Source organism: Terrabacter sp. P2_E3 (genome assembly GCF_056403915.1).
Genome location: NZ_JBFUEN010000003.1, coordinates 511595 through 606981, shown reverse-complemented (window position 1 = coordinate 606981; position 95387 = coordinate 511595). Strand labels below are relative to the sequence as shown.

Annotated in this window: 91 protein-coding genes, 3 tRNA genes and 1 other RNA gene (1 of these 95 cut by a window edge); 50 read left to right on the top strand and 45 right to left on the bottom strand. The window is 71.5% G+C overall.

The features are described 5' to 3' along the window. Nucleotides 1-1510, top strand: a 1510-nt coding sequence (locus AC1DW8_RS06115; RefSeq protein WP_478092582.1) for a PxKF domain-containing protein, incomplete at its 5' end; no start/stop codon positions are given. A 73-nt stretch (nucleotides 1511-1583) separates the two neighbouring features. On the opposite strand, the gene AC1DW8_RS06110 is transcribed toward AC1DW8_RS06115, so the two are convergent. Beyond that, the gene (locus tag AC1DW8_RS06110; protein WP_478092580.1) at nucleotides 1584-2771 is read right to left on the bottom strand and encodes a sensor histidine kinase; all 1188 of its coding nucleotides are present in this window, start codon (nucleotides 2769-2771) and stop codon (nucleotides 1584-1586) included. 62 nt (nucleotides 2772-2833) lie between these two features. Continuing rightward, a complete protein-coding gene (locus tag AC1DW8_RS06105; RefSeq protein WP_056826568.1) occupies nucleotides 2834-3505 on the bottom strand; it encodes a response regulator transcription factor in 672 nt (223 codons plus the stop codon). A gap of 61 nt (nucleotides 3506-3566) precedes the next feature. Here AC1DW8_RS06105 and AC1DW8_RS06100 point away from each other — a divergent pair, with 61 nt between their 5' ends. The 3 genes from AC1DW8_RS06100 (at nucleotide 3567) to AC1DW8_RS06090 (ending at nucleotide 9457) form a co-directional block, all read left to right on the top strand. Next, the gene (locus AC1DW8_RS06100) at nucleotides 3567-5027 is read left to right on the top strand and encodes a ferredoxin reductase family protein (protein WP_056774003.1); all 1461 of its coding nucleotides are present in this window, start codon (nucleotides 3567-3569) and stop codon (nucleotides 5025-5027) included. Then, nucleotides 5024-5572, top strand: coding sequence for an FMN-binding protein (locus tag AC1DW8_RS06095; RefSeq protein ID WP_056826570.1), 549 nt, complete (start codon nucleotides 5024-5026; stop codon nucleotides 5570-5572). The genes AC1DW8_RS06100 and AC1DW8_RS06095 overlap by 4 nt, the downstream gene beginning before the upstream one ends. Before the next feature lie 270 nt (nucleotides 5573-5842). Next, nucleotides 5843-9457, top strand: a complete 3615-nt coding sequence (locus AC1DW8_RS06090) for a S8 family serine peptidase (protein WP_478092577.1) — start codon at nucleotides 5843-5845, stop codon at nucleotides 9455-9457. Nucleotides 9458-9626: 169 nt separating this feature from the next. Here the strand turns inward: AC1DW8_RS06090 and AC1DW8_RS06085 are convergent, their stop codons facing one another. Both AC1DW8_RS06085 and AC1DW8_RS06080 read right to left on the bottom strand, forming a co-directional pair. After that, complete coding sequence (locus AC1DW8_RS06085; RefSeq protein ID WP_056774011.1) at nucleotides 9627-10298, bottom strand: response regulator; 672 nt, start codon at nucleotides 10296-10298, stop codon at nucleotides 9627-9629. After that, nucleotides 10295-12073, bottom strand: coding sequence for a sensor histidine kinase (locus AC1DW8_RS06080; protein WP_478092575.1), 1779 nt, complete (start codon nucleotides 12071-12073; stop codon nucleotides 10295-10297). The genes AC1DW8_RS06085 and AC1DW8_RS06080 overlap by 4 nt, the downstream gene beginning before the upstream one ends. Nucleotides 12074-12175: 102 nt before the next feature. Here AC1DW8_RS06080 and AC1DW8_RS06075 point away from each other — a divergent pair, with 102 nt between their 5' ends. Genes AC1DW8_RS06075 through AC1DW8_RS06060 form a run of 4 tightly spaced genes read left to right on the top strand, consistent with a single transcriptional unit; the run spans nucleotide 12176 to nucleotide 15733 of the window. Beyond that, on the top strand, nucleotides 12176-13201 hold the full coding sequence (locus AC1DW8_RS06075) for a Bug family tripartite tricarboxylate transporter substrate binding protein (protein ID WP_478092574.1): 1026 nt from the start codon (nucleotides 12176-12178) through the stop codon (nucleotides 13199-13201). Between the two features lie 2 nt (nucleotides 13202-13203). Continuing rightward, nucleotides 13204-13791: a tripartite tricarboxylate transporter TctB family protein gene (locus tag AC1DW8_RS06070; RefSeq protein WP_478092572.1), complete on the top strand. Its 588-nt coding sequence runs from the start codon at nucleotides 13204-13206 to the stop codon at nucleotides 13789-13791. Then, nucleotides 13791-15344, top strand: a complete 1554-nt coding sequence (locus tag AC1DW8_RS06065) for a tripartite tricarboxylate transporter permease (protein WP_056826575.1) — start codon at nucleotides 13791-13793, stop codon at nucleotides 15342-15344. The genes AC1DW8_RS06070 and AC1DW8_RS06065 overlap by 1 nt, the downstream gene beginning before the upstream one ends. Continuing rightward, nucleotides 15341-15733, top strand: coding sequence for a universal stress protein (locus AC1DW8_RS06060; RefSeq protein ID WP_056774018.1), 393 nt, complete (start codon nucleotides 15341-15343; stop codon nucleotides 15731-15733). Before AC1DW8_RS06065 ends, AC1DW8_RS06060 begins: the two co-directional genes overlap by 4 nt. Nucleotides 15734-15877: 144 nt before the next feature. Here AC1DW8_RS06060 and AC1DW8_RS06055 read toward each other — a convergent pair whose 3' ends face one another. The 4 genes from AC1DW8_RS06055 to nth all read right to left on the bottom strand — a co-directional run bounded on the left by AC1DW8_RS06055 (nucleotide 15878) and on the right by nth (nucleotide 19328). Further along, on the bottom strand, nucleotides 15878-16657 hold the full coding sequence (locus AC1DW8_RS06055) for a GNAT family N-acetyltransferase (protein ID WP_056774021.1): 780 nt from the start codon (nucleotides 16655-16657) through the stop codon (nucleotides 15878-15880). Between the two features lie 72 nt (nucleotides 16658-16729). Next, nucleotides 16730-17932: a MarP family serine protease gene (locus tag AC1DW8_RS06050; protein ID WP_478092570.1), complete on the bottom strand. Its 1203-nt coding sequence runs from the start codon at nucleotides 17930-17932 to the stop codon at nucleotides 16730-16732. After that, complete coding sequence (locus AC1DW8_RS06045; protein ID WP_478092568.1) at nucleotides 17929-18672, bottom strand: NUDIX hydrolase; 744 nt, start codon at nucleotides 18670-18672, stop codon at nucleotides 17929-17931. The genes AC1DW8_RS06050 and AC1DW8_RS06045 overlap by 4 nt, the downstream gene beginning before the upstream one ends. Next, nucleotides 18669-19328, bottom strand: a complete 660-nt coding sequence (nth, locus tag AC1DW8_RS06040) for an endonuclease III (protein WP_235508717.1) — start codon at nucleotides 19326-19328, stop codon at nucleotides 18669-18671. Before nth ends, AC1DW8_RS06045 begins: the two co-directional genes overlap by 4 nt. Before the next feature lie 235 nt (nucleotides 19329-19563). Between nth and gntA the strand changes: the two genes are divergently transcribed. The 3 genes from gntA to AC1DW8_RS06025 all read left to right on the top strand — a co-directional run bounded on the left by gntA (nucleotide 19564) and on the right by AC1DW8_RS06025 (nucleotide 21834). Further along, nucleotides 19564-20340 (top strand): guanitoxin biosynthesis heme-dependent pre-guanitoxin N-hydroxylase GntA, encoded by a 777-nt coding sequence (gene gntA, locus AC1DW8_RS06035; RefSeq protein ID WP_478092566.1) that lies wholly within the window; start codon nucleotides 19564-19566, stop codon nucleotides 20338-20340. Between the two features lie 67 nt (nucleotides 20341-20407). Next, entirely contained in the window at nucleotides 20408-21091 is a 684-nt protein-coding gene (locus AC1DW8_RS06030) for a DUF1989 domain-containing protein (protein WP_478092565.1), read from the top strand. 65 nt (nucleotides 21092-21156) lie between these two features. Continuing rightward, entirely contained in the window at nucleotides 21157-21834 is a 678-nt protein-coding gene (locus AC1DW8_RS06025) for a Crp/Fnr family transcriptional regulator (RefSeq protein WP_020145792.1), read from the top strand. Nucleotides 21835-21890: 56 nt separating this feature from the next. On the opposite strand, the gene AC1DW8_RS06020 is transcribed toward AC1DW8_RS06025, so the two are convergent. From AC1DW8_RS06020 to AC1DW8_RS06000, 5 genes are read right to left on the bottom strand one after another with little or no spacing between them, the layout of a single operon-like run. Then, nucleotides 21891-22544 carry a nucleoside/nucleotide kinase family protein gene (locus AC1DW8_RS06020; RefSeq protein ID WP_478092562.1) on the bottom strand — a complete coding sequence of 218 codons (654 nt, stop codon included), beginning with the start codon at nucleotides 22542-22544 and terminating at the stop codon, nucleotides 21891-21893. A 20-nt stretch (nucleotides 22545-22564) separates the two neighbouring features. Continuing rightward, nucleotides 22565-23362 (bottom strand): MBL fold metallo-hydrolase, encoded by a 798-nt coding sequence (locus AC1DW8_RS06015; RefSeq protein ID WP_056774037.1) that lies wholly within the window; start codon nucleotides 23360-23362, stop codon nucleotides 22565-22567. A gap of 40 nt (nucleotides 23363-23402) precedes the next feature. Next, the gene (locus AC1DW8_RS06010) at nucleotides 23403-24284 is read right to left on the bottom strand and encodes an NUDIX hydrolase (protein WP_478092560.1); all 882 of its coding nucleotides are present in this window, start codon (nucleotides 24282-24284) and stop codon (nucleotides 23403-23405) included. A 17-nt stretch (nucleotides 24285-24301) separates the two neighbouring features. Beyond that, nucleotides 24302-24766, bottom strand: a complete 465-nt coding sequence (locus AC1DW8_RS06005) for a RidA family protein (RefSeq protein ID WP_020145788.1) — start codon at nucleotides 24764-24766, stop codon at nucleotides 24302-24304. 14 nt (nucleotides 24767-24780) lie between these two features. Then, a complete protein-coding gene (locus AC1DW8_RS06000) occupies nucleotides 24781-24936 on the bottom strand; it encodes a DUF4177 domain-containing protein (RefSeq protein WP_142179199.1) in 156 nt (51 codons plus the stop codon). Between the two features lie 73 nt (nucleotides 24937-25009). Between AC1DW8_RS06000 and AC1DW8_RS05995 the strand changes: the two genes are divergently transcribed. The 4 genes from AC1DW8_RS05995 (at nucleotide 25010) to bagB (ending at nucleotide 29130) form a co-directional block, all read left to right on the top strand. Then, entirely contained in the window at nucleotides 25010-25780 is a 771-nt protein-coding gene (locus AC1DW8_RS05995; RefSeq protein WP_478092559.1) for an alpha/beta hydrolase family protein, read from the top strand. Nucleotides 25781-25917: 137 nt separating this feature from the next. Beyond that, nucleotides 25918-26835, top strand: coding sequence for a hypothetical protein (locus tag AC1DW8_RS05990; protein WP_478092557.1), 918 nt, complete (start codon nucleotides 25918-25920; stop codon nucleotides 26833-26835). 70 nt (nucleotides 26836-26905) lie between these two features. Beyond that, nucleotides 26906-27958 carry an ATPase BagA gene (gene bagA, locus AC1DW8_RS05985; protein ID WP_056774046.1) on the top strand — a complete coding sequence of 351 codons (1053 nt, stop codon included), beginning with the start codon at nucleotides 26906-26908 and terminating at the stop codon, nucleotides 27956-27958. Then, complete coding sequence (gene bagB, locus AC1DW8_RS05980; RefSeq protein WP_056774049.1) at nucleotides 27955-29130, top strand: ArsA family ATPase; 1176 nt, start codon at nucleotides 27955-27957, stop codon at nucleotides 29128-29130. The genes bagA and bagB overlap by 4 nt, the downstream gene beginning before the upstream one ends. 73 nt (nucleotides 29131-29203) lie before the next feature. Here the strand turns inward: bagB and AC1DW8_RS05975 are convergent, their stop codons facing one another. After that, nucleotides 29204-29509 (bottom strand): WhiB family transcriptional regulator, encoded by a 306-nt coding sequence (locus tag AC1DW8_RS05975; RefSeq protein WP_056774052.1) that lies wholly within the window; start codon nucleotides 29507-29509, stop codon nucleotides 29204-29206. A 286-nt stretch (nucleotides 29510-29795) separates the two neighbouring features. Between AC1DW8_RS05975 and AC1DW8_RS05970 the strand changes: the two genes are divergently transcribed. Then, a complete protein-coding gene (locus AC1DW8_RS05970; protein WP_056774054.1) occupies nucleotides 29796-32255 on the top strand; it encodes a penicillin-binding protein in 2460 nt (819 codons plus the stop codon). 71 nt (nucleotides 32256-32326) lie between these two features. On the opposite strand, the gene AC1DW8_RS05965 is transcribed toward AC1DW8_RS05970, so the two are convergent. Continuing rightward, a complete protein-coding gene (locus AC1DW8_RS05965) occupies nucleotides 32327-32782 on the bottom strand; it encodes a GatB/YqeY domain-containing protein (RefSeq protein WP_056774057.1) in 456 nt (151 codons plus the stop codon). 79 nt (nucleotides 32783-32861) lie between these two features. On the opposite strand from AC1DW8_RS05965, the gene AC1DW8_RS05960 reads away from it, so the two are divergent. The 3 genes from AC1DW8_RS05960 (at nucleotide 32862) to AC1DW8_RS05950 (ending at nucleotide 34395) form a co-directional block, all read left to right on the top strand. Next, nucleotides 32862-33800 carry a metallophosphoesterase gene (locus AC1DW8_RS05960; RefSeq protein WP_056826587.1) on the top strand — a complete coding sequence of 313 codons (939 nt, stop codon included), beginning with the start codon at nucleotides 32862-32864 and terminating at the stop codon, nucleotides 33798-33800. A gap of 113 nt (nucleotides 33801-33913) precedes the next feature. Next, nucleotides 33914-33990 (top strand) — tRNA-Pro (locus AC1DW8_RS05955). A gap of 87 nt (nucleotides 33991-34077) precedes the next feature. After that, nucleotides 34078-34395, top strand: coding sequence for a hypothetical protein (locus tag AC1DW8_RS05950; RefSeq protein WP_478092553.1), 318 nt, complete (start codon nucleotides 34078-34080; stop codon nucleotides 34393-34395). A gap of 20 nt (nucleotides 34396-34415) precedes the next feature. On the opposite strand, the gene AC1DW8_RS05945 is transcribed toward AC1DW8_RS05950, so the two are convergent. Further along, nucleotides 34416-34931 (bottom strand): DinB family protein, encoded by a 516-nt coding sequence (locus AC1DW8_RS05945; RefSeq protein WP_478092551.1) that lies wholly within the window; start codon nucleotides 34929-34931, stop codon nucleotides 34416-34418. 150 nt (nucleotides 34932-35081) lie between these two features. Between AC1DW8_RS05945 and AC1DW8_RS05940 the strand changes: the two genes are divergently transcribed. Beyond that, on the top strand, nucleotides 35082-35825 hold the full coding sequence (locus tag AC1DW8_RS05940; RefSeq protein ID WP_478092549.1) for a hypothetical protein: 744 nt from the start codon (nucleotides 35082-35084) through the stop codon (nucleotides 35823-35825). Nucleotides 35826-35885: 60 nt separating this feature from the next. Here the strand turns inward: AC1DW8_RS05940 and AC1DW8_RS05935 are convergent, their stop codons facing one another. Then, the gene (locus AC1DW8_RS05935; protein WP_478092547.1) at nucleotides 35886-37007 is read right to left on the bottom strand and encodes a carboxylate-amine ligase; all 1122 of its coding nucleotides are present in this window, start codon (nucleotides 37005-37007) and stop codon (nucleotides 35886-35888) included. A 292-nt stretch (nucleotides 37008-37299) separates the two neighbouring features. Between AC1DW8_RS05935 and AC1DW8_RS05930 the strand changes: the two genes are divergently transcribed. Both AC1DW8_RS05930 and AC1DW8_RS05925 read left to right on the top strand, forming a co-directional pair. Further along, the gene (locus AC1DW8_RS05930) at nucleotides 37300-38709 is read left to right on the top strand and encodes an MDR family MFS transporter (protein ID WP_478092590.1); all 1410 of its coding nucleotides are present in this window, start codon (nucleotides 37300-37302) and stop codon (nucleotides 38707-38709) included. A gap of 107 nt (nucleotides 38710-38816) precedes the next feature. After that, nucleotides 38817-39305: a pyridoxamine 5'-phosphate oxidase family protein gene (locus AC1DW8_RS05925; protein ID WP_478092545.1), complete on the top strand. Its 489-nt coding sequence runs from the start codon at nucleotides 38817-38819 to the stop codon at nucleotides 39303-39305. A gap of 92 nt (nucleotides 39306-39397) precedes the next feature. Here the strand turns inward: AC1DW8_RS05925 and AC1DW8_RS05920 are convergent, their stop codons facing one another. From AC1DW8_RS05920 to recR, 6 genes are all read right to left on the bottom strand, one after another. Beyond that, on the bottom strand, nucleotides 39398-40411 hold the full coding sequence (locus tag AC1DW8_RS05920) for a DNA topoisomerase IB (protein ID WP_478092543.1): 1014 nt from the start codon (nucleotides 40409-40411) through the stop codon (nucleotides 39398-39400). Nucleotides 40412-40531: 120 nt separating this feature from the next. Next, nucleotides 40532-40744 carry a hypothetical protein gene (locus tag AC1DW8_RS05915; RefSeq protein ID WP_478092541.1) on the bottom strand — a complete coding sequence of 71 codons (213 nt, stop codon included), beginning with the start codon at nucleotides 40742-40744 and terminating at the stop codon, nucleotides 40532-40534. A 152-nt stretch (nucleotides 40745-40896) separates the two neighbouring features. Continuing rightward, nucleotides 40897-42000: a WD40/YVTN/BNR-like repeat-containing protein gene (locus AC1DW8_RS05910; RefSeq protein ID WP_478092540.1), complete on the bottom strand. Its 1104-nt coding sequence runs from the start codon at nucleotides 41998-42000 to the stop codon at nucleotides 40897-40899. A gap of 39 nt (nucleotides 42001-42039) precedes the next feature. After that, nucleotides 42040-43311, bottom strand: coding sequence for an aspartate kinase (locus AC1DW8_RS05905; protein ID WP_056774091.1), 1272 nt, complete (start codon nucleotides 43309-43311; stop codon nucleotides 42040-42042). A 130-nt stretch (nucleotides 43312-43441) separates the two neighbouring features. Beyond that, complete coding sequence (locus AC1DW8_RS05900) at nucleotides 43442-44029, bottom strand: DUF5063 domain-containing protein (RefSeq protein ID WP_056775244.1); 588 nt, start codon at nucleotides 44027-44029, stop codon at nucleotides 43442-43444. 247 nt (nucleotides 44030-44276) lie between these two features. Further along, entirely contained in the window at nucleotides 44277-44876 is a 600-nt protein-coding gene (gene recR / locus AC1DW8_RS05895) for a recombination mediator RecR (protein WP_020145767.1), read from the bottom strand. 99 nt (nucleotides 44877-44975) lie between these two features. Here recR and AC1DW8_RS05890 point away from each other — a divergent pair, with 99 nt between their 5' ends. Continuing rightward, nucleotides 44976-45356 carry a hypothetical protein gene (locus AC1DW8_RS05890; RefSeq protein WP_478092537.1) on the top strand — a complete coding sequence of 127 codons (381 nt, stop codon included), beginning with the start codon at nucleotides 44976-44978 and terminating at the stop codon, nucleotides 45354-45356. A gap of 22 nt (nucleotides 45357-45378) precedes the next feature. On the opposite strand, the gene nicT is transcribed toward AC1DW8_RS05890, so the two are convergent. From nicT to AC1DW8_RS05870, 4 genes are all read right to left on the bottom strand, one after another. Further along, the gene (nicT, locus tag AC1DW8_RS05885; protein WP_478092535.1) at nucleotides 45379-46527 is read right to left on the bottom strand and encodes a Nickel transporter NicT; all 1149 of its coding nucleotides are present in this window, start codon (nucleotides 46525-46527) and stop codon (nucleotides 45379-45381) included. Between the two features lie 45 nt (nucleotides 46528-46572). Beyond that, nucleotides 46573-47247 (bottom strand): lysophospholipid acyltransferase family protein, encoded by a 675-nt coding sequence (locus tag AC1DW8_RS05880; RefSeq protein WP_056774096.1) that lies wholly within the window; start codon nucleotides 47245-47247, stop codon nucleotides 46573-46575. A gap of 117 nt (nucleotides 47248-47364) precedes the next feature. Next, the gene (locus AC1DW8_RS05875; RefSeq protein WP_056774098.1) at nucleotides 47365-48123 is read right to left on the bottom strand and encodes a class I SAM-dependent methyltransferase; all 759 of its coding nucleotides are present in this window, start codon (nucleotides 48121-48123) and stop codon (nucleotides 47365-47367) included. Next, nucleotides 48120-49547, bottom strand: coding sequence for an MFS transporter (locus tag AC1DW8_RS05870; RefSeq protein ID WP_478092533.1), 1428 nt, complete (start codon nucleotides 49545-49547; stop codon nucleotides 48120-48122). Before AC1DW8_RS05870 ends, AC1DW8_RS05875 begins: the two co-directional genes overlap by 4 nt. A gap of 73 nt (nucleotides 49548-49620) precedes the next feature. Here AC1DW8_RS05870 and AC1DW8_RS05865 point away from each other — a divergent pair, with 73 nt between their 5' ends. Further along, a complete protein-coding gene (locus AC1DW8_RS05865) occupies nucleotides 49621-50505 on the top strand; it encodes a LysR family transcriptional regulator (RefSeq protein WP_478092531.1) in 885 nt (294 codons plus the stop codon). Nucleotides 50506-50734: 229 nt separating this feature from the next. Here the strand turns inward: AC1DW8_RS05865 and AC1DW8_RS05860 are convergent, their stop codons facing one another. Further along, the gene (locus tag AC1DW8_RS05860; protein ID WP_478092529.1) at nucleotides 50735-53431 is read right to left on the bottom strand and encodes a DNA polymerase III subunit gamma and tau; all 2697 of its coding nucleotides are present in this window, start codon (nucleotides 53429-53431) and stop codon (nucleotides 50735-50737) included. Nucleotides 53432-53640: 209 nt separating this feature from the next. Here AC1DW8_RS05860 and egtB point away from each other — a divergent pair, with 209 nt between their 5' ends. Together egtB and egtD are read left to right on the top strand one after the other, a co-directional pair. Beyond that, the gene (gene egtB / locus AC1DW8_RS05855) at nucleotides 53641-54957 is read left to right on the top strand and encodes an ergothioneine biosynthesis protein EgtB (RefSeq protein ID WP_478092528.1); all 1317 of its coding nucleotides are present in this window, start codon (nucleotides 53641-53643) and stop codon (nucleotides 54955-54957) included. After that, a complete protein-coding gene (gene egtD, locus AC1DW8_RS05850; RefSeq protein ID WP_056774114.1) occupies nucleotides 54954-55934 on the top strand; it encodes an L-histidine N(alpha)-methyltransferase in 981 nt (326 codons plus the stop codon). Before egtB ends, egtD begins: the two co-directional genes overlap by 4 nt. 27 nt (nucleotides 55935-55961) lie before the next feature. Here egtD and AC1DW8_RS05845 read toward each other — a convergent pair whose 3' ends face one another. Next, a complete protein-coding gene (locus AC1DW8_RS05845; protein ID WP_056826605.1) occupies nucleotides 55962-56591 on the bottom strand; it encodes a TetR/AcrR family transcriptional regulator in 630 nt (209 codons plus the stop codon). 89 nt (nucleotides 56592-56680) lie between these two features. Here AC1DW8_RS05845 and AC1DW8_RS05840 point away from each other — a divergent pair, with 89 nt between their 5' ends. From AC1DW8_RS05840 to AC1DW8_RS05815, 6 genes are all read left to right on the top strand, one after another. Then, entirely contained in the window at nucleotides 56681-57148 is a 468-nt protein-coding gene (locus AC1DW8_RS05840) for an SgcJ/EcaC family oxidoreductase (protein WP_056826607.1), read from the top strand. Further along, a complete protein-coding gene (locus tag AC1DW8_RS05835; RefSeq protein WP_478092525.1) occupies nucleotides 57145-57873 on the top strand; it encodes a hypothetical protein in 729 nt (242 codons plus the stop codon). Before AC1DW8_RS05840 ends, AC1DW8_RS05835 begins: the two co-directional genes overlap by 4 nt. A 157-nt stretch (nucleotides 57874-58030) precedes the next feature. Further along, entirely contained in the window at nucleotides 58031-58492 is a 462-nt protein-coding gene (locus AC1DW8_RS05830; protein WP_056826611.1) for a DUF3817 domain-containing protein, read from the top strand. A 77-nt stretch (nucleotides 58493-58569) separates the two neighbouring features. Then, the gene (locus AC1DW8_RS05825; protein WP_478092523.1) at nucleotides 58570-59271 is read left to right on the top strand and encodes an ABC transporter ATP-binding protein; all 702 of its coding nucleotides are present in this window, start codon (nucleotides 58570-58572) and stop codon (nucleotides 59269-59271) included. 13 nt (nucleotides 59272-59284) lie between these two features. Continuing rightward, complete coding sequence (locus AC1DW8_RS05820) at nucleotides 59285-60835, top strand: hypothetical protein (RefSeq protein ID WP_478092521.1); 1551 nt, start codon at nucleotides 59285-59287, stop codon at nucleotides 60833-60835. A gap of 48 nt (nucleotides 60836-60883) precedes the next feature. Continuing rightward, nucleotides 60884-62110 carry a GNAT family N-acetyltransferase gene (locus AC1DW8_RS05815; protein ID WP_478092520.1) on the top strand — a complete coding sequence of 409 codons (1227 nt, stop codon included), beginning with the start codon at nucleotides 60884-60886 and terminating at the stop codon, nucleotides 62108-62110. Nucleotides 62111-62332: 222 nt separating this feature from the next. Here AC1DW8_RS05815 and AC1DW8_RS05810 read toward each other — a convergent pair whose 3' ends face one another. Beyond that, nucleotides 62333-63565, bottom strand: coding sequence for an MFS transporter (locus AC1DW8_RS05810; protein ID WP_478092518.1), 1233 nt, complete (start codon nucleotides 63563-63565; stop codon nucleotides 62333-62335). A 192-nt stretch (nucleotides 63566-63757) separates the two neighbouring features. Here AC1DW8_RS05810 and AC1DW8_RS05805 point away from each other — a divergent pair, with 192 nt between their 5' ends. Further along, the gene (locus tag AC1DW8_RS05805) at nucleotides 63758-64831 is read left to right on the top strand and encodes a LacI family DNA-binding transcriptional regulator (RefSeq protein ID WP_478092516.1); all 1074 of its coding nucleotides are present in this window, start codon (nucleotides 63758-63760) and stop codon (nucleotides 64829-64831) included. A 27-nt stretch (nucleotides 64832-64858) separates the two neighbouring features. Here the strand turns inward: AC1DW8_RS05805 and ffs are convergent. Both ffs and AC1DW8_RS05795 read right to left on the bottom strand, forming a co-directional pair. Then, nucleotides 64859-64955: signal recognition particle sRNA small type (gene ffs, locus AC1DW8_RS05800), an RNA gene on the bottom strand. A gap of 24 nt (nucleotides 64956-64979) precedes the next feature. Then, nucleotides 64980-66302, bottom strand: a complete 1323-nt coding sequence (locus tag AC1DW8_RS05795) for an MFS transporter (RefSeq protein ID WP_478092515.1) — start codon at nucleotides 66300-66302, stop codon at nucleotides 64980-64982. Between the two features lie 111 nt (nucleotides 66303-66413). Between AC1DW8_RS05795 and AC1DW8_RS05790 the strand changes: the two genes are divergently transcribed. After that, nucleotides 66414-66887: a hypothetical protein gene (locus tag AC1DW8_RS05790; protein ID WP_478092513.1), complete on the top strand. Its 474-nt coding sequence runs from the start codon at nucleotides 66414-66416 to the stop codon at nucleotides 66885-66887. Between the two features lie 292 nt (nucleotides 66888-67179). Here AC1DW8_RS05790 and AC1DW8_RS05785 read toward each other — a convergent pair. Continuing rightward, nucleotides 67180-67267, bottom strand: a tRNA-Ser gene (locus tag AC1DW8_RS05785). 84 nt (nucleotides 67268-67351) lie between these two features. Between AC1DW8_RS05785 and AC1DW8_RS05780 the strand changes: the two genes are divergently transcribed. The 3 genes from AC1DW8_RS05780 to AC1DW8_RS05770 all read left to right on the top strand — a co-directional run bounded on the left by AC1DW8_RS05780 (nucleotide 67352) and on the right by AC1DW8_RS05770 (nucleotide 70517). Then, complete coding sequence (locus AC1DW8_RS05780; protein ID WP_478092511.1) at nucleotides 67352-68338, top strand: MBL fold metallo-hydrolase; 987 nt, start codon at nucleotides 67352-67354, stop codon at nucleotides 68336-68338. 44 nt (nucleotides 68339-68382) lie between these two features. Continuing rightward, a complete protein-coding gene (argF, locus tag AC1DW8_RS05775) occupies nucleotides 68383-69390 on the top strand; it encodes an ornithine carbamoyltransferase (RefSeq protein WP_056826621.1) in 1008 nt (335 codons plus the stop codon). Between the two features lie 95 nt (nucleotides 69391-69485). Further along, entirely contained in the window at nucleotides 69486-70517 is a 1032-nt protein-coding gene (locus AC1DW8_RS05770) for a metallophosphoesterase (RefSeq protein WP_478092509.1), read from the top strand. Between the two features lie 75 nt (nucleotides 70518-70592). Here the strand turns inward: AC1DW8_RS05770 and AC1DW8_RS05765 are convergent, their stop codons facing one another. Both AC1DW8_RS05765 and AC1DW8_RS05760 read right to left on the bottom strand, forming a co-directional pair. Then, nucleotides 70593-71129: a LytR C-terminal domain-containing protein gene (locus tag AC1DW8_RS05765; RefSeq protein WP_056774151.1), complete on the bottom strand. Its 537-nt coding sequence runs from the start codon at nucleotides 71127-71129 to the stop codon at nucleotides 70593-70595. 45 nt (nucleotides 71130-71174) lie between these two features. Next, a complete protein-coding gene (locus tag AC1DW8_RS05760) occupies nucleotides 71175-71471 on the bottom strand; it encodes a type II toxin-antitoxin system VapB family antitoxin (RefSeq protein WP_020145941.1) in 297 nt (98 codons plus the stop codon). Between the two features lie 51 nt (nucleotides 71472-71522). On the opposite strand from AC1DW8_RS05760, the gene AC1DW8_RS05755 reads away from it, so the two are divergent. From AC1DW8_RS05755 to AC1DW8_RS05735, 5 genes are all read left to right on the top strand, one after another. After that, nucleotides 71523-73121, top strand: coding sequence for a helicase HerA-like domain-containing protein (locus AC1DW8_RS05755; protein WP_478092507.1), 1599 nt, complete (start codon nucleotides 71523-71525; stop codon nucleotides 73119-73121). Between the two features lie 78 nt (nucleotides 73122-73199). Next, a complete protein-coding gene (locus AC1DW8_RS05750) occupies nucleotides 73200-73703 on the top strand; it encodes an RNA polymerase sigma factor (RefSeq protein ID WP_478092505.1) in 504 nt (167 codons plus the stop codon). Beyond that, the gene (locus AC1DW8_RS05745; RefSeq protein WP_478092503.1) at nucleotides 73696-74769 is read left to right on the top strand and encodes a hypothetical protein; all 1074 of its coding nucleotides are present in this window, start codon (nucleotides 73696-73698) and stop codon (nucleotides 74767-74769) included. The genes AC1DW8_RS05750 and AC1DW8_RS05745 overlap by 8 nt, the downstream gene beginning before the upstream one ends. A gap of 132 nt (nucleotides 74770-74901) precedes the next feature. Continuing rightward, nucleotides 74902-75414 (top strand): RNA polymerase sigma factor, encoded by a 513-nt coding sequence (locus tag AC1DW8_RS05740; RefSeq protein ID WP_056774164.1) that lies wholly within the window; start codon nucleotides 74902-74904, stop codon nucleotides 75412-75414. Further along, the gene (locus tag AC1DW8_RS05735; protein WP_478092501.1) at nucleotides 75407-76495 is read left to right on the top strand and encodes a hypothetical protein; all 1089 of its coding nucleotides are present in this window, start codon (nucleotides 75407-75409) and stop codon (nucleotides 76493-76495) included. The genes AC1DW8_RS05740 and AC1DW8_RS05735 overlap by 8 nt, the downstream gene beginning before the upstream one ends. An 81-nt stretch (nucleotides 76496-76576) precedes the next feature. On the opposite strand, the gene AC1DW8_RS05730 is transcribed toward AC1DW8_RS05735, so the two are convergent. The 5 genes from AC1DW8_RS05730 to AC1DW8_RS05710 all read right to left on the bottom strand — a co-directional run bounded on the left by AC1DW8_RS05730 (nucleotide 76577) and on the right by AC1DW8_RS05710 (nucleotide 83536). Further along, entirely contained in the window at nucleotides 76577-77413 is an 837-nt protein-coding gene (locus AC1DW8_RS05730) for a helix-turn-helix transcriptional regulator (RefSeq protein WP_056774171.1), read from the bottom strand. Between the two features lie 42 nt (nucleotides 77414-77455). After that, entirely contained in the window at nucleotides 77456-80092 is a 2637-nt protein-coding gene (locus AC1DW8_RS05725; RefSeq protein ID WP_478092499.1) for an ATP-binding protein, read from the bottom strand. A gap of 264 nt (nucleotides 80093-80356) precedes the next feature. Beyond that, the gene (locus tag AC1DW8_RS05720) at nucleotides 80357-80587 is read right to left on the bottom strand and encodes a hypothetical protein (RefSeq protein ID WP_157623467.1); all 231 of its coding nucleotides are present in this window, start codon (nucleotides 80585-80587) and stop codon (nucleotides 80357-80359) included. A 276-nt stretch (nucleotides 80588-80863) separates the two neighbouring features. Then, nucleotides 80864-81511, bottom strand: a complete 648-nt coding sequence (locus AC1DW8_RS05715; RefSeq protein WP_056774177.1) for a response regulator transcription factor — start codon at nucleotides 81509-81511, stop codon at nucleotides 80864-80866. 162 nt (nucleotides 81512-81673) lie between these two features. Next, nucleotides 81674-83536 (bottom strand): histidine kinase, encoded by a 1863-nt coding sequence (locus AC1DW8_RS05710; RefSeq protein ID WP_478092497.1) that lies wholly within the window; start codon nucleotides 83534-83536, stop codon nucleotides 81674-81676. A gap of 303 nt (nucleotides 83537-83839) precedes the next feature. Here AC1DW8_RS05710 and AC1DW8_RS05705 point away from each other — a divergent pair, with 303 nt between their 5' ends. The 3 genes from AC1DW8_RS05705 to AC1DW8_RS05695 are packed head-to-tail and all read left to right on the top strand — an operon-like array spanning nucleotide 83840 to nucleotide 87462. Further along, on the top strand, nucleotides 83840-85591 hold the full coding sequence (locus tag AC1DW8_RS05705; protein ID WP_478092495.1) for a TRAP transporter substrate-binding protein: 1752 nt from the start codon (nucleotides 83840-83842) through the stop codon (nucleotides 85589-85591). Between the two features lie 11 nt (nucleotides 85592-85602). Further along, nucleotides 85603-85941, top strand: a complete 339-nt coding sequence (locus AC1DW8_RS05700) for a response regulator (protein WP_200959141.1) — start codon at nucleotides 85603-85605, stop codon at nucleotides 85939-85941. A 3-nt stretch (nucleotides 85942-85944) separates the two neighbouring features. Continuing rightward, a complete protein-coding gene (locus tag AC1DW8_RS05695) occupies nucleotides 85945-87462 on the top strand; it encodes a sensor histidine kinase (RefSeq protein ID WP_478092493.1) in 1518 nt (505 codons plus the stop codon). Between the two features lie 120 nt (nucleotides 87463-87582). Here the strand turns inward: AC1DW8_RS05695 and AC1DW8_RS05690 are convergent. Continuing rightward, nucleotides 87583-87672: transfer RNA gene (locus AC1DW8_RS05690), tRNA-Ser, on the bottom strand. A gap of 10 nt (nucleotides 87673-87682) precedes the next feature. Next, the gene (locus AC1DW8_RS05685; protein ID WP_056774190.1) at nucleotides 87683-88186 is read right to left on the bottom strand and encodes a nucleoside deaminase; all 504 of its coding nucleotides are present in this window, start codon (nucleotides 88184-88186) and stop codon (nucleotides 87683-87685) included. A gap of 17 nt (nucleotides 88187-88203) precedes the next feature. Here AC1DW8_RS05685 and upp point away from each other — a divergent pair, with 17 nt between their 5' ends. Then, nucleotides 88204-88842 (top strand): uracil phosphoribosyltransferase, encoded by a 639-nt coding sequence (upp, locus tag AC1DW8_RS05680; protein WP_020143911.1) that lies wholly within the window; start codon nucleotides 88204-88206, stop codon nucleotides 88840-88842. Between the two features lie 28 nt (nucleotides 88843-88870). Here the strand turns inward: upp and AC1DW8_RS05675 are convergent, their stop codons facing one another. Further along, nucleotides 88871-89860 carry a small ribosomal subunit Rsm22 family protein gene (locus AC1DW8_RS05675; RefSeq protein WP_056826211.1) on the bottom strand — a complete coding sequence of 330 codons (990 nt, stop codon included), beginning with the start codon at nucleotides 89858-89860 and terminating at the stop codon, nucleotides 88871-88873. Between the two features lie 150 nt (nucleotides 89861-90010). Here AC1DW8_RS05675 and AC1DW8_RS05670 point away from each other — a divergent pair, with 150 nt between their 5' ends. The 4 genes from AC1DW8_RS05670 (at nucleotide 90011) to AC1DW8_RS05655 (ending at nucleotide 93809) form a co-directional block, all read left to right on the top strand. Then, nucleotides 90011-90181 (top strand): hypothetical protein, encoded by a 171-nt coding sequence (locus tag AC1DW8_RS05670; RefSeq protein ID WP_200959120.1) that lies wholly within the window; start codon nucleotides 90011-90013, stop codon nucleotides 90179-90181. An 18-nt stretch (nucleotides 90182-90199) separates the two neighbouring features. Continuing rightward, nucleotides 90200-91000 carry a PH domain-containing protein gene (locus tag AC1DW8_RS05665; protein ID WP_056774195.1) on the top strand — a complete coding sequence of 267 codons (801 nt, stop codon included), beginning with the start codon at nucleotides 90200-90202 and terminating at the stop codon, nucleotides 90998-91000. Between the two features lie 177 nt (nucleotides 91001-91177). Then, nucleotides 91178-92677, top strand: a complete 1500-nt coding sequence (locus AC1DW8_RS05660) for an APC family permease (RefSeq protein WP_056826209.1) — start codon at nucleotides 91178-91180, stop codon at nucleotides 92675-92677. A gap of 196 nt (nucleotides 92678-92873) precedes the next feature. Further along, nucleotides 92874-93809, top strand: coding sequence for a hypothetical protein (locus AC1DW8_RS05655; RefSeq protein WP_056774201.1), 936 nt, complete (start codon nucleotides 92874-92876; stop codon nucleotides 93807-93809). A 115-nt stretch (nucleotides 93810-93924) separates the two neighbouring features. Here AC1DW8_RS05655 and pntB read toward each other — a convergent pair whose 3' ends face one another. Both pntB and AC1DW8_RS05645 read right to left on the bottom strand, forming a co-directional pair. Further along, a complete protein-coding gene (pntB, locus tag AC1DW8_RS05650; RefSeq protein ID WP_056774202.1) occupies nucleotides 93925-95313 on the bottom strand; it encodes a Re/Si-specific NAD(P)(+) transhydrogenase subunit beta in 1389 nt (462 codons plus the stop codon). 6 nt (nucleotides 95314-95319) lie between these two features. Continuing rightward, nucleotides 95320-95387, bottom strand: partial view of a Re/Si-specific NAD(P)(+) transhydrogenase subunit alpha gene (locus AC1DW8_RS05645; protein ID WP_056774205.1) — the final stretch only. The gene runs 1501 nt beyond the window's last position; only the last 68 of its 1569 coding nucleotides appear in the window; its start codon lies off the right edge, out of view; the stop codon is at nucleotides 95320-95322.

Sequence of the window (95387 nt, the reverse complement as noted above, 5' to 3'; positions counted from 1 at the left end):
GATCACGTGCGACCCTGCCACGTACAACGGCGCTGCACTGCAGCCGTGCACGGCGACCGTTCACGGCGCCGGCGTCGTCACCGGCACAGCCACCGCGCAGTACACCGACAACACCAACGCCGGGACCGGCAGCGTCCGGGCAAGCTACGCCGGCGACGCCAACCACTACGACAGCTCCAAGACCGCGTCCTTCACCATCGACAAGGCTGACTCCTCGGTGACGATCATGTGCGACCCTGCCACGTACAACGGCGCTGCACTGCAGCCGTGCACGGCGACCGTTCACGGCGCCGGCGTCGTCACCGGCACAGCCACCGCGCAGTACACCGACAACACCAACGCCGGGACCGGCAGCGTCCGGGCAAGCTACGCCGGCGACGCCAACCACTACGACAGCTCCAAGACCGCGTCCTTCACCATCGACAAGGCTGAATCCTTGGTGACAGTGACGTGCGCAGCAGGTCCGTACACCTACACCGGGACCGCGCAGACACCCTGCACCGCGACCGTCACCGGTGCGGGCGGCCTGTCCCAGGACCTCGACGTCGACTATGCCGACACGAACCTCAACGCCGGCACAGCCCGTGCCTACGCTGAGTACGAGGGCGACGCAAACCACACGGGCGACACGGACGACAAGTCCTTCGAGATCGGCAAGGCCACGCCCGTCGTGAGCCTGAGCTGCCCAATGGACGTCATCTACGACGGAGCAGCACACCCGTGCACCGCGGCGGTCCAAGGCGTCGGAACCGAACTCGCCAGCGCATCGGTCACGGTCGCGTACAAGCGCGGCGCATCCAGCACGAGCGACGTCACCAACTCTGGGACGCTCGATGTCAACGCGTCCTACGCGGGTGGCGACAACTACGCTGCGGCGAACCAGGCTGGAATGCTCGTCATCGGCAAAGCCACGCCCGTCGTGAACGTGGGCTGCCCCACTGGTGTCCTCTACGACGGAGCAGCACACCCGTGCACCGCCGCCGTGCAGGGCATCGGCACCGAGCTCGCCGGAGCCCCGGTCACAATGACGTACTCCCGTGGCGGGACCGTCACGACGGACGTGACAAGCGTCGGCACGGTCGCCGTGGTGGCGTCCTACGCCGGGGGCGCGAACTACACTCCCGCCAGCGAGACCGGCACGTTCACGATCGCCGCTTGGAGGACCCAGGGCTTCTACCAGCCTGTTGACATGGGCTCCACCGTTCTGAACACGGTCAAGGCCGGCTCGACCGTGCCGCTCAAGTTCGAACTTTTCAGCGGATCCACCGAGCTGACGAGCGTGTCGGCCGTGAAGTCGTTCGGTGCGAAGCAGATCATCTGCGGTACGACACCGGCTGAGGACGCGATCGAACTGACCACGACCGGCGGCACCAGCCTTCGCTACGACAGCACCGGTGGCCAGTTCATCCAGAACTGGCAGACGCCGAAGGCATCCGCAGGCACGTGCTACCAGGTCACCATGAGGGCCCAGGACGAGAGCACCATCACGGCATACTTCAAGCTGAAGTAGCCGGCGCAGCAGGGGAGGACGGGCGCACCACGACGACGTGGTGCGCCCGTTCTGCGTCTGCGCGGGATGCCCCTCAGTCGGGTGCGGCCGCTGGGATCAGCAGCGAGAAGGTCGCTCCCCCGCCAGGTGTCTCCGTCACATCGAGCCGGCCACCGTGTGACCGGACGATCTGCGTCACGAGCGCGAGACCGAGCCCGACGCGCCGCCCTCCAGAGCCGCCGTCACCGCGGGAGAAGCGGCGCGACAGGTTCTCGACATCAGCGGCATCGACCCCGTGACCGTGGTCGACGACGTCGACGCGGACCTGACCGTCCTCGACGCCCGAGCGCACCTCGACCTGGGTCCCCTTCTCGGAGTGGGCGATCGCGTTGTCGACGAGCGCCAGCACCGAGCGACGGAGGCTCGGCCTCACTCCCAGCACTGCGACCCCTCCAGCCCCGGCCACCTCGTCGACGAGCGTCACCCCGTGGTCCGCGGCATACGGCATGAGCGACGTGACGACCTCCGAGGCGAGGGCACCCAGGTCGACCCGCTCGGCCACCTCGTCGACGTGCTCGAGCTGCGCCGAGAGCAGCAGGTCGGAGACGACGTCGGCCATGGCCTGCGTGTCGTGGACGAGCTGGTCGACCTCGGCGAGCCGCCGCGCCGCCGCCGAGTCCCCGCCGCCAGCGACCGCAGCGTCCGCGGCGACATGTCGACGCAGCATCTGCGCCCGGGTGCTGATGACGGCCAGAGGAGTGCGCAGCTCGTGCGAGGCGTCGGCGACGAACTGGCGCTGCAGCTCCATCGCCTCGCCGAGCGGGCGGACCGCGCGCCGCCCCGCCAACAGCCCGGTCAGCGCAGCCAGGAGCACCCCCACCACTCCGGCCGCCGCGGTCGACACGAGCAACCGCTGCTCCTCCCCGGTGTGCAGGCGGATGTCGTAGACAGCGACGTAGCGCACGCCCTCGCGCTGGTCGACCCACGCCGGCCACGAGCGACCTTCGGCGGCGAGGCTCGTCGCACCCGACACGTCCGGCCCCACGGCAGAGGCCGCGGCGGCCAGCTCGGGAGGCATCGACCGGGTCGCCTCGTGACCGGAGTCGGTCAGTTTGACGAGCCACGTGCCGGGCGGCGCGTCCACGACGTCGTCCGCCGTCCGGGCCGTCGTCTCGGTGCCCCCGCGGATCTCGGCGAGCTGCTGCCGGTCGAAGAGCACGGCCGTGCCGATGATGGCGAGCAGCACGACGAGGGCCGTGGTCGCACCGACGCGCAGAGCCACCGACCGCGATGCCCGTCGCAACGGGTCGCGCTCCCCCACGGCCGCCCGTGAGCGCCTCCCCATCAGGAGGCCCCGAGCCGGTAGCCGACCCCGTGCACGGTCTCGATGACGGACTTCCCGAGCTTGCGGCGCAGGTAGTAGACGTACGTGTCGACGGCGCCAAGCGTGTCGGCGTTGTCGAAGGCCGCGACGAGCAGCTCGTCCCGGGTGAAGACCCGCGTGGGCCGGCGCGCCAGCGTCTCGAGCAGGCGGGCCTCGCGGCCCGACAGCATGACCTCGCCGTCACCGCCGACGAGCCGCTGCTCGGCGACGACGAGCCGTCGCTCACCGACGGCCAGCTCCCCGGCCGCACCACCCATCGGGCGCAGCAGGGCCCGCAGCCGCGCGAGCACCTCGTCGACGTCGAAGGGCTTGACGACGTAGTCCTGCGCCCCCGCGTCGAGACCCTCGACGCGGTCGGCCACGGTCCCACGCGCCGTGAGGAAGAGCACCGGCGCCGTCAGACCCCGCGAGCGCAGGCGCGTCACGAGGTCGACCCCCTCGATGCCCGGCAGCCCGCGGTCGACGACGAGCACGTCCCAGTCGTCGACGAGGCCACGGTGCAGGCCCGCCTGTCCGTCGCGGACGGCCGTGACGGCATACCCCTCCTCGCCGAGCAGCTCGGTGAGCATCTGCGAGAGGTCGGGGTCGTCCTCGACGAGGAGCAGCCGTGGGCGGATCGGCGACGCGGTCATGGCCCGAGCCTCCCTTTCGTGTCTCATAACTTTCTGAGATCGGCTGCCCACCATCGACTGTGTGAGCACCACCATCGCACCACACCGTGGGACCCCGAGCCGGGTCCGTCGAGCCCTGCGTGCCGGCGCGGACTTCCGCCGCTGGCAGGCCCGCACCGGCGACCTCCTCGAGACCCTGGCCATCGCGAGCCTGCTCGCCGTCGTGGCGCAGTTCCTCCTCGGCGGAGGCAGCCACGACCTCGTCGCGGGCACGAGCAGCACCACCCTCATCGCCGTCGGGCGCCTCACCGGCCTCGTCGCGATGGACCTGCTGCTCATCCAGCTGCTCCTCGCCGCCCGCGTGCCGTGGATCGACCGCGTCTACGGGATGGACCGGGCGCTCAAGGCGCACCGCATCCTCGGCCGCGTCACGGTGCCGCTCGTGCTCGTCCACGTCGGCGCCATCGTCATCGGCTACGCGGCGCGCGACGACCTGCACGGCCCGTTCGCTCCGGTCGTCGAGTCGTTCCGGCTCCTCACCGGCGGCAGCGACCTCCTCTTCGCCTTCATCGCCACCGCCCTGCTCGTCGTCATCGCGGTGACGTCGGTCAGCATCGCCCGCCGGCGCCTGTCCTACGAGTGGTGGCACCTCGTGCACCTGACGGCGTATGCCGCCGTCGTCCTCGCGGTGCCGCACGAGCTGTCGATCGGCTCGGACTTCACCGCCTCGCAGTGGGTGCGCACCTACTGGTGGACCCTCTTCGTGATCGTCGCGGCCAGCGTCCTCTGGTGGCGCGTGCTCGTCCCCGTCGCCCGCAGCCTGCGCCACGACCTGCGCGTCACCGACGTCGTCGAGGAGGCCCCCGGCGTCTGGTCCGTGTGGATGAAGGGCCGTCACCTCGACCGGCTCCCGGTCCGCGCGGGGCAGTACCTCAACTGGCGCTTCGTCAGCCCGCGGCTGCTCGCGACCGCCCACCCGTGGTCGATCTCGAGCGCCCCCGACGGCCGCCGCCTGCGCATCACGGTGCGCGAGCTCGGCGACCACTCGAGCCGCCTGGCCCACCTGCGACCCGGCACGCGCGTCCTCTTCGAGGGCCCCTACGGCGCCTTCACCTCCCGCCAGCGCGTCCGCCGTCGCGTCCTGCTCCTCGCCGCCGGCATCGGCGTCACGCCGGTCCGCTCGATCCTCGAGGAGCTCGTGCGCCACGGCCACGCCGGCCCCGGCGACGTCACGGTCGTCTACCGCGCCAACGACGAGTCGCAGCTCGCGCTGCGCGACGAGCTCGAGCACCTGACTGCGGTCGGCGGCCACCAGCTGCTCCTGCTCGTCGGCCCGCCCGTCGGCGGCTCGTGGCTGCCGCCCGACCACTCCGGTGGCCGGCCGGTCCCCGATGCCGAGCGCCTCGCCGAGCTCGTCCCCGACCTGCGCCGGCACGAGGCCTACCTCTGCGGCCCCGGCGGCTGGATGAACCTCGTCCACCGCAGCCTCCTCGAGGGCGGCATCCCCAAGGCCCACATCCACGACGAAAGGTTCTCCTGGTGAGGAAGGCAACGTCTGCCCTCGTCGGCTTGGCCGGCATCGTCACGCTGAGTGCGTCCTGGGCGACCGGGCTCGCACCGAAGCACGCCGCCGTCACGGGCGTCCACATCCTGTCGTCGGCCAAGGCCGGCACGCCCGTCGCCGCTGCGCCGCCGAAGCCGTCCGGCAGCTCGAAGGCCTCCGGCTCCAAGCCGACGGGCGGCTCGAAGACGTCCAGCGGATCGAAGACGTCGGGCGCCGCGCCCAAGGCCACCACTGCGGCACCAGCGTCCGGCACCGTCGACGGCGCCGTCGTCGGGACGCAGTACGGCTCCGTGCAGGTGCGGGTCAGCTTCACGGGCAAGAAGATCACCAACGTCCACGCCCTCCAGCTGACCGACAGCTCGCGCACGTCGGTGTCCATCAGCGCCGGCGCCGCGCCGACCCTGAGGCGCGAGGCGCTGGCGGCGCAGTCGGCGCAGATCGACGTCGTGAGCGGCGCCACCTACACGAGCGAGGCCTACCAGCAGAGCCTCCAGTCGGCGATCGACGCCGCCCACCTGGGCTGACGAGCCCCCACGATCCGCACCCCGAGAGGGTGCCCGCGACGCGGCCCGCCGATCTTCCCCTGTGGTCGGCGGGCCGCACCTTTCCCCGCGTCGGACAGCACCCGGCACACACTCCCGACCGATGGCGTATGCCGGGTGCCGCGGTCCGCGTGCGACGCGGGGTTCGCGAGCCGCTGCGGGTGCGTGCAGATGTCGGTGCATTCGAGGCATCCGGGACCTCGTGCTCTGTCATGATGCGCTCGCACCACCACTTCTCACAGGGGCTCCTCCATGTTCAGACGCCGGCCGTTCGCCGCTGCCCTGACGCTTGCGCTCGTCGCGCCCGTCACGGCCTTCGCCACCTCCCCCGTCGCGTCCGCGGCTCCGACCCCGACGGCGAAGAAGGTCGTGGCCAAGCACCTGCCGCGGCTCTCCCGCACCGGCGGCCACACCCGCGCCCACGACCCGCACACGGTCCTCGTCAAGTTCAAGACGACGGCGTCCAAGGCCAGCCGGGACCTGGCGCTCACGCGTCGAGGAGGACATGCCGGCGCGCAGGTCGGGGGCACGAGCTTCGTCAAGGTCACGACGAACGGTCGCGCCGAGGAGCTCGCGAGCAGGCTCGGCGCCGACCCGTCGGTCGCCGAGGTCACGCTCGACTACGTGCGCTCCGCCGCGGCCACGCCGAACGACCCGGCCTTCGGCTACGACCAGGACTACCTCAAGACCGTCCGCGTGCCGACCGCCTGGGATCGCTCGAAGGGCTCGCTCACCCAGGTCGTCGCCGTCATCGACACCGGCGTCAACGGCAAGCACCCCGACCTCGTCGGCCGCACCGTTGCCGGCTACAACGCCATCAGGAACGTCGGCATCGCCGCCGGTGCCGCGAGCGACGACAACGGCCACGGCTCGATGGTCTCGGGCATCATCGCCGCCGCGACGAACAACGGTGTGGGCATCTCGGGCGTGGCCTGGAACGCCAAGATCATGCCGGTCAAGGTCCTTGACGGCACCGGCAACGGCACCGACTCGGACGTGGCCGAGGGCGTCAACTGGGCCGTCTCCCACGGCGCGAAGATCCTCAACCTCTCGCTCGGCGGAGACGGCGACAACCCGGCACTGCACGACGCCGTGAAGAATGCCGTCGCCAAGGGTGCCGTCGTCATCGTCGCCGCAGGCAACTGGGGTGACGACGTGCCGCAGTACCCCGCGGCCTATCCCGAGGCGATCGCCGTCGGCGCCACCGACTCGACCGGCGCCCTGACGGACTTCAGCAGCTACGGCCCGTGGATCGACGTTGCCGCCCCCGGATGGGGCATCCTGTCGACGCGCCTGGCCGACACGTACTACTTCGGAGACGGCACGTCGTTCTCCGCGCCGATCGTGGCCGGCGTCGCCACCCTGATCCGCACCCAGTCGCCGGCCCTGACGCCGGCGCAGGTGCTCTCGCGGCTCAGGTCCACAGCGCGTGACGCCGGGCCCCGCGGCATCGACCCCTACTACGGTGCCGGCGTCGTCGACGCGACGAACGCGCTCGGCGGCGGCTGGGCCGCCGACTTCGCCCAGCCCGCCCCGTGGATCGGTGAGCCCAACGATGTGCCCGTGCGCGCCAAGACGCTGGACCAGGCCAACTACGGTCTCATCGACGTCGAGGGCGACGTCGACTGGTACCGCTTCACGCCGACGGCCCTGCGGGCGGCGAGCGTCACGGTAGGCCCCTCGTACAACAACGCCGACGACGCCCAGAACCTCGACCCCGTGCTCGCCGTCTACGACAAGAACCTCCGGCTCGTCGGGCAGGTCGACGCCAAGGGACCCGGCGAGAGCGAGACGCTGACGTTCCGACCATCAGGCGACGAGTACTTCTTCACGGTGCGCAACTTCAACGGCAACCGCACCGACGCGTCCTACGTCGTCGGCGTCGACTCCGCCCCCATCGGTGAGTTCGACCCGTCCGTCCTCTTCCCGGTCGCGTCCGTGGCCGGCGGCAACGCGGCACTGGGCGCCACCGCGGTCGGCGACCTCACGGGTGACGGCAGGGTCGACGCCGTGGCCACCGCGGCCGCGCCCGGCACCGGGGCGCAGCTCTACGTCTTCGCCCAGACCAGCTCGGGGACGTTCGGGGCCGCTCGGCCGTACGGGACCGTGGACTCCTCGCTCGCCCACAACGTGGTCGTCGCCGACGTCGACCGTGACGGACGCCGGGACGTCGTCGTCGCGACGGATCTCGGCGTGCAGGTTCTCCTGCAGACGGCAGCCGGCGACCTCGCACCCGCCACCCTCGTGCCTGGTACATCCGGCGTGACCTTCGTCGAGACCGCCGACCTCGACGGCGACGGTCGCACCGACCTCGTCACCTCCTCTCCTGCGGGCGTCACAGCGCTGGTGCAGCAGGTCGACGGGTCGTGGGCCGCCACGGTCGTCTCCGACACTCACGCCACGGAGCTGGAGACCGGTGACCTCGACGGCGACGCACGCCCCGACGTGGCGGCCGTCGCGGCCGACGGCGTCCGCGTGCTGCACAACACGACCACCGGGTGGACGAGCACCACTCCCGTCGCCGTCGCCGGCGCCGTCCACCGCGGCATCGAGGTGGCCGACGTCAACGGCGACTCGCGTGCGGACCTCGTGGTCAGCACCGGCGAGGTCGCACCCTCGTCGCAGATCGTCGTGCTGACGCAGACGAGCACGGGTCAGCTGGCCGACCCCGTCGTACGCAGCACCACCGACTGGCCGACTTCGGTCGAGTCCGGAGACGTCGACGGCAACGGGCGACCTGACGTCATCGCCCTCCACGAGAAGTGGGGCCACGTCACGGTCGAGTTCCAAGGGCAGGACGGCACTCTCGGCGCCACGGGCTACGGGCAGACCGACACGGTCCAGGACTTCGGTCCCGGGGCGCTGGCCGTCGGCGACGTCACCGGCGATGGCAGCCCCGATGCGGTCGTCGCGACCGACAGCGGCCTCCGCCTCGTCCGCAACGGCGGCGCCTCCACGCCGGGGACGACTCAGCTGTGGGTGAGGAGCACGTCGCCCAACGACTTCGGGTCGGGGACGACGCAGACCTACACGCCCACCGTGACGTTCGCCCGCGACGTCGTGCCCTCGAGCGTCACGACGTCGACGGTGCGGATCCTCAACGGCCGCAACGGATCCGCAGTCCCCACCACGGTCAGCTACGACGCCGTGAAGCGCACCGCAACGGTCAGGCCGACGTCGCCGCTCTACGACGACGCCCCCTACCGGCTCACGGTCTCCGGCGTGAAGGACACGTCGGCAACGACGATGACGACGGCATACTCCTCGACGTTCCGCACGGTCGACGTGGCACCGAAGGGCGTCGGGGCGTTCAGGGCGACAGGCGCGCTGCGCGCGGCGACGCTGACCTGGACGGCGCCGGCGGTCAACGACCTCGACCGCTACATCGTCCGGATGGCCACGGGATCCACCCCGCCGGCGAACGTCACGGCCGGCACCGGCGTCTACTCGGGCACGGCGCTGAGCGCGAAGGTCAACCTCGCCCAGGGGACGACGTACAGCTTCCGCATCTGGGCCAAGGACCGCTCGGGCAGGTACAGCCCGGCATCGTCGGTCAAGCTCGTCGGCACCGCGGAGACCATCGGCTCCAGCACGACGTCGCTGACCAAGGGCCGCTTCGTCACGGTGAGCAGCAAGCTGACCCGCCGCGACACCAGTGGTCCGATCTCCGGCGTCCCGGTCCAGCTCTACTGGCGCAAGGTCGGCTCGACGACGTGGAACCTCACGGCCACGCGCACGTCGAGCTCCGTGGGCACGGTCTCCTACGCCCACGCCCCCAGCGCGTCGGTCGACTACATGTGGGTCTACCGCGGGTCGAGCGCCTACGTCGGCTCGAGCAGCGCACTGCGCCGGGTCACCGTCCGCTGACGCGCGGGCGTCCGCCCCCCTCCACTCGAGTGAGCGCCCAGCCCCACTCGAGTGAGCGCCCCGTCCCAGTCGAGTGGCCCCGTTCTCACTGCAGCTGCGTGAGAGCGGGGCCTCTCGACGGTGGGGTCAGTGCACGATCGGCCTGGCGGCTCGTGGTCGGCCGGCGCGGTCAGAGCCAGCGGTAGCGGCGCTCCGGGCGACCGGTCGTGCCGTAGCGAAGGGTCACCTCGGCCTGGCCGAACGACACGAAGTGCTCGAGATAGCGACGGGCACTGACCCGCGAGATGCCCACGGCCTCAGCACATTCCGTCGCGGACAGCGTCTCGCGCGACTCGCGGAGCGCCTTCTCGACAGCCTCCGCCGTCTCGGCGCTGAGGCCCTTCGGCAGCACGGCCACCGGACCGCGGCCGACCGGCTGCGAGGTGAACGCCGCGTCGATCTCCTCCTGCGTCAGGTCGTCGCTCAGGCCGCGGGCCCGCTCGGCGGCATACGTCCGCAGCCGTTGCTCGAGGTCGGCGAAGGCGAAGGGCTTGAGCAGGTAGCCGACGACGCCCTGCCGCACCGCGCCCCGCACCGCGTCGGCCTCCTTGGCCGCGGTGATGACGAGCACGTCGCAGGTGTGCCCGGCCGCGCGCAGGCGGGTGACGACGTCGAGCCCGAACGCGTCGGGGAGGTAGAGGTCGAGGAGCACGAGATCGGGCCGGAGCGACTCGACGAGGGCCACGGCCTCGTCGCCCGTCTGAGCCGTGCCGACGACCTCGAAGCCGTCGATCCGCTCGACGAAGCCACGGTGGATGCGAGCCACCATGAAGTCGTCGTCGACGACGAGCACCGTGGTCATCGCTTCTCCTCCGCGTGCCCGATGGCGGCCTCGACGGTGAGGCGGGCGACGAACTTCGCGCCCGTCGGGGTGTTCTCCACCTCGACCTCGCCGCCCCGACGTTGGCAGATCAGGCGCGTCAGCGCCAGCCCGATGCCACGCTCGCCCGCCCGGGCCGCCTTCGTCGTGTAGCCGTGGGTGAAGACCTCCGTCACGACCTCGGGCGCAATGCCGGGCCCCGAGTCGACGACGCTGACCTCGAGCGAGCTCGCGTCCTGGCGGATCGTCAGCTCGACCCACTTGTCCGGGCCGTCGGACGACGCCGCAGCGTCGATGGCGTTGTCGACGAGGTTGCCGACCACGGCCGCGACGTCGGCCGAGTCGCGCGGGCCGACGCGACCGAGCGACGTGTCGTCGGAGACCCGCAGCTCGACGCGCCGCTCGGTCGCCTGCGCGGCCTTGGCCATGACGAGCGCCGTGACGGCGGTGTCGCGGATGCGCCGCGAGACCGTGAGGTCGAGCTGGGCACGGTGCTCGCTCACGGCGTCGACGTAGCCGACGACCTCGTCGTACTCGCCGAGCTGGATGAGCCCCGAGATCGTGTGCAGCTGGTTGGCGAACTCGTGCGCCTGGGCCCGGAGCAGCTCGGTCGTGCTGCGGAACGAGCCGATCTCGCGCTCGAGGTCGGCGAGCTCGGTGCGGTCGCGCAGGGTCGTCACCGAGCCCAGCGGCCGGCCGTCCTTGCTGACCTCCATGCGGTTCATGACGAGGACCCGGCCGCGGCGCAGGACGACCTGGTCGCGAGGCCTCGTCCGGGCCCTGTCGCCCGCACCGTCGCCCGTGGCGTCATCCGCAAAGTCGCCCGTGGCGTCATCCGCCTCGCCACCGTCGTCGGCCCCGACCACGGCATCCGAGGACTCGCTCTCGTCCGTCACCCCCCGGAGCACGTCACGCAGCCGTGGACCGATCGGGAGGTCGTCGAGACGCATCCCCACGGCGTGCTCCGGCAGGTCGAGCAGACGCTGGGCGACGTTGTTGACCAAGGTGATCCGCTCGTTCGTGTCGAGCGCCACGACACCCTCGGCGAGTCCGAAGAGCATCGCCTCCCGACTCTCGGCGAGGCCCGTGATCTCGGCCGGCTCGAGCCCGAGCGTCTGCCGCTTGATGCGCCGGGCGAGCAGCCACGAGCCCACGCCTCCGAGCACGAGGGCGATGCCCAGGTAGGTCGGAAGGTACGACGAGGCCCCTTGGAGGCGGTCGAGGGCGGACGGCATACGCACGGCGACCATGACGGTGCCGAGCTGTGCCCCCACCGGCAGCACGGCGGGTCCAGTCGCAGGCGGGTCGTAGAGAAGTGGGCTCTGCGCGACGAGCATCCGCTCGCCCTGGACGTCCATGACGCCCGTCCAGCTCGCCCCCTCACCGACGGCCGGCGCGCCGAGCGGGATGCGGGTCTTGTCGATCGTCGGGTCCGACGACACCCGGGCGACCTCGTCGGCGTCGGCCAACGTCACCGATGTGACGTCGTACTGGGTCACGACGGACTGGGTGATGGTGGGCAGGACGTTGACGACGCCGCCTGGGCTCATCTCCGCGCGCACGATCGGGGTGCTGGCGACCTGCTCGGCGATAGCCGCGATGCGCCGGCCCTCGGTCCGGGTGAACGTCGACTCCGACTGCGCGAGGGACACCAGTGCGACGGTGACGAGCACACCGAGCAGGATGACCATCTGCACGACGAGCAGCTGCCCGGCGAGGGAGAGGCGACCGAAGCGGCCCGGTCTCTGCGTGACCAAAACGAACTCAACCTTCATTGCTGACACAAGGGCGACACGGCGTCGTGACGCAGGCCACGATCATGCCGTTCCAGCCACAGAACGCGAAAGTAGACCTCAACGATGAGCACTCGCACTCCCGCCCGCAGGTCCGTCCTGCTCGGCGTCACCGTCGGCGTCACCGCCCTGGCCCTCTCGGCCTGCGGCGCCACCGCCAAGAAGGACGACGCCGCCACCGGCGCGGCCGGTGGCTCCCCCGCCAGCAACCTCCAGATCATGGTCCCCAACGCCCCCGGCGGCGGCTACGACACGACCGCCCGCACCGCGGCGAAGGTCATGGAGGCCGCCAAGATCACCAGCGCGATCCAGGTCTTCAACCTCCCGGGCGCCGGCGGCACCGTGGGCCTGCAGCGCACGGTCAACGAGAAGGGCAACGGCAAGCTCGCCATGCAGATGGGGCTCGGCGTCGTCGGCGCGGCCTACACGCAGAAGAGCCAGGCCACGCTCAACGACACCACCCCGATCGCCAAGCTGATCGAGGAGGCCGGCGCGATCGTCGTGCCGAAGGACTCGCCCTACCAGGACGTCAACGCGCTCGTCGCGGCGTGGAAGGCCGACCCGAAGAAGGTCAACGTCGGCGGCGGCTCGTCCCCGGGCGGACCCGACCACCTGCTCCCGATGCAGCTGGCCAAGGCGGTCGGCATCGACCCCAAGACCGTCAGCTACATCGGCTTCGACGGCGGCGGCGAGCTGCTCCCGGCCCTCATCGGCAACAAGATCTCCTTCGGTGCCAGCGGCTTCGGCGAGTTCCTCGACCAGGTCAAGGCCGGCCAGGTCAAGGTCCTCGCGGTCACGAGCGAGAAGCGCATCGACGCCCTGCCCGACGTGCCGACCCTCAAGGAGTCCGGCATCGACCTCGTCTTCACCAACTGGCGCGGCATCGTGGCCCCTCCCGGCATCTCCGACGCCGACAAGGCCACGTGGATCGACGCGCTGACGAAGATGCACGCCTCGCAGGGATGGAAGGACGAGATGGAGAAGCGCGGCTGGACCGACGCCTTCGTCACCGGTGACGCGTTCGGCACCTTCCTCAAGGAGCAGGACGCCTCGGTCGCCGAGATCCTCACCACCCTCGGACTGGCCAACTGACCATGTCGGACCACACCCCCGACCCCACGCGCGACGCGCCCGCCGGTGCTGTGACCAGCACCGGCGGCACGTCCGCCGTCATGTCCGACGGGGTGGCCACGCAGGGCCGCGGGGATCGCGCGCAGTACGGCATGTGCGCGTTCCTCGCGGTCCTCGGCGGGCTGCTGCTCTTCGATGCGGCCCGCATCGGCCACGCGACGAGCAGCAACGACCCCGTGGGTCCCCGTCCCGTGCCGATCATCCTCGGCATCCTGTTGCTCGTGACCGCCGTCCTGTATGCCGTCGACGTCTACCGCGGCGGCGTCGGCAGCGCCGAGGAGGGCGAGGACGTCGACCTCTCGACCGGCTCGGACTGGAAGACCCTCGGCCTGCTCGCCGGCTTCTTCGTCCTCAACGCCGTGCTCATCGAGCCGCTCGGCTGGGTCATCAGCGGCACCATCCTCTTCGCCGGCTCAGCCTTCGCCCTCGGCAACCGTCACCACGTGCGCGGTCTGCTCTTCGGCCTGGGCCTCGCGCTCGCCACCTTCTACGCCTTCGCCATCGGGCTCGACGTCAACCTGCCCGCCGGCGTGCTGCAAGGAATCCTCTGATGGACAACTTCGCCAACCTCATCGACGGGTTCGGGCACGTCCTGACCCCGATGAACCTGCTCTTCGCCCTCATCGGCGTCACCATCGGCACCGCCGTCGGCGTCCTCCCCGGCATCGGCCCGGCCATGACCGTCGCGCTGCTCCTGCCCGTCACGTACGGCCTCGAGCCGACCCAGGCCCTCATCATGTTCGCCGGCATCTTCTACGGCGGCATGTACGGCGGCTCGACGACCTCGATCCTGCTCAACACGCCCGGTGAGTCCTCGTCGGTCGTCACGGCCATCGAGGGCAACAAGATGGCCAAGGCCGGCCGGGCCGCGCAGGCGCTCGCGACCGCGGCCATCGGCTCCTTCGTCGCCGGCACGATCGGCACCCTGCTGCTCGCGCTCGTCATGCCGCAGGTCGTGAAGTTCGCGGTCAGCCTCGGCGCCCCTGAGTACTTCGCGATCATGCTGCTGGCCTTCGCCGGTGCGAGCGCGGTGCTCGGCAGCTCACGCATCCGCGGCTTCGCGGCCCTGCTCATCGGCCTCGCCATCGGGCTCATCGGCATCGACAAGGTGACCGGCCAGCAGCGCATGACCTTCGGGACCGCGCAGCTCGCCGACGGCATCGACGTCGTCGTCGTCGCGGTCGGCATCTTCGCCGTCGGCGAGGCGCTCTGGGTCGCGGCCCACCTGCGGCGCAAGGCCGCCGGCGTCATCCCGGTCGGCCGCCCGTGGATGGGGCGGGACGACTGGGGCCGCTCGTGGAAGCCGTGGCTGCGCGGCACCGCCTTCGGCTTTCCGTTCGGCGCCCTCCCCGCGGGTGGCGCCGAGATCCCGACCTTCCTGTCCTACATGACCGAGCGCAAGCTCTCGAAGCGACCGGAGGAGTTCGGCAAGGGCGCCATCGAGGGCGTCGCCGGACCCGAGGCCGCCAACAACGCCTCGGCCGCCGGCACCCTGGTCCCGATGCTCGCGCTCGGGCTGCCGACCAACGCGACGGCCGCGATCATGCTCGCCGCGCTGCAGGGCTGGGGCCTCGAGCCGGGGCCGCTGCTCATGGAGAAGCAGCCGGTGCTCGTCTGGACGCTCATCGCGAGCCTCTTCGTCGGCAACACGATGCTGCTGCTGCTCAACCTGCCGCTCGCCCCTGCCTGGGCCAAGCTGCTCCAGATCCCGCGTCCCTACCTCTACGCCGGCATCCTCTTCTTCGCCTCCATGGGGGCGTATGCCGTCAACGCCCAGCCGTTCGACCTGCTCCTGCTGCTCGCGCTCGGCATGGTCGGCTTCGCGCTGCGCCGCTTCGGGCTGCCGGTGCTGCCGCTCATCATCGGCGTCATCCTCGGCCCGCTCGCCGAGCTGCAGGGGCGTCGCTCGCTCCAGCTCTCGGGCGGCGACCTCAGCGGTCTCGTCGGCGGCCCCGTCGCCTGGGTCTGCTACGCGATCATCGCGCTCGTCCTGCTGTGGCCGCTCGTCGGCAGGCTGATCGGCCGCGGTCGCGGACGCGGCGGCGACGGTCCCGGCACGGGCGTCGGCCCGAGCGCTCCGGAGACGACGGAGGTCATGGCATGACGATCCTCGTCGGCTACATCCCGACGTCGCAGGGCGAGGCGGCCCTCGCGGCCGCGATCGCCGAGGCGAAGGCGCACGACGAGTCGGTGCTCGTCATCAACATGTCCCGCGACGACAAGCTCGTCGACGCTCACCGCGCCGAGGGCTCGGACCTCGACCGGCTCGACGCCGACCTCGCCGAGTCCGGGGTCACGCACGAGGTGCGTCGCATCGAGCACGGCACCGACCCGGCCGACCAGCTCCTCGAGCTCGTCGACCGGGAGCAGCCCCGGATGCTCGTCATCGGCATCCGGCACCGCAGCGCCGTCGGCAAGCTGCTGCTCGGCTCGACCGCGCAGCGCCTGCTGCTCGACGCCACCTGCCCGGTCCTCGCCGTCAAGGCGAACTGAGCGAGCCGGCATACGCCCCCGTTCGAGGTGATACCGGAGGCCACGGTGCTGCCGGTATCACCTCGACGCGCGCCCGGCCCCTGACGGTTCGAGATGATGGCGGGCGCCCCCTCGGTGCCGTCATCACCTCGAACCGGGGACAGGTCAGGCGGGGGCTCGGGAGACGCCGACGTGGCGGGCGACCTCGGCGAAGCCGGCGCGCTGGTAGAGCCCGATCGCGGGCCCGCCGTCCTCGGCGACGATGACGAGCCGCCCGACGGCCGGGTCCTCGAGCGCCCACTCCCCCGCGGCACGCACGAGCGCCCCGGCGATGCCGCGCCGCCGGTGGCTCTCGAGGGTGACGACGTCCTGGTAGCGGGCGAGGTCGCCGAGCCGCACGATGCCGAGGTTCGCCACGAGCCGGTCGCCGTCGAAGGCCCCGAACCAACCCGCCCGCCCCGACTCGACGAGCCCGCGCTGCGCCGCCGCCCGCCGCCGCTCGAAGACGAGACGCCGGTCGCGCCGGTCCTCGGGGGTGTCGCTCCCGCCGACGTGGGCCGACTGCTCCCAGTCGTCGTCGGACTCGAGCGCCCGGATCCGTATGCCGTCCGGCACCTCCGCTGCCACCGGCACCGACGTCGTGGCGAGGTCGACGTCGACCTCGACGTCCCAGCCCTGGGCGGCCCAGGCCGCGGTGTCGCCGCCGTCGTGCGTGAAGGCGATCGCTCGGTGGTCGGCATCCGGGAGCTCCTCCTCGAAACGTGCGGTCCAGCGCTGGACCTCGTCCGAACGGGCCGCGGAGGGCACGAGCAGGAAGTTGCCCCACCAGAAGGTCGGGTTTGCCTCGGTGCGCACGACGAGGTGGTCGCCGTGTTCGGTCACGGTGGAGCCCTGCAGCCGCAGCAGGTCGAGGTCGGTGGTCAGCCCGGGACTGTCGATGCGCACCCCCCGATCCTTCCACCGTCGACATGCCACGCCGACGAACTTCGGCCCTTCGACGGTGAAGGGGCAGGCGGGTCAGCCGGCGACGCAGGCGCCGGTGTCGACCTGGGCTCCCGCCGACATGGCCTCGTCGAGCACCGGTTTGGCCTCGGCGAGCGTCAGCGCGTAGCCGGTCGCGTCGTCCTCGAGCGACTTGGCGAAGATGACACCGACGACCCGGCCATCGGTGTCGAGCAGAGGCCCGCCGGAGTTGCCCGGCTGCACGGTCGAGGCGAGCGAGTAGATCTCGCGGATGACGCGCTCGCTGCCGTAGATGTCGAGCCCGCGGGCCTCGAGCTGGGCCCGGACGCGGGCGGACACGACCCGGTAGGGGCCGTCGAGCGGAAAGCCCGGGACCGCGGCCGACTCGCCGCGCTTCAGCTCGCCGCCGAGCGGGAGCGCCGGCAGCGCCAGGCCCGGCACGCTGAGCACGGCGAGGTCGCGACGGGAGTCGAAGACGATGACACGCGCCCGGAGCGTCTGGTCGCCGCCCTCGACCCGCACCTCGTCGGCGCCGGCGACGACGTGGGCGTTGGTGACGATGCGGCCCGGGGAGAGCACCCAGCCGGTGCCCTCCTGGCCGCGCTGGCACGACTGGGACTGGGTCGTCACCTTGACGACGGACCGGCCGGCCGCGCGGATCGCCGCCGACTGCGCGACAGCGGGGTCGGGGTCCTGCACCGGCGTGATCGGCTCGGGTGCGAGATCGCCGAACACCTGCGGGAAGCCCTGGCTCGACAGGAAGCCGCGGAAGCTCGCGAACACCTGGCCGGTCTGCTCGGGGACGACGGAGTTGACGACCTGCAGCACCTTCGAGTCGGCCATCGCCTTGGACAGCGCCGGGTTGCCGGCCGTGCGCAGCGCACCGCCGATGAACCAGATGATGAGGCTCGCGGCGAGCATGACGACGATGCCACCGAGGACCGAGTCGACCTGACGCAGCGAGGTCTGGCCGACGCGGCGCCGGATCCGCGCCCCGAGGAGGCTGCCGAGGTACTGGCCGAGCCACCCGAACGCGACGACACCGAGGATGAGCACGAGCACCCGGGTTCGGTCGTTGTCGGCAACCGACTGCCACCGTGCCAGCATCTCGGGCAGCTGCCACACCGCGAACATCGCGAAGGCGAAGAAGCCGACGAGCGAGAAGACGCTCTGGATCAGCCCCTGCCGGTAGCCGGAGTAGCCGTACGCCAGCAGGAGCAGGACCAGGGCGATGTCGAGCACGACACTGCCGGTCATGACCGCCTCCCTCCGAGGTAGCGCTCGGGGAGCTCGCGCCGGATCTCAGGATCCCACGGCCGGGAGAGTCCGCCGAGCTCGAGGACGCTGCTGACGAGCCCGGCGGTGAAGCCCCACAGGAGCAGGTGGTCGAGGTCGAAGCCCGGTCCGACGTAGCCCGAGGGATGCGTCACCGAGAAGCGGGTGGCCGGGTCGACGAGGTGCGAGACGGGCACCGAGAGCACGTCGTGCACCTCGGCCGGGTCGCGGACCCCGATCGGCGAGGGCTGCGCCCACCAGCCGAGCACCGGCGCGACGACGAACTGGGCCGGCGCGAGGAAGAGCGAGGGCAGCTGGGCGACGACGTCGACCCCCGACGGGTCGATGCCCGTCTCCTCCTCGGCCTCGCGCAGCGCGGTGGCGACGAGGTCGTCGTCCTCGGGGTCGCGGGAGCCGCCCGGGAAGGCGATCTGGGCCGGCTGGGTGCGCATCGTGTGCGAGCGCTCGATGAGCACGACGTGCTCGCCGTCGTCGTCGGCGCCGGCGGGTGGGGGGCCGAAGAGGATGAGGACCGCCGACTCGCGGCCGCCCTCCTCCGGCGGCAGGAAGCGGGAGAACCACTCGGGAGCGACCTCCTCGAGGCGCACCGCGAGCTCGTCCATCCACGCCGGACGCGGCACGGTCCCCGCCCCGGGCGTCGGGGAGGGCTCGATGGAACCCGACCTGCCGGCATACGCGATCCGGCTGAGCGTGTGGGTCACTTCGGCGCCAGCTCGTACTTCAGGAGCTTCGCCGCCTTGTCGGGGTCGGTCTCGCCGGCGCCGTAGCTGGGGCACCAGCGCGCGACCGGGCACGCCCCGCAGGCCGGCTTCTTCGCGTGGCACGTGCGGCGGCCGTGGAAGATGACGACGTGGCTGAGCATCGTCCAGTCCTTGCGCATGAAGAGCGCGCCGACCTCGTGCTCGACCTTGACCGGATCCTCCTCCTCGGTCCAGCCGAAGCGGCGTGCGAGGCGGCCGAAGTGGGTGTCGACGGTGATGCCGGGGACGCCGAAGGCGTTGCCGAGCACGACGTTGGCCGTCTTGCGGCCCACACCCGGGAGCGTCACGAGGTCCTTGAGGCGCGGCGGCACCTCGCCGTCGAAACGCTCGACGAGGGCGATCCCGAGCTTGATGAGCGAGTCGGTCTTGGCGCGGTAGAAGCCGGTCGGCTGGATGATCGTCTCGAGCTCGGTGCGGTCGGCGTTCGCGTAGTCAGCGGCCGTCGGGTACTTCGCGAAGACGATCGGCGTCACCTTGTTGACCCCGACGTCGGTGGTCTGCGCCGACAGGATCGTCGCGACGAGCAGCTCGAGGGGCGTGCTGAAGTCGAGCTCGCAGTGGGCATACGGGTAGCGCTCATGGAGGGAGCGGTACATCTTCCGGGCGCGCCGGGTCCGCGCCACAGGGGTCTCGTCGTCGATCACGAGGGCTCGGGGGGACACGGACGACACTGTATGCCGCCGCGCTGTCACCCGCTGTCCGCCTCCGTGGGGCGGTCGCTCGGGTCGCGTTCGTCCAGGGTTTGGTGCGGTTACGTCCCGGGCGCGTCCAAGGTTGCGCAAGAAGCGAACCCGAGGTGGGTACGTCCTGCGTGCACGGGAGGAGTCCGACATGTCAACGGATACGCGCACCGCAGCACCGACCCCGACCGGAGCCTCCGCGATGGAGGTCCCCGGGGAGCACCACGGGCTCGAGACGACCCTCGACCTGCTGGCCGGGATGGACCTCGCCCACGCGTCCGACGCCGACGTCGTCCGAGCCCTCGAGCTCATGGTCACCCATGCCGAGTTCCCCTGCCTCGGGGCCAAGTCCGTCTTCCGCCGCGGCAGCGTCGCGCACGCCGTCCTCGACGACATGACCGATCCCGACGTCCCCGGCCAGCTGCTCGAGCGCCTCGAGACGTTCGCCCGGGCCATCGAGGGCGAGAGTGGCTTCCACTCCTTCATCGCGACCTTCCGTGGACCACTGCCGAGCGACGAGTCCGCCTTCGAGTCGGCCCTCTTCGGGCTGCTCCAGCGGCTCCACGACGCCGACGACAGTTCTTGGGCCGACGGGGTGGGCTCGGACCCCAACGACCCGCACTTCGCCTTCTCCGCCGGCGGCACGGCGTACTTCATCGTCGGGCTGCACCCGGCCGCCTCCCGGGTGGCCCGCCGCGCGCCGCTGCCCACGCTCGTCTTCAACCCGCACGCCCAGTTCGAGGAGCTGCGCACCGAGGGCCGCTTCGACGGGATGCGCACGACGATCCGGCGGCGCGACGAGGACCTCCAGGGCTTCGTCAACCCGATGGTCGCCGACCACGGCGACAGCAGCGAGGCCATGCAGTACTCGGGGCGGCATCACCAGGCCGGCTGGGAGCCGCCCCTCGACGTCCACGACGCCGACTAGACGCACGCACGCACGCACGCACGACCCGACGACCCGACACACGACCGAGGACCACAGGGGAGCAAGGATGACGATCTCGCAGGACGCCCGACTCATGACCGACCGACTCTTCGGCCCGGGCGGCCCAGTGCTGCAACCGGCCGGCGACTACCGTGACGGCATGGACCTGACCCGGCTCGCCCCCCAGACCGGAGCCGCCTTCGTCCTCAGGGCCGGGCAGCGACTCACCGTCATCGACCCGACCGGCGAGCAGGTCAGCGACTTCTTCGCCGTCATGGACGACGACCGCGACGAGTGGTTCAGCTCGGGCCGCACGATCGACTACGCCAACTCGACCGCCGTGACGACCGGCAGCGTGCTCTACAGCAACCGGAGCCGGCCGATGGCGACCGTCGTCGAGGACACGTGCGGTCACCACGACATCCTGCTGACCCCGTGCTCCCAGCAGACCTTCGACCTGCTCTACCCCGAGTTCGAGGGCGCCTACCACCCGAGCTGCTTCGAGAACCTCGCGACGACCATGGCGGAGTTCGACGTCGAGCCCGACCGCATCTCGACCACGCTCAACATCTTCATGAACGTGTGGACCGAGCGCCACGGCGAGCTGCACATCGACCCGCCGACCTCCACGGCCGGTGACCGTTTCGTCCTGCGGGCCGAGGCCGACCTCGTCGTCGGCCTGACCGCCTGCTCGGCCGAGAAGTCCAACAACGGGGTCTGCAAGCCGATCGACTACCGCATCGACGACTGAGACGCGCGGCCCGAAACCCCTGTGGTGGCAGGGCGACGGTGGCGGCGACGTGGCACACTGACCCCGTGGATCTCGACGTGGTGAGGCGTGCGCCCCTGTTCAAGGCTCTGGACGACGAGGCGGCCTCCGCGCTGCAGTCGGAGATGAGCCGGTCGCACATGGAGCGCGGCGACGTGCTCTTCCACGAGGGAGACCGGGGCGACACGCTCTACGTCATCGCCGAGGGCAAGATCAAGCTCGGCCGCACGAGCCCCGACGGACGCGAGAACCTCGTCGCCATCCTCGGCCCCGGCGAGATGTTCGGCGAGCTCAGCCTCTTCGACCCGGGCCCGCGCACCATGACGGCCACGGCCGTCGCCGAGACGCAGCTCCTCGGCCTCGGCAACGACTCCCTCACGGCGATCCTCACCGGCCGCCCCGAGGTCTCCAAGGCCCTGCTCGCGGCGCTCGCGCAGCGCCTGCGCCGCACCAATGCCCACCTCGCCGACCTCGTCTTCACCGACGTCCCCGGTCGCGTCGCCAAGGCGCTGCTCGACCTGTCCGAGCGCTTCGGCCGCCCCGTCGAGGGCGGCATCATGGTCTCCCACGACCTCACCCAGGAGGAGCTCGCGCAGCTCGTCGGCGCCTCCCGCGAGACGGTCAACAAGGCGCTCGCGGACTTCGCGACGCGCGGCTGGTTGCGACTCGAGGCGCGCGCCGTGCTCCTGCAGGACGTCGAGCGGCTCAAGCGCCGGGCTCGCTGACTCGCGCCTCCCGCCGGTTGAGGTGGACACGCGGGCAGATCGCGTCGCCGAAAACCTCAACCGCTGAGGGACCAGCCGTGCGGACCGTTGAGCACGACGCGGTCGGCCTCGCCGGTGGCCAGGACGAGCGCCGCGTTGACGTCGTCGTTGCGTGCCACCCAGGCCTCGGCCTCGGCCGGCACCTTGCCGAACCGGACGTGGCGCTCGACGAGCCGCGACCGTCGCAGGCCGTCGTCCCCCGACACGAACCAGACCTCGGCGAGCTGGGCCCTGGCCCGCGCCCACCGCTCCTCGGGGAGCAGCAGGTAGTTGCCCTCGGTCACGACGAGACGGGCGGCCGGGGGCACGACCATGGCCGCCGCGATCGGCTGCTCGAGCGTCCGCTCGAAGCCGGGCGCGTAGACCCACGAGTCGGGCTGCTCGACGAGACGACGCAACAGGGCGGCATACCCGTCGGCGTCGAAGGTGTCCGGCGCACCCTTGCGCGACCGCGAGCCGAGCCGGTCGAGCTGGGCGTCAGCGAGGTGGAAGCCGTCCATCGGCACGTGGGCGACCCAGTCCGCACCCTTGCGAGCCGCGACGGTCTCGAGCAGCGCCTCCGCGAGGGTCGACTTGCCCGCCCCCGGCGCGCCGGCGATGCCGAGCACGACCCGGCGGCGGTCGGCCACGAGCGCCACCGCGGCAGCCGCGAGCTCCTCGATGCCGTGCACGGTCGGAGTCTCCCACCTCGTCACGGGTGGGTGCGGAGGTACTCCAGCTGCGCCTGCACCGACAGCTCGGCCGCCGGCCAGACGCTTCGCGGCACGTCGGCGTAGACCTCCTCGACGACCGCGTATGCCGTGTGCGCACCTCGGGCGACCGCGTCGCGCACCTGCCCCAGCCGTTCGGCGCGGTGCCTGAGGTAGAAGGTCACGGTGGCGGCCGCGTCGGTGACGAACGGCCCGTGACCGGGGAGCAGGCTCGTGACGTCCCCGGCCCGGGTCAGTGCCTCGATGCGGTCGAGCGAGGCGAGGTAGGCCTCGAGGCTGCCGTCGGGCCAGGCGACGACGGTCGTGCCGCGGCCGAGGATCGTGTCGCCGGTGAGCAGGGTGTTGTCAGCGGGGAGGACGAACGAGAACGAGTCGCTCGTGTGTCCGGGCGTCTCCACGGCCAGGATCTCGAGCCCGCCGACCGTGATGGTCTCGCCGGCCCACAGGTCGTCGTGCCCGCGCCCGAACGCGCGCACCGGGGCGCCGGTCAGCTCGTGGAACCGGTCGGCGCTCTCGGCGTGGTCGTCGTGCCCGTGGGTGAGGAGGGTCAGCGCGACCCGGCGCCCGGTCTCGGCGACCCGCGTCAGCACGTGCTGGAGATGGCCCTCGTCGAGCGGGCCCGGGTCGACGACGACGACCTCGTCAGAGCCCGGCTCGGCGAGCAACCACGTGTTCGTGCCGTCGAGGGTCATCGGCGACGGGTTGGGGCAGAGCACGCACTCGGCGCGCTCGCTCGTGACGCCGCCGTGCCAGCCGGGGTCGGCCGCGGTGCCGATCACCGCGACACGTCCCGGGGCCGGCCCGACGACGCCACCCGGCTCATCGTTCGACGATCTCCATGGCCGGTCCGCCGGGGCCGTCGACGACCTCCGGCATGATGAGCGGAAGGTGCTCACTGTGCACGACCACGTCTGCGGCAGAAGGCGCGTCGCGGATCTCCTCCACGCACACGACCGTCGGGGGCAGCATGAGAGCCGACCCGGCGGCATACGCCCTCAGCAGCTCGGAGGGCACCACCCACGTGGCCTGGTCGGCCTCGGTGGTCTCGCCGTCGGCCACCTGGAGCGGCGGCATGAGAGCGGCGAAGAACCACGTGTCGTAGCGGCGCGGCTCGAAGACCGGGGTCAGCCAGTGCGCCTTGGCGACGATGAGGTCGGAGCGCAGGACGAGGCCCTTGTCGCGGAGGACGTCGGCCAAGGAGAGCCGGCGGTCGACGAGCGCGAGGCGGATGTCGAGCCAGTCGGGGCCGTCGACCATGGCCAGCGGTCCGCTCGCCGACGGGCTCGCGAGGAGCACGCCGCACTCCTCGAAGACCTCGCGGATCGCGGCCGCGACGTACATCTGGGCCTCCGAGGGCGAGCAGCCGAGCCGGTCGGCCCACTCGGACGGAGAGGGACCCGCCCACGGCAGGCCGATCTCGCCGTCGCGGTCGTCGACGGAACCGCCGGGGAAGACCATCATGCTCGGCGCGAACTCCATCTCGGAGACGCGCCGCAGCATGAAGACCTCGGGTCCGTCGACGCCGCCGACGCCGCCGACGCCGTCGCGCACGAGCATCACGGTGCTGGCGCGGCGGGGTTCGGCCTCGTCCCAGCGCTCCCCCGCGAGCCAGCGGGTGGCGGTGTCGGAGATGCCGGGCGTCGTGGTCAGGGGGAACTGGCGCCCCCCGCTGCCGGTCACCTGGCGCTCAGCTGCCGTCATCGTGACGTCACCCGCACTCACCGGGCGACGGAGACGATGACCTCGACCTCGACGGGTGCGTCCAACGGGAGCGCAGCGACACCGACGGCCGAACGGGCATGGATTCCCTTGTCACCAAACGCTTTGACGAGCAGCTCGCTCGCGCCGTTGATGACCCCGGGCTGGCCGGTGAAGCCCGGGTCGGAGGCGACGAAACCGACGACCTTGACGACACGGGTCACCGTGTCGAGGTCGCCGATCTCGGACTTGATGGCCGCGATCGCGTTGAGGGCACACGTCTCGGCGAGGGACTTGGCGGTCTCGGCGTCGACCTCGGCGCCGACCTTGCCGGTCGCGGCGAGGGAACCGTCGACCATGGGCAGCTGACCCGACGTGAACACGAGGTCGCCCTCACGGACGACGGGGACGTAGGCGGCGACGGGCGGCACGACCTCGGGCACGGTGAGGCCGAGCTCGGACAGGCGGTCTTCGACTGCAGACATGGTGCGGTGACTCCTCAGGACTTCGGGCGCTTAAAGTAGGCGACGAGGCTCGTGCCGTCGGGACCGTTGACGATCTGGACGAGCTCCCACCCGTCCGCCCCGAAGTTGTCGAGGATCTGCTTGGTGTTGTGGATCAGAAGCGGTGCGGTGAGGTATTCCCACTGGGTCATGGCCATCACCCTACTCAGTGTCACCACGGCTCTCTCGGGGTGCGTCGGTGGCGCGGGTGGCACCATGACGCCCATGACGAGCAGCCCCTCGACGACGTCCCCCGCGAGCGCCTCGACGCGCTCCTACGGCAGCGACCCCGCGCAGGTCTACGACGTCATCCCGCCGGCGTCAGGCACGCCTGCGGCAAGGGGCACGGTCGTCGTCGTCCACGGCGGCTTCTGGCGGGCGCAGTACGACCGCGAGCACGCGCTCCCCGAGGCCCGCGCCTTCGCGGCGGCGGGCAACCACGTGGTGCTGGCGGAGTACCGCCGAGTCGGTATGCCGGGTGGCGGCGTCCCCGGGACCCTCGACGACGTGCGCGACCTCGTCGCGTCGGTCGCGTCGCAGCCGGACCTGCCCAAGCCGCTCGTCCTCGTCGGCCACTCCGCCGGCGGGCACCTCGTCGCGTGGGCGGCGGGCCAGCCGTGGGCGTCGGAGCGCGGCATCGCCGGCGTGGTCTCGCTGGCCGGGGTCGTCGACCTCGGCGCGGCGGATCGGCTGCACCTCGGTTCCGACGCCACGCGTGACTTCGTCGGGTCGGGACCGGGCACGGCGGCGTGGACCTCGGCCGACCCGATGTCGACGCTGCCTCCGAAGGTGCCGGTGCGGCTCGTCAACGGCGCCGACGACGACACCGTGCCGCTGGGCGTGGCCGATGACTACGTCGCGAAGGCGAAGGCCGCCGGCGGCGACGTGACGGAGCAGGTCGTCCCCGGAGCCGACCACTTCGCCGTCATCGACCCGACCACGCCGGCCTTCAAGGCCGTCCAGGCGGCAGTAGCCGCCCTCCTCCCACCCAGTTGAGGTAGACCCGCCGCCGTTTCCGCGGCGTGGATACCTCAAACGCGGCGTCGTCCACATCCGGTCGCACCGGCTCGGAGTTGTCCCCAGGCCGGTTCGCCGACCGCCCCCGGCGACCGGCGCGGCTGCAGGGTCGGGTCATGAGATCCACCCGGCGCCGTGAGAGGGCCCGCGTCGTCGACGCCGCAGACCTCGGCGTGGTCTCTCGCGCCTCGCTGCGAGCGCACGGGATCAGTGCCGCCGACGTGCGGGCAGAGGTCAGGGCCGGCCGCTGGACGACGCACGGCCTGCAGACGGTGGCCCTGCACACCCGACCACTCGGTCAGGAGGAGCTGCAGTGGCGCGCGGTCTGGGAGACCGGCGCCGACGTCGCGGCCCTCGATGGCGTGACCGCTCTACTCGCGGCCGGGATGAAGGGCTACTGCGACGATCGCATCCATCTCTCCGTCGTCCACTCCCACACCGTCAAGCGACTACCGGGGGTTCGAGTGCACAAGATCACGCGCCGCCACGACCGCGAGCTCGAGCCACACGGCATACCCCGAGTGCGGCCGGCCGTGGCCGCGATCCGGGCCGCTCACTGGGCCGACTCCGATCGGCAGGCCGCCTTGCTGCTCGTCCTGCCGACGCAGCAGGGGCTCGTTCGGGCGTCAGATCTGCTGGAGACGGCGCGGACGATCCGCGGGCGTCGACGGCGCGCCTTCGTGGGTGGAGTCGTCGAGGACATCGCGCTCGGTGCGCAGTCGTTGGGCGAGCTCGACTTCGCCCGACTCTGCCGTGCCCGGGGGCTCCCCGCGCCGGACCGGCAGGTCGTACGCCGAGGACCGAAGGGCCGGATCTACCTCGACGTCCGCTGGCGCTGCGGGGTCGTCGTCGAGATCGACGGCATCCAGCACACGTGGGGCCTCGCACCGGTCCTCGATGCTCTGCGCCAGAACGGGGTAACGCTCTCGCGCGACACGGTGCTGCGCATCCCCAACATCGGGCTGCGCCTGCACGAGAACGCCTTCATGGACCAGGTGGCGCAGGCGTTGCAGCAACGCGGCGCTTTGAGGTGATGCGGTCGACGCGTCTGCGGCGTGTTCACCTCGGACGGGCCTTGGGTGGGGCGCCACCTAAGGTGGAGGGGTGACGACCGGCCCCACCGACCCCTCCTGGGCGCGAGCGCGGCTGCACGTCGTCACCGGCAAGGGCGGCACGGGCAAGACGACCGTCGCCTCGGCCATCGCGCTGGCCCTCGCGTCGGCCCACGCCCACGTGCTGCTCACCGAGGTCGAGGGCCGGCAGGGCATCAGCCAGACCTTCGACGTCCCCCCGCTCGGCACCGACGAGACCCGCATCGTGCGCCTGCCCGGCGGCGGCGAGGTCGTCGGCCTGGCCATCGAGCCCAAGGCCGCGCTGCTCGAGTACCTCCAGCTCTTCTACAAGCTCGGCCGCGCCGGCAAGCTCCTCGAGAAGTTCGGCGCCATCGACTTCGCGACGACCATCGCCCCCGGCGTCCGGGACGTCCTGCTCATCGGCAAGATCTACGAGGCCAACCGCCGCCGCCGGGACGGCAAGCACAAGGGCGACGCACCCCCTGTCTACGACGGCATCGTCCTCGACGCGCCGCCGACCGGACGCATCGGACGCTTCCTCTCGGTCAACTCCGAGGTGGCCGACCTCGCCCGCGTCGGACCGATCGCCTCGCAGGCCGGCTCGATCACCCGCCTGCTCGAGTCCGAGCAGACCGTCGTCCACCTCGTGACCCTCCTCGAGGAGATGCCTGTGCAGGAGACCCTCGAGGCCATCGCCGACCTCAGGGCCAAGGGCCTGCACCCGGGCGCGATCATCGTCAACATGGTGCGCGAGCCGCTCCTCGACGACACGGCGCTCGAGCAGGCGCGCGCGGGCCGGCTGCACAAGCCGTCGATCCGCACCCAGCTCGGCGAGGCCGGCGTCAAGGCCACACCGGAGCTCGTCGACGGCCTGCTCGAGGAGGCCCGCGACCACGCGCAGCGGATCGACCTCGAGCGCGAGCAGCTCGCACTCCTCGAGGCCACCGGCCTGCCGATCGCCGAGCTGCCCGCACTCCCGGGCGGCGTCGACTCGGGCTCGGTCCGCGAGCTCGCCGACCTCCTCGTCCCGCTCTTCGTCCACCGCGCCGGAGCCCCGACCGGGAACGAGCAGGCCCACGCATGAGCCCCGGACCCGTCTCGACCAAGGCGCCCCTCCTCAACATCGACGCCCTCATCGACGAAACGGCGACGCAGATCGTCGTGTGCTGCGGTTCAGGCGGCGTCGGCAAGACCACGACCGCCGCCGCCCTCGGCCTGCGCGCCGCGGAGTCGGGCCGCAAGGTCGTCGTCCTGACGATCGACCCCGCCCGCCGCCTGGCCCAGTCGCTCGGGCTCACCGAGCTCGACAACACCCCTCGGCCGGTCACCGACATCGACACGGCGGCCGGCGGCAGCCTCCACGCGATGATGCTCGACATGAAGCGGACCTTCGACGAGGTCGTCATCGCCCACTCCGAGCCGGGCAAGGCCGAGCAGATCCTCGCCAACCCCTTCTACCAGGCCGTGAGCAGCTCCTTCGCCGGCACGCAGGAGTACATGGCGATGGAGAAGCTCGGCCAGCTCAAGGCGAGCGCCGGCACCGAGGACGCCCCGTGGGACCTCATCGTCGTCGACACCCCGCCGTCCCGCTCCGCCCTCGACTTCCTCGACGCCCCGAACCGCCTCGGCAGCTTCCTCGACGGACGCTTCATCCGTCTGCTCACCGCGCCGGCCAAGGCGGGCGGGCGCGCCGGCCTCAAGGTCTTCGGCGTGGGCATCCAGATCGTCACCTCGACGATGACCAAGATCCTCGGCGGCCAGATGCTCAGCGACGTGCAGACGTTCGTCAACGCGCTCGACACGATGTTCGGCGGCTTCCGCGAGCGTGCGGACGAGACCTACCGCCTGCTCTCCGAGGACGGCACGGCCTTCCTCGTCGTCGCCGCACCGGAGCGCGACGCGCTCCGCGAGGCGTCCTACTTCGTCGACCGCCTCGAAGCGGACGGTATGCCGCTCGCCGGGCTCGTCGTCAACCGCATCGGTCGCGTCTCGGCGACCGGGGTCACCCCGTCGCGCGCGCTCGCCGCCGCGGAGTCGCTCGAGGAGAGCGGCGGACCGAAGTCGGCATCCAACGCCGCCGGCCTGCTGCGGTTGCACGCATCGCTCGTGCGCACGGCCGAGCGACAGCGCGAGCTCGCGGACCGCTTCTCACGGTCACACCCCGGCATACCCGTCGTGCACGTGCCGGCTCTGGGACGGGACGTCCACGACCTCGACGGCCTGCGTGAGATCGGGCATGCGTTAGCGGGGTCGTGACCCACCCTCAGGTGGCCACGGCCCCGCTCACGTACGACGTGGACCGACCGGAGACCGGTCGGCGCAAGCCGGCTCAGTCGTGCTTGACCTGTGAGGCCATGCCCGCACGGAGCGCCGACTTCCAGGACGTGATGTCCGGACGCTTGCGGAGCAGGGCCCGGCGCTCGCGCTCGGTCATGCCTCCCCAGACGCCGAACTCGGTCCGGTTGTCGAGAGCCTCGGCCAGGCACTGCGCGAGAACAGGACACGTCTTGCAGACGGCCTTCGCGTCGTGCTGGGCCTTGCCTCGGACGAACAGAGCATCCGGGTCCACGCCTGAACAGCTGGCCTGACTGGCCCACTCGTTCACCCACGGATCCACGATTGCGACAGCACTCATTTTGTTTCCCCTCCCCGCCCGGCGCCTCCCATGACATCCGGACTGACCGCGGACCGTCCCACCGATCCTGATCATGTGGACCCCCCTAAGGCCCAAACGAGACATTACGAGCGCTGGGCCGCGCCGGACATAGCCTCTATGGACCATTTAGTTGAGGCGGTGACTAGTCACCTGGACCTCGGCCCCCTGGTCATCCAGAGGCGCGGGCGGGTGGTTTGAGACACCTGCAGACCCGGGTGTGCGCACAAATCCAGTGGCCATAGGGTGAGCGGTTACCCTTGGGCCCATGTCTTCACGCACTACCTCGATCGGTGGCGTCATCAGCCTGCTCGGCGCGTTTCTCGCGTCCGCGCTCGTGCTCGGACTGCTCGCCGCCGGCCTGGTGATGCCCGCGGTGGGCGCCACCGGCGCGCTCGCGCGCAGCGGCGTCGACGTCTTCAACGAGCTCCCGAGCGAGTTCACGACCGACCCGCTGGCCCAGACCTCCCGCATCCTCGCCGCTGACGGCACCGTCATCGCGACGCCGCAGGAGCAGAACCGCACCATCGTGCCGCTCAACAAGATCGCGCCGATCATGCGTGAGGCCCAGGTCGCGATCGAGGACCACCGCTTCTACGACCACGGTGGCATCGACATCCAGGGCACGGCCCGCGCCGTCATCTCCAACCTGCGCAACGGCTCCTCGGTCGGCGCCTCGTCGCTCACCCAGCAGTACGTCAAGATCTCGCTCCAGTACTCCGCCCTCAGCTCCGGCAACGAGGAGGCGGCCGCCGAGGCCGTCAAGAAGGACTACATGCGCAAGCTCAAGGAGCTGAAGTACGCCATCACGCTGGAGAAGAAGCTGACGAAGGACGAGATCCTCGAGGGCTACCTCAACCTCGTCTACTACGGCGACCGCGCCTACGGCGTCGAGGCCGCGGCCCAGCACTACTTCAGCGTCCACGCCGACAAGCTCTCCCTGTCGCAGGCCGCGCTCCTCGCCGGGCTGACGCAGAACCCCGGCACCACCGACCCGGTGAACTTCCCGAAGAAGGCCCTGGCCCGACGCAACGTCGTGCTCGACCGCATGCACGAGCTCGACCGCATCACCGACAAGCAGTGGCAGGCCGCCAAGAAGCGCACGCTCAAGCAGGACATGCGCGTGACGCAGCCGAAGAGCACGTGCCTCGCCTCGCCGTACCCCTACTGGTGCGACTTCATCGTCAACTACGCCCTGACGATGCCGCAGCTCGGCAAGACGCTCGAGGAGCGCAAGCGCACCCTCTACCGCGGCGGCGTCACGATCACGACGACCCTCGACCCGAAGCTGCAGGACTACGCGCAGAAGGAGATCACCAAGAAGGTGCCGATCGGCAACAAGGCCCGGATCGGCTCCGCGGCCTACGTCGCCGACCCCAACACCGGCAAGGTGCTCGCCTTCGCCCAGAACACCGCCTACTCCGTCACCAAGGACGCCGGCGGCGAGACGGGCATCAACTGGGCCCTCGACAAGAAGTACGGCGGGTCCGGCGGGTTCCAGTTCGGCTCGACCGCCAAGGCGTTCGCCCTCGTGACGGCCATGCAGTCCGGCATGACGACGAAGTCGTCGGTCAACGCCAAGGCGGCCGGCGGCGAGAGCAAGGCGACGTACACGCCCAAGGAGTGGCCCGGCGGCACCGCCAACTGCGGTCCGGGCGACACGTGGAAGGTCCGCAACGACACCCCGTTCAAGGGCGGCAACATCTCGCTCATGGAGGCCACGGCGCTGTCGACCAACACCGCGTTCGTCGCCCTCGTCGAGCAGCTCGGCGGCTGCAAGGTCCGCGACACGATGATCCGCCTCGGTCTGCACCGCTCCGACGGCCAGACGATCGGCAGGTACGCCCCGCAGTACATCCTCGGTGGCGACGACGTCTCCCCGCAGGGTGTGGCGCACGCCTACGGCGTCCTCGCCGCGGACGGCAAGAAGTGCCCGATGGTGGCCATCACGAAGATCACGCAGGGCGGCAAGAACGTCGCCCTGCCGGCGTCGAAGTGCGACCAGGTCGTCGAGCCGGACGTCGCCAAGGCGACCGACAAGTTCCTCGAGTACAACATGACCCACGGCTCGGGCATCCGGAACCAGCTCAACGACGGCACCCGTGAGTCGGCCGGCAAGACCGGTACCGCCAACAACAACAACGAGTCGTGGTTCGTCGGCTACACGCCGCAGCTCGTGACGGCCGTCTGGGTCGGCACGCCCTACGACCCGGTGACCCGCGTCATGAAGAACGTCCGCGTCGGCGGCGAGTTCTACCCGGTCATGCACGGAGCGGCCATCGCGGCGCCGATCTGGAAGGCCATCATGAACAAGGCCCTCGACGGCCAGCCCGAGGTCAAGTTCGGCGATCCGGCCGACAAGTACCTCGGCACCGACACCGCCAACCAGACGGTGACTCCCGGCCAGCTGCCCGCCGTCGTCGGGCGGTCCGTCGCCGAGGCCGAGTCGCTGCTCCAGGCGGCGGGCTTCCAGACGCAGGTCGGCGGGACGATGTCCTCGCAGGTGCCGCAAGGCCTCGTGGCCGGCATCTCGCCCTACCAGTCGCCGCCGCCCGGCAGCATGATCACGATCTACACCTCGCGCGGCGGGTCCCGACAGGCGCTCCCCACCCCGCAGACCACCGTCTTCAACCCCGGGGGCACCGGTGGCGGTGGCGGTGGCGGTGGCGGAGGGAACGGCAACGGCAACGGAGGCGGCAAACCGACCAAGCCGCCGGGTCGCGGCTGACCCAGCGATGACGAAGGCCCGACGCGATCCGCGTCGGGCCTTCGTCGTCCGTCTGCGACGTGGGCGGGGCCTCAGCCCGCGAGCACCCGGCGCACGATGGAGGCGACGCGTCCACCCTCGGCGCGGCCGGCCACGGCAGCGTTGGCGGCCTTCATCGCGAGGCCCATCTGCGGCATACCCGTGGCGCCGGAGGCGGTGACCGCATCGCGGACGATCGCCTCGAGCTCGTCGTCGCCGAGCTGCTTCGGCAGGTAGGCCTCGAGGACGGCGAGCTCCGCGTCCTCCTTGGCCGCGAGCTCCGGGCGTCCCGCGCCGACGTATGCCGTCGCCGCCTCACGACGCTTCTTGGCTTCCTTGGTCAGGACCTTGAGGACGTCGTCGTCCGTCAGCTCGCGGTGCTCGGTGCCGGCGACCTCCTCGTTGGTGACGGCGGTGAGGGCCATCCGCAGCGAACCGGCCCGGACCTGGTCGCGCTCGCGCATCGCGGACGTCAGGTCGGACTTCAGCTGCTCCTTGAGGGTGCTCATGGGGCCAGTCTGTCAGGTCGGCCACGCGGCCCCCGACCGGTTGGTCGGGGGTTGCGGCCCCGGGTGCGAGGATGGCCCCATGCGTGCCGTGACCAAGACCGTCCTGGGCCTGGGGATCGCCGGCGCCGGGGTGCTCGGCTGGGCCTCGCTCGTCGAGCGCAACGCCTTCGTGCTGCGTCGCTTCGACGTGCCGGTGCTGCCCGACGGCGCCGGGCCGCTTCGGGTGCTGCACCTGTCCGACCTGCACCTGCTGCCGCGCCAGCGCGCGAAGCGCTCCTGGGTGCACAGCCTCGCCTCGCTCGACCCCGACCTCGTCATCACGACGGGCGACAACATCGCGGCCCCCGATGCCGTGCCCGCGCTGCTCGACGCGTACGACCGGCTCCTCGGCATCCCCGGCGTCTTCGTCCTCGGGTCCAACGACTACTTCGCCCCGAAGCTGAAGAACCCCCTCGGCTACCTGACCCGCAACTTCGCCAAGGGCGTGGGCACGACCCAGCGGCTGCCCACGGCCGACCTCGTGCGCGGGCTCGGATCCCGTGGCTGGGTCGACCTGACGAACCGTCGGGACTCGCTCACGGTGCGCGGCCTGCGGATCGACGTACGTGGCGTCGACGACCCGCACCTCGGCTACGACCGCCTCGACCTCGTGCGCGGGCCGGCGTCGCCCGAGGCCGACCTGACGCTCGGCGTGACGCACGCGCCCTACCAGCGGGTGCTCGACGCGTACGCCTCCGACGGCGCCGAACTCGTCATCGCCGGACACACGCACGGCGGCCAGGTCTGCGTGCCCGGCTACGGCGCGCTCGTGACGAACTGCGACCTCGACACGGGCCGCGTCAAGGGCCTGTCGCGCTGGTGGCCGGGAGCTGGCTCCACGCCGTCGTCAGAGGCTCCTGAGGGCGCTGCGTGGCTCGAGGTGTCCGCCGGTCTGGGCACCGCGCCCACCGCTCCCGTACGCCTCGCCTGCCGTCCCGAGGCGACCCTCCTGACGCTCGTCCCCCGCTCGCAGGCCTGAACCGGCACGGTCCGTCGCGGCGGACGACGAGCCCGATTCGGAGATGGGCCGGGGGCTGCGCTAGCATCTCTGCTTGCTGCCTCCGGTCGACGGATCAGGGGTAGATGCAGCACCGGGGTGTGGCGCAGCTTGGTAGCGCGCTTCGTTCGGGACGAAGAGGTCGCAGGTTCAAATCCTGTCACCCCGACCATCCGCGAAGGGCCTGCTGGAAACGACGAAGTCGTTCCAGCAGGCCCTTCGGCGTCTGTCGGGGACAGGATGCAGACGCGGAGTCTCAGTGTTCGACGACGTGGTCGCCGTGCTGGTAGTGGCGATGCCCATCGTGCAGGTGATCCACGTGGGTGCCGTGCTGGACCGTCTCGCACCCGTCACCCTCGGCGTGGACGTGGCCATGGTCGGTGTGGACCGCCTGCTCGGCGTGACGTTCGGAGCCGTGGACGTGGTCGAGGTGGTCGCCGTGCTCGACGGTCTCGCAGCCGTCGTCAGGAACGTGCTCGTGGTCGGACGCGATCGTGTGATCGGACATTTCTCCTCCTGGGACCGGACGGGTTCACCCGAATCCTCCTCCAGCCATCCAGGGGGGCGTCAAGGGTGAGTCGCGAGCGGTGTCGACCCCTACCGGTTCGTCCGGCCGTCGATGCACTCGCGCAGCAGGTCGGCGTGTCCGTTGTGCTGGGCGTACTCCGAGATCATGTGACCCACGACCGCCCGCACCGACCACGTCACCCCCTCGGTGGTGATGACGTCGTCCAGGGAGACCGTCGCGAGCGCCGCCTCTGCGAGCCGGCACTCCGCCACCAGCCGCTCGTAGTCGGTCTGCGCCCGGGCCGGGTCGAGGTCCTCGAAGTCGGCGTCGGGTCCCAGCGCCGGGTCGTACATCGGCTCGAGCGCCTCCCCGCCGATGAACTCGCGGAACCACCCGCGCTCGACCTTGGCCATGTGCCGGACCAGCCCGAGCAACGACAGGTTCGACGGCGGGACCGAGCGCTGCCCGAGCTGCTCTCCGGTCAGACCCGCGCACTTGTCGCGCAGCACGGCGCGACGCCAGGCGAGCCTGGCCTCGAGCAGGGTCCGCTCGTCCCCCACCGGCTCGAACTGCGGCAACGACACCTCAGGCGCGGTCCACGTCATCCGGACATCCTGACAGCCCGCCCCCACGCCGTCCGGGTGGCGTGCCGACCCGGCCGACCGAAAACCCCGGGTGTCGAGCCCGGCGCGGCGCGACACTGGTGCGGAGGTGCCGGCCGGGCGGCCGGCCCCCGAGCAGGGACGGAGACCGCGATGAGCGACGTGCCCCCTTCGGCAGGCCGGTCCGTCGACCCCGAGGGAGCCACCGAGGGAGCCACCGAGGGAGCCACCGAGGGAGCCACCGACCCGCCCCGCCTGCGCGACTCGACGACACCCGGCCTCCCCGTCTACCTGTCGACGGAGCACTGGAGCCTGCTCGGCACCCGCTCCATGACGTGGTCGGAGATCATGAGCCGGATCACGATCTACCTCACCGTCGTGTCGGCGTTCCTCGTCGTCCTGGCCCTGACCGCGCAGGCCACCGGCTTCGGCACGCCGTTCCGGGTCATGGCCGTCGGCTTCGCGTCGGCCGCCCTCGTCATGGGCTCGCTCACGGCGATCCGGGTCAACCTCGCGAGCCGGGAGGACGCCGACCTCATCCGGGCGATGAACCGGCTCCGGCACGCCTACGTCGAGCTGGCGCCCGAGCTCGCGCCCTACCTGACGGCCTCGATCCACGACGACACCCGCGGACTCCTGCAGACGTACTCGCTGGGCCACCGACGCCACCTCGTGCTGCACGTCGTGGGCAGCACCGCGTTCTTCCTCATGGTCGTCAACGGGATCGTGGCCGGCACCCTGGGCGCCCTCATCGCCGACATCGCCGGTGCGAGCACCGCGGTCATCGCCGTCGTCGGGGGCCTGTCCGGCGTCTCCTACCTCGCCGGCCACCTGGCGATCGAACGTCGGGTCTTCGCGGGACCGAACGACGACGAGCGCTTCCCGACGCCCGACTGACGCCCGACTGACGCCCTACCGATGCCCGCTTGGACGCCCGGCTGACGCCCGGCGGGAGCGCTACGGCTCGTCCGCCAGTGCCGTCTCGCGGACCGCCTCGGCGACGACGTCGACGAGCCGACCCGTGTGCGCCAGCATCGCGCGCTGCCGGACGGCTCCGTTGCCCTCCTCCCGCACCCGCGCAAGCCCCTCCTGCACGAAGCCGAGGTCGCCCGCCGCCTCCAGTGCGGGTCCGACGTGGTCGAGCAGCGACTCGAGGACCGTCCAGCACGGCACGGGCAGACCGGTGCGCCAGTCGAGGAGTCGACCCTCGAGACCCTCGCGCCCGGCCTGCCAGGTCGCGAGCCGGAGCATCGTCGTCGCCACGTCGGGCACCGGACGGCCGAGAGCCCACTCCTGCGCGGCCGTCTCGACGAGCCCCCGGCACAGGGCCGCGACGACGACGGCCTCGTCGACCGTGAAGCAGACGTCCGCGGCCCGGACCTCGACGGTCGGGTAGTGCTGGGCCAGGCGGGCGACGAAGTAGACCATCCCCTCGTCGAGGACCACGGACGACAGCACCATGTCGCGGACGAGTCGGCGGTACGCGTCCGCCGACCCGAAGGGCCCCGTCGGACCCCACGACGGCCACCGGGCGAGCTCCTGGCTCCGGTAGCTCGCGAAGCCCGAGTCCTCCCCGTTCCAGTAGGGCGAGTTCGCGCTGAGCGCGAGCAGCGCCGGGAGCCAGACCCGGATCCGGTCGAGGACGCCGACTCCCTCCTCGTCGCCCTCGACGGACACGTGCACGTGGCAGCCGCAGATGAGGTGCTCGCGGGCGGTCAGCTGGTAGCGCTCCTGCAACCACGCGTACCTCGGCGACGTCACGGCGACCGGGCGGACGGGCAGCGGCGAGGTGGCGAGCGCAGCCACGCTCGACCCGGTCCCCCGGGCTGCCGCGACGGCCTCCGTGCGCCAGTGCCGCACCTCGTGGCGCAGCGCGTCGAGGTCGGCGGTGGGCGGCGTGTGCGTCTCGATCTGCTGCTGCTGGAACTCCCCCTCGACGGCCCCCCGCACGCCGGCGCCCGACTCCTCGGGATGCCGCCGCGCGGCCCGTACGAGCAGCTGGCCCGACACCGACCGTGGCCGTCCGTCGTGGACGTCGACGAGCAGCATCTCCTCCTCGACACCGAGGGTCCGCACCATGGTGCTCCTTCCGGAGCACGACCGCGGACGTATGCCGTGTGGCCCGGTGACGCGCCACGGCACCGTGTGGCGCCCGGCGCGCCGGACGGCATACGCCCGTTGCTCCGCGTGACCAGTGTGGCCCGTGGTGGGCTCCGGCGGGAGGGACGAAGGGCCCGGATGTCGGACCTGCGGGAATGAACGGCGGGCGCGTGCGTTGTCCCTCTTTGTCGCCCCAACCGGCAGGAGCATCGTGTCGACCTCGTCCACCCTCGGATTTCGCTCGGAACGCGGGCCCATCCTCATCGCCCTCATGCTGTCGACGTCGCTCATCGCGCTCGACTCCACGATCCTCGCCACGGCGGTCCCCTCCATCGTCGCGGACCTCGGCGGCCTCACCCAGTTCCCGTGGCTCTTCTCGGTCTACCTCCTCGCGCAGGCGGTGTCGGTCCCCGTCTACGCCAAGCTCGCCGACACGGTCGGGCGCAAGCCGGTCATCCTCGTCGGCATCGGGCTCTTCCTGATCGGCAGCATCCTCTGCGGGTTCGCCTGGGACATGGGCTCGCTCATCGTCATGCGAGCACTGCAGGGGCTCGGCGCCGGTGCGGTCCTGCCGATGACGACGACGATCGCCGCTGACATCTACACCGTGGCCGAGCGGGCCAAGACGCAGGGCTACATCGCGAGCGTCTGGGCCGTGTCGTCCGTCGTCGGCCCGACGCTCGGTGGCGTCTTCTCCCAGTTCGCCTCGTGGCGCTGGATCTTCTTCGTCAACATCCCGTTCTGCCTGCTCGCCGCCGGCATGATCTGGCGCAAGTACGACGAGTCCGTCAAGCGTCGCCGGCACCGCATCGACTACGCCGGGGCCACCGTCCTCACGGTCGCCCTGACCCTGCTCATCCTCGCCGTCCTCGAGGGCGGCCAGGCCTGGGCGTGGAGCTCGTGGCAGAGCATCGGCTCCTTCGCCGTCGGCGGCGTGCTCCTCCTCGCCTTCGGTCTCATCGAGCGCCGGGCGGCCGAGCCGATCCTGCCGCTCGAGGTGCTCACCCGGCGGCTCATCGTCGCGACGTGCCTCATCGGCATCGGCGTCGGTGCGGTGCTCGTCGGGCTCACCTCCTACGTGCCGACCTTCCTAGAGCGCTCGACCGGCGCCACCCCCATCGTGGCGGGGCTCGCGGTCGCCGCCCTGACGATCGGCTGGCCCATCTCGGCCTCGCAGTCGGGTCGGCTCTACATGCGCATCGGCTTCCGCCCGACGGCGCTCATCGGCCTCGTCGTCGCGACCGTGGGCGCCCTCGCGCTGTGGCTCACCTCGGCCACCCCGAACGTCTTCGCCACGGCCGCATCGTGCCTCGTCGTCGGCTTCGGCCTCGGCCTCGTCGCCACGCCGACGCTCATCGCGGCGCAGGCCTCGGTGCCGTGGAACGAGCGTGCCGTCGTCACGGGCACCAACATGTTCATGCGCTCGGTCGGCAGCGCCGTCGGCGTCGCGATCTTCGGCGCCATCGCGAACGCCGTCATCGCGTCCCATGGTGGCGAGGCGTCGAGCGAGGCGGTGCAGGCCGGCTCGACGGCCGTCTTCCTCGCCGTCCTCGTGGTCGCGCTCGTCACCGTCGCCGCCGGGCTGCTCATGCCCCACACGCGGGCTGAGGACGTCGCCCACGGCGGCTCGTCGGACAACGAGTCCACCGACGTCGCGCAGACCGAGCCCTCCACCGCATGAGCCGTGGCCACCGGCCGGCCAACCCTCGACAGGAACGAGTAGCGCTCGAAGGCATCGGGTACGTCGCCAGGGACAGCGTCACAGACCCCGACGACGAGGAGAACGCGATGAGCGAGCACGACGACGGCATCCAGAAGGTCGCCGACCTGATCAAGGACATCCGGATCGCGATGCTGACGCACGCGGACTCGAACGGCATCCTCGTGAGCCACCCGATGGCGACGCAGGAGGTCGAGTTCGACGGCGACGTGCTCTTCGTCGCCGAGCGCGACAGCCACAAGGCGCGCGACATCGCCACGCAGTCGCCGGCGCGGGTCAACGTCGCCTACAGCTCGAACAGCTCGTGGGTCTCGCTGTCGGGCACGGCTACCATCGTCGACGACAACGCCAAGCTCGCCGAGCTGTGGAGCTCCTTCACGGGAGCCTGGCTCGAGGGCGGCCCGGAGAACCCGAACAACATCATCATCAAGGTGAGCGCCGACTCGGCCGAGTACTGGGACTCCCCCGGCGCCAAGGTCACGCAGATCGCCAACTTCGTCAAGGCGAAGGTCACCGGCGAGCGCATCGAGGGTGACAACGAGGTCGTCGACCTCTGACCGCCTGAGACAAGGCCGTATGCCGTCGGGCCCCCTTCGCGTTGAAGGGAACCCGGCGGCATACGTGCTTTCAGGCGTGCCGCAGACGAGCCTCAGGCAGCGCCCTTGACGAGCCGCATGACGGCCCGCTCGAGCGCGTCGCGGTCGCGCACCCGCACGAGCTCGCCCAGCTCGAGTCGGGTGCGGTCGGCCTTGGTCAGGCGCGACAGGCTGCGTGCGATGGTGCGGCCGACGGCGTACTCGTCGAGGACGCGGGGGTCGACGTACGAGCTGCGGGCGACCGCGGGCGTGTTGCCGAGGTGCTCGGAGACGACCTTCATCGCGTCCTTCTCAGCGCGCTTGAGCTCGCGCTCGGAGTCGACGGGGCCGGTCCGCGCGAGCGCGACGGCGGCCGTCACGGTGGCCGCCCAGGTGCGCAGGTCCTTGACGGTGTACTCCTCGCCGACGAGCTCCTTGAAGGCGACGTTGAGGTCGCTCGAGCGCAGCTCGTGCCAGCCGTTCGTGTCGCGGTAGGCCAGCAGGCGCTCACCCGGATAGCCACTTCGCTTGAGGGACAACACGATCCGCGCCAACAGCTGGTCGGTCATGACGGCCTCGCGGGTGACGCCCGACTTGGCCGGGAACTCGAAGGTGACGTCCTCACCGCTCACCGTGACGTGGGAGCGGAGCAGCGTCGCGACGCCGTGCGAGCCGTGCTCGGCCTCGTACTCCTCCCCGCCGCTGCGGAAGAGCCCGGCGTCGAGCATCCGCAGGCCGGCGGCGGTGACGCGCTTCCGCGTCAGGCCGTTGGTGCGCAGGTCGGCCGCGATCTGCTTGCGGGCGGCCGGCAGCTTGCGGGCCAGCACGATGACGCGGTCGTGCTTCTCGCGGCCGCGCGCCTCGTGCCAGGCGTCGTGGTAGAGGTACTGACGCCGCCCCGCGTCGTCGGTGCCGACGGCCTGGATGTGGCCGTTCGGGTGCGGGCTGATCCAGACGTCCTGCCAGGCCGGCGGGATGACGAGTGCGGTGACCCGTCCACGCGTCTCGGCATCGACGGCCCTGCCGTCGGCGTCGACGTAGCTGAAGCCCTTGCCCCGTCGCACGCGACGGATCCCGGGCTTGTCCATGGTGCTCCGGCGCAGTCTCACACCGAGGAGATACCCGCACCGGGTCGAGCCCCAACCGCACCCCCACCGCACCGCGCCGCGGTGCTGCGCGGCTCGGCGTGGTGGGCGGACGGGTGGTGCTCAGTCAGCGGGGTCGGGGCGCACGCCCCCGACCTCGGACGTCGCGTCCGTGGTATCGCGGGTCGACGCCTCGGTGTCGGGACCGTCCGGGGAGGCGACCGGCACGATGTCGGGCACCTTGATCTCCGCCTGACCGGGCGGCGGAGGGGGGTCGGGCGTGACGGGCGGGAAGACCGAGCCGTCGCTCTGCAGATGTGATTCGTGAGGGGTCACGTCAGTCATTACCTATCGCCCCGAGTAGGTGGTTGTCGTGCTTCCTCTTCGACCATACCCGCGGCTCACTGAGGCGAACCTGTGCCTTTCGGCGCCGCCCCGGGGCGCCGGACCATCCCGACGAGAGTCAGGTGATGGCCCGGCGCATCCCGTCAGCGGGTGAGGACGCCGACCCGGCCCTGCTCGCCGGACGCCCAGCAGGCACCGTCGTGCGTGCACTCGACGGAGTCGAAGCTCCCGGTGTCGAACGTCGACCACGTGCGGCCGCCGTCGGTCGAGACGTCGGACCCCGACGGGCCCACGGCCAGCACCGTGCGCGCCGTCCGCGGCACCCAGGCCGACCCGGACCGGTAGCCCGACGGGTTGGTCGTCGACTTCGTCCACGTGCGCCCGCCGTCGGCGGTCCACGCGGCGTTGTCGACCGCTCCGGTCGGAGCCGCGAAGTCGCCGCCGACGATGACGCCGCGCCGGGCGTCCCGGAAGCTCACCGAGAAGATGCCGGCCGACGCACCACCGGCGACGGGGCTGTCGGCGACGGTCCACGTGCGGCCGTGGTCGGTCGAGGTGAAGACGCGGGCCGGGTCGACGCCCCCGCTCACGAGGTAGGTGCGGCCGTCGACACCCGACGAGAGGCAGGTGCCCGACGCCGCGAAGGCGAACTCGCCCGCCTGGGCGGCCGGCATCCCGGCCGGGTCGACGGGGGTCCACGAGCGGCCGCCGTCGGAGGTCTGGACGAGCCGGAACCTCCCGTCGACCGGGTCGCTCATCGCGAGCCCGCGCCGCGGCGAGCTGAACGCCACGCAGTCGTAGAAGGCGGCCGGGTCGGTGTTGCGGAAGCTCTCGGTCCAGGTCGCGCCACCGTCGTCGGTGACGAGGATGCGCGAGTCCTCCCCCTCCCCGATCGAGAGGAGGACGGCGTGCCGCGCGTCGGAGGCCTCGATGTCGCGGAACTCCAGCGCGTCGGTGCCGAGCCCCTGCGGGCTGACGTCGCCCCACGTGCGGCCGCCGTCGGTCGTCCGCAGCACGGTGCCCTTCGTCCCGCTCACCCACGCCACGTCGCGTGAGACGGGCGCGAGGCCGCGGAAGCGCTCGGTGGTCCCGGTCGGCGTGACCGTCCAGCCGTATGCCGTCACCCCGGCCTTCGCGGGAGCGTCACGTCCCACGGCACCGGGCGACACGGCATACGCAGTCGTCGCGGAGGCGACGAGCGCGGTGGTGGCGGCTGCGAGCAGGACGGATCGCGTCGGGAGTCTCATGCCTCCCGAAACTAGCCGCGATCGGGCCGGTCGGCGCGCTCAGCGGCCGGTGCCGCCGTAGACGATGGCGTCCTCGGTCGAGTCCAGACCGAAGGCGGTGTGCACGGCGCGGACGGCGTCGTCGAGGTCCTCGGCCCGGGTCACGGCCGAGACGCGGATCTCGGACGTCGAGATCATCTCGATGTTGATGCCGGCCTCGGCGAGCGCGCCGAAGAACTTCGCCGAGACGCCGGGGTGGCTCTTCATGCCGGCGCCGACGAGGGCGATCTTGCCGACGCCGTCGTCGAAGCGGAGGTCGGCGTACTCGACCTCGTGCTTGATCGACTGGAGCACCGACATCGCCTTGGGGCCGTCGGCCTTGGGCAGCGTGAAGGAGATGTCGGTCTTGGCCGTCTCGGCGGCCGACACGTTCTGCACGATCATGTCGATGTTGAGGCCGGCCTCGGCGATGGCCCCGAAGATCTTGGCCGCGATGCCGACCCGGTCGGGCACGCCGACGATCGTGATCTTGGCCTCGCTGCGGTCGTGGGCGATGCCGGCGATGATCGGTGCCTCCACGGCGCCTTCTCCTTCGTAGGGGTTGTCCTTGATCCACGTACCGGGCTTTCGCGACCACGACGAGCGGACGTGGATCGGAATGCCGTAGCGGCGGGCGTACTCGACGCAGCGCAGGTGCAGGATCTTGCTGCCGTTGGCGGCGAGGTCGAGCATCTCCTCCATCGAGAGGACGTCGAGCTTGCGGGCGTTGGGCAGCACGCGCGGGTCGGCGGTGAAGACGCCGTCGACGTCGGTGTAGATCTCGCAGACGTCGGCGCCGAGCGCCGCGGCGAGGGCGACGGCGGTCGTGTCGGAGCCGCCGCGGCCGAGAGTCGTGATGTCCTTCGTCGTCTGGCTGACGCCCTGGAAGCCGGCGACGATCGCGATGTGACCGGCGTCGAGCGCGCTCTGGATGCGGCCCGGCGTCACGTCGATGATGCGGGCGGCGCCGTGGGCGTCGTCGGTGATGACGCCCGCCTGGCTGCCGGTGAAGGAGCGCGCCTCGGCGCCGAGCTGGGCGATGGCCATCGCGACGAGCGCCATCGAGATCCGCTCGCCCGACGTGAGCAGCATGTCGAGCTCGCGGGCCGGCGGGGCCGGCGTGACCTGCTCGGCGAGATCCATCAGCTCGTCGGTCGTGTCACCCATCGCGGAGACGACGACGCAGACCGAGTGGCCCGCCCGCTGCGTCTCGACGATGCGCCGGGCCACCCGCTTGATGGCCTCGGCGTCGGCAACGGACGACCCGCCGTACTTCTGGACGACGATGCTCACACTGGCTCCGGATCTCCTCGGTGGTCTGCGGCGGCTCCGAGTCTAGGCGCGCGCACGGGACGTCCACCGGGACGTCGCGATGGTGAGATGTGCGCCGATTCGTCCCCGGCGCCGCACGTTCTTGCGCGGGCTACGGGTGCAGCGCGTCGAACTCCGCCTCGCCCACGGCCTCCTCGTCGGCGTCGAGCCGCAGGTGGGCGAGGATCGAGTGGAGTGACCGGAGCGCCATCATCCCCCGGTCGCCCCAGTTGGACAGGTAGCCGAACTGCCACCACCACAGCGCCTCGAGCCTCCGACCGGCGGCGTAGTGCTTGAGCCCATGGCTCAGCGACACCGCCACGTCGACGAGGTCGTTGGTGATCGACCCGTCGGCGCGGTCGGAGGAGGTGATCGGGTCGATGACGTAGACGTAGTCGTCGATGCCGACGAAGACGTTGGCGAGGCCCGTGCGCAGCGGGTCCGAGTCGTCGTCGGCCGCATCCGGCTCGAAGCGCTCCTCGGGCACGACGTCCTGGATGGCGCCTAGTCGTGCCCCGGCGACGAGCACCTGCGACAGGGCGAGGGTCAGCAGCGGCAGCGCCGTCTCGGGGGAGCTGCCTGACGCGACCTCCGTGACGGACGTGAGGAAGGCGCTCGCCTCCGCGGCGGTCAGGTCGGCGAGACCCGACAGGTCGTCGATCTCGCCCGTGTGGCCCTCGTCCAGCGGCTCGTCAGTCATGGCCCCCAGCATGCCGTATGCCGTGTCGCCCAGTCGCGCCCGGAGCCACCCGGAGCCGTCGGAGCCGTCCGCACGCCCCTAACCCACTCGAGTGAGCGCCCAGTCCCACTCGAGTGAGCGCCCAGCCCCAGCCACCACGCGTCCGTGTTGCGAAGCGCTCACCCGAGTGTTGCGGAGCGCTCACTCGACGGGAGGGCGGCGGGACGGCATACGTCCTCGGTGGGCCTGGGCCCCCCCGGGCGGTGGGTCAGGCGTCGACGCGGCGGCGGCCCTCGAAGGCCCGCCCGAGGGTCACCTCGTCGGCGTACTCGAGGTCACCGCCGACGGGCAGACCCGACGCGAGACGCGTCACGGTGAGGCCGACGTCGCGCAGCAGCCGGCTGAGGTAGGTGGCCGTGGCCTCGCCCTCGAGGTTGGGGTCGGTCGCGATGATGACCTCCTGCACCTCACCGGAGGCGAGGCGCACCATGAGCTCGCGCACCCGCAGGTCGTCGGGACCGATGCCGTCGATGGGGCTGATCGCGCCGCCGAGCACGTGGTAGGTGCCACGGAACTCACGGGTGCGCTCGATGGCGACGACGTCCTTGGGCTCCTCGACGACACAGATCGCCGTCTGGTCGCGGCGCGGGTCGGCGCAGATGCGGCAGCGCTCGGCCTCGGCGACGTTGCCGCACTGCTCGCAGAAGCGGACCCGGGCCTTGACCTCGGTGAGCGCCGTGACGAGCCGCGTCACGTCGTCGGAGTCGGTCTGGAGCAGGTGGAACGCGATGCGCTGGGCGCTCTTGGGACCGACTCCGGGGAGTCGTCCGAGCTCGTCGATCAGGTCCTGCACCGCGCCTTCGTACACACCGCAACACTAAGCCCCGCAATCACCTGCTGCGCACCGCCGCACCGGACTAGCGTGGTGAAGCAGAGTCAGGGGCGACGGGTCGAGCGGGGTGTCGGAGTGGGTGACCAGATGGACGACCGGACGGTGTCCCGGCGCAGCGAACGCATCCAGGGCGCCGTGCCCTTCCGGACGATGTTCGGCTTCCGGATGCACTCCGGGTACGCCGAGCGCCGGCTCGAGCCCGGAGTGCTCGACTTCACGTTCGGCGACCCCCACGAGCTGCAGGTGCCGGCCCACGCCGATGCCCTCCGCGAGGCCGCGGTGCCCCGCGACGCGCTGTGGTTCGCCTACAAGCAGAGCGAGGTCGCGGCACAGGCAGCGGCCGCGGCCTCGCTCGAACGGGTCGTGCCACTCGGCTGGGGCGACACCGCGACGGCCGAGTCGGTCGAGGCGGCCCTGCCGCACTTCCGCGACGCGTTCGAGGCCGCCCGCACCTGACCGCGCGCGGCTCGCGCCACGATCAGTCGGCGAGCGTCGCCGACCACCGCTCCTCGATGCGCCCGAGCCGCCACACGGCGAGCGCCACGGCCCAGGTGAGGACGAAGAGCCCGACGATCCAGAAGCCGACGTCGCCGAGGTCGATCGAGCCGACCCACGCGACCGGTCCCGACGTGACGTCGAGCTTGTCGGCGAGCAGCCCGACGAGCTCGATGACGCCGATGAGGAGGGCGACGGCCACCGACAGCGACGTGACGGTGATGTTGTAGAAGATCTTGCGCACCGGCCGGTTGAACGCCCAGCCGTAGGCGACGCTCATGAACGACCCGTCGAGACTGTCGAGGAGGGACATGCCCGCGGCGAAGAGCACGGGAAGGGTGAGGACGGCATACCAGGGCAGGGCGGCCGCGGCGGCGCCGCCGGCGATGACGAGCAGCCCCACCTCGGTCACCGTGTCGAAGCCGAGGCCGAAGAGCAGCCCGACCGGGTACATGTGCCAGGGCTTGCGCACAGCCCCCGTGACGCGCCCGAGGATGCGGTTGAGGAAGCCGCGCTTGTCGAGCTGCCGCTCGAGCTCGGCCTCGTCGTAGTGCCCCGAGCGCATTCGGCGGAAGACCTTGAGGATGCCGACGAGTGCCGCGAGGTTGATGAGACCGATGAGGACGAGGAAGACGCCCGAGACGGTCGTGCCCCAGACGCCGGTGGCCTGCTGCAGCGCGGAGCCGTCGTCCTCGAGGGCGCCGGCGAGGGCGCGGATGCCGAGGGCCACGAGCATGACCATGACGAAGACGACCGACGAGTGCCCGAGGCTGAACCAGAAGCCCACGCTCATCGCCTGTCGGCCGTCGGCGAGCAGCTTGCGGGTCGTGTTGTCGATGGCGGCGATGTGGTCCGCGTCGAAGGCGTGGCGCATCCCGAGGGTGTAGGCCGTGACGCCGAGCCCGACCCCGAAGAGCTGGCCGGCGACGCGGTACTCCGCCGGGGCCACGACGAGGACGAGCAGTCCCCAGCCGACGACGTGCAGCAGGGCCACGAAGGCCGCCATCCCGACGAGGCTGCGTCGCTCGTCCCGGGAGAGCCGCCGACGCACGGCCGAGCGCGAGCCCGAGCCCGAGCGCGGGCCCGAGCCCGAGCGCGGGCCCGAGCGCGGGCGGGGGGACGTCAGGGTCACGGCCCCACGCTAGATGCGACTGGGTCGCATCTGCAACGCCCACCCTCAGATGGCGGGCTCGCCGCCCGGCACCTCGTTGTACGTGTCGACGCGCTCCTGGCCACTCAGCTCCGCGATGGCCTCCATGACCCGGTCGGTCAGCAGGCGCCGCGCCTTGCCCGCGGGCATGCCGGCGTACTCCTCGACCCCGATCGGCTCACCGAAGCGCACCGTGACCTTCGCGAGCCGCGGGAAGCTCGCCCCGACAGGCTGGATGTCCTCGGTCCCGATGAGCCCGACCGGCACGACGGGGACCTGCGCGGTGAGCGCGAGCCACGCCACGCCCGTACGCCCGCGGTAGAGCCGGCCGTCCCGCGAGCGCGTGCCCTCCGGGTAGATGCCGAACGCGTCGCCCGCCTTGAGCACCTCTAGCGCGGCGTCGAGGCTCTCCTGCGCGGCGGTCGGCGAGTGCCGGTTGACCGGCACCATCCCGACGGCGCTGAAGAAGCCCTTGCGCACGAAGCCGCCGACACCCGTGCCCGTCCAGTACTCCTCCTTGGCGAGGAAGCGCACCTGCCGCGGCGAGGCGAGCGGGATGGCGAAGGAGTCGATGAACGACCGGTGGTTGCTCGCCACGACCACGCCGCCTTCGCGCGGGATGTTCTCCTTGCCCTCGATGGTGGGCCGGTACAGCGCATGGGACAGCGGGTACAGGAGGTTGCGCCCGAGGCTGTAGAACATGGGCCACAGCCTAGGGCCGTCCACCGGCCGTCCGGTGTGGGGCGTGCGTCGCGGCGGCCCGGTGTTCACCCCTTGGTATGCCGGGTGGCGGACCCGAGCACGTCGGGCGCAGACGCGTCAGGCGTGGGCGCGAACGGCCCAGGCGGTGGCCATGATGTAGAAGGGCGGCGCGGGCAGCAGCTCGCGGCAGTGCTCGCGCAGGCGGACGCGTCCGACCTCGTCGAGGCTCTGCACGTGCGCCCCCGCCGGGCCGACGCCGAGCGTGTAGGGGTCCCACCAGTCCTCGAAGGTCGGGTGCCGCACGGTGACCGTGAGCGCGGTGTCCTCGATCTGGTTGAGACCGGCCCGGTCGCAGAGGTGGGCCAGCTCGCCCTCGCGGACCCCGCTCATCCCCGACTCGTCGTCGACGCCTGGGTCGAGGTCGCGGGCCGCCTGCCAGAAGACGGTGAGCGGCGCTCCCCCACCGGCGAGGTCCCACACGCACGCCGAGACGGTCCCGCCCGGCCGCGTGACCCGAGCCATCTCGTGGAGGCCGAGCACCGGATCGGCCATGAAGCTGACGACGAGCTGGGCGAGCGCGTGGTCGAAGAGGTCGTCGGGAAAGGGCAGCGCCTCGGCCGTTCCGGTCTGCACGTCGAGGGTCGGGAATGACTGGCGCAGGGCGGCGAGCAGCTGTTGCGACGGGTCGACCGCCGAGACCCCGTCGACGCCCAGCCGGTCGATGAGGACTCGGGTCAGGGCGCCGGTCCCACAGCCCACGTCGATGGCCCGACCCGGTCCGGCCACACCGGACCAGTCGGCAAATCGTGTGGCGAGCGGCCCCGAGTAACGCCCCATGAAGCGGTTGTAGGCGTCCGCCGCAACCTCGAAGGTCACCTTGCGACGCTACTCCCGGGAGGCGTACGCCCACGGGTGAATGAACATTCTCCTAACCCCGAGTCAGCAGCTGCCGCAGGCGTCCCCGGCCGAGGTGACCGGCGGGGGGGACTCCTCAGGTCGGAGGGCGCGGCCGCCTCGCCGGCCGTGAGACCGGCGACGAGCGCGACGGCCGCCGTGACCAGCCCGGTCAGGGCGAGGGTCGGGCGAGGACCCGCATGGTCGATCATGAAGCCACCGGCGAGCATCCCGACGGAGACGGTCACGTCGACGAGGATCGACTGGCCGGCGAGGGCCGCTCGCCGGGCGGGGCCGTGGGTCCGGGTCAGCAGAACCTGCATCATCGCGCGGATGCCCACGACGGTCACGGCGCCGGCCGCGGCCGCGCACACCCCGACGGTGACCGGCGTCGTCCACACCGCCATCGCAGCGAAGGCGAGGCCCTGTCCGACCCAGGCGACCGTGGCGAGACGGAGGGGCTGCGCGGATGGCGGGCGCCGCGCGATCGCGAGAGTCATGACGAGCGAGCCGAGGCCGTATGCCGTCAGCGCCGTCGCGTAGAGGGCGCCCGCCCGCCCGGTCCGCTCCCCCTCGACGGCAAGCCCGAGAGCGAAGGCGAACCACAGCAGGCAGCTCGTCCCGCGCATGACCCAGCCGCGCAGCACGTCGGGGTGGTCCCGGACCGAGGCCAGGATGCCCGGCGCGGGAGCCGGTGCCGTGCCGGCCGACAGGGCGTCGGCTCGCACAGTCGAGCGGCCGGTGGCGACCGGGGTGACCGGGGCGACCGGGGCGACCGGGGCGATGGGGGTGACCGGGGCGATCGGCACGACGACGCGGCGGACGAGCAGCGCCGACACCACGAGGGCGAGACCCTCGACCCAGAGCAGGGCGTGGGTCCAGCCGAGCTGCACCCCGAGCCCGGCCAGTGCCGGCCCGACGACCATGGCGCCTCGGCGCAGGGCGTCGTCCCACGTGATGACGCGGATCGCGGCGCCGCCACCGACCCGGTCACCGAGGTCACCGAGCACGGCCGTCCGCCCCGGCGAGGCGAGGGCGTCGGAGACCCCCACCGCGAGGCCGGCGACGGCGAGCATGACGGGGTGCAGCGCGCCGAGGGCGAGAGCAATGGGGACGACGAGGACCGCGCCGGCCTGCCAGAGGGAGACGAGGGCGAGTCCCCGTCCGTCGCTCAGACACTGGCGCAGGCGGCGGGCCCACCACGGGGACGTGATGACCGGGAGACCGGCGAGACCTCCGACGAGCCCCGCCATCGCCGCCGAGTCGAACTCGCGGAGCACGACGAGCGGAAGGGCGATCTGCGTGAAGCGGTAGGCGAGGTGCTCGATGGCGTTGGACAGGAGCAGGATCCGGATGGGGCGAGTCGGTGGGTGGTCGGCGTTCTCGGTCGTCAGGGTCGCGGTCACGGATTCCAGCCTCGGCGCGTGCCGAGCTCGGCGGTAGAGAGCATGATCTGCGCACTACCCATAAGGTGGCCTTATGGACACATTGGTTCAGGTGCCTGGTGTCGAGGACCTGACGCTCGTGCTCACCCTGCACCGAACCCAGTCGCTCGGGGCGGCGGCGCGCGAGCTCCTCGTCAGCCAGCCGGCCGCTTCACAGCGCCTGTCCCGGCTCGAGAGGCGTTGTGGGACAGTCCTCTTCGCGCGCAGCTCACTCGGCACGACGGCGACCCCGGCGGGTCTCGAGATGGTCCGGCAGGCCGAGCACATCCTCGGTCACCTGCACGGCGTCTTCGCGGCCGTCCGTTCGTCAGCGGCAGCGCGCACCCTGCGGGTGGGCACGTTCGCCGGCATCTCGGGCTATGCCTTCCCGGCGCTCGACGAGCTCGTCGGCGACGCCGTGCGGCTCTCGACGGTGGTGCACCATGGCGGCGAGATGATCGAGCTCGTGGCCGAGGGATCGATGGACGCGGCCCTCATCGGGATCGCCGAGCAGGTGCAGCTGCCACCCCATGTCGTCGCCCACCGTCTCGGCACCGACGAGCTCGTCGCCTTCGTCGCGTCGGGGGTGCAGCCGCCACGGCGCGGCAACCTCCCGTTCCTCGACCGGGTCGTCACGTACGCCCCCTACGACAACTCCGGCCCGCTCATCGCCGAGCGCATCGCGGCCCTCGGCGGCACGCCCCGACACGCGGCGACGGCTCCCGTGGCGCTCGAGATCTCACGCCGACGCGACGGAATCGCCATCGTGCCCTCGAGCGCGGCCCGGATGTCAGGACGTCCCGGCGACCGCGTCATGGCCTCACGGGTCGACCTCCCGGTGCGCCTGTCGGTCATCGCGCGCGGTGAGCTCGACCCGGTCCTCGCTGCGGCCCTCCCAGCCCTGGCCCGAGCCCTCGGCCTCCGCCGACGCCCCTCCTGACCCCCGCCCCACTCGATCGAGCGCCCGACCCCCTCGAGTGAGCCCCCAACCCCAGTCGAGTGGCCCTGCAGTCACACCTGTCACAGCGGTCGGCGCCTCTGCCTGGTCGAGTTGGCCCCGTCGTGGTGCGCGAGGGACGGCGAGGCCACGCGAGTGGGCTCGATGGGGGATGCGCATGCTGGCGGGCCGGCTCCGCTGGGAGCGGAGCCGCGCGACTGGGCGGGCTGGGTCAGTTCTCGAGCTCCTGGACGACCCGACCGCCGAGCACCTTCTCGATGACGGAGCGCCCGACGTCCCCGGACTGCTCGATGTCCTCGTCGTCGTCGCTGACCGCCGAGTCGTCGGTGACCGGCTGGCGCGGCTGGTCGTCGTCGGTGGGGCGAGAGCCTCCGGCGCGCGACCGGGCCTGCGCGAACGACTGCCGGACGGCACTCGCCCCGCGCACGGCGGAGTCGGTGGGCACGTCTCCCCCGCCGGACGACCCCGCGGCTGCCGGGGCGGTGGCCCCCGCGGCGGGCGCTACCGGCTGACCAGCCGCACCCGACGCCCCGGACGCAGCGGACGCACCGGAGGCACCGGGCGCCGGCGACTCCCCGGCGGGCGCGGTGGCCCAGTCGGGGGCGGGCCCGGTCGCCGAGCCCCAGCCGGCGTTCTCCTCGAGCGAGCGGCCGGAGACCGGGCTCAGCCCGGCATCGGCGAGGGCAGTCGCGCCGCGAGAACCGGTGGCTGACGCGCCGCCTCCTGCGCTCGGGGACGATCCACCGGATCCGCCGGCCCCGCCCGGAGCGCTGTCTCGGGAGCCGGCGGACTCATGCCCCGCGCCGGGATCACCCCACGACTGGCGGCCTGCGCCGCCATCACCCTGCTGGCCCGATGGCTGACCGACGTCCGGACCACCGGGCGCACCCTTGCTGGGCGGGTCCGGGAGCCCGGGCGGGACCACTCCGGGCGGCGGCGCGACGGGGGCCTGCTGCGAGACCGCGTCGACGTGGATGCCGTCGACGATGGCATCGACGCCGAGCTCGTCGATGAGGGCCTGCCGGACGATGTCGGCGTGGTTGCCGGCGCGGAAGGTCTGCGTCAGGCCGGCCGTCGCGATGCCGAGGGTCAGCTTCTTGCCGTCGAAGGCCGTGACCTGGGCGTTCTGGGACACGAAGGTCCAGGTGATGCGACGCATCGTGAAGATGCGACCGAGCACGTTGGGCCAGGCCCGGCGGATGGCATCGGTGTCCATGCCACCGGCAGGAGCGCCGTCGGCCCCGGCGCCAGGGTCGTCGGTGCCGGTGGACGCTCCGCCCGCCGATTGCGACGCGGGCGCGGACGGCCACGGCGCGGACCGGGCCTCGTCGGAGGCACCGGCGAGGTGCTGACCCCCGGTGTGCGACTGGTCGACGGACGACGGGCCGCCGACGGACTCGTCCGGCGTCATGACCGGCGGGGAGCCGACCTCGGCCCGCGCGGCGTCGACGCGGCCCGCATCACCCGGACCCGACGGACCAGCCGTCGCGGCAGCACCTGCGCCGGGGGTGTCGACGCCGGTGCTGCGACCGCCCCCACCCATGCCACCGGCGGCGTGCGAGGCGCCTGACCCGCCGCCCGACGGTGGCGTGTAGTCGGAGACGGTGCGCGGCGGCGCGGACACGGCCGAGGTCCCGGAGGCCGACGGGCCGGACGGGGCCGTGGCCGGTGCCGAGGGCGGCGCGGGGGGCGCGCTCATCGGCGCCCCCACGGGCGGGACGTCGGCACGGGCGGCGGTCGGGACCCCGCCCACGTCGAGGCGCCGCTCGAGACGGTCGAGGCGGGCGGCATACCCCTGCTCGCCGGAGGCGGCCGGGAGGAGGATGCGGGCACAGATGAGCTCGAGCTGGAGCCGGGGCGCGGTGGCACCGGTCATCTCGGTCAGGCCGGTGTTGACGATGTCGGCCGCCCGCGACAGCGCGCCCGGGCCGAATGCGGCCTGCTGCACCCGCATGCGCTCGAGCTGGTCCTCGGGGACGCCGCGCAGCACCTGCGAGACGCCCTCGGGGATGGCCGCGACGATGATGAGGTCGCGCAGCCGTTCGAGGAGGTCCTCGACGAAGCGGCGCGGGTCGTGGCCCGACTCGATGACCCGGTCGATCTGGCGGAAGGTCGCGGCGCCGTCACCGGCGGCCATCGCGTCGACGGTGCTGTCGAGCAGCTCGCCGTCGGTGAAGCCGAGCAGCGACACGGCGCCGTCGTAGGTGAGCCCCTCGGGACCCGAGCCCGCGATGAGCTGGTCGAGCACCGACAGCGAGTCACGCACGGAGCCCCCGCCGGCGCGCGTGACGAAGCTGAGCACGCCCGGCTGCACCGCCACGTGCTCGGACTCGAGCAGCCGCTCCATGTACGTCGACAGCTTGGCCGGCGGGACGAGGCGGAAGGGGTAGTGGTGCGTGCGCGAGCGGATCGTGCCGATGACCTTCTCGGGCTCGGTCGTCGCGAAGACGAACTTCACGTGCTCCGGCGGCTCCTCGACGATCTTGAGCAGCGCGTTGAAGCCCTGCGGCGTCACCATGTGCGCCTCGTCGATGATGTAGATCTTGAAGCGGCTCTGCGCCGGGCCGTAGCTCGCCCGCTCGCGCAGGTCGCGGGCGTCGTCGACACCACCGTGGCTCGCGGCGTCGATCTCGATGACGTCGACCGAGCCGGAGCCGCCGCGCGCGAGCGCCACGCACGAGTCGCACGTGCCGCACGGGATCGGCGTCGGGCCCTGCTCGCAGTTGAGGCAGCGCGCGAGGATGCGCGCGCTCGTCGTCTTGCCGCAGCCGCGCGGGCCGCTGAAGAGGTAGGCGTGGTTGACCCGACCCGTGCGCAGCGCCTGCATGAGCGGCTCCGTCACGTGCTCCTGGCCGATGACGTCGGCGAAGCTCTCGGGCCGGTAGCGGCGGTACAGGGCGGTGGCCATGCCCGAAACCCTAACCGCCACGACCGACGCCGGGAACGCCGACCGAGCAGCCGGCGGCGGCGCACCGTGCGGACGGTCGGGACCGTCGAAAGGGTGAACAGCTCCTTACGGACCGCTGGTCGGACGAGCGACTGTCACCGGGTATGCCTAGGGTCGATTCACCGGTCCGCGGTGCACGGTGCACCAGCGGCCGACGGAGGAGGTCACCCATGCCCGACCCGACCTGGGACGCCGACACGCTCGTCGCCCGCTACGACGAGGTGCGAGCCCACACCGAGACGCTCGCCGGCCCGCTGTCCCCCGAGGACCAGACCGTCCAGACGATGCCCGACGTGTCGCCGACGAAGTGGCACCGCGCACACGTCACGTGGTTCTTCGAGACGTTCGTGCTCGCCGACCACGAGCCGTCGTTCAAGCCCTACCAGGACCGCTACTGGTTCCTCTTCAACAGCTACTACGAAGGCGTCGGGCCCCGCCATGCCCGCGCCGAGCGAGGATTCGTCACCCGCCCGGGCGCCCACGACGTCGGGCTCTACCGCGCCGACGTCGACTCGCGGATGCGCGACCTCGTCACGACCCTCGACGGCGGTTCGCTCGAGAAGCTCACGTCCACCATCGAGCTCGGCTTCCACCACGAGCAGCAGCACCAGGAGCTGCTCCTCATGGACATCAAGCACGTCCTGTCGGTCAACCCCCTCCAGCCGACGTATGCCGGCAGCCCCCTCGCGCCGACGTATGCCGGCAGCCCCCTCGCGCCGTCGGCTCCCGACCCGTTGGGCTGGGTCGACGTCGAGGGCGGCCTCGTCGAGGTGGGTCACCGTGGCGGCGGGTTCAGCTTCGACAACGAGCTGCCGCTGCACCAGCAGTGGCTCGAGCCATACCGCCTCGCCGACCGCCTCGTCACCAACGGCGAGTGGCTCGAGTTCATGGCCGACCGCGGCTACGAGCGCCACGAGCTCTGGCTCTCCGACGGCTGGGGGAAGGTGCGCGCCGAGGGCTGGCGGGCGCCCTTCTACTGGTCCGAGGTCGACGGGGTGTGGTTCGAGCACACGCTGAGCGGCACCCGGGCCGTCGACCCGGGGCTCCCGGTGAGCCACGTCAGCCACTACGAGGCCGACGCGTACGCCACGTGGGCGGGCAAGCGGCTCCCCACCGAGGGCGAGTGGGAGCACGCCGTCGTCGCCGACGGCCAGTCCGAGCCGCCGGCCACCGGCGCCAACCTCGCCGACACCGAGACGTTCCACCCGCGCGCGGCCGGCCCGAGCACCGGCCACCTGCGCCAGGTCTACGGCGACTGCTGGGAGTGGACGAGCTCGGCCTACCTGGCCTACCCCGGCTACCACGCGCCGGCCGGCGCCATCGGCGAGTACAACGGCAAGTTCATGTCGGGCCAGATGGTGCTGCGTGGCGGGTGTGCCCTGACCCCGCCCGGTCACGCCCGGGCGACCTACCGCAACTTCTTCCCGCCGGGCTCACGCTGGGCGCTGTCCGGCGTCCGCCTCGCCGACGGCGGTGAGCGCCGATGAGCGCCCGCGAGCCGGTCGTCACCGTCGCGCTCGACCCCGACTGGGCGTCGGAAGCGCTCGTCGACGACGTACGCCGTGGGCTCGGGTCGCAGCCGCGCACCCTGCCGCCGAAGTGGCTCTACGACGACGCCGGCTCCGACCTCTTCGACGAGATCACGCGACTGCCGGAGTACTACCCGACCGAGCGCGAGCGGGCCATCCTGCGCGACCACGCCGCCGACATCGTGACCGCGTGCGACGCGACGACCGTCGTCGAGCTCGGCAGCGGCACGAGCGACAAGACCCGCACCCTGCTCGACGCGTTCGCCGCGCGCGGGAGCCTCGAGCGCTTCGTCCCGGTCGACGTGTCCGAGCAGACCCTGCGGGACGCGGCGACGATGCTCTCGGAGCGCTACCCGTCGCTGCGCGTCGAGGCCCTCGTCGGCGACTTCACGCTGCACCTCGGGCACCTGCCGCGAGGCGGGCGGCGGCTCGTCGCCTTCCTCGGCGGGACCATCGGCAACTTCTACGTCGAGGAGCGGGCGGCCTTCCTCGGGGCCCTGCACGACAGCCTCGAGCCCGGTGACTGGTTCCTGCTCGGCACCGACCTCGTCAAGAGCACCGACCGGCTGATCGCCGCCTACGACGACAGCCGCGGAGTCACGGCGAGGTTCGTCACGAACTGCCTGCGCGTGCTCAACCGCGAGCTCGGCGCCGACTTCGACATCGAGGCCTTCTCGTACGTCCCGTTCTGGGACCCGCGTCAGGAGCGGATGGACCTCCGGCTGCGCGCCGACATGCCGCAGCGGGTGAGCATCCCCGGTGCCGACCTGACGTTCGACCTGGCGCACGGCGAGGAGATCCGCGTCGAGATCTCGACGAAGTTCCGCCGCGAGAGCCTGCGCGACGAGCTGGGCGCGGCCGGCTTCACGGTCGAGCGCACGTGGACCGACGACGACGGCGACTTCGCCCTGACCCTCGCCCGACGGGACGGCTGACCGGGGCCATCCCGAGGGCGGTGCGGGTCAGGCCAGCAGCAGGCCGGTGAGCGCCTCGACCCACCACTGCTCGACCTCGTCGACGGACCAGCCGCGCTCGCGCGTCGCGATGTCGAAGGTCTGGATCGAGCACACCGTCGCATAGACGTCCAGGGCCCGGTCCAGCGTGAGTCCGTCGCGCAGCGCCCCGCTCGGCCACGACGCGAACAGCCTCCGCCGGTTCGCGTCGCCGCGGGCCCGGCCCTGCTCGTACGCCGCGGCGAGCGCGGGCTCGTTGCGCCCACCCTCGACCGTGAGCCGCAGGCCGTCCCCACCGCGCTCGAAGAGGCGCCGATCGAACCGGATGAACGCAGCGAGCTGCCCTCTCGGGTCACCCTGCGCCGCCTCGATCTCGCGGGTGACCTGTTCGACCCCGGCATCCAGCTCACCGCCCTCGACGAGGGAGGTCGCGAGCCCCGCCTTGGTGCCGTAGACCGCATAGACCGTGGCCTCGGAGACGCCGGCATCCGCCGCGACCGAGCGCACGCTCGTGCCCGCCCACCCCGACTCGACGAAGCGCTGCCGGGCGGCGCGGGCGATGCGTTGCCTCGTCTGCTCGGCCTGCTCCTCGCGAAGGGAGGAGTGGTAGGCGCGAGGGGAGGGCTCGGAACTCTTCACGGAAACCACTGTACAGGTCGGCTGAGCGGTTCTATATTGACTGAGTATTGCTCAATCAATCATGAGCAACTCACTCAAAGGAGAGCACCATGAGCACGACCCAGCTGGACCCGTCCGCCACCGAAGCCGCGCCGCACACCGCCGCCACCGAGCGGTCCGGCGCCGACAGGGCCGCCGCCGACACGGCCGCTGCCGTCCTGCGGCGCCTCGAGTCGGCCTGGAACGCCGGCGACGGCCAGGGCTTCGGCGCGCCCTATGCCGCGGACGCGGCCTTCGTGAACATCCGCGGCGAGCACCACCGAGGACGCGACGCCATCGCCGGCGGACACGCGGGGATCTTCGCGACCATCTACGCCGGCAGCACGAACCGGATGGAGCTCGTGGACGCACGCCACCTCGCCGACGACGTCATCGTCGCGACGTCGCGCAACACCCTGGACGTCCCGAGCGGTCCACTGGCCGGCATCCACGCCGCCACCTCGACCTCGGTCCTCGTCCGCGTCGGCGAGACCTGGCAGATCGCCGTCACCCACAACACCCTCGAGGCCACGCGATGAGCGCCCTCGTGGGCGGGACGGTCGGCGAGGCACTCGCGGGCCGCGCGGCCGAGACCAACACCACCCCCGCGACGGAGCGCACGTCCGCCCCATCCCGCCTCGCGCGTCGCGCCGCCGTGGTCTTCGGCGTCGGTGGAGCCCTGCTCGCCGTCGGCGGGACGATGCACCCGCACGAGACGTCGGGTTCGATGCACGAGAGCCTTCTCGCGCTCATCGGGTCCCCGGTCTGGCTGCCCGCACACGCCGTGCTCCTCGCGGGCATGCTGACGACACTGGTCGGCCTCGTCCTGCTCCGGCGCCACGACGCCTTCCCGGCCGGGGTCCGTCCGTGGCTCACCGGGACGATCGTCGCCTGGGCCGTCGCGACGCCGGAGTTCGTGCCGCACCTGCTCGCCGGCGGCGAGCACGACGCACTCGAGGCCGGCGGCGCGACCCCGATGGTCGACACCCATCTGGCGCTCTCGACCTTCACGACCCCGCTCGTCGGCGTGTCCGCCGCCCTGCTCGCCGTCGCGGTCGCACGGGCGGCGGCGACGTGGCCCGCCCGGATCCTCGCCGTCCTCGGAGTCGTCGGGGGTCTCGGTTTCGCTATGGCCGCACCACTGCTGGCGGTCACGGGCAATCCGCAGGTTTCGAACCTCTTCGCCGCGCAGACCCTCATCGACGTCTGGATCATCGGCACGAGCGTCCGGGTCGTCCTGTCCGAGAGGGCGGCGCGGCGCTGACCCCGACGCGCCGCCCGAGGTATGCCGTCGCGCCCGGCCGCGACGGCATACCCCTGTTCCGGAGGAATGGGGGTATGCCGTCGGGGTGCCCGCGGAAGTCTTCCTGGCGTTTGGCACACTGGGCGCTCCAGTACGACACGATGTAGGAGATCTCCGCATGACCCCTCGTTCCCTCTACCGCCGGATCGCCCTCGCGGAGGTGGTGACGTGGGCGCTGCTCCTGCTCGGGATGGTCCTCAAGTACGTGACCCACACGACCGAGCTCGGGGTCAGGGTCTTCGGACTCGTGCACGGCGTCGTCTTCATCGCGTTCTGCCTCGTCACGCTCCTGCTCTGGGTCAACCAGCGCTGGACCGCCCGAGAGGGCCTGCTCGGCCTGCTCAGCGCGGTGCCGCCGTTCCTCACCGTGTGGTGGGAGCGACGCCTTGAGCGTCGCGGACGCCTCGACGGCGGCTGGCGCCTCGGCCGCGGCGGCGACACCCCGGCCACTCCGGCCGAACGCCTCGTCGCCGCCCTGCTCGCCCGGCCGTTGGTCGCCGTGGGTGTCGGCGTCGTCGCGGTACTCGCGCTGACCGGCGTCGCCCTGCTCCTGGGCCCGCCCGTCGGCACGCAGGGCTGACCCGGCGCCCCACGTCGCCCCTCACGGCTCGTGGGTACCTCCTCCCGGTCAGGGCATTCCGAGCCGGGCGGCATACGGTGGCTTCCGACAGCTCGACCGGGTCGACGAAGGGATGGAAGCAGATGGGTGCGGTCGCAGTGCTGACCGGTGAGGTCCGTGCGGAGGGCGTCGGCAAGACGATCGACGAGACGACCCTGCTGCTGCCGACCGACGTCAGTGCCGACCCCGGCGAGTGCATCGTGCTCCGGGGTCCCAACGGCTCGGGCAAGACGACCCTGCTCCGGATCATCGGCGGGCTGCTCGTGCCCAGCACGGGAACCGCGACCATCGGCGGCCGCGAGGCCGACGAGCGCGACCGGACGGTCCGCGCCGCCGTCGCCGCCCTGCTCGGCGCGCCGACGACCTACCGCGACCTGACCCTCGTCGACCACCTCGTCCTCATCGACTCGACATGGGGCGGTGACCCGGCCACGTCCGACGACCGCAGCCTCGCCCTCCTCGACCGCCTCGGCATCGCCCACCTCGACGACCGCTTCCCGCACGAGCTGTCGTCGGGTCAGGAGCAGCTCTTCCGGCTCGCACTGACGTTCTCGCGCCCGGCCAGCGTCGTGCTCCTCGACGAGCCCGAGCAGCGGCTCGACACCGGCAAGCGCCAGGTCGTCGCCGAGCTGATCCGCGAGCGCACCGAGTCCGGCGGCACGGTGGTCATGGCCTGCCACGACCCCGACCTGACGGCCACCCTCGCGACCCGCGTGGTCGACATCGTCCCGGCGCGCTGACCGCGGACCGACGATGAGCAAGCGCAAGCAGCCGGCCCGCAGAAAGGCCGCTCCCGCCCCCACGACCACCGCACCCACGACCCCCGAACCCACAACTCCCGAACCCACGGCCCCCGAGCCGACGGCGGAGCGGGCGGCGACCCGAACACCCGGCGAGACGGCATACGACCGCTCGGCACGCGACCTCACGGCACCGGCCGAGGTCGACTACGACGACCACGACCTCCTCGGCCAGGCCGACTGGGTCATCGGTGGCGAGGCGGCGCGCAAGGCCCGGCAGCAGGGGTTGTATGCCGGCTACGTCCTCTTCCTCGGCGCGCTCGTCTACGGTCTCCCGATCGTCCAGGCCGTGTTCCGCACGTCCGATGCCTCCTCGCTCGGTGACCAGCTGAGCTCGCCCGAGGCGATCGCGCTGCTCGTCGCGTCCGTCGCTGCGCTGCTCGGAGCGGTGGTCTTCGCCGGCCGCTTCCGGGGCCCGGTCGTGCCGCCCATGCCCTGGATCGACCTCGTGCTTCCCGTGCCGCTCGACCGCGCCCTCGCCCTGCGTCGGTGGTGGCGCTACGCCGCCGTCGGGGGCCTGTTCATCGGGGCGCTCAGCGGGCTGACCGTCGGGGGCGGCCTGGCCTTCGCGCACCTGGCCGGCCCGGTGACGATCATCGTGACCACGGCTGTCGGTACCGCTCTCGGTGTCCTCGCCACGCGCCTCTGGCTCTGGTCGCAGGTGCGCTCCTGGCCCGGCCCGGACCGCGGCCTCAGCCTGCTCTGGCGCGTGCCCGACGCCCTGCGCGAGCTGCACGCCGAGTCGCTGCGGGCCCACTCGGCCAACACCTCGACCATGGCCGGGTCCGCCCTCACGGGCAACCTGCGCACCGCGCGCCTCGCGCTGACCCGCCCCGTCCGGCACGGACGCTCCGCGCGTCTCCGCCCGGGTCGACCCTTCGGCGTGCTCGTCCGCCGCGACGTCATCGGCCTGCGGCGCACGCCGGGCGCGTTCCTCTCGGGCCTCGGCCTCACGCTCCTGGGCGGCGCGATCGTCACGTGGGCGTTCACGCAGCCGGCGGCCCCGAGCATCGCGGCGACGATCGGCCTGCTGCCGCTCTACCTCGGCTTCGGCGCCTGGGCGGAGGGGTTGCGCCTGCAGGCCGACAACGTCGGCACTCCCTCCCTCCTCGGCACCGGCGAGCTGACCGAGGCCGTGGCCCACGTGACGGTCCCCACCGCCCTGACGCTCCTGGTGCTCGGCGGCTGGGTCGCCGTCGCCGGTGCCCTCGGGTCGCTGCCGGGCAGTGCACCGCTGTCGCTGTGGCTGATCCTCGTGCTCGTCGTCGCCGGCAACGTGCTGGCGGCCTTCCGCGGCTCCCCCACCTTCATGCTGCGTCCCCAGATGGTCATCGCGTGGTATGCCGTGCCGGCCCTCGCCGTCGTCGTGCTCGGCTCGCTCGTCGCGGTGCTGACCAAGGCCGCCAGCTACACGTGGCTCTCGGTCGTGAGCTGGCTCGTCTACGCCGTGCTTGCCTGGGCGGTCTCGAAGGTGCGCCGGCTGACCTACCTGCACCGCGCCTGAGCGACAACCCGTTCGCGGTCGGCGGTGACCACTCGTTAGGTTCGGGCCATGAGCGAGCTGCGCACGCGTGACGTCGTCGACGCCGACCTCCCCGCCGTCCTGGCCATCCGCAACCGGTCGTTCGGTCCGCTCGGCACCGGCGGCGACGTGTGGTGGCAGCGCGTCTCGGCCGAGACCCTCGGTGGCCGGATGATCGCGGTCGTCGACGAGTCCGACCAGGTCATCGGCGCCGGCCGCATCCGACCCTACGAGCAGGCGTGGGGCGGGCAGCACCTGCGCATGGGCGGCGTCGCCGGCGTCTACGTCGAGCCGAGCGCCCGCGGCCGGGGCGTCGCGACGGCCCTGACCCGCGCCCTCACCACGAGGATGGGCGAGCTCGGCGACGTCGTGTCGTGCCTCTTCCCGACCACGGCGACCCTGTACCGCGGCTCCGGCTACGAGATCGGGGGCGTGCAGACCCGGATGACGTATGCCGCCCACCACCTCCGCGACCTCGGCGCCACGCGCGCCGGGCGGGCTGGATCGACCGGCCTGCGCCCCGCGGTGCCGAGTGACGCGCAGCAGATGCACGACCTCGCCCGCGCCTCGAGCGCCCGGCACGGGGTCAGCGGACCGATGGTGCGCTCGGTGGCGGCACTCACCGGGATGCTCGAGCGCGACGAGCTCATCGCCTACGTCGTCGACGGCGGCTTCGTCGTCTACGACCTGTCCGAGCAGGCCGTCACGGTCGAGGATCTCGTCGCGACGACCCCCGAGGCAGCGGCGACGCTGTGGGGCGTCGTCGGATCGGGCTCGTCCGCCGCGCCGACGGTGCACACCTTCCTCGACCCGCGCGACCCGGTGACGCTCGCGCTGGGCGGGCTGCCGACGGTGGAGGTCCAGCAGATCCCGTGGATGGCCCGGGTCGTCGACCTGGGGGCGGCCTTCGCCGGGCGAGGCTTCGGTCGGCATCTCTCGGTCGAGGCCGACCTGGTCGTCGACGACGCCGAGGCGCCGGCCAACACCGGTCGGTGGAGCCTGTCGGTCCGCGACGGGCGTGGCACCGCGACACGCACCGACGACGCCCCGGTTCGAGGTGATGCCAGCACCGACGCGGCTGACGCGATCACCTCGAACGCGCTGCGGGTCGAGGCGCGCGGGCTGGCGGCACTGTGGTGCGGCTGGTCCGTGTCGCGCCTGCGCCAGGCCGAGCTCGCGATCGGGGGCAGCCCCGACGGCGATGCCGCCCTCGACGCCGTCTTCGCCTGCCAGCCCTTCATCACCGAGTACTTCTGACAGCAGACTCCCACCAGTCGAGTGGCCCCGTCGTCACACCCGAAACTGGGACCGATGCGACCGCTGGGGCCACGCGGCCACTCGAGTGAGCGCCTCGCACCAGTCGAGTGAGCGCGGCGTCCCAGGAGCGTGTGACCGGTGGGACGACGGGGCCACTCGAGTGGGACCGGGCGCTCACTCGAGTGGGACTAGGCGCTCAGTCGAGTGGTGACCGGCGAGCGGTCAGTCGGTGGTCGAGGCGGTGGTCGAGGCGGTGCTCGCGGCTCGGTCGGGCTCGCGGACGGCGGGGATGGCCACGAGGGCGACGACCGCCATGGCGCCGACGACGAGCAGCGAGTGCAGCACGCCGACGTGGTCGCCGAGGAAGCCGAGCAGCGGTGGCCCGGCGAGGAACGCGGTGTAGCCGATCGTCGAGACGACGCTCATCCGCGCGGCGGCACGCCTCGGGTCGTCGGCCGCGGCGCTCATGCCGACGGGGAAGCCGAGGCTCGCCCCGACACCCCAGATCGCGGCGCCGACGAAGGCGAGCACCGGACCGCCGTAGACGACGAGGAGGCAGCCGACGACGGCCGACACGAAGAGGACGCGGAGCACCGGCACGCGGCCGCGCTCGTCGAGCACGCGGGTGCCGAGCAGCCGGCCGGCCGTCATCGCCGTGAGGAAGACCGCGAAGCCGACGACGCCCACCCAGCGCTCGAGGCCGTAGCCGTCCGAGAGCGCCACCGCGACCCAGTCGTTGGCCGTGCCCTCGGTGAACGCGGCGGCGAGGACGACGACGCCGATGAGCAGGGTGCGCGGCTCGCGCCAGGCCGCACCGATCCCCGCCTCCGAGCGCACCTCGGCGCCCGTCTCGTCCGTCTCGACCGAGCGGGGCAGGAAGGCGCGCAGGAACCACGGGGTCACGGCGAGCAGCAGCACGACGACGCCGGCGAGGTGCACGGCGACCGGGACGTGGAGGAACGACAGGCCCGCCCCGATGAGGGCGCTCACGACCGTGCCACCGCTGAAGGCCGCGTGGAAGTGCGGCATGATCGCGCGGCCGAGGAAGCGCTCGACCTCGGCGCCCTCGAGGTTCATCCCCACGTCGAAGACCCCGGTGCCGATGCCGACGAGCACGAGGCCCGCCATGACGACGGCACGGTTGTGGGCGACGTCGACACCGAGGCCGACGCCGAGCAGACCGACGCTCTGGACGACGGCGGCGCCCATCAGGGTGCGGGCCGCACCGAGGCGGTGCACGATCCAGCCGGACAGCGGGAGACCGATGACCGAGCCGAGAGAGGCGGCGAGCAGGGTCAGGCCGAGCTGTCCGGCCGAGAGCCCGAGCTCGTGCTTGATGTCCGGCACTCGTGAGGCGAAGGCCGCGAAGGCCGCTCCGTTGATCGCGAAGGCCGTGAAGACGGCGGTGCGGGCCGTGCGGACGACGGCGGCCGGCGGGGCACTGACGGCGGACATGGAGCAAGCCTCTCAAGGGACGACCGACGCGGGGGGCGCGAAGCGAGGGGGTGAAGCGGGCCGGCCGTCCGTGCGGCCGACCACCTCGACGGCGGTCTGGCGATGGTTCGGGACGAGGGTGGCCCCGGTGAGACCGAGCCCTCGAGCGCTTCGAATCGGTTCGACTCGAAACGTTTCGATAGCATGCCTCCCATGGTCACCCGAGGTCAAGCCCGTCCGACGCTGCGCGACGTCGCCGAGCGCGCGGGCGTCTCGGTGTCGACGGCCTCCCTCGTCTTCAGCGGCAAGGGTCCGGTCGCGGAGGCCACGGGCGACCGGGTCCGTGCCGCCGCGACCGAGCTCGGCTTCACCGGGCCCAACCCGCTCGCGTCGTCACTGCGCCAGGGCCGCTCGGGCGCCATCGGCGTCCTCGTCGAGGGGCGCCTGCGAATGGCCTTCCGCGACCCCTTCGCCATCGCCGTCCTCGACGGCCTCGCCGAGGTGCTCGAGACCGTTCCCACGGGCGTGCTGCTCATCGGGCAACCCGCCGGCTCAGGCGAATCCGTCGTCCCGCAGCTCGCACCGCTCGCGCTCGACGCGGTCGTCTTCTCGCTCTGCGGACCCGGTGAGAACCCTGCCGTCGAGCACCTCGCGGCCCGCGGTATCCCGATGTTCAGCACCGGTGTGCCGGGCGACCGGCGCATCACCCAGGTCCGCGTCGACGAGCGCGCCGCAGGCATCGCCGTCGCCGAGCACGTGCGCTCGCTCGGGCACCGCCGGGTCGCCCACGTCGCCATGCCGCTGCTGCCGACGAGCACGGCCGGTCCGGTCCCCGACGCGGAGGTGCGGCCCGGCGAGGCCAACGTGCCGAGCGTGGGCCGCCTGCTCGGCTTCCGCGACGTCTTCGGCGCGGACGCCGCCGCGGTCCAGACCGGGGACGGGTCGTCGTTCGAGGGCGGCCGGATCGCGGGCCGGTCGCTGCTCGACGTGCCCGAGCACGAGCGCCCGACCGCCATCGTCACCCAGTCAGACGTCATCGCGGCCGGGGTCATCGTCGCCGCCGAGGAGCTCGGACTGCGGGTGCCCGACGACCTCAGCGTCACCGGGTTCGACGGCGTCGACCTCCCGTGGCTGCCGCACCGGATCACGACGATGGACCAGCAGGGCCGCGAGAAGGGCCGGATCCTCGGGACGCTCGTGCGCAAACGCCTCGACGGCACCCGACCCCGGAGCGTGACCCAGCCGGTGCAGCTGCGGGTCGGCACGACCACCGCTCCCCCGGCCTGACCGGAGGCCCGCCACCGCGCGGAGGGGAAAAGGGACACCCCGCGTACCTGGAAGAGCTCTCCTACCCTTGCTGCATTCCTGCCCTGGGGGAGTTCGGAGAGGTACCACCACGCGGGGTGCCGACGGCCAGTGTATGCCGCCCCCGACGTCAGCCGGAAATCGCCCCTCCAGCCGTGGCCGGGCTCGCGGTCGGCGCCTGCTCGACCTCTCGGACTCCGTTGACGTGCGGGGGCAGCCGACGCTCGACGACGAGCGAGATGACAGCGAGCAGGACGCACCCGCCGACGAGGAAACCGATGTAGACCGGACCCAGGCCTCGCCCGATGAGGAAGCTCGCGACGACCGGCCCGACGACGAAGGCGATCGAGAACATGAGCGAGCTGAGCGCGTTGTAGCGGCCCCGGAGGTGGTCGGGCGCGAGGTCGTTGACCATCGCGGCGCTCGTCGGCTGGAGCATCGTCTCGCCGAGGCCGAACACCCCGGCGCAGGCGCAGAGCAGCACGGTGGCCGCGACCGTGCCCGGCACGAGCGCCGTCGCGCCGAGCAGCGACCAGGCCACCATCCACGTGAACGCCATGACGACGGCGACCCGGGTGCGACGTCGCCCCTCGATGCGCTGGAGCACGACGAGCTGGAGCAGCACGATGACCACGGTGTTGGCCGCGAACGCATAGCCGAGCCCCTCGGTCGAGACCTGCCCCAGGGCACGCGCGAAGGCGGGCATGCCGGCGTTGAGCTGCGGGTAGCTGACGAGCGCGGCGACGCCGACGAGGAGCAGCAGGGCTCGCAGCCGGGGGTCACGCAGCAGCGCGACGTAGGACACGCTGCCGGTCGCCTCGTCGGCCGGCCGCGCGACCCGGTCGCGGGCACGGCGCAGCGGGCCGAGGAGGATGACGAGCGCCGGCACGTAGCTGAGGGCGTCGAGCAGGTAGACCGTGACGAACGTGCCCGGCCGCGACACGTCGACGAAGCGCCCACCGACGATGCCGCCGATGCCGATGCCGAGGTTGAGCAAGGTGAAGTTGATGCCGAAGTAGCGCTGCCGCTGCTCGGTCGGGATGAGGTTGCCGATGAGCGCGCTCGACGCCGGCCAGACGATGCCGAAGCCGTAGCCCATGAGGACGAGCGCGAGGGCCGCCTGCCCCGTCGTCGTGGCGAGCGCCAGCACGATGTCGGCGAGGAGCAGCGCCACGAGGCTGCTCGCGTAGACCCGCCGCGGCCCGATGCGGTCGATGAGCGCCCCGGCCGGCGCCACGAGCACGATGCCGACGCCCGCCTGGAGCGCGAGGAGCAGACCCACGGTCTCGAGCGGGATGCCACGCACCTCGTGGAGGTAGACGACCATGAACGGCAGGACGAGACCCGTGCCGATCGACTGGAAGACGACGGTCGAGATGAGCAGCTTGCCCTCGCGCGGCAGGTCGTGCCAGAACGAGGTCAACGGCGGTCGGGCGGCACTGGTCGAGCTCACCGGTGCAGTCTGCCGTGCCCCACCGACAGCCGCCGAACCGATGTCGGGGACCTTCGCCTCTGGTGCGCACCCGAGCCCGCGACGAGCGTGGAAGCACCGAAGGAGGTCGCCATGTCGACCCTGCAACAGCGCCCCCAGACCTCTTCACCGCTCCCGGCACACAGCCCCGGAAACCGGTGGGCCCTCGGGCTCGGGATCGGCGGACTCCTCGTCGCCGCAGCCACGTTCGTCGTGCCCGATCCCGACGTCGCCGGACTCTGCTGGACGGCCGGCTTCGCCCTGCTCTTCGCGGCCACGGTCGTGGTCGTCGTCGGCCACGTCCACGCCCGCGGCGACCACCTCAGCGCCCTGCCCACGAGCACCGCGGGCTGGGTGGCCCTGACCTGCTTCGTCGCCGGGGCCGCCCTGCTCTTCACCCCCGTCGGCGAGCTCAGCCTCGTCCTCGGTCTCGTCGCCGCGGCCGCCGGCGTCAGCGCCGTGTCCGTCTCGCGGGAGCGGTCGCTGCCGGTCATCATGCTGCCGCTGCTCAGCGGCACGTTCGTGCTGGCGTTCCTGCTGGGCGAGCTGCTCATCGGGCACGAGTGAGCCGACACGGCTTGCGTATGCGTGTCGCTCGCTGTGGGGGGCACGCCCGGCCTTCGCCGCGCTCGGTTCCCTCCCCGATCGTCGCGCTCGGTTCCCTCGCCGCTCGGCTGGGTTTCCTGCCCGCTCGGCTGGGGACACCATCACCCGCGGGGATGGGGGAACCGTCGGGGTGGGGGCCGCGAGTCGCTCGTGCCTCGCGGTGGGCGGCCCCCACCCCTCCTCCCAAATCCGGAGACTCCGTCACATGACAGCGGCCCCCATCGCGCTGAGCGCGATGGGGGCCGCTGTCATGTGGCGGAGGATGGGGGATTTGAACCCCCGAGGGTTTTATCCCAACACGATTTCCAATCGTGCGCACTAGGCCACTATGCGAATCCTCCGTCGCGCAGGTTACCGGAGGCGGACCCCGCACAAGAAATCGGCCTCCCCGGCCACCCTGCACGACCCCGGTGCACAATCACCGCATGGCCCCTCCCACGCCGGTCGCCCTCGACACCGACGTCACCTGGATCCACGGCGCACCGTCCCCGCGGCGACGACACGACCCACCGCTCCAGGTGCACCACCTCGCCCCCGGCACCGTCCTGATCCGGCAGAGCAAGGACCTCACCTACGAGGCCCCGTTCATCCTGCTGCTCCTCGGCGAGCGCCGCGCGCTGCTCCTCGACACCGGGGCGGTGGAGGGCACCGCCCTGCGACAGACGGTGGACGGCCTCGTCGCGGACCACCTCGCCGCGCAGACCCGGCCAGACGCGCAGACCCCGCCTGACGCGCAGACGCCGCCGAACGCGTACGACCTCGACGCGTACGAGCTCGTCGTTGCCCACACGCACGGCCACGGCGACCACGTCGCCGGCGACGCCGCCTTCGCCGACCGGCCACGCACGACCGTCATCGGCCACGACGTCGCGAGCGTGTGCGCCTTCTTCGGCATCACCGGGTGGCCGACCGAGGTCGTGCCGCTCGACCTCGGTGGCCGTGCCCTCGAGGTCTTCGGCATCCCGGGTCACCACCCGGCCTCGATCGCTTTCCACGACCCGGCCACCGGCCTGCTCCACACGGGCGACACGGTCTACCCCGGCCGCATCTACGTCCAGGACTCCGACGCCCTCCTCGACACCCTCGACCGCCTCGTCACCTTCGCCGCGGAGCGCACCGTCACGCACGTCCTCGGCTGCCACGTCGAGATGACCCGGCGGCCCGGTCGCGACTACCCGCTCGGCTCGCGCTACCAGCCCGACGAGCCGTCACCGTTCATGACCGTGGCGCAGCTGCGCAGCGCCCGCGACGCCTTCCGCACCGTCGCGCACCGTCCCGGCATCCACCGGTTCGACGACGTCGTCTTCTGCGTCGGCGAGGGCCCCCGCGTTCTCGTCCCGCTCCAGCTGCGCGCGCTCGTCGAGCAGGTCCGCTGGCGGCTCGGGCTGCTGCGCCGCCGACCGGCTCCCTGAGACCGGATTGCCGCACGGCGACCGCGCCTGAAACCATCACGTGCATGTCCCTCGCCGCACTCCACCGCCGCAACCTGCTCAAGGAGATCGACCTGACGCCCGACGAGTTCCGGGCGCTGCTCGACCTCGCCGCCGAGCTCAAGGCCGCCAAGCGCGAGGGCCGCGAGGAGCGACGCCTCAGTGGCAAGAACATCGCCCTGCTCTTCGCCAAGACCTCGACGCGCACCCGCTGCGCGTTCGAGGTGGCCGCGGCCGACCAGGGCGCCAGCACGACCTATCTCGACCCGGTCGGCTCGCAGATGGGCCACAAGGAGTCGGCCAAGGACACCGCCCGCGTGCTCGGCCGCTTCTATGACGGCATCGAGTACCGCGGAGCCGGTCACGACGTCATCGAGACCCTCGGCGCCTTCGCGGGGGTGCCGGTCTGGAACGGCCTCACCGACGACTGGCACCCGACGCAGTCGCTCTGCGACGCCCTGACGATGCGCGAGCACGCCGGCAAGCCGGACGAGCAGATCGCGTACGCCTACGTCGGTGACGCCCGCTTCAACATGGGCAACTCGCTGCTCGTCACCGGGGCCCTGCTCGGCATGGACGTGCGCATCGTCGCGCCCCGCTCGCTGTGGCCGTCCGACGCCGTCGTCGCCGTCGCGAGGAGGTATGCCGCCGAGACCGGTGCCCGGGTCACCCTCACCGAGGACGTGGCGGAGGGCGTGCGGGGCGTCGACTTCGTCCACACGGACGTGTGGGTGTCGATGGGTGAGCCGAAGGAGGTCTGGGCCGACCGCATCGAGCTGCTGACGCCCTACCAGGTCAACGCGGAGATGCTTGCGCTGACAGGCAATCCGCGGGTCAAGTTCATGCACTGCCTCCCGGCCTTCCACGACCTCGAGACGCAGGTCGGCAAGGACGTGCACGAGCAGTTCGGGCTCAAGGAGCTCGAGGTCACCGACGACGTCTTCGAGTCCGATGCGTCCGTCGTCTTCGACCAGGCCGAGAACCGGATGCACACGATCAAGGCGCTCATGGTCGCCACGCTGGTCCAGCTCTGACGGGGGGGGTCCCAGCGACCTCCCAGCCTCGCGACGCCTGACGTTCACGCTTTGGTGGTGGCGCCGTTCGACGACGGTGCGGGAGAACAGCAGTCATGCACCTCTCTCGCACCCCAGCCCTGGCGGCCGTCGCGGCCGCGCTCGTCGTCCTGCCCGCTGCCACGGCAGCCTCCGCCGCAGATGCCCCCGGTCAGGGCAAGGACGGCCACTACCGCTTCGCCGTCATCGGCGACGTGCCCTACGGCGACGCCCAGGTCGCGGCCTTCCCGACATGGGTCGACCAGATCAACGCCACCCCGGACCTCTCCTTCACCATCCACGTCGGCGACATCAAGAACGGCTCGTCGAGATGCACGAACGAGTACTTCTCGATGATCCGCACCCAGTTCGACCGCTTCACCACGCCGCTCGTCTACACCCCGGGCGACAACGAGTGGACCGACTGCCACCGCACCAACAACGGCACCTACGACCCCCTCGAGCGCCTCGCCGCCGTCCGGTCGACCTTCTTCCCCCGCGCGGGCCACACCCTCGGCGCCGACATGACCGTCGCGTCGCAGGCGGCCGCCGGCTTCCCCGAGAACGTCTCGTTCCGGCGCCAGGGCGTCGACATCGCAACCCTGCACGTCGTCGGCAGCAACAACGGCCTGCTCCCCTGGCCCGAGCTGGGTTTCACCTCCCCCACGGCGCAGCAGGTCGCCGAGGAGCGGGCCCGCACGGACAACGCCGCGGCACAGGTCCGTTCGGCCTTCGCCGGAGCCCGGCAGCGCCACGACCGCGCCGTCGCGCTCTTCCTCCAGGCCGACATGTTCGACCCGACGTACGCCGTGACCTGGGCCGACAACTCGGCCTTCCAGCCGCTCGTCCGCGAGCTCGTCGCGCAGTCGAACGCCTTCGACGGCGAGGTCTACCTCTTCAACGGCGACAGCCACGTCTACAACTCCGACCGCCCGCTCGCCTCCGGCTCGAGGTGGCTCGACTTCTACGGCGTGCAGGGCTCGGCGGACAACCTCACGCGCGTCACGGTCGACGGCTCGAGCAACAACACGGACTTCCTCGAGGTCACCGTGAACCGTCCCGGCGCCGCGCACGTGCTGTCGTGGAAGCGCGTGCCCTACACCCGCTGAGCCGTCCGGACGGGCAGCACAGCGTGAGTATGCCGTCCGGCGCACACCGCGCCGGACGGCATACTCACGCTCGTGTCACGGCTGGACGGTGATCGTGGGGCACTGGCGCAGCGTCTGGGTGGGCGTCGCGACGACGGGCACCTTCCCGAAGCTCTTCCAGGCCGCGCCCACGACGAGGTCGACGGTGTCGCCCTTGCGCTTGTCGTTGAGGTAGACGGCCTGCGGCACGTGCGCCTTGACGAGTCGGGCCGACGCCGCGCCCTCGGGTCCGAAACGGATCTGCGCGACCTGCTTGACGCCCGCGTCCTTCGGGTCATTGCCGACGGCCTTGACCTTGAAGCCACGGGTGTCGGCGACCTTGGCGACGGCCGCGGCGAGCCCGTTGCGCGTCGTCGAGTTGTAGACGTTGAGGCTGACGTCGGCCGGGCGCAGTGGTGCGACGGGCACCTCCGTCGTGCACGGTCCCGGTGTCGGGGTCGTGTCGCGGAAGTAGGTCGAGGCGTAGTAGAACGCGCCCGCCATGCTCAGCAGGACGACCGCGATCACGATCGTCGACCGGCGCTGGCGCCGCACCCGGTAGGTGCGGTCGTCCTTGTCAGCGACCTGCGACATCACCGCTCCTTCGTCCGTCGTCGCCCCTGGTCGGGCGGGCCCGTGTCAGGAGAGTACGAGGACTCGGGCGTGAAGGACAGGACGCTGCTGCAGCGCGGCGCGCAGTGCCCGGTGCAGCCCGTCCTCGAGGTAGAGCTCGCCCTCCCACTCGACGCAGTGCGGGAAGAGATCCCCGTAGAACGTCGAGTCGTCAGCCAGGAGGCCGCGCAGGTCGAGCGTGCTCTTGGTCGTGATGAGCTCGCCGAGCTGCACCACCCGAGGCGGGACGTTCGACCAGTCCTTGGTCGTCTCGAGTCCATGGTCTGGGTACGGGCGCGAGTCGCCGACGGCCTTGAAAATCACCGGGTCAGCATAGGCGTCGAACGTGGACGACCGGCCACTAGAGTTCGAACCGTGACCGAGACTGCAGGCTCAGGAGCCCCTCAGACGGGCGGCACGGGCGACACGAGCCAGATCGACGAGATCCGGGCCGGCTACGCGTTCGACGGAGGGGTGCTCAAGCTCGGCGCCGCCGTCGTCGACGGCCAGGCCCATGCTGACGCCCCGGTGCAGATCCCGCTCAGCGTCCTCAACCGCCACGGCCTCGTCGCGGGCGCGACCGGCACCGGCAAGACCAAGACGCTCCAGCTCATGGCGGAGCAGCTGTCGGACCAGGGCGTCCCGGTCTTCCTCGCCGACATGAAGGGTGACCTGTCGGGTCTCGCGACGCCCGGCGAGGGCGGCGACAAGATCACCAGCCGCGCGGCCGACGTCGGCATGCCGTGGACGGCGACGGCATATCCCACCGAGTTCTACTCGCTCGGCGGCAAGGGTGACGGCATCGCGATCCGCGCCACGATCACGGGCTTCGGCCCGACCCTGCTCAGCAAGGTCCTCGGCCTCAACGACACGCAGGAGAGCAGCCTCGGGCTGATCTTCCACTACGCCGACAAGAACGGCCTCGCGCTCCTCGACCTCAAGGACCTCCGGGCGGTCATCAGCCACCTGACCTCCGACGAGGGCAAGGCCGACCTCAAGGACCTCGGCGGCCTCTCGAGCGCGACGGCGGGCGTCATCCTGCGCAACCTCATCACCTTCGAGGACCAGGGTGCCGGCGCCTTCTTCGGCGAGCCCGAGTTCGAGACGAGCGACCTGCTGCGCACCGCTCCCGACGGCAAGGGGATCATCTCCTGTCTCGAGCTGCCGCAGGTCCAGGACCGACCGCAGCTCTTCTCGACCTTCCTCATGTGGATGCTCGCCGACCTCTTCCACGACCTGCCCGAGGAGGGCGACGTCGACAAGCCGAAGCTCGTCTTCTTCTTCGACGAGGCGCACCTGCTCTTCAACGACGCGAGCAAGGCGTTCCTGCAGGCCATCGAGCAGACGGTCCGGCTCATCCGCTCCAAGGGCATCGGCGTCTTCTTCGTGACGCAGTCTCCCAAGGACGTCCCGTCGGGCGTGCTCGCCCAGCTCGGCAACCGCGTCCAGCACGCCCTGCGCGCCTTCACCCCCGACGACGCCAAGGCGCTCAAGCAGGCGATCGCGACCTACCCGCACACGGCCTACGACATGGAGAAGCTCCTCACGAGCCTCGGCATCGGCGAGGCCGTCGTCACCGTGCTGTCGGACAAGGGCGTGCCGACGCCCGTCGCGTGGACCCGGATGAAGGCCCCGAACTCCCTCATGGACCCCTCGTCGCCCGCGACGATGGATGCCGTCATCGCGGCGTCGCAGCTCAAGACGAAGTATGCCGACGTCGTGGACCGCGAGTCGGCCTACGAGAAGCTGACGGCCCGGTTGCAGGCGGCTCCCGCGACTCCGGCGGCCCCCGCCCCGGCACCCGCCGCCCCGGCCCCCGCGCCCGCGCCCGCGTCGAGTCGCGCCCCCAAGGAGGAGCCGAGCATCATCGCGCAGGTGGCCGGCAGCTCGGCGTTCAAGTCGATGCTCCGGTCGGCCGGCACCGTCATCGGCCGGGAGATCACCCGCAGCATCTTCGGCACCCGCAAACGCTGACCGGCTCCGGAGGCAACCAAACCGCCTCGCCGGGGACTGTTCCGCTGTCAGCATTGACCAGCGGAACCGAGGTGGGCCATGCGCGAGGACGACGACCCGATCCGGGTCATCTACGACGCGTCGTACCGAAGACTCGTCGGCCAGCTGTATGCCGTGTGCGGCAACCGCGGCGATGCCGAGGACGCCGTGCAGGAGGCCTTCGTGCAGGCGGTCTACCACCGACGTCGTTTCCTCGAGATGGACAAGCCGGAGGCGTGGCTGCGCACCGTGGCCCTCAACCGGATCCGCAAGGGGTGGCGGCGGGGCGCCCTGGCCCGTCGCGTCCTCTCGCGCGGCACGACGGCCCCGCCCACCGCTGACTTCGGGCTCGGCCCCGACCACGTGGCGCTGGTCGCCGCCCTCGGACGCCTGACCCCGGTCCTGCGCGAGACCTTCGTCCTGCACTACGTCGTCGACCTGCCCGTGGCGACCGTGGCCACCGAGCTCAGCGTTGCCGAGGGCACCGTCAAGGCGCGCCTGTCACGCAGTCGGGCCCTGCTGGCCGACCTGCTCTCCGACCGGGAAGGAGCCGAGCATGTCTGATCTCACGTCACTGGTCACCGACGTGGCCGAACAGGTCGACGGGCCGACCTTCGAGGAGATCACTCGCCGGGCACGGACCCGGCGGGTACGCCGAGTCACCACCGCTGTCGCGGCGGTCGGGCTGGCTGCCGTGGTCTCGGTCGTCGCGCTCGCCTCGACGTCGGGTCGTCCGCGGGCGCTTCCCGCCACACCACAGCCGAGCTCGGTCGCGGTCACGGTGCGGCCTCCCGGGCAGATCGTCAACGGCCGCAACGCCAGCGCGGGGCGCACGTGGACGGCGCCGGAGCGCTCCGGCGAGCTGACGATCCGGGCGTGGTCCCAGTGCGCCGACGACACGCTGACCGTGCGCGAGTGCGACCCGGGCCGGCGCCTGGGCGCCTGGGAGGTCACCGATGCCTCGGGGCGCCGGGTGCTCGTGCCCTCCGGCCCCGGCGAGGGCCAGGTCTGGTACGCCGGCGGTGGCATCTGGGTGCTCCGGGCCGCCTCACCCGAGGGCTCCCCGCGGTCCCCGATCGTTGCCGCGTCCGCCAGCCTGAGGACACCGGTCACGCTCGCCCCCGATGCGGGCCGCACCATCGGGATGCAGGCTGCCAGAGGTCGGCCGCACGTCGCCTGCCCGGATGAACCGTGGGTCAAGTGCGTGGTCGACGTCTCCGCGGGCACCCTGACGCCCATCACCGATCTCCCGACCGGGGACTGGTCGATCACGAACGCTGCCGGATGGGTGGGGATCCTTCACACCGGGCAGGTGGCCGTCGGCCAGCCGGACGGAAGCCTGCTGCACCTCGATCTGTACGAGGTCCTGGTGAGCCCGACACGTGTGGTCGTCGAGGACGCCTTGGACGGCACGATCGGCTGGTACCTGAGCAACGAGGAGGACGTGCTCCCGACCACCCCGGTGAGGGCCCTGCTCAGCACCGATCGGGGCCGCACGTGGACCCTGAGGTCCGTGCCCGCGACGGCCCAGGCCGCGCGCGACTGGATCACCGAGCCGGGCTTCGACCGGTCCGTGCACCGCGCCGTCCTGCCGGACGACTGGCGCACGTGGCCGGTCATCGCTCGCTAGCAGGCTCGCCGGGCGCCCTGTCTCCTGGGACGGGGCGCTCGGGCAGCAACGGCTCCCCGAACCCATGCAACCGAACGGGCCGCCGGGGACTCGTCCAAGTGGAAGCATCGTGAGGACGGCAGGTGGACGCTCATGGACGAGAGCAGCGACGGTGACCCGGTCCGGGTCGTCTACGACCTGTCGTACCGGCGACTCGTGACGCAGCTGGCGGCGCTGTGCGGCAACCTCCCCGAGGCGGAGGACATCGTGCAGGAGGCCTTCGTCACGGCCATGACGCACCGTCGCGACTTCGTCGAGGTCTCCAACAAGGAGGCCTGGCTGCGCACCGTGGCGGTCAACCTGCTGCGGAACCGCTGGCGCCGGGCCCGGGTCACGGCACGTGCCCTGCCGAAGTTCCGCGCCGAGCTGAGCATCGACCTCGGCCCCGGCACTCCGGAGGACCACGTCGCCATCGTGTACGCGTTGAGCCAGCTGAGCCTGCCGGTGCGGATCACCGTCGTGCTCCACTACATCGCCGATCTCAGCGTGGCGCAGGTCGCCACCGAGCTGGCCGTGCCCGAGGGCACGGTCAAGGCGCGGCTCGCGCGAGCCCGGGTCCAGATGGCCGGGCACCTCATCGACCGCGAGGAGGCGGACCATGTCTGACCTGACCACCTTCGCCCGCGACACCGAGCGCCGCGTGGCCCAGCCTCCCTTCGAGACCCTGCTCTGGCGGCAGCGCCGGGTGCGTCGCCGTCGCGCGGCGTGGGTCTCGGCCGCGGCGGTCGCCGCCGTCCTCGCGCTCGCGTTCGCCGTGTCGGGCCTCGGTCGCCTCGGCGCCCAGAGTCTCCCGGCCGCCCCGACCCCACGGTTGACGTCGGTGAGCGTCCCCGACTGGACCGCCGACGAGGTCGTCGGGCACCCGGACGCCTTCGTCGCCGCCCAGCTCGAGTCCCGCACGGACCGGCGGATCGTGCTCACGGTCTGGAAGCGCTGCGTCGCCCCTCGCCCCGACCACGACTGCCTCGGCCGGGAGGCCATCGCCGTCGTCGACGGGACCGACGACCGGTTCCTCGTGCTCGGGGCCGTCACCGGGTCGAGTGAGCAGCCCTCGATGGGCGGTCCGGGGCTGTACCGCGAGGTCGGCGACGGAGTCTGGTACTGGGCGCACCGAGGACCGGGCCCCTACCTGCTCTCGGCGACGATGCGCCAGCCCGTGGCGCTCACCGTCATGGACCACCCCGTGGCCCCGCCCTTCGGGACGTCGACGGTCGAGTGCGCCGACGGGGCCGGTCTGTGCACGCTCGACGTCAACGCCAGGACGCTGGAGCGGCTGGCCGTGCCGAACGTGCCGGACGGCGACACGAGGTGGGCCACGCCGACCTCGAAGGGCTGCGGCATCTGGGGCCTGACCGGCGCCGGCGGGGACCTGCGCCTCGTCATCCAGCAGCGCGACGGCTCCTTCGCGTCGGCCGACCTCCCCGGCGACGCGACGCCGACGTCGCTCGCCGAAGGTGGCGCCGAGTGCGAGGTCGCCTACTACCAGTCGACCGCGGACACACAGGACCAGCTCGTCGTCAGCCTCGACCAGGGGTCGACGTGGCAGGCACGTCGAGCGCCTCTGCCTCAGCTGAGCGGCAACATCGAGGAGAAGCCCCGCCTGCGGGTGCTCATCCCTCCGCGGTGGGCGGCCCTACCCGAGGTCACGAGCCCCTCCGGACTCCCGGGCCCACTGAAGCCCCTCTGAGGCGCCGGTCGACGGGCGTCACTCGACGGGCGTCACTCGACCGGCGTCACTCGACCGGCGTCACTCGACCGGTGTCCTCGGCTAGGCGTCGAACTCGACGTCGTCGAGGTCCCCGTCGACGTCCGCGAAGTAGCTGATGACGCGGATGTCGGGCTCGTCGAGCACCTGCAGGACGAGCTGGCGCAGCTGGATGACCTGCCCGGTGTCGAGACGGATCCGCTTGGTGCGGCCCCGGGTCGGGTCGCTGTCGTGCCGCTCCCACCACTCGACGGTGTCGGGGTTGGTCTTGAAGATCTCGTCGAGGATCCGCTTGAACGACGGGTCGTCCGGGTGTCGTGCGTAGGCCTCACGGAAGAGCGCGAGCTGGTCGGCCGCCTCCTGCTCCCAGTCGACGAAGAGGCTCCGGGCCGCCGGGTCGCAGCAGTAGAACCACAGCAGGTTGCGCTCGCGCTTGCTCCGCTTGCTCTCCCAGTCGGTGAAGAGCTGGCAGGCGGTGTGGTTGGCGCCCAGCACGTCCCAGCGAGCGCCGACGACGTAGGCCGGGTTCGGGTCGATGGAGTCGAGCAGCTCCTCGAGCTCCTCGGTCAGCTCCTCCGGCGCCTGCGGCCGACGTGACGGCGTGCCCGTCGCGAGCGCGTGCAGGTGCGACCGGCCGTCGGCGTTGAGCTTGAGCGCGCGGGCGAGGCCCTCGATGACGCTCTTGCTCGGGCGCAGGTCGCGGCCGCGCTCGATGATGTCGTAGTACGCGACGGAGATGTTCGCGAGCTCGGCCACCTCGGTGCGGCTCAGACCCACCCGGCGCCGACCCTTGGCCCGCTTGATGCCGACCTCTTCCGGGGCGAGCTCGTGCCGGCGCGCGCGAAGGAACTCGCCCAGGGGGGAGGGGGTGCGCACGCTGAGCGGGACGTCCGTGGTCATGGCGCTCATCCTGCCAGTGGTGAGCCGCTCCGGGGCGTCGGGTCAGACGTCGTCCAGCGCAACGAGCAGGTCCTCGACCGAGGACCCCCGGCCGGTCCGGATCTCGCGCGCCCAGTCCTCGGCGCAGATGAGTCCCTCCACGGCGGCCCAGGCCTCGGCCTGCTCCTCCTCCTGGTAGGGGTTCGGCAACGACAGGCGGTCCCTCATGGCCTCCTCGGCACCGATGAGGTGCGCGGCACGCACCGGGTCCTGCAGGCCGATGAGGATGTTCATGTACGTGTCGGCGAACGCCATCGTGAGGTTCGGGCTGCGCAGCCCCACGATCCGGTCGACGAGCGACCGGGCGAGCCGGGCGGCCTCCTCCGGGCGCCCGCTCGCCGCCAGCAGGTGGGCGAGGTTCTGGCCCTGGACCGCGGCCTCGTGCACGTCACCGGCCGCGGTGACGATCTCGATGGCCTCGTTCGTCAGCTCCTCGGCCAGTGCGTAGTGACCGAGCTCCTCCTCCACCCCGGCGAGGTTGCCCAGTGCGCGGGTGAGCCTGAACGGGTTGCCGATCCTCCGGTGCAGCACCAGGGAGTCCTCGAACGTCCGACGTGCGGCGTCGACGTCACCCTGGTGCAGCCGGGCCGTCCCGACGATCCCCATCGCGAAGGCCTCCCGCTCCTCGTCCGCGACTGCTCGAGCCATCGTCAGGCTCCGCGCCGCGACGTCAGCGGCGCGGTCGGGCTCGCCACGGGCGATGAGGAGGTTGGCGTAGGCCCCGAGGCACTCGGCGACATCTCCGGACGCCGTGCCCCCGGCGCGCTCCAGGGCGAGCTCGAGCCAGCGGCATCCCTCGAGGACGTATCCGCCCGTGTACCAGAGCCATCCGAGCGAGGTCGCCAGCTGGAGGGCGGTTGCCGTCGCCGTGACGTCGACGCCCTCGGTCGCCCCGCCGTGGCGAAGACCCCAGGTCAGGGCCTCCCGGAAGTTGTCGAGCTCGGCCTCCGCCTGGGCCAGAGCCAGCAGGTGGTCGGAGTCACGGGTCACCTTGAGCCGCTCGGCGACGTCGAGGTGGTGGGCGGCGTGCGCCGAACGCGCCTCGTCGAGCTGGCCCGTGCCGCGCAGCTCCGCCAACGCGAAGGACCGGATCGTCTCGAGCAGGGTGATGCGCGGCTCCCCGTCGGGCGCCTCGGACACGATCACGAGACTGGCGTCGACGAGGTCGGCGACGAGGTCCAGGGGATCTGCCGAGCGGTCGCCCGTCGCGGCGGGCAGCGCGACCGCCGCCACCGACTCGAGGGCGGCCCCACCGGCGAACACCCCGAGCCGCCGGAAGAACGCCTGGTCGTTCTCGGGGAGCAGGTCGTAGGACCAGGCGATGGTCTCGCGCAGTGTCCGGTGCCTCAACGGCCCCTGCCTGCTCGTCGAGGGGAGGTCGAGCGTCGTGTCGATCCGACGCAGGAGCGCCTGCGGCCCGAGCAGTCGGGTCCGCGCGGCGGACAGCTCGATGGCCAAGGGCAGCCCGTCCAGGCGCCGGCAGATGGCGACCACCGCGTCGACGTTCTCCGGCGTCAGCCGGAAGTCCGGGCGCACGCTGTGGGCCTGCTGCAGGAACAGCTGCACCGCCGGGGACTCCTCGGCGGCTGCCACGGTCGATCGGCTCGGCAGACCCAGGGGCGGCACCGGGTAGAGGTGCTCCCCCGGCACCGCCAGCGACCGGCGCGAGGTCGCCACGACCGCCGAGCGGGGCGCCGCCTCCAGCAGCTCCGAGACGACGTCGTCGGCCTCGACGAGCTGCTCGAGACTGTCCAGGACGAAGAGCGCAGCCCGGCTCGCGACCTGCCCGAACACGCGCGGCGGCTGACGGCTGCTCCGCGGCACCTCGAGCACGTCACCGAGCGTCGTCCACGCCACCTCCGGTGTGGTCGCCGACGCGAGGGGCACGAAGAAGACCCCGTCGGGGAAGACCGTCACGAGGTTCTTCGCCACCTCGATCGCGAGGCGCGTCTTGCCCGAGCCTCCCGGCCCGCTCAGCGTGACCAGTCGGATCTCGGGCGACCGGACCAGGTCGACCAGGTCCGCGACCGCGTGCTCACGTCCGACCAGATGGGTCGCCGGAACCGGGAGGCGGGAGGCCGCGCCCAGCGTCCGGAGCGCAGGGAAGTCGACCTGCAGGCCGTCGACGGTGAGCTGGAAGAGCCGCTCCGGCTCCGGGATGTCCTTGAGGCGGTGGAGGCCGAGATCCCTCAGCCCGACACCGTCGGGCAGGGCGTCTCGAGCGAGCTCCGCGGCCACGGACGACAGGACCGCCTGCCCGCCGTGGGCGGACGAGGCGATGCGGGCCGCGCGGTGCACGTCCATCCCCACGTAGTCGTCGTCGTGGACCTGTGGCGACCCGGTGTGGATGCCCATGCGGACGCGGACCCTCTCGTCGCCGGGCCACCCGTGGCTCTCGAGCCCGCGCTGGGCCTGGGTAGCCGCCCTCACGGCGCCCTCGGCCGTCGGGAACACCACGAAGAAGCTGTCCCCCTCGGTGCCCATCTCGGTGCCCCCGTGCGCCGACCACGCGGAGCGCAGCACGTCACGGTGCCCGTCCAGCGCGTCGGTGTACCTGCGCCCCAGCCGGCTCAGCATCAGGGTCGAGCCCTCGATGTCGGAGAACAGCATCGTCACCGTCCCGGACGGCAGCTCGCGCACGGCGCCTCCCTCCCACTCTGCCGTTCCGAGCGTGGGCGCTGCGATCGCGGCGCGTCAAGGACTTCACGGAAGAGGGCCGCTGCCGACACTGCTCGCGTATGCCGCCCGTCCCCGGTCACCGGTCACCTGAGCCCGCGTCCCTGCCGATGCAACCGGACGGCACACCCGGGGTTCGTGTGGGTGGGGACGTGGAACGCAGGGGGACGCGCCGGCCGGGCGAACAGGCAGCCGGGGCGGCCCCCCCACCACGCTCCTCGGCATCGCTCAGAGCGCTGCGTGACCGACGTTGGTCAACAGGACGATCTCGTTGTGGATGCTGGGCTTGTCCGACGTCCCCGCCTGTGCGTAGGCCTCGGTCAGCTCGTCGATCGCCACCTGCACCATGTCGGGAGCGTTCCGCGATGGCGGATCCGGAACCGGCGAGGCGGCAGCGGCAGCGGGCAGTGCCAGCAGGCCGGAGGCGATGACTGCGAAGACAGCTCTGCGAGCGTTCATGACATTCTCCTGAGATACGAGTTCGCTTGCAGATCAAGCGATGTGGGGACAAGTGCGAACACATCCAGAGTCGCCTCCAAGACCCCTGACCCACATTCGGAGAATCACTCGAACCGGGCGCCGCGGCCTTGGGGTTTCCCCTCATCGGGCATCGCAAAGGCCTCGAAGGGCGCCATCGCCGTGGGTGCGCGCGTGACCGCGGACGGCGGAGTGCACCCTCGACGGGCCTCCGCCCAAGCCGGTCGACCCCTTCCTGCTGATGGCCTGATCTCGACGTCAGGCGCTGCGCAGGAAGGTCAGAACGGCCAGGACGCGGCGGTTGCTCTCCGGCGACTCGTCGAGCCCCAGCTTGGTGAAGATCTGGCGGACATGCGCCTCGACCGTGCGGTCGGTGATGAACAGCCGTCTGCTGATGCCTTGGTTGGTCAAGCCCTCAGCGACGAGAGCAAGCACCTCGCGCTCCCGCACGCTGAGCTCGTGGAGGGGGTCGGCATCGCGGTGCTTGTGCAGCAGGCGCGCGACGATCGTCGGGTCGATCACCGTCTCCGCCTCCGCCACCCGCCGCAGGCTGTCGACGAGGACGTCGCCCGAGTAGACCCTCTCCTTGAGGACGTAACCGATGCCTTCGGGCTGGTCCTGGATGAGACGCATCGCATATGCCGACTCGACGAAGTGGGACAGCACCAGGACGCCGATGTCCGGGAACTCGGACCGGATGGCGGCGGCCGCGACCAGGCCCTCGTCGGTATGCGTCGGAGGCATGCGGATGTCGACGACGCAGACGTCCGGACGGTGGGCTCGCACCAGGTGAAGGAGCGCCGAGGCGTCGGCCGCCTGGCCGACGACATCGACCCCGCCGGAACGCAGCAGTGCGACGACGCCTTCGCGCGTCAAGAGTGTGTCGTCTGCAACAACGGCTCGCATGCAACCTCCGCTCGGAGGCCAGTCCGACACCGACCTCAGCAGTCGCCCTGGCCACCCAGCCAGTGTGGCAGCGCCATGGCCCGAGGACTCGGGGTTGACTCGGAACGTGCGCCCCGGCCTGGGGACCACCCTGGGAGCGGCAGGCGAGGCGGCGTCGCCGGCTCAGGTCCGCACGCCATCGGCGGGTTCCGTCTCGGGCGACGCGTCCAACGCCAGCGGCAGCGCCAGGTCGATGCGGACACCTCCGTCCACCTGCGTCGACCCGAGGCGCCCGCCGATCGCGGCCACCCGGTCCTCGAGAAATGCGAGGTCCCAGCTGGCGTCCGCGACGTCCGCGCGGACGCGGAGCCATCCCCCGTCGCTTGTCGCGCGTACCGTCGTGGGGCCCCGTGCCGCGGCGGTCGCGACGACGACGTATGCCGTTGCCTCGACCGCCGCCGGAAGCCGACCCTCCGGGGCGGCCATGACCTGCAGGGGCCGTGTTTCGCTCAGCGCCTCCCACGCGCCGGCGAGCCCCTCGGTCACCAGGACGTTCGGGAACAACCCCGCGGCCAGCTCCCGGAGGTCGCGCACCGCCTGCTGGACCTCTGCCTCCGCCGCGTCCACCGTCCTGACCAGGTCGTGCTGGTCTTCGCCGACGCTCGATCGCAGCAGGCGCAGGCCCAGCAGGAGACCGACGAGACGTTGTTGTGCGCCGTCGTGGAGGTCGCGTTCCAGTCGGCGCCGCTCGCGGTCGCCCGCCTCGATGATCCGGACCCGCGACTCGGCGAGGGCCCGCACCTGGGCGAGACCCAGAGCGCGTAGCCGCTCGTTCTCGAGCCCCAAACGAGCCGCGGTCACGACCTCCCGGAGCGCGTCCGGGTTGTCGAACAGCCCCGGACGGTGCACCAGGACAGCGATCTCGTCGCCGTCGTTCGCGAGCCGGCTGGTGGCTCGTCCGGGGGCCCTCACGTCCACCGTCTCGAGGTCGACGTCGCGGTAGGTGCCGTCGACGGGGTAGCCCACGAGGAGCGACGGGTCGTGCAGCCACGTGGCCAGCGCCTCACGCATACCTCCTGCGGCGGTCTCCCGGTGCAGGTCGACGACGAGGCCCGTCACACCCCGGCGCAGGGATCGCGATCGCAGCAGGCTGAACTCCACCGCGGAGGCCAGTGCGGCCAGACCCACGAGCTGCGCCCACCAGAGACCGTGGTCCGTCGCCGAACCTTCCACGAAGCCGCGATCCAGGCTCATGCCGAGGTGCGCCGCGACCGCCCCGAGGTACACGACGCCGATCGTCCCCACCGCGCCGCGCGCCCGTCGCGACGCAGGACTCATGCGCACGAGGCCGACGGCGAGGACGACCATCGTGACGATGGTCCACGCGAGGCAGGCACCGATCGCGAGCCGCGACGATGTTGCGGCCACGTCCGGGTCGTCGTGCAGCAGAAGCAGATTCGTCGGGCAGTCCGAGCAGCCTTGGGCCTGTAGGTCGAAGAACAGCGTGGGCACGAGTCCCAGTGCACCGACGAACAGGAGTGCTCCCGTCGCGAGCAGGTAGCGCTCCGCTCGCGCGTCCACCCGTCCGGACGGAAAGGCGAGGATCGCCCAGGTCGCGGCGACCGGAACGGCGACCGCGAGAACCAGACCCACCGTGAACACCGCCACGGAGAGAACGCCGGCCGCCGTGGCCCCCGGGATGTCCCACTCGGTCACCAGCACCAGGCTCGCGACGAGGACGAGACGCCGGCCGAACGCGTTCTCAGGTCTGGACAGCCGATGGACGATGCCGACGGCCGTGAGCCATGCCACGGTGCAGTAGAGGACGAGCCCGGACCAGACCGACTCGCCACTGTCCGAGAAGCCCGGCGACGCGGCCACGACGCGTGTCGTGAGCCATGCGAGCCCCCCGACCATGCCCAGGGTCGCGACGGACCGGTAGATCGGGGCGGGATCGACGGACCCCGCCCAGCGTGGCGCGTGTCCGCCTGCGACGCCCCCGGCGGCCGGGAGGTAGGTCTGTCGGGCGCTCTGCCGAGCCCTCATGCCACCCAGCGTCCACCCGAGATGCACCTCGCGACTCAGGGTTGGCACTGATTCGCTCGACCGATTGGCCGGACGACACTGGCGTGGGAGCGAGACAATGGACCGTTGAGGCACCGAAGGGACGTGCCGACCATGACCCGGAACACGACATCGACCACAGGGACCATGCCGACTGTCCTGAGAGCCGGTCGCGTGGTGGCCAGGTCGAGCTGGGCGCTCCTGGCCGCCGTGGCGGTGGTCGCTGCCGGATGCACGACGACGGAACCGGACCGGGCCGGTGGCCGAGGCCTCCAGAAGGTGACCATGCTGGAGATCGCCCAGCCCGACCAAGCCGCTCCCGCGCAGGTGCAGGCGTATGCCGCAGAGGTGAACACGCAGTCGCACGGGTCCCTCCGCCTTCACTTCAACGACGCCTGGCGTCAGGGCGAGATCGGTTTCGAGAAGAACACCCTCGAAGACGTGACGCGCCGTCGCGTCCCGGGTGCCTGGGTCGGCGTGCGGTCGCTCGACCTGATCGGCGTGACCTCGTTCCAACCGTTGCTGGCCCCGCTGCTCGTCGACAGCCACGACGTGCAGGATCGCATCTTCTCGGAGGGCATCCCGCTCGAGATGGCCCGCGGCCTCGAGGGGCACGGCCTGGTGTCGGTCGCCGTCCTGCCTGGTCCGATGCGCAAGGTGCTCGGCGTTCGCAGGCCGTTCCGAGAGCCCGTGGACTTCTGGGGCGCCGACCTCGGGGTCCAGGGCGGCGACATACCGGAGGCCACGGCGAAGGCACTCGGGGCGACCTTCACACGTATGACGTCCGGAGTAACCCTCGCCGGGCTCGACGCGTACGAGCAACAGGTCGACAGCATCTTCGGCCGCTTCTACGGACTCGAGGCGAAGTACGTCACAGCGAACGTCAACCTCTGGCCGGCAGCCATGACCGTGGTCCTCAACGAAGCGGTCTACCGTGAGCTGACCGACGCCCAACGTGAGGTCCTGCGCACGGCCGCGACGACCGCGATCCCAGAGGCTCTCGACGCAACCAGGACGGAGGACGTCTCCGCCGTCGCCAAGCTGTGTGGTCAGGGTGTTGCGTTCCCGGCCTCGTCGGACCTTCAGCTCGCCGCCCTGCGCAAGGCCGTCCAGCCGGTCTACGACGAGATCGCCGCGGGCGACCCGGGCAGCGCCGGCATGCTCGACCGGCTCGCCGGCCTGAAAGCTGACGTCGCCGCGGGGCCGGACCTTTCGGCCTGTCCCACGCCGGCAGCCGGTTCAGGCCGCGGGTCGTTCCCCGAGGGAACCTACGAGATGGTGCTCGACAACGATGCACGATGGCAGTGCCCGGGCGGTCCGAGGCAGGGCACGCCGGGCCGGAGGTCCTGGTTCTCGCTCGAGGTGGGTGGCGGCCAGGTCACCATTCGCCAGCGCGTCGACAGTCAGACGGCGCCCAAGGAGGTCGCGTACAACGGCGTGTACTCCCGCCTGCACGACCATGTCCGGATCAACTCCCTCGACGCGAAGTGGTCCTTCGACGGGACTGAGCTGCGGCTGAGCGACATGACCGGTGGTTCGTGCGGGGACACTGTCATCTGGACGGCCAAGCCCTGGGTCCGGCGAGCCGACTCGGCTCAGCCGGGCGCGTCGGTGGTTCCGGACGGCACCTACGAGACGGTGCTGTCTCCAGGAGATCGCCACCTTTGTGACGGCCAGCTGGGTGAATACCTTCTCAACAGGGAGCTCTTCGTCCCGGAGGACCACCCCCGAACCTGGTATCTGAACTTCACTCTCGATGGCGGAGTGGTGACGGAGCACGAGAGCGAAGTCAGCCGTACGGCGATCGCCCGCATGGGATGGGTGGGCAGCTACCGCGTCCACGGCAACACTTTCGAGCTGACCGATCTCAGGAGCACAGCGAACTATCCGGCCGGCACCGACCGCCGCGGCCCCATGACCGCTACCTTCACGTTCGTCGGCAAGACCCTGACGCTCAAACCCGTGGGATCCTGGCGGTGTGAGAGCCGGGTCCTGTGGACCCGCCACCCGTGGACCCTGGTGAAGAGGGCGCCATGACACCTACGCTCGTGATCATCGACGACCACGACGGCTTCCGGGCCTGCGCCAGAGCGCTGCTCGAGGCGGAGGGTTACGACGTCGTCGGAGAAGCCGCCGACGGTTCCTCGGGTGCTGAGCTGGTCGGCCGCCTGCAGCCCGACGTCGTGCTGCTCGACATCGTCCTTCCCGACGTCGACGGGTTCGCGGTGTCCGAGCGCATTGCCGGCTGCGCGCCTCACTGTGCGGTCGTGCTGACGTCGACTCGCAGCCGCAGATCCTACGGAGCGCGCGTCGCCGCCGTCCGCGCTCGCGGCTTCGTCGGCAAGAGCGAGCTCAGCGGCGCTGCGCTGGACATGCTGACCGGGTGACTCATGGCCGGGAGCCAGTTCATCCAAGCCGTCGACCTCCTGGTCGGTGTGGTCGTGATCTCCGCCGGCCTGGCATCGATGCGGTCCGGCAGGGTCGCCCACTTGATGCTGCTCGTCGGCGCGACGTGGCTGGTCGGCAACGTCTTCTCCGCAGCCGTCTTCCTTCACCGCGGTCCGCTGGTGCAGCTGCACCTCACCTATCCCACCGGGCACGCGAGGCGCCGCTACGTCGTGGTCGTCGTCGGGGCGGCATACGTCCTGGGCATCATCGAGGTGTTCGTGCCCACAGCCGCGCTCACCCTCTCACTCGCGCTCTTGGTCGCCGCGACAGCGATCGACGTCTTCGTGCGCACCACGGGCACCGCCCGCAAAGCGGGGCGGCCGGCACTGTGGGCGGCCCTCGGGTTCTCCGCCGTGCTGGTGACGAGCGCTCTCAACCAGCTACTCGCCTGGAACATCGACGTGCCCGTCCTGCTGGCATACGACGGTGTGGTCGCCGGCGCCGTCGTCGTGCTGGCTGCCGACCTGCGGTGGGGTCGCTGGACCGAGTCGACCCTGAGCGACCTCGTGGCCGACCTCGGCAGGACCTCCGACACCAGCGGGCTGGCGGGACGGCTGCAGCAAGCACTGGGCGACCCGGGGCTCACGGTCGGCTACTGGATCCCGGAGCGGGCGTCCTACGTCGATGACCAGGGTGAGCCGATCGACCTGCCGGCGCAGGACGGCGGTCGCACGGCCACCCCGATCGACGACGACGGGAGGCATGTCGCCGTGCTGGTCCACGACCGGGCACTGCTCGAGGACCCCCGGCTCGTCAGCGGCGTGGCGACGGCGGCCCGGCTCGCGATGACCAACGCGCAGATGCTCGCTGACATCCGCTCCCGGGTCGGCGACCTCACGCAGTCCCGGCAACGCATCGTCGAGGCCGTCGGCGACGAGCGCGCACGGATCGCCGACGAGCTCGACGGCGGGGCCCAACGACGACTCGCCCGCGTCGCCGACATCCTGGACCACGCTGCGGCTGCCGACCTCTCGGGCAATCGACACCTCGCGCTGGTACGTGCGGAGGTCGTGCGGGCGCAGGACGACCTGACGAGTTTCGTCCGTGGAGTCCGCCCCCTGACCCTCGTCGAGGGCGGCCTCGACGCGGCTGTCCGTGACATGGCCGGGCACTTTCCGTTCCACGTGGAGGTACGCGTCGACGTGGGACGGCTTCCCGACGCCATCGAGGGAGCGTTGCTCTTCTTCTGCTCCGAGGCGATGACCAACGTGGCGAAGCACGCCAGTGCTAGCCGGTGCAGGGTGGTCATCACCGCTGGGCCGGACCTGATCGCCGCCGTCGTCGAGGACGACGGGATCGGTGGGGCGGACCCCTTCGGATCAGGCCTGCTCGGCCTCACCGACCGGATCGAGACGATGGGTGGACGCTTGATCGTGACCAGCCCGGCAGGAGGGGGCACACGTCTCGAAGCGCGGATGCCGCGGCTGGCACGGGAGCGCGAGCGCGGGCGGCTGCGGTGACCCGTCGCGGGCGGGCGGGTTCGTTCCTCACCCGACCGCTCGCTCCTCCCACATCCCGCGTGCATCCGGTGGATGCAGAAGGACCCCCGACGAAAAGCATGTCGGGGGTCCTTCTGCATCTGGCGGTGGCGGTGGGATTTGAACCCACGGTGGAGTTACCCCCACACACGCTTTCGAGGCGTGCTCCTTAGGCCGCTCGGACACGCCACCGGGAGAGACCTTACCCGAGCCTCCGGCCCTCGAAGAAATCGACGAGCAGGGCCGCCGACTCCTCCGCTCGGACGCCCCCGACGACGTCCACGACGTGCGTCGCGAGCGGGTCCCGCGTCAGGTCCCAGACCGATCCGCACGCCCCCGCCTTGGGGTCCCAGGCACCGAAGACGACCCGCTCGACCCGCGCCGCCATCGCCGCGCCGGCACACATGACGCACGGCTCGAGCGTCACGACGAGCGTGCACCCGTCCAGCCGCCACGAGCCGAGCGCCTGCGCCGCCTCACGCAGCGCGACGACCTCGGCGTGGCCCGTCGGGTCACCCAGCTCCTCGCGCACGTTGCGACCACGCCCCACGACATCACCCGCGACGTCGACGACGAGCGCGCCGACGGGCACGTCCTGCGAGCCGACGGTCGCGGCTGCGAGGTCGAGCGCCTGGCCGACCCAGGCGGCATACGTCTCCGGGGCCGGGACGGAGCTCTTGCCGGGGGTCTCGGATCTCTTCGCCACGCGATAAGTTTCCACCCATGGACGTCCATGTCGCAGACCACCCGCTCATCGCCCACAAGCTGACCTACCTGCGCGACAAGCGGACCGACAGCCCGACCTTCCGGCGCCTCGCCGAGGAGCTCGTCACCCTGCTCGCCTACGAGGCCACGCGCGACGTCCGTGTCGAGCCGTTCGAGATCGAGACGCCGGTCGCGCCGACCACCGGCATCAAGCTCTCCAACCCCAAGCCGATCATCGTCCCGATCCTGCGCGCGGGGCTCGGCATGCTCGACGGCATGGTCAAGCTGCTCCCGAGCGCCGAGGTCGGATTCCTCGGCATGATCCGCAACGAGGAGACCCTCGAGGTCTCGACCTACGCGAACCGCCTGCCCGACGACCTCACCGGACGCCAGGTCTTCATCCTCGACCCGATGCTCGCCACCGGCGGCACGCTCGTCATGGCGATCGACTACCTCACGGCCAAGGGCGCCCGCGACATCACCGCCGTCTGCCTGCTCGCCGCGCCCGAGGGCATCCAGCACCTCGAGGACGAGCTCGCCGACAGCGACATCCCCGTCAAGGTCGTGCTCGGCACCATCGACGAGAAGCTCAACGAGAAGGGCTACATCGTGCCCGGGCTCGGTGACGCCGGCGACCGCCTCTACGGCGTCGTCTGAGCCGACACCCCTTGCGTATGCCGCCCGGTCAGGGCAGCGCGTCGCCCCACTCGGCGTCGCGCGCCCTGCGGTAGCGCTCCCCCGACTTCTTGGAGACGACCTCGCGACCCGCGGTCCCGTCGGGCCGGCAGACCTGGAACTCGACGAGTCCCTTGCGCTTCAACGGGTGTCGGAGGATGCGCCCCGAGATCTCCTCTGGGGTCGGAGGTTCCAGCACGCCGGGAGCGGCGGCCGCGACCCACGAGAACTTCTCGTCCTCGTAGGACAGCTCCGCCCCCTTGAGCCGACGATGCTCCGCGGACCGGCTCACCCGAGCCGCGAAGTGGCACCAGTCCCCTGGTGCGAGAGGGCATTCCATCGAATGCGGACACGGCCCGAGCAGGGTCCACCCGGCCGCGAGCAGGGCGGCTCGGACGCGGAGCACCCGGGCGTAGCCGTCGGGCGTCCCCGGCTCGGCGACGACGACGGCGCGGCCGCGGCGCATCGCCTCGGCGACGAGCCCGTCCTGCTGGGTCTCGTCGAGCTCGCTCAACACGTACGACACCGTCACGAGATCGGCGTCGAGCTCGGGCCAGGCGCCGGCGACACCGCGCCGGAACGTCGCGCCCGTCAGCGCGGGCGACGTCGCGTCGGCGACGAGGTCACGGCCGAGGGCCAGGGCGTCCTCCACCTGGTCGAGCACCGTGACCGACTCGAGCGAGTCGAAGGCGCCCGCGGCAGCCCACGCCGCCGCGCCCGTGCCGCCACCGAGGTCGAGCATCGAGCGCGGCGCCAGACCGCGGACGGCGAGGTCGACCATGACCCGCGACAGCGCCGCGTGCGTCGCCGGCATCCGGTAGGCGGCATACGCGGCCACGTGCACCCGCGAGGCGAGGATCGGCGCCGACGCAGGGGCGACCGACCGGTAGCGCGACACGAGCGCCTCGGTCGCCCGGGTCAGCTCGCGTCCGTCGACCCCACGCGCGGCGCGGCTCAGAGCGGCGCGCAGCTCGGCGGCATACGCTGGCGTTCGCGACACTCGTGGAGGATAGCGGCGACGTGGAGGTCAAGCCGACACGCGGGCGCCGGTGCCGCACCCCACCAGTCACGTACGGCACACTGGTCCCACCCCTGTGCCGTGGGGCTGTCAGGGCAGCGCCAGCACCTTCCCTCCAAGGAGCGACACACCATGGGCCCCAAGGCCAAGAAGATCATCCTGATCATCGTGCTCGCGTTCTTCGTCTACGCCGTGTTCACGTCCCCCGACAAGGCTGCCGACATCGTCAGCAACATCTGGGGCGTCCTCGTCGACGGCTTCAACGCGATCCTCAGGTTCTTCAACTCCTTGCTCAACCGCTGAAGCGAGCACACTGAGCTCATGGCCTTGATGCGGAGCACGGAGGTGCCGGCGGGACTGGCGCCGATCCTGCTCCCGGGCGAGCGACTCGTCACCGCGGTGCGTGCGCACTGGGGCAAGCTCGCCGAGCCTGTCGTGACGATGCTCCTGGGACTCACCGCTGCCGTGTGGGTCGACTCCAACGTCACCAAGGCCACCCAGGCCGTCGGCACCATCTTCTGGTGGCTCTTCTTCGTGCTGCTCGCCCGCCTCCTGTGGTGCCTGCTCGACTGGAGCCACAACTGGTTCGTGGCCACCGACAAGCGGCTGCTGCTGCGCTACGGTCTCATCTCCCACAAGGTCGCGATGATGCCGTTGCTCAAGGTCACCGACATGAGCTATGTCCGCTCCATCCCCGGCCAGTTCCTCGGCTACGGCAAGTTCGTCCTCGAGAGCGCGGGCCAGGACCAGGCCCTCCGCGAGGTCAAGTGGGTGCCCAACCCCGACCAGACCTACCGCGACATCTGCGCCGAGATCTTCCACATCGTCCCGCCACCCGGCGACGAGGACTTCGAGGAGATCGACGACGAGTTCCCTGACGACACAGGGCAGCCCGGCGGTCAGATACCGCCCGTGAGCCCGATCGCCCCAGGTGGCGGCACGGCATATCCCGACGTCCACCGCACCCACAACCCGATCCAGGACCGTCTCGACTCCTACTCGCGGGCCGTCCCGATCCAGCGGCCGTCCGGCGAGAGCGAGACCGTCTACGAGAGCGACGACCGCAAGCGTCGCCGGCGCGGCGCTGACACCGGCCCGATCTGGCCGCGCTCCGACGACTGAGCAGCTCCAGCAAGATCGTCCTCCGAGTGAGCGGAATCCGGTCGGGGCGGGTACCACTGGGTAGTCGCGGCATCCCCCGCGGCGCGCGGCCAACGACGCCCGGGCAGGACTCGCAGGCGGTCGCGCTCCCCGCTAGTTTGTGATGATCCGCCCGTCACCGACCGCTCGGAGGTCAGCATGAGCGTGTTCCGCACCAAGTCGGTCGAGGCCTCGATGGCCTCGTCCGAAGAGGCCGACCACAAGCTGAAGAGGACACTCAGCGCCCTTGACCTCACGGTCTTCGGCATCGGTGTCATCATCGGCGCCGGCATCTTCACGCTGACCGGCAGAGCCGCCAAGGACTACGCCGGTCCGTCCATCGCACTGTCGTTCGTCATCGGTGCGATCGTCTGCGGCCTCGCCGCTCTCTGCTACGCCGAGTTCGCGTCGACGGTTCCCGTCTCCGGTTCGGCCTACACCTTCTCCTACGCGACGCTCGGCGAGCTCGTCGCGTGGATCATCGGCTGGGACCTGCTTCTCGAGCTCATGCTCGGGGCGAGCGTCGTCGCCCAGGGGTGGTCGCAGTACTTCGTGACCTTCCTGGAGCAGCTGGGAGTGACCTGGCCAGAATCGGTCGGGCCGGGGTCGCATTTCGATCTGCCGGCCTTCCTGCTCATCGCCGGCCTGACGCTGCTCATCGCCTGGGGCATCAAGGAGTCGCTGCGCGTCAACCTCGTGCTCGTCGGCGTCAAGCTCTTCATCGTGCTCTTCGTCATCTTCGCGGGCATCCAGTTCATCAACCGCGACAACTGGTCGCCGTTCATCCCGCCGTCCCAGCCGGGCAAGGCCGCAGAGGGCCTGACGACGCCGCTGCTCCAGGTCATCACCGGCATGACTCCCGCGACGTACGGCGTCATGGGCATCATGGCCGGCGCCGCCATCGTCTTCTTCGCCTACATCGGCTTCGACGTCGTCGCGACGACGGCCGAAGAGGCCAAGAACCCGCAGCGTGACCTGCCCCGTGGCATCCTCGGCTCGCTCGCCATCTGCACCCTGCTCTACGTCGCCGTCACGCTCGTCATCACCGGCATGCAGAACTACAAGGACATCGACCCCGATGCGGCGCTCGCCACGGCGTTCAAGTCCGTGGGCAAGGAAGGCTACGCCACGCTCATCTCGGCCGGCGCCGTCGCCGGCCTCACCACAGTGGTCATGACCCTCATCATCGGCGCGACCCGCGTCACGTTCGCGATGAGCCGTGACCGCCTGATCCCGGCCGGACTGGGCCGGACCAACCCGCGCACGAGCACCCCGGTCAGGCTCACGCTCATCATCGGCACCGTCGTCGCCCTCATCGCCTCGCTGACCCCCATCGGCAAGCTCGAGGAGATGGTCAACATCGGCACGTTGACCGCCTTCATGCTCGTCTCGCTCGCCGTCCCGATCCTGCGCAAGCGGCGCCCCGACCTCAAGCGCTCGTTCAAGGTGCCCGGCAACCCGGTGGTGCCGTGGCTGTCCGCGGCCGCCTGCTTCTACCTCGTGCTCAACCTCTCGGTCGAGACGTGGATCCGGTTCGTCATCTGGATGCTGCTGGGCTTCCTCATCTACTTCCTCTACTCCCGCCACCACAGCAAGCTGGCAACGGGCGAGGAGGAGGAAGGCCGCCGAGCAGCCCCCGAGGTCCTCAGCGAACGCTGACCTCGCCCCACCTCGCCCCACCTCGCCCCACCTCGGCCCCACCTCGGCCCCACCTCTCCCACCGAACGCGGCGTTCGGTCTCGAACTCACTGTTAGAACAGAGCTTTCGAGACCGAACGCCGCGTTCGGTCTGTGGGGGGGTGAGTTGTCCACAGGCCCTTGGCAGGCAGATCGCGTATGCCGCCACGATGGGCCCATGAACCTGCACCATCTCGCGCCTTCCGGGGTCTTCTCCGCCGCAGCAGCGCGCATGAGCGGGATCAGCGGCGCTCTGCTGCGGAGTCTGGTCGCGCGCGGCGAGTGCCACCCGCTCCATCGAGGCTGGTACTCCGTGCAGCGGCCGACCAGCGACAAGCACCGCCACCGGCTGCGTGTGACGGCCCTGCTCGAGGAGTACGCGGGTCTGGTGATGGCCTCCCACGCCTCGGCTGTGGCGGTGCTGGACCTGCCGGACGAGGGCATCGACTGGGGGACGGTGCACCTCATGTGGCGAGACCCCGAACGCCCCTTTCGTGCCTTCAGCCGCGTCCACATCCACGAGCTCGTCGAGCACCCGCGACTGCAGCACCGAGGCCAAACGGTCGACCTCGGCCTGGCTGCCGTCCAGGTCGGGCTGCACAGCCAGATCGGCATGCTGGTCGTCGCCGACCACTGTCTGCGCAAGGGGTTGACGACGAGCGAGTCCCTCACTGCGGCGGCTCGGAGCCTACGCGGCCACCGCGGTGTCACACGTGCCAAGGCGGCCGTCTCGTGGTGCGACTCGAGACACGAGTCGCCGGGCGAGACGCTGACCGCCCACGTGCTTCGAGGGCTGGGCTATGCCTTCACTCCCCAGCTCGAGATCGCCCGGCGCGAGCACCCCGGACGGTCCTTCTACGCCGACTTCCACCTCGATGGCACCAACGTCCTGGTCGAGTTCGACGGGAAGGTGAAGTACGACCCCGAGACGAATCCTGACGCCGCGAGAGCCAACTTCGACGAGAAGCTCCGAGAGGACGAGCTGCGCCGTCTCGGGTTCGTCGTCGTCCGCCTCACCCGGGCGGACCTGGCGCGCCCCGCCCTCGTGAGGACCCGCATCGAGGCCGCGATCCGCGACTCCCGACCCGCCCGGCCCGAACTCCCCCTGGCCTGAGCTCCCCCTCCCCTGAGCTCCCTCCCTGTGACCGAACGCAGCGTTCGGTCACGAACTCGCTGTTAGAACACTGAGTTCGCGACCGAACGCWGCGTTCGGTGGGGAAGGGGATGGGTCAGAGGGCCTTGATGATGTCTTCGACGCGTTCCTTGGCGTCGCCGAAGAGCATCGCCGAGTTGTCGCGGAAGAAGAGCGGGTTCTGGACTCCGGCGTAGCCGGCGTTCATCGAGCGCTTGAAGACGACGACGTCCTTGGCGTTCCACACCTGCAGGACCGGCATCCCGGCGATCGGTGACGTGGGGTCCTCGGCGGCCGCCGGGTTGACGGTGTCGTTGGCGCCGATGACGAGCACGACGTCGGTGTCCGGGAAGTCGTCGTTGACCTCGTCCATCTCGAGGACGATGTCGTACGGCACGCGAGCCTCGGCGAGCAGCACGTTCATGTGGCCGGGCAGGCGGCCGGCCACCGGGTGGATGCCGAACCGGACGTCCACGCCGCGCTCCCGGAGCTTGGCCGTCAGCTCGGCGACGGGGTACTGCGCCTGTGCGACCGCCATGCCGTAGCCGGGCGTGATGACGACCGACGACGCGTTCTTGAGCAGGTCGGCGACTTCTGATGCGTTCGTCTCACGGTGGTCCCCGTAGTCGACGTCAGAGTCGAAGACCGCCCCGTCGGAGCCGAACCCGCCGGCGATGACCGAGACGAACGACCGGTTCATGGCCTTGCACATGATGTACGAGAGGTAGGCACCCGACGAGCCGACGAGCGCACCGGTGACGATGAGCAGGTCGTTGCCGAGCATGAACCCCGCGGCGGCGGCGGCCCAGCCCGAGTAGCTGTTGAGCATCGACACGACGACGGGCATGTCACCGCCGCCGATGGAGGCGACGAGGTGCCAGCCGAACGCGAGCGCGATCGCCGTCATGACGAGGAGCGGCACGATCGAGTGGGCCGCCACGAACCACACGAGCAGCCCGGCGGACACGACGAGCGCGGCGAGGTTGAGCCAGTGGCGTGCCGGCAGCATCAGCGGCTTGCTCGAGATGCGCGCCGACAGCTTGAGGAACGCGACGATCGATCCGGTGAACGTCACGGCTCCGATGAAGACGCCGAGGAAGATCTCGACGAGATGGACGGCCTCACCCTCGACCCCGACGAGGTCGGACGTCGCGACGAACGTGTTGATGCCGACGAGAACCGCCGCGGCCCCGACGAACGAGTGCAGCATCGCGATGAGCTCGGGCATGCCGGTCATCTCGACCTTGCGCGCCCGGGCGATCCCGATCGCGGCACCGATGACCATGGCGACGGCGATGAGCAGCCAGGCCGACCACGCGGCATCGCGCAGGGAGAGCCAGAGCGTCGCGACGAGGGCGATGCCCATGCCGACCATGCCGAGGACGTTGCCGTCACGGGCGGTCTCGTGCTTCGAGAGGCCGGCTAGCGACATGATGAAGAGCAGCGCCGCGACGATGTATGCCGCCTGGATGAGTGCGGTGTCCATGTGCGGTCAGCCCTTCCGGAACATCGTCAGCATGCGGCGGGTCACGGTGAAGCCACCGAAGATGTTGATGCTGG

Coding starts and splice junctions, on each gene's coding strand:
- AC1DW8_RS06105 (WP_056826568.1), bottom strand. CDS start 3,505: ATGACCGCGTCGCCGATCCGCCCACGGCTGCTCCTCGTCGAGGACGAC.
- AC1DW8_RS06090 (WP_478092577.1), top strand. CDS start 5,843: ATGTTCAGACGCCGGCCGTTCGCCGCTGCCCTGACGCTTGCGCTCGTC.
- AC1DW8_RS06085 (WP_056774011.1), bottom strand. CDS start 10,298: ATGACCACGGTGCTCGTCGTCGACGACGACTTCATGGTGGCTCGCATC.
- AC1DW8_RS06075 (WP_478092574.1), top strand. CDS start 12,176: ATGAGCACTCGCACTCCCGCCCGCAGGTCCGTCCTGCTCGGCGTCACC.
- AC1DW8_RS06070 (WP_478092572.1), top strand. CDS start 13,204: ATGTCGGACCACACCCCCGACCCCACGCGCGACGCGCCCGCCGGTGCT.
- AC1DW8_RS06065 (WP_056826575.1), top strand. CDS start 13,791: ATGGACAACTTCGCCAACCTCATCGACGGGTTCGGGCACGTCCTGACC.
- AC1DW8_RS06060 (WP_056774018.1), top strand. CDS start 15,341: ATGACGATCCTCGTCGGCTACATCCCGACGTCGCAGGGCGAGGCGGCC.
- AC1DW8_RS06050 (WP_478092570.1), bottom strand. CDS start 17,932: ATGACCGGCAGTGTCGTGCTCGACATCGCCCTGGTCCTGCTCCTGCTG.
- nth (WP_235508717.1), bottom strand. CDS start 19,328: ATGTACCGCTCCCTCCATGAGCGCTACCCGTATGCCCACTGCGAGCTC.
- gntA (WP_478092566.1), top strand. CDS start 19,564: ATGTCAACGGATACGCGCACCGCAGCACCGACCCCGACCGGAGCCTCC.
- AC1DW8_RS06030 (WP_478092565.1), top strand. CDS start 20,408: ATGACGATCTCGCAGGACGCCCGACTCATGACCGACCGACTCTTCGGC.
- AC1DW8_RS06010 (WP_478092560.1), bottom strand. CDS start 24,284: ATGACGGCAGCTGAGCGCCAGGTGACCGGCAGCGGGGGGCGCCAGTTC.
- AC1DW8_RS06005 (WP_020145788.1), bottom strand. CDS start 24,766: ATGTCTGCAGTCGAAGACCGCCTGTCCGAGCTCGGCCTCACCGTGCCC.
- AC1DW8_RS06000 (WP_142179199.1), bottom strand. CDS start 24,936: ATGACCCAGTGGGAATACCTCACCGCACCGCTTCTGATCCACAACACC.
- AC1DW8_RS05995 (WP_478092559.1), top strand. CDS start 25,010: ATGACGAGCAGCCCCTCGACGACGTCCCCCGCGAGCGCCTCGACGCGC.
- AC1DW8_RS05990 (WP_478092557.1), top strand. CDS start 25,918: ATGAGATCCACCCGGCGCCGTGAGAGGGCCCGCGTCGTCGACGCCGCA.
- bagB (WP_056774049.1), top strand. CDS start 27,955: ATGAGCCCCGGACCCGTCTCGACCAAGGCGCCCCTCCTCAACATCGAC.
- AC1DW8_RS05975 (WP_056774052.1), bottom strand. CDS start 29,509: ATGAGTGCTGTCGCAATCGTGGATCCGTGGGTGAACGAGTGGGCCAGT.
- AC1DW8_RS05970 (WP_056774054.1), top strand. CDS start 29,796: ATGTCTTCACGCACTACCTCGATCGGTGGCGTCATCAGCCTGCTCGGC.
- AC1DW8_RS05965 (WP_056774057.1), bottom strand. CDS start 32,782: ATGAGCACCCTCAAGGAGCAGCTGAAGTCCGACCTGACGTCCGCGATG.
- AC1DW8_RS05960 (WP_056826587.1), top strand. CDS start 32,862: ATGCGTGCCGTGACCAAGACCGTCCTGGGCCTGGGGATCGCCGGCGCC.
- AC1DW8_RS05945 (WP_478092551.1), bottom strand. CDS start 34,931: ATGACGTGGACCGCGCCTGAGGTGTCGTTGCCGCAGTTCGAGCCGGTG.
- AC1DW8_RS05940 (WP_478092549.1), top strand. CDS start 35,082: ATGAGCGACGTGCCCCCTTCGGCAGGCCGGTCCGTCGACCCCGAGGGA.
- AC1DW8_RS05935 (WP_478092547.1), bottom strand. CDS start 37,007: ATGGTGCGGACCCTCGGTGTCGAGGAGGAGATGCTGCTCGTCGACGTC.
- AC1DW8_RS05930 (WP_478092590.1), top strand. CDS start 37,300: ATGCTGTCGACGTCGCTCATCGCGCTCGACTCCACGATCCTCGCCACG.
- AC1DW8_RS05925 (WP_478092545.1), top strand. CDS start 38,817: ATGAGCGAGCACGACGACGGCATCCAGAAGGTCGCCGACCTGATCAAG.
- AC1DW8_RS05920 (WP_478092543.1), bottom strand. CDS start 40,411: ATGGACAAGCCCGGGATCCGTCGCGTGCGACGGGGCAAGGGCTTCAGC.
- AC1DW8_RS05910 (WP_478092540.1), bottom strand. CDS start 42,000: ATGAGACTCCCGACGCGATCCGTCCTGCTCGCAGCCGCCACCACCGCG.
- AC1DW8_RS05900 (WP_056775244.1), bottom strand. CDS start 44,029: ATGACTGACGAGCCGCTGGACGAGGGCCACACGGGCGAGATCGACGAC.
- AC1DW8_RS05880 (WP_056774096.1), bottom strand. CDS start 47,247: ATGTTCTACAGCCTCGGGCGCAACCTCCTGTACCCGCTGTCCCATGCG.
- AC1DW8_RS05865 (WP_478092531.1), top strand. CDS start 49,621: ATGGACACATTGGTTCAGGTGCCTGGTGTCGAGGACCTGACGCTCGTG.
- AC1DW8_RS05860 (WP_478092529.1), bottom strand. CDS start 53,431: ATGGCCACCGCCCTGTACCGCCGCTACCGGCCCGAGAGCTTCGCCGAC.
- egtB (WP_478092528.1), top strand. CDS start 53,641: ATGCCCGACCCGACCTGGGACGCCGACACGCTCGTCGCCCGCTACGAC.
- egtD (WP_056774114.1), top strand. CDS start 54,954: ATGAGCGCCCGCGAGCCGGTCGTCACCGTCGCGCTCGACCCCGACTGG.
- AC1DW8_RS05840 (WP_056826607.1), top strand. CDS start 56,681: ATGAGCACGACCCAGCTGGACCCGTCCGCCACCGAAGCCGCGCCGCAC.
- AC1DW8_RS05835 (WP_478092525.1), top strand. CDS start 57,145: ATGAGCGCCCTCGTGGGCGGGACGGTCGGCGAGGCACTCGCGGGCCGC.
- AC1DW8_RS05830 (WP_056826611.1), top strand. CDS start 58,031: ATGACCCCTCGTTCCCTCTACCGCCGGATCGCCCTCGCGGAGGTGGTG.
- AC1DW8_RS05820 (WP_478092521.1), top strand. CDS start 59,285: ATGAGCAAGCGCAAGCAGCCGGCCCGCAGAAAGGCCGCTCCCGCCCCC.
- AC1DW8_RS05815 (WP_478092520.1), top strand. CDS start 60,884: ATGAGCGAGCTGCGCACGCGTGACGTCGTCGACGCCGACCTCCCCGCC.
- AC1DW8_RS05810 (WP_478092518.1), bottom strand. CDS start 63,565: ATGTCCGCCGTCAGTGCCCCGCCGGCCGCCGTCGTCCGCACGGCCCGC.
- AC1DW8_RS05805 (WP_478092516.1), top strand. CDS start 63,758: ATGGTCACCCGAGGTCAAGCCCGTCCGACGCTGCGCGACGTCGCCGAG.
- AC1DW8_RS05790 (WP_478092513.1), top strand. CDS start 66,414: ATGTCGACCCTGCAACAGCGCCCCCAGACCTCTTCACCGCTCCCGGCA.
- AC1DW8_RS05780 (WP_478092511.1), top strand. CDS start 67,352: ATGGCCCCTCCCACGCCGGTCGCCCTCGACACCGACGTCACCTGGATC.
- argF (WP_056826621.1), top strand. CDS start 68,383: ATGTCCCTCGCCGCACTCCACCGCCGCAACCTGCTCAAGGAGATCGAC.
- AC1DW8_RS05770 (WP_478092509.1), top strand. CDS start 69,486: ATGCACCTCTCTCGCACCCCAGCCCTGGCGGCCGTCGCGGCCGCGCTC.
- AC1DW8_RS05765 (WP_056774151.1), bottom strand. CDS start 71,129: ATGTCGCAGGTCGCTGACAAGGACGACCGCACCTACCGGGTGCGGCGC.
- AC1DW8_RS05750 (WP_478092505.1), top strand. CDS start 73,200: ATGCGCGAGGACGACGACCCGATCCGGGTCATCTACGACGCGTCGTAC.
- AC1DW8_RS05745 (WP_478092503.1), top strand. CDS start 73,696: ATGTCTGATCTCACGTCACTGGTCACCGACGTGGCCGAACAGGTCGAC.
- AC1DW8_RS05740 (WP_056774164.1), top strand. CDS start 74,902: ATGGACGAGAGCAGCGACGGTGACCCGGTCCGGGTCGTCTACGACCTG.
- AC1DW8_RS05735 (WP_478092501.1), top strand. CDS start 75,407: ATGTCTGACCTGACCACCTTCGCCCGCGACACCGAGCGCCGCGTGGCC.
- AC1DW8_RS05730 (WP_056774171.1), bottom strand. CDS start 77,413: ATGACCACGGACGTCCCGCTCAGCGTGCGCACCCCCTCCCCCCTGGGC.
- AC1DW8_RS05720 (WP_157623467.1), bottom strand. CDS start 80,587: ATGAACGCTCGCAGAGCTGTCTTCGCAGTCATCGCCTCCGGCCTGCTG.
- AC1DW8_RS05715 (WP_056774177.1), bottom strand. CDS start 81,511: ATGCGAGCCGTTGTTGCAGACGACACACTCTTGACGCGCGAAGGCGTC.
- AC1DW8_RS05710 (WP_478092497.1), bottom strand. CDS start 83,536: ATGAGGGCTCGGCAGAGCGCCCGACAGACCTACCTCCCGGCCGCCGGG.
- AC1DW8_RS05705 (WP_478092495.1), top strand. CDS start 83,840: ATGCTGGAGATCGCCCAGCCCGACCAAGCCGCTCCCGCGCAGGTGCAG.
- AC1DW8_RS05695 (WP_478092493.1), top strand. CDS start 85,945: ATGGCCGGGAGCCAGTTCATCCAAGCCGTCGACCTCCTGGTCGGTGTG.
- upp (WP_020143911.1), top strand. CDS start 88,204: ATGGACGTCCATGTCGCAGACCACCCGCTCATCGCCCACAAGCTGACC.
- AC1DW8_RS05670 (WP_200959120.1), top strand. CDS start 90,011: ATGGGCCCCAAGGCCAAGAAGATCATCCTGATCATCGTGCTCGCGTTC.
- AC1DW8_RS05665 (WP_056774195.1), top strand. CDS start 90,200: ATGGCCTTGATGCGGAGCACGGAGGTGCCGGCGGGACTGGCGCCGATC.
- AC1DW8_RS05660 (WP_056826209.1), top strand. CDS start 91,178: ATGAGCGTGTTCCGCACCAAGTCGGTCGAGGCCTCGATGGCCTCGTCC.
- AC1DW8_RS05655 (WP_056774201.1), top strand. CDS start 92,874: ATGAACCTGCACCATCTCGCGCCTTCCGGGGTCTTCTCCGCCGCAGCA.
- pntB (WP_056774202.1), bottom strand. CDS start 95,313: ATGGACACCGCACTCATCCAGGCGGCATACATCGTCGCGGCGCTGCTC.